Consider the following 113,093-nt stretch of genomic DNA (forward strand, 5'->3'; position numbering starts at 1 on the left):
TCGTCGACCAGTTCTTGGTAGTCGCCCTTCACGATGACCATTCTCGCGCAGGCCGCCGCGTTCTTCAGACATCTGTCTGAGATCCAGGGCACGGATGCGTGACAGGTGTCGATGGCCCATGATCCGAGGGATCCTTAGATTTCACGGTGGTTCTCCGTGCCGTACCGCAGCATTACCCGCACGTAGGGATATGTCGGTAGGGCACCCGATTTCGTACACCTGTGGAGGTGCCCCGTGCTGGGTCCCGTGATCCTCGCCGCGTCGCGCAGCGACAACATGCGCCGTTTCGTCTCGGCGGCCCCCGGCACCAAGCAGGTCGTCTCCCGGTTCATCGCCGGTGAGACCGTGGACCAGGTCGTCCCGATCATCGTCGACGCCGCCGACAAGGGCCTTGAGGTCACCCTCGACGTGGTGGGCGAGGACATCACCACCGTCGAGCAGTCCCACGCGGCCCGCGACGCCTACCTGGAGCTGATCGACCGCCTGAAGGACCTCGGCCTCGGCACCAGGGCCGAGATGTCCGTGAAGCTGTCGATGTTCGGCCAAGCGCTGGAGGGCGGCCACGAGCTGGCCCTCGCCAATGTGCGGCCCGTCGTCGAGGCCGCCGCCGCCATCGGCACCACGGTCACCCTGGACGCCGAGGACCACACCACCCTCGACTCGATGTTCGCCATCCACGACGAGCTGCGGAAGGACTTCCCGCAGACCGGCTGCGTCATCCAGGCCTACCTCTTCCGCACCGAGGCCGACGCCCGGCGCCTCGCCGCCGACGGCAGCCGCGTCCGGATCGTGAAGGGCGCCTACAAGGAGCCCGCCGAGGTCGCCTACCAGGACAAGGCCGAGATCGACAAGGCGTACGTCCGTATCCTGCGCATCCTGATGGAGGGCGAGGGGTACCCGATGATCGGGTCCCACGACCCGCGCCTGATCTCCATCGCGCAGGAGCTGGCGCGGCGCGCGGGGCGCAAACTGGACGAGTACGAATTCCAGATGCTGTACGGCATCCGCAGCGACGAGCACCTGCGGCTGGCCGCCGAGGGCCACCGGATGCGCGTCTACACCGCCTACGGCACCGACTGGTACGGCTATTTCATGCGCCGTCTCGCGGAGAAGCCCGCCAACCTCCTCTTCTTCGCCCGCTCCATCCTCACCAAGGACTGAACCAAGGGCTGAGCTCCCACCCCCTCGACCCTCTTAAGGAGATACGGAACTCATGGACGCTGTGACCCAGGTCCCCGCCCCGGTCAACGAGCCGGTGCACGGTTACGCGCCCGGCTCGCCGGAGCGCGCCCGCCTCGAGACCAAGCTCAAGGAGCTGGCCGAGAACCCCATCGAGCTGCCGATGACCATCGGCGGCGTCAAGCGCCTCGGTGGCGGCGAGCCCTTCCAGGTCGTGCAGCCGCACAACCACAAGGCCGTCATCGGCACCGGCCGCCACGCGACCCAGCAGGACGCCCAGGACGCGATCGACGCCGCTCTCGCCGCCGCCCCGGCGTGGCGCGCGATGTCCTTCGACGACCGCGCCGCGATCATCCTGCGCGCCGCCGAGCTGCTCTCCACCACCTGGCGCGAGACCCTGGCCGCCTCCACGATGCTCGGCCAGTCGAAGACCGCCCAGCAGGCCGAGATCGACACGCCCTGTGAGCTGGTCGACTTCTGGCGCTTCAACGTCAAGTACGCACGTGACCTGCTCGCCGAGCAGCCCCCGGCGAACGCCACCGGCGTCTGGAACCGCCTGGACCACCGCCCGCTCGAGGGCTTCGTCTACGCGATCACGCCGTTCAACTTCACCGCCATCGCGGGCAACCTCCCCACCGCCCCCGCCCTGATGGGCAACGTGGTCGTGTGGAAGCCGTCCCCGACGCAGACGCACGCCGCCGTGCTGCTCATGCAGCTCCTGGAGGAGGCGGGCCTGCCCAAGGGCGTCATCAACCTCGTCACCGGTGACGGCATCGCGGTCTCCGAGGTCGCCCTGCACCACCGCGACCTGGCCGGCATCCACTTCACCGGCTCGACCCCGACCTTCCAGCACCTGTGGAAGACGGTCGGCGAGAACATCGCGAAGTACCGCACCTACCCGCGCCTCGTCGGCGAGACGGGCGGCAAGGACTTCGTCGTCGCGCACCCGAGCGCCGACCGCGCGATCCTGAAGACCGCGCTGACCCGCGGCTCCTTCGAGTTCCAGGGCCAGAAGTGCTCGGCGACCTCGCGCGCGTACATCCCGGCCTCCATCTGGAACTCCGGTTTCAAGGAGGAGTTCGCGGCCGAGGTCGACGGCATCAAGATGGGTGACGTCACCGACCTGTCGAACTTCATCGGCGCGGTCATCGACGAGCGCGCGTTCGCCAAGAACAAGGCGGCGATCGACCGCGCCAAGGCGGACGAGTCCTGCACGATCGTCGCGGGCGGTACCTACGACGACTCCGTCGGCTACTTCGTGCGCCCGACCGTCGTCGAGTGCTCGGACCCGGCCAACGAGGTCTTCACGACCGAGTACTTCGGCCCGTTCCTTGCCGTGCATGTGTACGAGGACGACAAGTACGACGAGATGCTGACCCAGATGGAGTCGGTCTCGGACTACGCGCTCACCGGTTCGGTCATCGCGAACGACCGCGCGGCGGCCGCGTACACGATGGAGAAGCTCCGCTACGCCGCGGGCAACTTCTACATCAACGACAAGTCGACCGGCGCCGTCGTCGGCCAGCAGCCCTTCGGCGGCGGCCGTGCCTCCGGCACCAACGACAAGGCGGGCGCCCCGCAGAACCTCCAGCGGTGGACGCTGACGCGTGCCATCAAGGAGACGCTGGTCCCGCCGACCGAGTACGGCTACCCGCACATGGGCTGAGGCCCGCCGCGGGCCTATGCGGCCCGCCCCTGAACCCCGCCTCCGATCCGGGCCCCACCCCGGTCGGAGGCGGTGTGTTTTCCAGGGGCCCGTCAGGTGAGGGCGTCGACGGCGACGCGGGTCATGTCGGCGGCGATGCGGTCCTCGCCGGGGGTGTCCGGGTCGAGGCGCGTCGTGTAGACGGAGATGATCAGCGGCGCGCCGCCCTTCGGGGGCCAGGCCACCGCGATGTCGTTGACCCCGCCGTACGCGGGGGAGCCGGTCTTGTCACCGACCCGCCAGCCCTCGGGGAGCCCGGCGCGGATGCGGGCGTCGCCGGTGGTGTTCTCCACGAGCCACCGGATGAGCTGGTCGCGGTCCAGGGGGGCGAGGGCGTCGCCGAGGACGAGCTTGCGCAGGTTCGCGGTCATGGCCGCGGGGGTCGTCGTGTCGCGCGGGTCGCCGGGGATGTTGGTGTTGAGATCGGTCTCCCACCGGTCGAGGCGGGTGTGGGGGTCGCCGAGGGAGCGGGCGAACCTGGTGATGCCGGACGGGCCGCCGATGCGCCGCATCAGCAGGTTGCCCGCCGCGTTGTCGCTGTACGTGACGGTCGCGTCGCACAGCTCCCGTACCGTCATGCCCGTCGCGAGGTGCATCTCGCATCGCGGTGAGTACGTGACCAGGTCGTCGCGCCCGTACCGGATCACCGTGTCGAGCAGGCCGGGCTCCTCCTCGCGCGCCCTGCGCAGGATCGCCGCGGCGGCGAGGACCTTGAACGTCGAGGCGATCGCGAAGCGTTCGTCCGCGCGGTAGCCGAGGGTGGCGCCGGTACCGGTGTTCAGGGCGTGCAGCCCGATGCGGCCCGGGTAGCCCTTCTCGAGTTCGCGCAGCCGCCGCCGGGCGTCGGTCGAGGGCGTCGCGTGCGCGGTGCCGGGCACCGAGAGGAACACGGGAGCCGCGGCCGCGGCGCCGAGGAGGGCTCTTCGAGAGGGCGTTACGTTCATGATCACGACCGTACCCGGGAAGGCGGCGCGGGGCCAGAAACGATTGTCCAGGCTGTCGCGGTCGCTGAACTCCGCATCGTTCAAGGGGAGTTGAGGGGACGGTGAGTCAGTGCGTCGCGCCGGACGCCGCCGTGATCACCTCGTCCAGGACCTCCCGCGCCCGCAGCAGATCCTCCACCTGCCGGTCGATCCTGGCACGCGCCTCGGTCAGCTCGTCCACCAGCCACGGCGTCGCCGTCTCCGAAGGACCGCCGTCCTTGTCCCGCATGCACGGCAGGAGTTGGACGATCTTCGCGCTGGACAGGCCCGCCGCGAACAGCTCCTGGATGTGGACGACCCGGTCGACCGCGCTCTCCGGATAGTCGCGGTGACCGCCCGGGGTACGGTCCGCGTACAGCAGTCCCTGCTGCTCGTAGTAGCGCAGGGAGCGCTCGCTCACGGCGGTACGCCTCGCCAGCTCGCCGATCCTCATCGCCCGTTCGACCTCCGCACTCGAATCTCGCATCCGTACTTGAATCTCACACCGGTGGCAGCTTCTACCGTTCCGGCATGACGAACACCACGCTTCTCGCGCCCTATTCCGCGGGCCCCCTCGGCCCCCTCCCCAACCGCGTCGTCATGGCCCCCATGACCCGGCTGCGCGCCACGGCCGACGGCACCCCGCTGCCGGTCGTCGCCGACTACTACGCCCAGCGCGCGAGCGCCGGCCTCATCGTCACCGAGGGCATCTGGCCCAGCAGCCGCGGCCAGAGCGGCTGGCGCTACCCGGGACTCGAGACCGCCGCGCACATCGAGGGCTGGCGGCGCGTCACCGGCGCCGTGCACGCCGCGGGCGGCCGGATCTACGCCCAGCTGATGCACGGCGGCCGTCACGGGCACCCCCTGTCCCGCGTCGACGGCGACGCCCCCGCCGCGCCGTCCGCCGTGCTCGTGGACCCGAGCCGCGTGCACGTGCCCGGCGGCAAGGCCGACCCGGTCACGCCCCGCGAGATGACGCCGGACGACATCCGCGCCGCCGTCCAGGACTTCGCGGACGCCGCCCGCAACGCCATCGAGGCGGGCTTCGACGGGGTCGAACTGCACGGCGCCAACAGCTACTTGATCCACCAGTTCCTCGCTGACAACACCAACCTGCGCGACGACGCGTACGGCAGGGGCTCGGTCGCCGACCGCATCCGTTTCGCCGTCGAGGTCGTGCGGGCCGTCGCCGACGCCATCGGCGCCGAGCGCCTCGGGCTGCGCCTCTCGCCCGGCAACCCGCAGTTCGGCATGGCGGAGGCCGACCCCGGCCCCGTCTACCGCGCGCTGCTCGACGAGATCGACGGACTCGGCCTCGCCTACCTCCACCTCACCGACAACGACCGCTACCCGGCCCTCGCCGACCTGCGGCCCCACTGGCACGGCACGCTCATCGCCAACGTGGGCGAGAACGGCGACCCGACGACGCGGGAGGCGGGCGAGGCCGTCCTCGCGTCCGGGGCCGCCGATCTCGTCTCGTACGGACGGGCGTTCATCGCCAACCCCGACCTTCCGGAGCGGTTCGAGGCGGGCGCGCCGCTCCAGGAGGTCGACGAGACCCACCTCTACGGGGAGGGCGCCGAGGGTTACACCGACTACCCGGCCCTCCGTCAGGGGCTCGTATCCGCTCAGACCTCCACGAGCACCTGATCGAGCGACTTGCGTACGAGGTCGGGAACCTGGCAGTCCGGAGCCGGATAGCCCACGGGGATCACGGCGAACGCCTTCTCGTTCTCGGGGCGGCCCAGCACCTGCGACAGGAACCGCATCGGGCTCGGCGTGTGGATGAGCGCGGCGAGGCCGGACAGGTGCAGGGCGGACAGGAGCATGCCCACCGCGATGCCGACCGATTCGTCGACGTAGTAGTGCTTGTGCTTGGTGCCGTCCTCGCCCAGCCAGTACCGCTGCTGGAAGACGACGATCAGCGCGGGCGCGTCCGTCAGGTGCGGCTTCACCTCGTCGGTGCCGAGGGGGCGCAGGGCCGCCAGCCACTCCTCGCCGAGCCGGCCGTCGTACGAGATCTGCTCCTCGTTCTCGGCGGCCTCGCGGATACGGCGGCGGACCTCCGGATCCTGGACGAGGACGAACGTCCACGGCTGCTGGTGCGCGCCGGACGGAGCCGTCGCCGCACACGCGATGGCGTCCCGCACCACCTGCGGGGGCACCGGGTCCGGCGCGAACTGCCGCACGGTGCGCCGCTCCCGCATCCGCTCCCGCAACTCCGCCGCCCGGGCCAGGGATTGGGCCTCGGGCATGCGCTCGGGCCGGTAGGGCACGGAGCGGTAGGGCTCGCCGTGGATGGGGGTCCACTCTCGCTGCTGCTGGGTCTCAGACATGGCCCCGATTCTGCTGTGCGGAGCCCGCCCGCGCCATGGTGCAGACCAATGAGGATCGCCCGGACGGACCTCGTTACGCTGGTGAGGTGTCGGAAAACATCCTGCGGACGTGCCACACCAGCGGGCTGGCGGCCACCGATCTGCGCGCCGCCCGCGCCCTGCTCGACGAGGCCTTCGACGGCGACTTCAGCGATCAGGACTGGGACCACGGCCTGGGCGGTGTGCACGCCCTCGTCCATGACGCGGCGGGTGCCCTGCTCGCGCACGGCTCGGTGGTGCAGCGACGGGTCCTGCACAACGGCCGTTCCCTGCGTGTCGGTTACGTCGAGGCGGTCGCCGTCCGCCCCGACCGACGGCGGCGGGGTCTCGGCGGCCTGGTGATGGGCGCCCTGGAGCGGGTCATCGACGGGGCGTACGAGCTGGGGGCGCTCTCGGCGTCCGACGAAGGCGCAGGGCTCTACCTCGCGCGCGGCTGGCGGGAGTGGCAGGGCGAGGTCGGCACGCTCGGCCCGGCGGGCGCGGTCCTCATGCCGGAGGAGGACCCGCCGCTGCTGTGGGGCTCGGTCGATCCGGACCCCGCGCACCCGTTCCTCATCGACTGGCGCGACGGAGACGTGTTCTAGGGCGGGCCCGCGAAGTCCCGCCTGCGGCGCGACGCCCGCCCTGGGGGCGAACGACGGGACTTCACGGACACGCCCTAGGCCCTGCCGCGCGCGCGGACGATCATCTTTCCCACGTTCTCGCCCCGCAGCATCCCCAGGAACGCGTCCACGATCCGCTCGAACCCCTCCACCACCGTCTCGTCGAGCCCGACCCGCCCGCTCCGCAGGTGCGGCACCACGAACTCGTACAACTCCTCCTGCACGGCACGGTGGTTGCTGACGAGGAAGCCCTCCATGCGCAGGCTCTTCTCGACGATGTCGGGGAGGTTGCGCAGCGTGTACGGCGCGCCGGTGGCGTTGTACTGGGCCAGGGTCCCGATCCGTACGATCCGCCCGAACTCGCGCAGCGAGGAGATCGCCGCCTCCAGGTGCTCGCCGCCGACGTTGTCCACGTAGACGTCGATGCCGTCGGGGGCCGCCTTCGACAGGAGGTCGGCCGTGGGGCCCGCGTGGTAGTCGAAGACCTCGTCGTAGCCGACGCGCTCGGTCAGGTACGCCGCCTTCGCCGCCGTCCCCGCGCTGCCGACGAGCCGTCCCGCGCCCATGAGCCGGGCGAGGCGCCCCGTCGCCGTACCGACGCCGCCCGCCGCCGCGGAGACGAACAGGTCCTGCCCCGCGCGGAGTTCGGCGATCCGGGTGAGGCCCACGTAAGCCGTCAGGCCGGTGCCGCCGAGAATGCTCAGATGCGCCGAGAGGGGCACGCCGTCGAAGCGGGGGACGGGGCGTGCCTCGTCGCGGGTGACCACGGCGTGCGTGCGCCAGCCCTGACGGTGGAAAACGATCTCCCCCTCGGTGAAGGCCGGGTCGCGGGACTCGATGACGCGGCCCAGTGTGCGGCCCTCCAAGGGGGCGTGCAGCGCGAAGTCGCCGTCCATCATCTCCCGGTGGTAGGGGTCGACGGACCAGTAGAGGTTCTCGACGAGGGCGGTGCCCGGGGTGGGCTCGGGCCGCGCGGACTCCACGAACGCGAAGTGGCCGGCGGTGGGGAAGCCGTGGGGGCGGGCGGTCTGGTGCACGGTGAGCGCGGTCTCGGTCATGTCCGTGACCGTAGGCAGGAATGCCCGGACCGGGCAGAGGGTTGCGCTCATGGAACGCCCGGATCCATGAAGGGCCCTCATAGAAGCAGGCAGGAGCCTCGATGGACGCCGTACACACCGCGGACCTTGCCCCGCACGAACTGCGCGTTCTCGTCGCCGTCGACCGCGAGCGGGGCTTCTCCGCGGCGGCGCGGGCGCTCGGGCTCACCCAGTCCGCGGTCTCCCACTCGATCCGCGGCACGGAACGCAAGGTGGGCGCGGTCCTCTTCGAGCGCGGCCGCAAGGGCGCGACGCCGACCCCCGCGGGCGCCGCGGCGGCCGCCCACGCCCGACGGGTGCTGCGGCTCCTGGACGCCCTGGTCACCGAGGCCCGTGCCGCCGAACGGGGCGAGGTCACCGGCCCGCTGCGCATCGCCGCCTTCCGCAGCGCGGCCCTGCACCTGCTCCCGGCCGCCCTGGAGCGCCTCACCGCCCGCCATCCCGGCATCCGCCCGGAGGTCAGGGTGGTGCGCGAGCTGGGCGCGGGCACCGCGGGCGAGGTCGCGGAGGGCCGCGCCGACGTGGGCATAGCGACGCTCGGCGGTGCCTCGCCCGTGCCGGCGGGACTCATCGGCGACGTACTCGTCCAGGAGCCGTACTCCCTCGTGCACCCGGCGGGCCACCCCGACCCGCGCTCCCTGCCGCTGATGGACTGGCACGAGAACTGCGGCTCGTACACGAGGGACTGGTGGCGCCGCCAGGACTGGATCCCGAAGGCGACGGTCCTGACCGAGGACGACGGGGCCGTGCTCTCCATGGTCGGCAACGGCCACGGGATGGCGATCATGCCCGCCCTCTCCCTGACCGGAGCCCCGGCGACGGTCGAGATCACCGATCTCGGGCCGGACCGCCCGACCCGGTCCGTCGGCTATGTCACCACCCCCGAGCTGGCCTCTTCCCTCCCCGTCCGGGCTCTGATCCGCGAGCTGAGAGCGGCACGCGCGTGAACGCCGTCTCAGATAGTAGGAAGTCCGAGTAATTGTGGAGACAGACGCTCCGCCCTCCCTTAGCTTTGGAGGAGCCGAACGTCTCGCTCGACCCAGCGAATGGCGGATGTGAGCCGGAGCCCACGCAGGCGAACCCTGCCGCTCCGACGTTCCCCGCCGCTTCCGGCGTCTCGAAATCACCCTTCCCTCAAGGAGTGGATCTCCCATGGCCGAGACGACCGCCCGCCGAGTCCGTCACATCTCCCGCACGAGCGACTCCGAGCGCTCCGAGCGCAAGAACGCCGCCGCTGCCCTCCAGCGAGCCCTGGACCGCAGGGACAACGGCGGCAAGACGGGTCACTGAGCCCGCTGCCTTCCCCGTTCCACCTCGAAGTGGTCGACGCGCTCGCCGTTCTCGGCGAGCGCGGAGACCGACAGCCTCGGGTGCGCGCCGGCGGTGACCTCCACCGCGAGGAACGAGAAGCCGGTGTAGCGCACGCGTGACCACTCGACGGTGTCGGGCGCGGGCCGCCGCGATTTCGTCCAGTAAAAGCTCGCGACGGGATCGTGGTCGTGATCGGGGACGTTGCCCTCGTAGCTGTCCTCGACCCCGGGGCCGAAGCCGTAGAGGTCCTTGCCCGCGCCGCCTGCGGTGACGTACACGATGCCGTCGCGCGTCGGATCGGTCGACGCGCCGACCGGTACGGGCCTGCCGACCTCGCCGCCCCTGATGGCGTCGGTGCGCTCGTACACGTGGTTGTGACCGTTGATCACCAGGTCCACCTGGTGCTTGGTGAACAGCGGCAGCCACGCGTCGCGCACCCCGCCGTCGGAGGCGTGCGTCGACGTCGAGTACGCGCAGTGGTGGAAGAAGACGACGATGAAGTCGATGCCCTCGTCCGCCCGCAGCTCACCGAGCCGCCCGTCGAGCCAGGCGGTCTGCTTCCCGTCCGTGTAGCCCCTGTTGGCGGGAATCTCGTACGAGACGTCGTTGGCGTCCAGCGCGACGACGCCGACGTTGCCGTACGTGAAGGAGTAGACGCCCGGCGCCTCGCGGGGGTCGAAGCCGTTCTCCGGCAGCGACCAGCGCGCCGACTGCCCGCCGTAGCCGTTCGGCGAGTACCACGCCTCCATGTCGTGGTTGCCGGTCGTGACCATCCACGGCACCGACTTCGCGACCGTCTCCGTCTGCGCGAGGAAGGTGTCCCACACGCGCGCGTCGTACGTGTCCGACTCCTTGCCGTGCCCGGTGGTGTCCGCGTAGCAGATGTCGCCCGCGTGCAGATGGAAGGAGGGGTTCTGGCCCAGGATCACCTGGTCGTTGGCGAGCGCGTGATAGCTGACGCCCTGGTCGCCGAAGGCCGTGAAGACGAACCTGTCCGCCCGCGCGGGAGCCGTCGTGAACGAACCGATCGTCGACATCCGCTCGGGCGACGCCGGGTCGAAGCCGTCGTGGCCGACGCCGTAGTAGTACGTCGTGCCGGGCTTGAGTCCGTCGAGCGCCGCGTGGAGGTAGTACTGCTCCACCGCCGGGAGCTTCTTCGACAGGGAGGGGGTGTGCAGGGCGCGCACCTCCGCCTCGATCTTCTGGCTCAGCTCCCAGGGCCTCGATCCCACGCGCACATAGGGGGACTTGACGGCGAACGGCACCTGCCAGGAGATCCGCATCTGAGTCTTCGGGTCGGCCCCGAACGCCAGGTGCCGTCCGAAGGGTGCGACCAGCTTGCCGTCGACCCGCACCCGGGCGGACGAGGCGGCCGCCACCCGCGGGGCCTCGCCGTACGCACCGCTCGAACCGCCCGCCAGCAGGCCGACGCCGCCCACCGCCCCGGCCGTGGCGAACGAACGGGCGAGCACCGTGCGGCGGGAGAGCCTCGTGCGCAGGTACTCGTGCTGCTCCGGCATGCTCATCCGCGCCGCGAGCGGCTCCGGTATGCCGACGTTGGGGGTGTCCATGACTAAAGACTTCCCAGGGGACCCCAACTGTGCCCGGGCGTACGGGTGAACAGCGGTTGACCGAGAAGCGACCGTCCGCATGCCGGACATCGCGTGTCATCCCCTGGGACGAAGAGTAGGCTGCCCGCATGTCGGCTAGCTCTCGCATCCTCAATCTCGCAGTGATCCCCGGTGACGGCATCGGCCAGGAAGTCGTGGCCCAGGGGCTCAAGGTCCTAGGCACCGTCCTCCCGCAGGATGTGAAGCTGGAGACCACGGAGTACGACTTCGGCGCAAGGCGGTACCACGCGACCGGTGAGACCCTCACCGACGCCGACGCCGAAGCCCTCAAGCGGCACGACGCGATCCTCCTCGGCGCCATCGGCGACCCCTCGGTCCCGTCCGGTGTCCTGGAGCGCGGCTTCCTACTGAAGCTCCGCTTCCTCTTCGACCACCACGTCAACCTGCGGCCGTCGAAGCTGCTCCCGGGCGTCGCCACCCCGCTCGCCGGGCAGCCGGAGATCGACTTCATCGTCGTCCGCGAAGGGACCGAGGGCCCCTACACGGGCAACGGCGGCTCGATCCGCACCGGCACCCCGCACGAGATCGCCACCGAGGTCTCCGTCAACACCGCCTTCGGCGTGGAGCGCGTGGTCCGTGACGCCTTCGCCCGCGCGCAGGCCCGCCCGCGCAAGAAGCTGACGCTGGTCCACAAGAACAACGTCCTGGCGTACGCCGGTCACCTCTGGACCAACGTCTTCAACCGGGTGGCCAAGGAGTTCCCCGAGGTCACCACCGACTACCTCCACGTCGACGCCGCGACGATCTTCCTCGTCACCGACCCCGGCCGCTTCGACGTGATCGTCACCGACAACCTCTTCGGCGACATCATCACCGACCTCGCGGCGGCCGTCTCCGGCGGCATCGGCGTCGCGGCCTCCGGGAACATCAACCCGAGCCGCGAGTTCCCGTCGATGTTCGAGCCCGTACACGGCTCGGCGCCGGACATCGCGGGCCAGGGCAAGGCCGACCCCACGGCCACCGTCCTGTCCGTCGCGCTGCTGCTGCGCCACCTCGGGTACGAGCCCGAGGCCGCCCGCATCGAGACCGCCGTCTCCGCCGACCTCGCCGAGCGCGGGGCGGGCGTCCGCACCACCGAGCAGATCGGCGACGCGCTCGCCGTACGAGTAGCGGGCTGACCCGGTAGCTCGAAGACCAGACAGCAGCCGCCGGGTCCCCCAGGGCACCCGGCGGCTTCTCGTATGCGGCCCCCGGGTGTCACCATCGACCCCCGGGCCGCACTCATGCCGTTTCTTCCTCGGGACCCCGCGAGCGATAATCGAACGTGGGGCCGTGAAGACAGGGAAGCTCGGACGTCCTCGTACCGCGTGGTACGGGCGTGAGCGCGGTCCGTCACCATCACACCGTGAAGGACAAAGCAGTCATGACGACGACGCCGACCATCGAGCTCAAGCCCTCCTCGTCCCCGCTGGCCGCCGCGGAGCGCGAGGCGATCATGGCCAACCCCGGGTTCGGCCGCCACTTCACCGATCACATGGTGACGATCAAGTGGACGGAGGGCCGCGGCTGGCACGACGGCCAGCTCGTGCCGTACGGGCCGCTGGCCCTCGACCCGGCGACGAACGTCCTGCACTACGCCCAGGAGATCTTCGAGGGCCTCAAGGCCTACCGCCGGCCCGACGGCACGGTGGCCACCTTCCGCCCCGACGCCAACGCCCGCCGCTTCCAGGCCTCCGCGCGGCGCCTCGCGATGCCCGAGCTGCCCGTCGAGACGTTCATCGAGGCGTGCGACGTGCTGGTGCGCCAGGACAAGGAGTGGGTCCCGGCCCACGGCGGCGAGGAGTCCCTCTACCTGCGTCCCTTCATGATCGCCACTGAGGTCGGCCTGGGCGTGAAGCCCGCGAACGAGTACCTGTTCGTCGTGATCGCCTCGCCGGCGGGGGCCTACTTCCCGGGCGGCGTCAAGCCCGTCTCCATCTGGCTCTCCGAGGACCGCGTGCGCGCCGTGCCCGGCGGCATGGGCGACGCCAAGACCGGCGGCAACTACGCCGCGTCGCTGCTCGCCCAGGCCGAGGCGGCGGCGAAGGGCTGCGACCAGGTCGCCTACCTCGACGCCGTCGAGCACAAGTGGGTCGAGGAGCTGGGCGGCATGAACCTGTACTTCGTGTACGGCAACAAGATCGTCACGCCGACGCTGACCGGTTCCCTGCTCGCGGGCATCACCCGTGACTCGCTCCTCACCGTCGCCCGCGACCTCGGGTACGAGTCCGAGGAGGGCCGCGTCTCCATCGACCAGTGGAAGGCCGACTCCGAGAACGGCACGCTCACCGAGGTCTTCGCGTGCGGCACGGCGGCCGTCATCACGCCCGTCGGCACCGTCAAGTGCAACGCGGGCGAGTGGCAGCAGAGCGGCGGGGAGCCGGGCGAGGTCACGCTGAAGCTGCGGGACGCGTTGCTGGACATCCAGCGGGGGACGTCTGAGGACGTCCATGGCTGGATGCACGACCTCGGCTGAGGGCCTTCGCGTTCTGCCCGCGGGGCCGGTGGGGGGCGGGGTCTGCGCAAGTTCCTCGTTCCCCGCGGGTGCGTCGTGGCTGGTCGCGCAGTTCCCCGCGCCCCCAAAGCGGCTCCGCCGCTGGGGGCGCTATTAGGTGGGCGGCGCGGGAGGCTCGGTCAGGGGCGCGGGGAACTGCGCGACCAGCCCCCGCCGGTCCGCGGTCAAAAGTGAAGGCGAAGCCCCCTAACGCGCCGCGAGGGCAAGCGCTTCCGGCACCGCGCCGCAGGCGACCCTCAGGGCATCCGCCAGGTGATCCCGCGTAGGGGCAGGCCCCTCCGTCCACACCTCCACCGCCCGGTGAAACGCCGCGACCAGCACATCGATCGCGAGCCGCGCCCGCAGCTCGTCCTCGTCCGGCAGGGCGAACCGGCGCCGAGCCACGTCGAGCGCCGCCCGGCCGGTGCGGTCGCAGAACGCGAGTCCGTGCGCGTCCATGGACGGAGTCCGTGCCGCGAGCCGCCGGCTGAGCAGCACCCGATGAGCCCATCCCTCGGCCGGCATGCGCCCGAGCGCGGCCAGCAGCGCGTCCCGCAGTACGTCGAACAACGGCTGCCCCGGGGCCGGTTCGCAGCTCTCCAGCTCCTCCAGGAACGCCCCCCACAGATCCTGGGTGGGCGCCATCGCCACGTCCTCCTTGCTGCTGAACGTGCGGAAGAACGTCCGCTTGCTGACCTCCACCGCATCGCACAGCGCGTCGAGCGTCACGCCGTCGAAGCCGCGCTCGGTGAACAGCTCCAGGGCGGTGTCGACGAGCGCCTGCCGCGTCCGCAGCTTCTTGCGCTCCCGCAGGGGGAGCCGGTCGAGGTCCGTCGCGTCCATGCCGGAAGTGTAGCCCGCGACGGCCATGCGGCGGCGAATGCCCCTTGAAGGCTTATGCCACTCAGTGGCACTATTGCGGCGGCCGGACCCGATCGCGGTACCCCCGGCTCTCCTTGGCGTACGTCGAAAGGCAACTCCCATGCGCGCACTGCTCGTTGACCATTCCGCCCCCGGCGGGCTCCGCCTCGGCGAGGCCCCCGTCCCCGAGCCGGCCCCGCACCAGGCCTTGATCCGCGTGCGCGCGACCTCCCTGAACCACGGCGAGGTGAGGTGGGGCATCGAGGGGGCGCCCGAGGGCGCGGTACTCGGCTGGGACGCGGCCGGCGTCGTCGAGCGGGCCGCCGCCGACGGCTCGGGCCCCGCGGCGGGCACCCGCGTGGTCACCCTGGCCGGTGAGGGCGGCTGGGCCGAATACCGTGTCGCCGACACCGACTGGATCGGCGTCGTGCCCGAGGACGCGGACCTGGGAGCCATCAGCACCGTGCCGGTCGCGGGCGCCAGCGCCCTGCGCGCCCTGGACCGGATCGGTCCGATCCTCGGCAGGCGCGTGCTGGTCACGGGCGCGACCGGCGGTGTCGGCCGGTACGCGGTGCAGCTCGCCCGGCACGGCGGCGCGCACGTCATCGCGGTGACCGGTGACCCCGAGGGGAAGGGGGACGCGCTCCGGGCCCTCGGCGCGCACGAGGTGATCGCCGCCCCCGAGGCGGCCGGAGCCCCGGTGGACGGCGTGGTGGACGTGATCGGGGGCGGGCAACTGGTCGACGCGTACCAGCAGTTGGGTGCGGGCGGCACCCTCGTCTCCGTCGGGCAGGCCGGCGGGGAGTCCGAGCACTTCCCGCTCAAGGCCCTCTATGGGGAGCAGGGCCGCCACGACCGCTCGATCGTCAACTTCCAGTTGCTCGGCTGCCCGGACCTCTCCCGGGACCTGACCTGGCTCGCGGAGCAGGTGGCGGCGGGCACGCTCGACCCCGGCACGTCCTGGCGGGGCCCCTGGGACAGGGCCCCGGAGGCGATCGAGACCCTCCTCACCCGCCGCCTCCAGGGCAAGGCGATCCTGGACATCGCCTGACGGGCGTCACAGCCAAGCGTGCGACGCGTGAGGTTCGGCCAGGGGCGCGGGGAACTGCGAGCCCGGCCACATCCCGACCCGCAGTCGCGAAGCCGGCCCCCGGGGGCACCCCGGCTCAGCCCGCTACCGTCTCCTCCTCCCCCAGCGGAAGCGGCGCCGCAACCACCGCACGCCGGGTCAGCGCCGCGTACGTCACGCCGCCCACCACCCCCGACAGCAGGAAACTGCAATCGACCCCGCCGGTCAGCGGCAGTAGCGGACCCTCGTACGAAGGGAGGGCGACCGAGAGCAGGCCTACCGCCGCGCCGAGCGCCCAGGAGATGGTGGCCTGGATGTTCCAGCCCGACCGGAACCAGTAGACGCCGCCCTTGGCGCGGCGGTTGAAGACCTGGAGGGCCTCCGCGTCGTACTCCCCGCGACAGCGCGCGAAGCCGATCAGCGTGATGACCGCCCAGGGGGTGCCGATGGCGGTCAGGAGCAGGACGAACGACGTCATCGCGTCCTGCGCCTCCCACGCGAAGTGCCCGACGAATACGCAGGCGGTGGCGACCACGGCGACCGTGTAGGTGGCGCGGGCGCGCGAGGCGCGGGGCAGGATCGCGTCCAGGTCGAGACCCATGGAGTAGAGCATGAGCCCCGCGTTGCCGACCGACCCGGCGGAGGCGGCGAGCAGCAGCGGCAGCAGGTACCAGGTGGGGGAGGCGTCGACGAGGCCTCCCGCGTAGTCGAGGGCGGCACGTGCCGCGTACGCCGTGAACGTGCCGAAGAGCTGCGGAATCAGCAGCCCCGCGAGCAGGCCCGTCCAGGCCGCGCCGAGGACCGCGCGGGAGCTGTGCCGGGCCGGGGAGACGTAGCGGGTGTAGTCGCCGAGCAGGGTGATGAAGGCGATGGGACCTGAGAGGCCCGCCGCGACCAGGGCGAGCAGCCACGTCGGCCAGAACGAGCCGAGGAGGTAGCCGCCCGCACCCGGCAGCGCGGAGGTCGTGAAGTCGGGGGCGTACGCGATGACGCCGAGGACCAGCAGCGCCGTCATGCCGAAGGCGAGGACGCGGGACAGGCGCAGCAGCACGCGGTAGCCGAAGACCGCGCCGACCACGGTGGCCGCGGCGAGCAGGGCGTAGACGACGCCGTACGAGAGCCCGTCGGCCGACAGCCCGAGCAGGCGGTGCAGGGTGCCCACCATCACGTCACCGCCGATCCAGATGGTCAGGGCGGTGTAGCCGAGCGAGAGCAGCAGGCCGACCACCGAGCCGACGAGGCGGCCCCGCACGCCGAACTGGGCTCCGGAGGAGGTGGAGAGGTTCGTCCCGGTGCGCAGGGACACCAGGGCGAGCGGCGCGGTCAGCGCCGTGCCGAGCACCGTGCCCGCCACCACCGCGCTCACCGACTCCCACCAGCCGAGGCCGAACGACACCGGCAGCCAGCCGAAGACGATCACCCCCAGGCAGAGGTTGGAGCCGATCAGGATCGACACGAGATCGCGGGGGCCGCTGGTGCGTTCCCCGTCCGGGATGGTGTCGACTCCGCGCTGTTCTATCGGCATGGGTGCCCCTGACGCTCGCTTGGTCCCGATGGTTGCCTCACTTAGAGCAGCGCTCAATGTGACCTGTGGAACCCAGCTTCGTCAATGCTTCCCGCATGCGGAATTCGCAGTTAGAGTGACGCTCTAAATATTGGAACAGGAAGGTACGGCGCGTGCGACTGACGCCCACCGAACGTGACCGGCTGCTGCTCTTCGGGGCCGCCGAGCTTGCCCGGGCCCGCAAGGCGCGCGGCCTCAGACTCAACGTCCCCGAGGCGACCGCGCTGATCGCCGACACGGTCTGCGAGGCCGCCCGCGACGGCGCCCGGCTCGCCGAGGCCGTCGAGCGGGCCCGCGCCGCCCTCGGCCCGGACGACGTGCTGCCCGGCGTCGCCGACGTGGTGACCGAGGTGCACGTGGAGGCCGTCTTCGACGACGGCTCCCGCCTCGCGGTGGTCTCCGACCCGATCGGCGCCGGCCTCGGGGGTCTCGGCGGTCTCGGCGACGAGGCGCCGGGCGCGCTGCTGCCAGGACCCGCGCACGACGACCCCGCGCCCGCCGTGACGCTGACCGTGCGCAACACCGCCGCCGTGCCCGTCTCCGTGACCTCGCACTTCCACTTCTTCGAGGCCAACCCCCGGCTCGACTTCGACCGCGCCGCCGCGTACGGGCTGCGCCTGGCCGTGCCCGCCGGGTCCTCCGTCCGCTTCGGGCCCGGCGAGAGCGCCGAGGTCGGGCTGCTGCCGATCGGCGGCGAGCGCATAGCCATCGGCTTCGCAGGCCTGGTCGACGGCCCGCTGGACGCGCCGGGCGCGAAGGAAGAGGCCCTGCGCCGCGCCGCCGCCTGCGGCTACCTCGGCGTACCCGAAACGACTGAGCAGGAGGTCCAGCGATGAGCCGTCCCGGAGGCCACCCCGCCGAACCACGCCGTCTCACCCCCTACGAGTACGCCTCGACGCACGGCCCGCGCGCCGGTGACCACGTCCGGCTCGGCGACTCCGGGCTGACGATCCGCGTAGAGTCCGACGCCCAGAAGTACGGCGACGAATTCCTCGCGGGATTCGGCAAGACCGCCCGCGACGGACTGCACCTGAAGGCCGCCGCCGTCCGCGAGACCTGCGACGTCGTCATCAGCAACGTCGTCGTCATCGACGCCGTGCAGGGCATCCGCAAGGTGTCCATCGGCATCAGGGAAGGCCGCATCCACGCCATCGGGCGGGCGGGGAACCCGGACACGCTCGACGCCGTCGACGTCGTCGTCGGCACCGGCACGTCCATCGTGTCGGGCGAGGGGCTGATCGCCACCGCCGGATCCGTGGACACCCACGTGCACCTGCTGTCGCCGCGGATCATGGAGGCCTCGCTCGCCTCCGGGGTCACCACGATCATCGGCCAGGAGTTCGGGCCGGTGTGGGGCGTGGGCGTCAACTCGCCGTGGGCACTGCGGCACGCCTTCAACGCCTTCGACGCCTGGCCGGTCAACATCGGCTTCCTCGGCCGTGGTTCGTCCTCGCACGACGCCCCGCTGATCGAGGCGCTCGCCGAGGGCGGCGCGTCCGGCTTCAAGGTGCACGAGGACATGGGCGCGCACACCCGCGCCCTGGACACCGCGCTGCGCGTCGCCGAGGAGCACGACGTACAAGTGGCCCTGCACAGCGACGGGTTGAACGAGTGCCTGTCGGTCGAGGACACCCTGAAGGTCCTCGAAGGGCGCACCATCCACGCCTTCCACATCGAGGGCTGCGGCGGCGGCCACGTCCCGAACGTCCTGAAGATGGCGGGCGTACCGAACGTCATCGGCTCCTCCACCAACCCCACCCTGCCCTTCGGCCGGGACGCCGTCGCCGAGCACTACGGCATGATCGTCTCCGTCCACGACCTGAAGACCGACCTGCCGGGCGACGCGGCCATGGCCCGCGACCGCATCCGCGCCGGGACGATGGGCGCCGAGGACGTCCTGCACGACCTGGGCGCCATCGGCATCACCTCGTCCGACGCGCAGGGCATGGGCCGGGCCGGCGAGACCGTACGCCGCACCTTCGCGATGGCCGGGAAGATGAAGGCCGAGCTGGGCCCCATGGAGGGCGACGGCGAGCGCGACGACAACGCGCGTGTCCTGCGCTACATCGCCAAGCTGACCATCAACCCCGCCCTCGCGCACGGCCTCGCCCACGAGGTCGGGTCCATCGAGGTCGGCAAGCTCGCCGACATCGTGCTGTGGCGCCCCGAGTACTTCGGCGCGAAGCCCCAGCTGGTCCTCAAGTCCGGCTTCCCCGCCTACGGCGTCGTCGGCGACCCGAACGCCGCGACCGACACCTGCGAACCGCTCGTCCTCGGCCCGCAGTTCGGGTCGTACGGCGCGACGCCCGCCGACATCTCCGTGGCGTTCGTCGCGCAGGCCGCGCTCGACCAGGGCAACGACCTGATGCCGACCCGCAGGCGTCGCGTCGCCGTCCGGGGCACGCGCGGCATCGGCCCCGCCGACCTGCGGCTGAACTCCCGCACCGGCTCCGTCGACGTGAACCAGAAGACCGGCCTGGTCACCCTCGACGGCGACCCGGTCCGCTCCGGGCCCGCCGACTCCGTCTCCCTCAACCGCCTCTACTTCCTTTGAAGGTGTACGTCATGTCTGCTGCCGCCGACGGCTTCCGCATGCCCGCCGAGTGGGCCCCGCACGAGCGCACCTGGATGGCGTGGCCGGGCCCCAACCCCACCTTCGACGACCCCGAGGGCCTGGACGAGTCCCGCCTCGCCTGGGCGAACGTCGCCCGTGCCGTACGCCGCTTCGAACCCGTCACCGTGGTGTGCGGCCCCGCCCAGTCCGCGTACGCGACCGAACTCCTGGGCCCCGACATCGAGGTGGTGGAACGCGACCTGGACGACGCCTGGATGCGCGACATCGGCCCGACCTTCCTCACCGACGGCAAGGGGCGACTGGCCGCCGTCGACTGGACGTTCAACGGCTGGGGCGCCCAGGAGTGGGCCCGCTGGGACCACGACTCCAAGATCGGGGCGTACGTCGCCGACCTCGCGGGCGCCCGCACGTACGCCTCGCACCTCGTGAACGAGGGCGGCGGCATCCACGTCGACGGCGAGGGCACCGTCCTGCTCACCGAGACCGTCCAGCTCGGCCCCGAACGCAACCCCGGCCTGACCAGGGAGGAGGTCGAGGCGGAGATCCACGCCCAGCTCGGCACCACCAAGGCGATCTGGCTGCCGCGCGGCCTCACCGCCGACTACCCCGGCCACGGCTTCGGCACCCTCGGCCACGTCGACATCGTCGCCGCCTTCGCCGCGCCCGGCGTCGTCCTCGTCCACTCCCAGCGCGACCCGTCGCACCCCGACTTCGAGGTCAGCAAGGAGATCATCGCCACCCTGAAGGGCCGGACGGACGCCCGCGGCCGCACCCTGCGGATCGTCGAGGTACCCGCACCGACCGTCCTCAAGGACGACGAGGGCTGGGTCGACTACTCCTACATCAACCACTACCTGTGCAACGGCGGCGTGGTCCTGTGCGCCTTCGGCGACCCGAACGACGAACTGGCGGCCGGAATCTTCCGCGGCCTCTTCCCCGACCGTACGGTGACGCTCGTCGACGCCCGTACGATCTTTGCCGGGGGCGGTGGCATCCACTGCATCACCCAGCAGCAGCCCAAGGTGTGACCAAGGAGTGAGAGATGGCCGGTCAAGTCCGCACGCGGAAGAACGCCCCTCCGCGTGAGGACGTACTGACCACCGCCATGGAGATGATCGCCGAGCGCGGCCTGGAGAAGCTGACCATGGCCGCGCTCGGCCGTGAGGTCGGCATGAGCTCCGGGCACCTCCTCTACTACTTCAACACCAAGGACGAGCTGCTCCTGCGCACCCTGGAGTGGAGCGAGGGGCGCCTCGGCATCGAGCGCGGCCGGCTCCTCGCCCGCACCGGCACGGCCCGCGCGCGCCTGGACGCGTACGTCGAGCTGTACGTCCCCGACGGTCCCGGCGACCCCCACTGGACGCTCTGGCTGGAGGTCTGGAACCGCTCGCTCAACGCCGACGAGGAGGGCCGCGACCGGCAGGCCGCGATCGAGGGCGCCTGGCACCGCGACCTGGTGGCGCTGCTCGCGGAGGGCGTCTCGCGCGGGGAGTTCGGGGCGATCGACCCCGACCGGTTCGCGGCGCGGCTGCGCGCGCTGCTCGACGGGTTCTCCATCCATGTGGCGATCGGGCTGCGGGGCACCGGCCGCGAACAAGTCCTCGCGCACGTACGGGAGTTCCTGGACGGGGCGCTGGCCTCGGGCGCGTAGGGACGACCGGCGGCCTGTCTAGGTTGTACGCGTTCCGGCGGATTGCCCGCTGTCTGCTCATGCGTTTGTATCTTCGTGGGCCCGCACGACGAGCATCCGGCGTCGGGCCGCACCGGGCGGGGCACCGCTCCCGCGCCGCGAAGAAGAGCAGAAGAAGAGCACACGGGGGAACCACACATGCACCGCACCAAGCACCGCGCCGCGCTGGCGACCGCCGTCCTCGCCGCCGTCACGGCCACCTCCCTGCCCGCGGCCGTCGCCGCTCCGGCCGTGCCCCGCACCGAGGGCGTCAGCGTCACACCGGCGGGCAGGGCCGGGAACGACACCTCCGCGAACGCCGTGATCAGCCGCGACGGCCGGTACGCCGCCTTCGACTCCGAGGCCTCCGACCTGGTCGCCGGAGACACGGGCGACCTCAGCGACATCTTCGTACGCGATCTGCGTACCGGGCGGACGGAACGCATCGCCCTCGAAGGACGCCAGGTCAGGAGCCCCTCGCTGAGCGCCGACGGCCGCTACGTCGCGATGATCACCAGCCCCGCCGACTCCTACTCCGACCGCGACGTACGCCTGTACGACCGCCGGACGAAGAAGACCGAGCGCCTCGACGTCGAACTGCCCGACGGCTACCCCGGCGACAGCGCGGGCAGCGTCTCCCTGAGCGCGAACGCGCGCTACGCCGTCTTCGACACGGACGGGCCGCAGTCCGACGGCACCGCGGTCTTCCTGCGCGACCGGAGGACCGGCACCACCGAGAGGATCAGCCACCCGTACACGGGCGGCGACGGGGAGCGCGACGCCCACTCGCCGACGGTCAGCGACGACGGCCGCCGCGTCGCCTACGCCACCTCCTTCGCCAACGGCCCGCGCGGCGACGACTGGAGCGACCTGTGGCTGCGCGACCGCGGGACCGGGAAGGTGACGCAGATCGACCGCTCCCACGACGGCTCCAGGACCGAGAAGGAGTCCCTGCGGCCCTCCCTCAGCGGCGACGGCCGCACGGTCGTCTTCGAGTCCCGCGACACGCACCTGGTCCCGAACGACGCCGACGCCGCGTGGAACGTCTTCGTCCACGACATCGCCTCGGGCACCAACCGGCGCGTCCACGGCACCCAGGGCGGCCCCGGCGAGGCCTACACCCGCGCGCCCGCGATCAGCGCCGACGGCCGCTACCTCACGTACATGTCGGAGCTGTCCGAGCCGGGCTCCCAGTGGGGCAAGGAGTGGCCCGTCTACCTGCGGGACCTGAAGCAGGGCACCACCACGCTGGTCACCCCGGACGCCACGGGCGGCGCGGCCACGGCGGACGTCGGCCCGGGCGGCATCTCGGCGGACGGCCGCAGGGTCGCCTTCCTCTCCGGCGATCCGACGCTGCTGAGCGGCGACACCAACGACGGCGGCGACGCCTTCGTGCGGCACGTGCGCTGACGTCCTCGTCGGTGCGGGCGGCGCGTCCCACGCACCGCCCGCATCGTGAGACGGTGCCGCGCGGCGCAAGCGAGCTGTGGCAGGCTGCCCCCGTGCTCTCGTTCGCCATGATTATTGGCAGCAGGCGCGCCGGTCCGCAGTGACCGTCTCGTACCACCAAGTACGGGCGGACACCGTCGTCCTCGACCCGCGCGCAGACCTCTCGCACCCGCGAGGGGTTTTTTCGTTTCCCGGCCCATCTTCAGCCGGACGCGGAGCGCGCGGGATCATTGTGGGCGGTGGAGCCGGTCCTTCCGGTAGACCGAGATCCGACACAGGAGCCAGATCAGCATGACGGAAACCAGCACGCCCGACGATTCCTTCCATGTCTTCGACACGACGCTGCGCGACGGCGCGCAGCGCGAAGGCATCAACCTCACCGTCGCGGACAAGCTGACCATCGCCCGGCATCTGGACGACTTCGGCGTGGGCTTCATCGAGGGCGGCTGGCCCGGCGCCAACCCGCGCGACACCGAGTTCTTCGCGCGGGCCCAGCAGGAGATCACCTTCCGGCACGCCCAGCTCGTCGCCTTCGGCGCCACCCGCCGCGCGGGCGCCAAAGCGGCCGACGACCCGCAGGTCAACGCACTGCTGGCGGCCGGCGCCCCCGTCATCACCCTCGTCGCCAAGGCCCACGACCGGCACGTCGAACTCGCCCTGCGCACCACCCTGGACGAGAACCTGGAGATGGTCCGCGACACCGTCTCCTACCTCCGCGAGCAGGGCCGTCGGGTCTTCGTCGACTGCGAGCACTTCTTCGACGGCTACCGCGCCAACCCCGAGTACGCGAAGTCCGTCGTGCGGGCCGCCGCCGAGGCGGGCGCCGACGTCGTCGTCCTGTGCGACACCAACGGCGGCATGCTGCCCGCGCAGGTCCAGGCCGTCGTCGCCACCGTCGCCGCCGACACCGGCGCCCGGCTCGGCATCCACGCCCAGGACGACACCGGCTGCGCGGTCGCCAACACCCTCGCCGCCGTCGACGCCGGCGCCACGCACGTGCAGTGCACGGCCAACGGCTACGGCGAGCGCGTCGGCAACGCCAACCTCTTCCCGGTCGTCGCCGCCCTGGAACTCAAGTACGGCAAGCGGGTCCTGCCCGAGGGCGCGCTGCGCGAGATGACTCGCGTCTCGCACGCCATCGCCGAGGTCGTCAACCTCACGCCCTCCACCCACCAGCCGTACGTGGGCGTCTCCGCCTTCGCGCACAAGGCAGGCCTGCACGCCTCCGCGATCAAGGTCGACCCCGACCTGTACCAGCACATCGACCCGGACCTCGTCGGCAACCGCATCCGCATGCTCGTCTCCGACATGGCGGGCCGTGCCTCCATCGAACTCAAGGGCAAGGAACTCGGCGTCGACCTCGGCGACGACCGCGCGCTGGTCGGCCGGGTCGTGGAGCGGGTCAAGGAGCGCGAACTCCAGGGCTACACGTACGAGGCCGCCGACGCGTCCTTCGAGCTGCTGCTCAGGGAGGAGGCCGAGGGCAGGGCGCGGAGGTACTTCCGGGTCGAATCGTGGCGGGCCATCGTCGAGGACCGCCCCGACGGCACGCACGCCAACGAGGCGACCGTGAAGCTGTGGGCCAAGGGCGAGCGCATCGTCGCCACGGCGGAGGGAAACGGCCCGGTCCACGCGCTCGACCGGGCGCTGCGGGTCGGCCTGGAGCGGATCTACCCGCAGCTCGCCAAGCTGGAGCTGGTGGACTACAAGGTCCGCATCCTGGAGGGCAAGCACGGCACGTCCTCCACCACGCGTGTCCTGATCTCCACGTCCGACGGCACCGGCGAGTGGTCGACCGTCGGCGTCGCCGATAACGTCATCGCCGCGTCGTGGGGAGCGCTGGAGGACGCGTACACCTACGGGCTGCTGAGGGCCGGGGTCGAGCCCGTCGAGTAGCCCCGTCCCCGCCGGACCTCGTCGGCCTCCGTCGGCGGCCCCGCTGGGTTACGTTCGAAGTATGAGGAATCGGACGAAGCGGATCAGTGTGGGAGTGTCCGGGCTGCTGCTGGCTCTGGGTGCCGCGTCCTTCACGGCGGCGCCCGGGGCCGCGGCCGCGGCGGACACCTCGGAGGTGGCCGCGGCCTGGGAGAAGAGCCCGGTGTACGTCGATCCCGCGGCGTCGGACCAGCTGTCCGATTCCCAGGCCGACGCCCTCGCCCGGAAGATCGAGGACGCGGACAAGCCGGTGTTCGTGGCCGTGCTGCCGCAGGACTTCCCGCGCCAGGACCTCTTCCGGAAGCTGCGGACCGAGACGGGCGTGACGGGTGTCTACGCGGTACGCCTCGGCGACGGCTTCGACGCGAAGGCCGACCGCGCGGTCCTTTCGGGCAACGCCGTCACCAACCTCGTCTCCCTCGTGCGGGGCGAGGACGCCGCCACCCAGCTCAACGGCTTCGTCGACGAGGCCCTCGCGCAGGCCGCGGGGAAGGCCCCGCAGTCCTGGAGCGGCGGCCCCGAAGGCGACGGCGTCTCGGTGGGCGCCCTCGCCGGTGTCGGCGTGGTGATCGTCGCCGGTGGCGTGGGCGCGTACGCCGTGATCCGGCGCAAGAAGCGGCGCCACGAGGAGGTGCAGCGCGAGGCGCTGCGCAAGCTGTCCGTCGTCGTCGACGAGGACATCACCGCGTTCGGCGAGGAACTCGACCGGCTCGACTTCCACCCCGCGGAGCCGGGCGCGGACGACGCGATGCGGGCCGACTACGAGCGCGCGCTCGACGCGTACGAGAAGGCCAAGTCGTCGATGGCGGCCGCGGTGCGCCCCGATGACGTGCGGGGGGTGACCGAGGCCCTGGAGGACGGACGCTTCTCACTGGCGCTGCTCGCCGCGCGACGCGAGGGGCGGCCCCTCCCGGAGCGGCGGGCGCCCTGCTTCTTCGACCCGCGGCACGGGCCTTCGGCCGAGGACGTCATGTGGGCGCCACCGGGCGGGCCCGAGCGTTCGGTCCCGGTGTGCGCGGCGGACGCGGCACGCCTGGCGGACGGGCAGGACCCGATGACCAGGACCGTGGCCACGGAGTCCGGGGAGCGGCGCCCCTACTGGGAGGCGGGGCCCGCGTACGGGCCGTGGGCGGGCGGCTACTTCGGCGGGGGCATCCTGCCGGGGCTGCTGATCGGCACGATGCTCGGCGGCATGATGGCGGGACCGGCGTACGGGGCGGACTTCGGGGACGGGTACGGCGACTTCGGGGGCGGCGACTATTCGGGGGCGGACTTCGATCCCGGCGACTTCGGCGGCGGTGGCGGTGGCGGGGACTTCGGCGGGGGAGGGGACTTCGGGGGTGGCGGGGACTTCGGTGGGGGAGGCGGGTTCTAGGTCGGCGGGTGCCAGGGCGATCGCGAGCGGTCTTGCGCGAGGAGATGACGAGACGGTACGGTTCGTCTCGTAAGGCGTCAGTCGTAAGTTCGGCTCGTGGAGGTGGCTCATGGTGCGGGAGCGGTATGTGGAGGTCGCGGCGGGGGTGCGGCTGTGGACGGAGCGGCGAGGGGCGCCCGACGCCCCGGCGCTGCTGCTGGTCATGGGGGCCCAGGCCGCCGGGCTCGGCTGGCCCGAGGAGCTGGTGGACGCGCTGGCGGAGCGGCATCACGTCATCCGCTACGACCATCGCGACACGGGGCGCTCCAGTCACTGCTTCGACGAACGCCCCTATCGCGTCACGGACTTGGCGCGGGACGCTGTCGCGGTCCTGGACGGCCTCGGGGTCGAGCGCGCGCACCTGGTGGGGCTTTCGCTCGGCGGCATGCTCGCCCAGCTGGTGCTGGCCGACCACCCCGAGCGCGTGCTGAGCGCGACCCTGATGGGAACGTGCGCGCTGAGCGAGACGCCGTACGCGGGGCCCGACGGCGCGAGCGAGCTGCCCGGCATCGCGCCGGAGGTGCTGGAGATGTGGGCGCGGCCGGTCGAGGACCACGGCCTGGAGGCCGAGCTGGACCGGCGCGTGGAGCACTGGCGGGTGCTCGGCGGTGATCAACTGCCTTTCGACGCCGCGTACTTCAGGCGGCTCGAACGGCGCATCATCGAGCATACGGGCGGCTATGCGCCGTCGACCGCGCACGCGCGTGCCGACGACTCGGGGATGCTCCGCACCGCCGAGCTGGCCCGGAACAAGGTCCCCACCCTCGTCGTCTCGGGCTCCGCCGAGCCGGTCTTTCCGCCGCCGCACGCGCGGCATCTGGCCCAAGTCATCGCCGGGGCCCGGCTGGTGGAGGTGCCGGGCATGGGGCACGCTCTGCCCCCGGCCGTGCTCGGCCCCCTCGCGGAGGCGATTCTGGCGCACACGGGGGGCGCCCGGACGGCCTGACGTCTCGTCAGTCCCCGTGCGGATCCTTGGCGGTGACCGACCAGCGGCCCGAGTGGCCGGGCGGCAGTGCCAGGTCCCGCCGTACCGCCGCGTAGTACTCCTGCCGTGCGGTCCGCTGCCGCTCCAGCATGCCGGCCCACGCGCGCGGGTCCCGCGTCCCGTCGCGCAGGAACCGTTCCATCTCGATGACCGTGAGCACCCACACGCGCGCCTTGTCCACCACGTCCGGCGCCCCCAGCATGAGCAGCGCCTCCCCGGCCGGGTCGCGGGCGTCGGCGGCCTCCGTGAAGTGGGGTGCGGCCGCCTCGGGGGAGAGGGGGTGCGGATGGGGGTCGTTGCCGAGGTGGGCGGCGACGCGGTAGGTCAGCGTGACGGACTGCTTGAGGACCCGGGCGTACTCGGTGTAGATGGCGAGCCGCCGCTCCTCCCACCGGGCGGCCTGCTCGCGCAGGAAGCGGATCCGGTCGCCGCGGGTGATCGCCATGTACGACCCGAGCGCGCCGACGATCACACCGATGAGTGCGGGCAGTTGCTGTATGAACTCGGGCACGGCGAAACGGTAGCGCGCGGGCGCGGCCGGCGCTCGGGCTCAGGAGGCCGCCTTGATCGCCGAGATGTCGAAGTTCAGCTTGATCTTGTCGGAGACGAGGACGCCGCCGGTCTCCAGAGCGGAGTTCCACGTGAGACCCCAGTCCGAGCGGAGGATCTCCGCCTTGCCCTCGAAACCGACGCGCTCGTTGCCGAACGGGTCCTTGGCGGAGCCGTTGAACTCCAGGTCGACGGAGAGCGGCCGCGTCGTGCCGAGGATCGTCAGGTCGCCGGTGACGCGGTAGTCGTCGCCGCCCAGGAACTCCGCCTTCGTGGAGCGGAAGGTCATCTCCGGGAACTCCTCCGTCTTGAAGAAGTCCGCGCTCTTCAGGTGCCCGTCACGGTCGGCGTTGCCCGTGTCGATGCTGTCCATCCGCACGTCGATGGAGGCCGTCGAGCGCGACGGGTCCGTGCCGTCCAGGTGCAGCGTGCCCGCGACGTCGCGGAAGGAGCCCTTGACGTTCGTGACCATGGCGTGCCGGGCGACGAAGCCGATCGTCGAGTGCGCGGGGTCGATCGTGTAGTCGCCGGTCAGCGCGGCGAGCCGCAGGTCGGCCGCGAGGGCCGGGGCGGCGGTGGTGGTGGCAGTGGGGGCAGCGGTGTTGTTCTTGCGGCCGAAGAGACCCATGACGTGCTCCTTGGGGGACTAGCTCCGACGGGGAGCTTCTGTTGAAGGTTCAACGAGATTGAAGGTAGCGCGATTCAGTTCAACATTCAACCTCTGGCGGAGTGTGTCTCTTCGGTTACTCGAAGTCTCGGCGGCTCGGCGGCTCGGCGGGTTCGGTGACTCAGAGGACGTGGTGGCCGTGCGGCGACCGGCAGCGCCCGTGCCCGCTCCCCGGTGGCGCCTGCCGGGGTACGAGCCCCGCCGTCGGGGGTGGCGACGGCAGGTCCCAGGCCTGCCGGATGTCATCGACCAGGGCCCGCGCGCTGTACGGCGACACCCCCAGCTCCCGCCGCGCCTCGGCGAGCAGCTCCGGGTCGCCGTCCGCGCCCCGCTCGGCGGCCTCGGTCCCGCGCCGCGCGAAGTCCGCGCCGCCGAAGATGTCCAGCAGGGTGAGTGAGAAGTACGCGTAGGCCGCGGCCTCGTCGATAAGCGTCCGCGCGTCTCCCGGCAGCGTCTCGGTACCGGGCTCGGGGCCGGCCACGGCCCCCGTTCCGGGGGAGGAGTCCCGGGCGCCAGGGACAGCCAGCGCGAAGTGCTCCAGCGCCTGGCGCACCTCCTGTTCGCGGCACGCGCAGGCGGTGCGCAGACGGCTGTCCAGGCTCCGGAACGAGCCGAGCACCACACTGGTCGTGGGCGTCCAGTGCTGTTTGGCCAGCAGGGTCCGGAACCCGGAGAGGGTGTGGGCCAACTCCTCCAGGATCACCGAACGCGCGATGTCGGCGAGCTTGATGTGCGAGGTCGCCTGCCGCACCTCCAGCAGGCGCCGTCCGTAGCGGATCAGGTCCCTGGGCAGGCCGCCGGAGAGCGCGTGGGCGAGCAGGACGTACGGGTCGGAGATGCCGGGCGCCCGCTTCCTGAGGATCGCCGCCGACTCGTCGAGCACGGCCGGGCGTACGTGGACGACGTCGTCCAGCGAGCTGTCGGTGACGTCGCGGTGCGGGAGGCCGCGTCGTACGAAGGCGGCGCCGACGTCCTCCGCGACCGAGATCAGGTAATGGACGTGCGGCACTCCGAGGATCGCCTTGATCTCGCCGAGGAAGGCCAGTGCCTGCGCGTCCGTGCCCAGGCGGTCCACCTCGTCGATGGCGATCACGACGCGCCGCCCGCGCTCGTCCGCCTCCGCGGCGATCTTGGTCAGCAGCGCGCGGAAGTCGGCCACCAGGGCCGGGTAGTTGGGCGGGACGGTGGACAGTGACGTGGTGTGCTGCGTGCCCAGGGTCAGCAGCTGGGTGGCGCCCGAGGTCACGGCGGCGGAGGAGCTCTGCACGGTCTGTAGCTGGTAGAGGTGGTTGCGGCAGGCGGTGACGAGTTCCGGCTCGGTCCGCAGGAGCGGCCGCCGCCTGTAGAGGGCTCGGCCGAGGAGCGCGCCGGCGAGGGGCGCGCACACCCGTATCGGATTCTCGCTGTCGGTGACCAGGGGCCGGGTCGAGTCGCCCCATGCGAGGAGCGCGAGGGCCACGAAGGGCAGGACCTTGACGGGCGGGCCGAACAAGCGCTCCCGGGGCACCTGCCAGGGGCCGATCCGGACGTCGGGCATGCTCCAGTCGTCCTGTACCAGGCACCACAGCCAGGTTGCGATGAGCGGGCCGAACCACAGGGCCGTGCCGTGGTCGAACAGGAGCACCGAGTGGCGCCGGATGTCGGGGTCGAGTGCGAGGGAGAGGTAGGGCCCGACGTTCAGGGCGATGACGCAGAGGCCGGACAGGGCCCGCCCGCCCCGTCCGAGAAGCCACGAGGCGGACCGCGACGCGCGCAGGACCCACAGGAAGAGCCCCGCGAAGGTGAGGGCGAGGGCGGCCTCCGGTTCCCGGCCGCTCACCAGGTCGTGCCCGAACGCCATGGCCTCGTCGGTCAGTTCCGCCGTACGACGTCCTATGCCGGGGCCGTGCTCGGCCCCCAGGGTCCGCACCGTGGCGAAGAGGCCGAGGGTGAGGAGGGCCGCGGCGGGCAGGGCCCGGCAGAGCCCGCGGAACAGGCGCCGCAAGGGGCGTGCGAGGCGGCGCAGGGCCCGGTGCAGATGAGGGAGCCGGACGAACTGGGGTACTTCGTAACCCTGCTCACGGAGGTGCTTTCGGCATACCTGCACGAACAGGTCCGCCAGGAAGTCGTGCGGTGCGTAGGTCGCGGGTGCCTGACTGAAGACGCAGAAGTCCCGCCCGTGCACGCTGCTGCGCATCAGGGTCGTCTTGCCCACGCCGCGCGGTCCGCTCACGGCGATCGTGCCGCCGTCCAACTGGTCCATCTTGCGGGCGAGTTCGGCCGCCGGGCCGTGGGCGACCACGTAACCCGCCTTGTGCGGGGAGCGCAGCCCCTCGTGGCTGTCGGGCGCGAGGAGGGTGCCGCCCTCCTCGCCGATCAACTCCTCGACGGCCTGCGCCGCCCACTCGCCGAGGCCGTTGCGGTGCAGCTCCTTGATCCACAGCCGGGCCCAGGCCTCGGTCAGCAGCCAGAGCGCGGCGCCCCAGGGGGCGAGCGCGAGGGTGAGCGCCCAACGGCCCGCCACGTCCCATGGGTTGGCGCCGGTCAGTGCGACGACGAGGCGCAGCACACCGAACGCGGCCACGACGACGAGGGTGACGGCGAGGGCGATTCCGAAGGGCACGATCAGCGCGTAGAGCCAGGGAACACCGGAGAGGACGGCGACGGCGAAGGCGAGGGCGGGCAGGACCACTGCCGCGCTCGGGAGCCCCCCGACGTCGAGGGAGAGGGGCCGGCTCGGGGGAAGGTCGGGAGGGAGGGCCCGATAGCGGTCCAGCAGGTGCGACAGTTTGCGGTGTACCAAGTGGTGATGCCTGGTCACCACGCTGCCGCGGAGGGCGGACTCGACGTAACGGCGCGAACTCATGAGGGTTGACGCGTCGCCCATGGAGACGGCGGGGCTGTGTTCGATCAGCCCCGCGAGGCGGGGGCGTTTGAGACAGGCCATGACGGCCCGCCCGTACGCGACTCTTTCGCCTCTGCTCGCCCAGGGGTGAGGGTCGCTCGGCTGGTCGGGCCCCTGGTCGCTCCCGGGGCGCGGGCTGCTCGGCATCTGGGGATGCTACCGGCGGGGGCGCGGGTTCCGGGGTCGACCTGTGGGTCTGTGACAAGAGGGGCGGTGCCATGTGGCGCCATAGCAGTGCCACGACGTTGCCAAAAAGTGTGCCAGCGGTGCTGACCTGCGAAAATAGGCCGCACGCATGCTGCTGGGCAAGGGTGTGGCGCCCTCGATGCTTGCAATGGCGCCATGATGGTGCCACTATGGCGTCATGAACCTCACGCAGTACGTCGACCACCTCCGGCAGGAGCTGGCGGTCGCCGCCGAAGCCGGTGGCGAGGAGGCCCGCGCCCTCGCCGAGCGCCTCACCGCCCCGCTGGAGTCCGCGGCCCGGCTCACCTTGCTGAACGCTCTCTCCGCCGCCGCGGAGGAGATCACCAGCGAACTCGCGCCGGGCTCGGTCGATCTGCGACTGCGCGGCCTCGACCCCGAGTTCGTGGTGACGCCGCCGCCCGCGGGAGACGCGTTCGACGCCCAGGCGGAGTACGCGGCCCTCATGGCGCCGACACCGCCGCCGCCCCCCGCGCCGCCCGCCCAGGACGCACCGGACGACGGCGGCACGGCCCGTATCAACCTGCGCCTCCCGGCCCACGTCAAGGCCCGCGTCGAAGAGGCTGCGAACCGCGACGGCCTCTCGGTCAACGCCTGGCTCGTCCGCGCGGTCTCCGCCGCCCTGGACCAGCCGGGCGGCGGCAGGCCCGGCGGGAGCGCCGGCCGGCGCGAAGCCCCGGGCTTCGGCGGCGGTTACACGGGCTGGGTGCGCTGACCGACCCTCACGAGGGCCGCGCCCGACAGGACGTCAGGTACCGACAACACCGAGCCCGAGGGCTCGTCGAGCCACTAGGACGGGACAGCCATGCCTGCTTTCGACACCGCCAAGACCTTCGACACCCCCAAGCCCATCACCGCCACCGTCGGCTTCGAGGTCGGGACCCTCCGCGTCGTCGCGGGGGACGGCACCGCGACGGTCGTCGACGTACGCCCCGGGAGCGAGATCCGGGACGAGGACGTCAAGGCCGCGGAGCGCACCCGCGTCGAGTTCGCGAACGGCTCGTTGCTGGTCAAGGGCCCCAAGAACCGTTCCCCGTTCCGTAAGGGCCCGGCGCTCGACGTCCGGATCACGCTGCCTGCCGGTTCCGAATTGCGGGTCGACACCCAGCTGGTGCACGTCACCACGGAGGGCAGGCTCGGCGACTGCGAGATCAAGACGGCGGTGGGTGACCTCCAGATCGAGCAGACGGCCGGCGTCCGGCTGACCACCGGCTACGGAGAGATCTCCCTGGGGCGTGCGAACGGCCCGGCCGATGTCATCACCGGGTCCGGCGGCGTCCGGCTCGGCGAGGTCACGGGCAAGGTGACGGTCAAGAACTCCAACGGCGCCACGGACATCGGGGCGGTTGAGGGCGACCTGTCGGCGAAGGCGTCGAACGGATCCGTCACCGTCGGCCGCGCCGAGGCGGACATCACGCTCAGGAGTGCCAACGGCGCCCTGCGAGTGGGCGAGTTGGCGCGCGGCACGACCGTCCTGGAAACGGCCGCGGGCCCGATCGAGGTCGGCATCCGGCACGGCACGGCGGCCTGGCTCGACGTACGGACGCGCGCGGGCTCGGTGCGGCAGCCGCTGGAGGAGTCCGAGGCGCCGCCCGCGTCCGTGGACACGGTCAAGGTGCGGGCTCGTACGGCCCTGGGTGACATCACCATCCACCGGGCCTGACCCCACCATTGCCTCACCGGGGCCCGAAGCGGGCCCCGCCGTCCCTCCAGGCGAACGCATGCGGGGCCCGACGCCCGGAATCGGCCTCGCCCCGGCCTCCCCGCCCCGGCCTCGCAGCCCCCGGGCTCCCTGCCCCTGGCCAGGCCCTCGCCCGTCCCCGCAAGGCGCCCCGCCGCGGCCGACTGCCCTGGGCGGCCCTCCGGTCACCGCCGCCAGGCGCCCCGATCACAGGCGCCCAGGCGCTCGCCCCGCTCGAAGAGGCGCTGCACGCCCTCAGCCCGGGCCGGCCCGCCTCTCCCGAAGGGCCCGCCGCCCTTTCACACCCAGACATTCGAACGTATGCCCGATTCTGCGACCCATGAAAGAAGGGCCCCCATGACCACCCCCCTCCAGCCGCTCCCGCCCCCGACGGGCATCCCCGCGGCGATCACCGCCACCGGCCTGCGGAAGTCATTCGGCCAGAAGACCGTCCTCGACGGGATCGACCTGCACATCCCCAAGGGCTCGATCTTCTCCCTGCTCGGGCCCAACGGGGCCGGCAAGACCACCGCCGTGCAGATCCTCTCGACGCTGATCGACCCGGACGGGGGCGAGGTGCGCGTCGCGGGGCACGACCTGGTGCGCGACCCCGCGGCGGTCCGCGCCGCGATCGGTGTCACCGGACAGTTCTCCGCCGTGGACAACCTCCTGACCGGCGAGGAGAACCTGCTGCTGATGGCGGACCTCTACGGCTACCGCACCCGCCAGGCCCGGCACCTGGCCGCCGATCTGGTCGAGCGGTTCGACCTCGTGGAGGCGGCGAAGAGGCCCGCGGCGACGTACTCCGGCGGCATGCGCCGCCGCCTCGACATCGCGATGACCCTGGTCGGCAACCCGAGCATCATCTTCCTCGACGAACCCACCACCGGCCTCGACCCCCGCAGTCGCCACGGAATGTGGGAGCTGGTCCGCGAACTCGTCGGCGACGGCGTCACCGTCTTCCTGACCACGCAGTACCTGGAAGAGGCCGATCAACTCGCCGACCGCATCGCGGTGCTGAGCGGCGGCAAGCTCGTCGCCGAGGGCACCCCCGCCCAGCTCAAGCGCCTCGTCCCCGGCGGCCACGTCGTGCTGCGCTTCGCCGACGCCGCAGGCCTGGACCGCGCCGCCCGCGCCCTCGGCATCGGCACCCGCGACGACGACTCCCTCACCCTCCAGGTCCCCGGCGACGGCAGCGTGAAGTCCGTGAAGGCGCTGCTCGACTGGGTCGAGGCCACGGAGACCGAGGTCGAAGGACTCACCATCGACACCCCCGACCTGGACGACGTCTTCTTCGCCGTCACCGGCCGCCCCGACAACGAGAAAGTGACGACCCGATGAGCGCCTCCGCCCCCACCGCCTCCACCGGGACCCCGGCCGTCACCCGCTCGCACAGGCCCGTCCCGCCCTCGTCGCTGCGCAACTCCCTGACCATGCTGCGCCGCAACCTCAAGCACGCCCGCCGCTACCCGGCCATGACGATCAGCCTGGTGAGCATGCCCATCGCCATGCTGCTGCTCTTCAACTACGTCTTCGGCGGCACGATGTCCGCCGGCATGGGCGGCGGCGGGGCCCACGACTACATCGACTACCTCGTCCCCGGCATCCTCCTGATGGGGGTCGGCGGGGGCGTCCTGCCCACCACGGTCGGCGTCTGCATCGACATGACCGAAGGCATCGTGGCCCGCTTCCGGACCATGCCGATCAACGGCTCCTCGGTCCTGACGGGGCGCGCCGTCGGCGCCGTCATCCAGACGCTGGCCAGCACTGTCCTCGTCGTCGGGGTCGCGTTCCTCGTCGGCTTCCGCTCCGGCGCCGAACCCGTCGAGTGGGCCGCCGCCGCCGGGCTCCTCGCCCTGATGTGCCTCGCCCTCACCTGGCTCGCGGTCGCGCTCGGCCAGCTGGTCAAGGCCCCGGAGGCGGCGAGCAGCGTCGCCCTGCCCTTCTCCTTCCTGCTGCCCTTCCTCAGCAGCGCGTTCGTGCCGCTCGACTCGATGCCGGACTGGCTGCGCCACTTCGCCGAGTGGCAGCCCTACACCGCCTTCATCGAGACCCTGCGCGGGCTGCTCCTCGGCGACGAGATCGGCAAGTTCGGGCCGCTGGCCGTCGGCTGGGGCGTAGCGATCGTCATCGTCGGGTTCCTGTGGTCGCGGTCCCTGTTCAACCGCGGCGCCACCCGCTGAGGCGTCGGCCTGGCCTTGGCCCGGACACCCTCGTACGTTGTCGGCCCTCGCCAATGCGGGGGCCGACAGCGTTACGGTGCACGGGCCGCCCGCACAGGGCTGGGGCGCGTCACCGGTGTGAGACGTCTCTCGCCGGGCGCCGACCCCCTGCGAGCGCCCTTGTGGGGCCCTTTTTGTGGAAACCCTACAGATGACGCCGGTCGGAACAGTCACTTCTTCAGCAACCCCGCCCTCTTCTGTTCGGGGCTGCCAGGAAAACGGCCCGGAGACTGTACAGAGTCGACGGTCCGTTTCCCCGGGGCCCCTCCGTAAGGTCGCTACATGACCGTTTTGGACGAGACCGCCTCCACCGAGGGCGAGCCCACCGACGCGCGCGGACGGGTGGCCGAACTGCACGAGATCCGTGCGCAGGCGCTGCGCGGGCCCAGCGAGAAGGCGACCGAGGCGCAGCACGCCAAGGGCAAGCTGACCGCACGCGAGCGGATCGAACTGCTCCTCGACCCGGGATCGTTCAAAGAGGTCGAGCAGCTGCGCAGGCACCGCGCCACGGGCTTCGGCCTGGAGGCCAAGAAGCCGTACACGGACGGTGTCATCACCGGTTGGGGCACGGTCGAGGGCCGTACGGTCTTCGTCTACGCGCACGACTTCCGGATCTTCGGCGGTGCGCTGGGTGAGGCGCACGCCACGAAGATCCACAAGATCATGGACATGGCCATCGCGGCCGGTGCTCCGCTGGTCTCGCTGAACGACGGCGCGGGGGCCCGCATCCAGGAAGGCGTCTCCGCGCTCGCGGGCTATGGTGGGATCTTCCAGCGCAACACCAAGGCCTCGGGCGTCATCCCGCAGATCAGTGTGATGCTGGGCCCGTGCGCGGGCGGCGCGGCCTATTCGCCCGCGCTGACGGACTTCGTGTTCATGGTCCGTGAGACCTCGCAGATGTTCATCACGGGGCCTGACGTGGTCCGCGCGGTGACCGGCGAGGAGATCACGCAGAACGGCCTGGGCGGCGCCGATGTCCACGCCGAGACGTCGGGCGTCGCGCACTTCGCGTACGACGACGAGGAGACCTGCCTCGCCGAGGTCCGGTACCTCATCGCGATGCTGCCCTCCAACAACCGCGAGAACCCGCCGACGCACGAGTCCGACGACCCGGCCGACCGACGCTCGGACGTGCTGCTCGACCTGGTTCCGGCCGACGGCAACCGCCCGTACGACATGGCCAAGGTCATCGAGGAGATCGTCGACGACGGTGATTTCCTGGAGGTCCACGAGCGGTGGGCGCGGAACATCATCTGTGCCCTGGCCCGTCTGGACGGCAAGGTGGTCGGGATCGTGGCGAACCAGCCGCAGTCCCTGGCCGGGGTGCTGGACATCGAGGCCTCCGAGAAGGCCGCCCGCTTCGTGCAGATGTGCGATGCCTTCAACATCCCCATCGTGACGCTCCTCGACGTGCCCGGCTTCCTGCCCGGCGTCGACCAGGAACACGGCGGCATCATCCGCCACGGCGCCAAACTGCTGTACGCGTACTGCAACGCCACCGTCCCGCGCATCTCACTGATCCTGCGCAAGGCCTACGGCGGCGCCTACATCGTCATGGACAGCCAGTCCATCGGCGCCGACCTCACCTACGCCTGGCCCACCAACGAGATCGCCGTGATGGGCGCCGAGGGCGCGGCCAACGTCATCTTCCGCCGCCAGATCGCCGCCGCCGAGGACCCCGAAGCCATGCGCACCCGCATGGTCAAGGAGTACAAGGCCGAACTGATGCACCCCTACTACGCCGCCGAACGCGGCCTGGTCGACGACGTCATCGACCCCGCCGAGACCCGCGAGGTCCTCATCAACTCCCTCGCGATGCTCGCCAACAAGCACGCCGACCTGCCCTCGCGCAAGCACGGCAACCCTCCGCAGTAGCCCACAAGGAGAACGCTGCAAGATGACTCCTCCCGACATTCGCGTAGAAAAGGGCCACGCCGAGCCCGAGGAAGTCGCGGCCATCACCGCGATCCTGCTGGCCCGCGCCGCCGCCCGGCCCGCCGCCGCCCCGGCCCGCCGCGGCCGCGACAAGGCCGGCTGGCGCCGCCTGGAGCGCACCCCGGGCTTCCGCGCCCCGCACAGCTGGCAGGGCTGAGACCCACTGCTTCGCAGGCCCCGCTCTCCTTCGGGAGGGCGGGGCCTTACGCGTCGGGGCTCCGGCCCCACCGCGGAGCGCTCGGCGCCGGTCAGGACGGCGCGAGGGCGCCCCCTGCCAGATACGCGGCGGCCGACTCCGCCAGCGGCCGCACCGCCGGATGCCAGGGCCGCGTGTGCGGGCCGCTCAGGACCAGGCGGCGCGCGGCCGGCGGTGTCACCGGCAGGAGGGTCAGGTCGGGCGGGATCAGCGAGCGGGAGGCCTCGGACAGGACCGTCACGCCCAGACCGGCCTGCACCATGCTGATCAGGGTGGCCAGGTCCCGCACCCGCCGCGCGGGGGTCATGCGCGCGCCCGCCAGGCGGTGCAGCTCCCGCACCCGGGCCTCACAGCCCCCGGGCGAGATCAGGAACGCGTCGTCCTCCAGGTCACGGACGTCGACGGCCGCCTCGCCCGCGAGCGGGTGGTCGCGGGGGAGCAGCGCGCGATAGCCGTCCAGGGCGAGCTGGACGCCGGGGCCGGGCGGCGGATCGACGAGGACGGCGGCGTCGGTCGTCCCGTCCTCCAGCCAGCCCGCGACCTCTCCGCTGTCGCCCTCGAAGAGCCGCACGGTGATCCGCGGCCGGTCCTCGCGCCAGTGCCGCAGCAGTCCGGGCAGCAGGCCCTGGCAGACCGTCGGGGTCGAGGCGAGCCGCACGGTGCCCGTCAGGGCCCCGGCGGCGTCGGCCGCGACCTCCTCCAGCGAGCGGACCGCCGACAACGCGGTACGGGCGTACGGCAGCACGCTCTCCCCGAGGACGGTGGCCCGGACCGGGGAGGTCCGGATCAACAGCGGGCCGCCCAGCTCGCGTTCGAGGGAGGCCACGGCGTGCGAGACCGCGGACTGGCTCATGCCGAGCCCGTCGGCCGCCGCGCTGAAACCACCCGCGTCCACGACGGCGAGAAAGGCCCTGAGCTGCGGGAAGTTCACGGTCATGCGGCGGCCTCATACCTCTATGACAGAGATGCGTTGGATCAATGGTGCCGGCGGGGGCGAGGCTTTCCCCCAGACAAGCGACAGCGACCGCACCAAGGAGAGCCATGCCGCACATCAGGGCCACCGTCACCGACCCCGACCTGCCCGCCGACGTCCGCCGCGGCCTTGCCGAGGGCCTGACCGCGCTGGCCGTCTCGGCCCTCGGCAAGTCGGGCGCGCGCACCATCGTGCACCTCGACCTGCTCCCCGCCGACCGCTACTACGTCGGCGGAGAACCGCTGACCGGCGCCGCCCGCGACGCGCACATCGAGGTCAGCATCACGGCCGGCACCAACAGCGCCGCTCAGAAGGCGGCCTTCATCACCGGCGCGGCCGCGCTCCTCACGGACCTCCTCGGCCCGCTCGCCCGAGGCGGCGTCGCCCTGCACGAGCTGCACCCCGAGAGCTACGGCTACCAGGGCGTCACCCAGTTCGACCACTACAGCCGGAACTGACAGAGGCCTGGGCAACAAAGAGCGTTAGCGGAGCCGCGCCATCAGGGCGTGCTCGACCAGCGTGATCAGCGCGCTCTTCGCGTCCGCGCGGTGTCGCGCGTCGGTGGTGATGATCGGCGTGTCCGGGCCGATCTGGAGCGCCTCGCGGACCTCGTCGGGCGTGTACGGCTGGTGGCCGTCGAAGCCGTTGAGGGCGATCACGAAGGGCAGCCCGGAGTTCTCGAAGTAGTCGACGGCGGGGAAGCAGTCGGCGAGCCGCCTCGTGTCGACCAGGACGACCGCGCCGATGGCGCCACGGACCAGGTCGTCCCACATGAACCAGAAGCGGTCCTGACCGGGCGTACCGAAGAGGTACAGGATCAGGTCCTGGTCCAGGGTGATGCGACCGAAGTCCATGGCCACCGTCGTGGTGGTCTTGTCTCCGGTGTGGGTGAGGTCGTCGATGCCCGCGGACGCGGACGTCATGACGGCCTCGGTGCGCAGCGGGTTGATCTCAGAGACCGCCCCGACGAACGTGGTCTTGCCCACGCCGAAGCCGCCCGCCACCACGATTTTCGCGCTGGTGGTGGAGCGGGCTGTTGCTCCGCCGCTAGAGCTTGCGAAGTCCACTGAGCACCCTTTCGAGCAGTGTCACGTCTGGCTGGCCGCCGGCGGACTCGTCGCCGCCGGGCTGGTGGATGGCGACGAGTCCGGCCTCCGCCAGGTCGGCTACGAGGATTCGGGCGACGCCGAGGGGGATGGAGAGCAGTGCCGAGATCTCAGCGACTGACTTGATCTCGCGGCACAGGTTGCAGATCCGCTGATGCTCGGGCAACTGGCCCTGCAACTGGTGCGGTTGCGCGGTGGTGTGCACCAGCGCCTCGATGGCGAGCTGGTAGCGCGGCCTGGTGCGGCCGCCCGTCATGGCGTACGGGCGCACCAGCGGGTTGTGCGCCGACCCGGCGGGCGACGGCTGGGGGGCGCGCCGCTGGGACTGTACGGGCTGGACGCGGGGCGCCTGCGCCGGTGTGCCCTGGTCGTAGGGGCGCGGGCCCGGCTGCTGGGGCTGCGCGTACGGCTGGCGGCGGTGGCTCGGCGCGGAGGGGAAGTTGTACCGGTTCGCGCCGTCGTGCTGACCACCCTGGCCATGACCAGGGGACCAGTTCGCCGATGACGAACCGTCTGGGGGTGTTGCCACGTTGCTTCCTCCTCCAACTGTGCCGGGCACCATCACTGTGGAGCCGCGTCCCGAAACCTTACGGCCACGGGACGCGAAATCGCACCGTCTGTCTGTTAGTTGAGAAGGCTCCCCTGGAGCTCCGCGCGCAGGTCCGGCGTGAGAACGGTGCCCGCGCGGTCGACGAGAAGTGCCATCTCGTACCCAATGAGACCGATGTCCGCATCCGGGTGGGCGAGTACGGCGAGCGAGGAGCCGTCGGAGATGGACATGATGAAGAGAAATCCTCGCTCCATCTCCACAACGGTCTGGGTCACGGAGCCGCCCTCGAAGATCCGGGAGGCCCCGGCCGTGAGGGAGGTCAGACCCGAGGCGACGGCCGCGAGCTGGTCGGCGCGGTCGCGGGGGAAGCCTTCGGACATCGCCAGAAGGAGTCCGTCGGCGGAGACCACCACCGTGTGGGACACCCCGGGGGTGTTGTCCACGAAGTTGGTGATCAACCAGTTCAGGTTCTGCGCCGCCTGGCTCATCGGGCTCACACTAACGCTCCTGGTTGTAGGTGCTATCAGGGCTGAAGCCCTGGCCATTCGTGTCACTGCTGTTGTTGCGGCCCCGCTGGACGCCGCGGCGCAGGTTGCTCAGCCTGCCCCGCACTTCCTCGGGGTCGCGGGAGACCTGGGGGCCGCCCTGCGGGGTCTGTTCCGCGGTGCCCTCGACCAGGTTGGCCTTGGGCACCCGCCGCGGGAGCCCGGACGGGGTGACCCCGCCCGCCTTCGGCTCCTTGAGCCGCTCGGCCCGCTGCCAGCGCTCGTCGTTGGACGAACGCCAGTCGGAACCGTCCTGGCCGCCCTGGCCCTCGTTGACGGCGGGGACGTTCCCGTTCCCGTTCGAGGCCGAGGAGCCCCGGCGGGGGAGACCCGCGTCGGTCATGTCGTGCACGACGGACGGAGTCGGTCCGGGACGGTCGAAGCCTACGCGCTCGGCGTCCCCGGCGGGGGCCGCCGGAGCGGATTCCGCTTCCTGCTCGTACTCGGGCTGGTAGCCGTCACCGCTGGGCCAGTCGTCCTGGCGGGACCGCTCCGGATAGGAGATCTGGGGGTCCTGGTAGCCGTCCGGGGCCGGGTAGTACTGCTCGTCGTACGCCGGGGCCTGCTGCTCGTTGGCGTAACCGCCCTCGGCGTACTGTCCGTTGCCGTACTGGTCGGTGGCGTACTGCTCACCGCCGTACTGCTCCTCGGCGTACTGCCCGTCGGTGTACTGCCCGTCGGCGGCCCGCCCGTTCTCGTAGGCGGGCTGCTGCCCCTGGTCGTACGAGACCTGCTGCTGCTCGTCGTAGGCGGGCGCGTGCTGCTCGTACGAGCCCTGCTGCGGGGCCTGCCGGCCCTGCTGCGGGTCGACCTCGTCGCGGAAGAGCGGGCGGTTGCCGCCCGGCTGCTGGGAGGCCTGCGCCTCCAGCGCGGCGCGGCGCTCCTCGCGCATCAGCGAGCGGCCCACCGGGTCGAGACCGTGCGCCTCCCCGCCGTCGCCGTGGTAGCGGCTGTCGTCGAAGCCCAGCTCCGCGGCCGTGCGCAGCGGCTCGGCCTCCAGGACCTGCTGCTCCGGGATGATCGAGGAGACGGTGAACTCGGGGTCCTGCGCGTGCTGTTCGCCACCGCCACCGTGCGTGATCCCGTCCGGCAGCATGACCAGCGAGGTCGTGCCCGCCTGCTCGCCCGAGGGGCGCAGCTGGACGCGGATGCCGTGCCGGTCGGCGAGGCGCCCGACCACGAACAGGCCCATGCGCTGGGAGATCGCGGCGTCCACGGTCGGCGGGTTGGCCAGCTTGTGGTTGATGTCCGCGAAGTCCTCGGCGGTGAGGCCGATGCCCTTGTCGTGGATCTCGACCATGACGCGGCCGTCGGGAAGGCGGGTCGCGGTGACGCGGACCTTGGTCTGCGGCGAGGAGAACGTGGTGGCGTTCTCCAGAAGCTCGGCGAGCAGGTGCACGAGGTCGGTCACGGCCAGGCCGTGGATCTCGGCCTCGGGGACGCCGGACAGCTCGATGCGCTCGTACTGCTCCACCTCGGAGGAGGCGGCGCGCAGGACGTCGACCAGCGGGACCGGCTGGTCCCAGCGGCGGCCGGGCTCCTCGCCGGAGAGGACCAGGAGGTTCTCGCCGTTGCGGCGCATACGGGTCGCCAGGTGGTCCAGGCGGAAGAGCGACTCCAGCTGGTCCGGGTCGGCCTCGTTGTTCTCCAGGTCCGTGATCAGGGTCAGCTGGCCCTCGATCAGCGACTGGTTGCGGCGCGAGAGGTTGGTGAAGATCGCGTTGATGTTGCCCCGCAGCAGGGCCTGCTCGGCGGCGAGCCGCACGGCCTCCCGGTGCACCTGGTCGAAGGCGCGGGCGACCTCGCCGATCTCGTCCGTGGAGGTGATCGGGATGGGCTGGACGCGGGTGTCGACGCGGCCCGGGTCGGTGCGCGAGAGCTGGTCGACGAGCATCGGCAGGCGCTGCTCGGCGATGCCGAAGGCGGCGGTGCGCAGCTGGCGCATCGAGCGGGACATCTGGCGGGCCATCATCCCGGCCAGGATGAAGGCGGCGAGCAGCGCGACGACCACGATGGCGCCGGTGATGTACGCGTTCTGCTGGGCGTCCGCGGCGATGTCGGACGCCTCGTCCACGGCCTTGTCGGCGAGGTCCGACTCGATCGTGCGGTAGGCGTCGAACTTGGCGGTGGTGGTGTCCCACCAGGCCTGCCGGGTGATGCCCTTGTCGGCGAGGGCGACCCGCACGCTCGGCTGCGTGCTCTCCATGGTGGCGATGGCCGCGATCATCTGGTCCTGCGTGGGCGGCGGGTTGGCCTGCTTCTCGGCGGCCGCGGCCAGCTTCTTCTTCGCCTCCTCCAGCTTGGCGACATCCTGGGGGGTGCCGCCGCCGGTGTACTCCTCGATGGCGATGCGCTCCAGGTAGGCGTACGAGGAGAACGAGGTGCGCTGGAGGGTGAAGGAGCCGGTGCCCGGGCCCGGCTTGACCAGCAGGTGCGTGCCGATGGACCGCTCCAGCGACAGCGCGGCCTTGGAGAGCGAGATCGCGTAGACGGTACGGCCGTAGCTGGTGATGTTGCCGGTACCCAGACCGAGTTCGTTGGCGAACTCCATCAGGGGGTGCTGGATGGCGACGTAGCCCTCTTCGGTCTTCACACCGGGGAGCTTGGTGGTGTACGCGGCCTGACGCAGCGGGGTCAGCTTCGGCTCGACCTTGCGGAAGGCCTCGAGACGACGGTTGAGGCCTTCCTTGTCCGGCATGTCCTCGGCGGCGTCCTTGAACGCGGCGGCGGCCGCGTCGGTGGCCTTGCGGGCCTTGACGACGGCCGGGTCGCCGCGCTTGCCGTTCAGCAGCGGGGCGGCCGTGAGGTCGCGCTCCTCGATGAGGCGGTTGCCGTAGTCGAGGGAGGCCCGCACCAGGCGGGCGGTGCTCTCGGCGTCCTGGGCCTCGTTCCAGGTGTCGATGGAGCCCTTCACCTGGAAGCCGCCCATGACCAGGCCGACGAGCACGGGTATGAGCAGGATCGCGTTCAGCCTGGTCGGTACGCGCCAGTTGCGGGGGGACATGCGTCCGCCGGAGGGGGCCGGGGGTTCGTTGCCGGGAGCGGCGCTCACGTCAACGGGGGACGCCGCTGTGCGCGGCGGCGGGGTGAAGTTGCCCCGCGCGTCCCCGGTGGGGGGTGCCGCGGGGCTCGTCTTGCTTCGCCTCACTCGACCAACAACCTCTCGGCGGCGGCACTCACGTCGTGCCGCTGTCGTCTCCAAGGCCCGTGCTACTGGGCAGTTCAGCGCATTCCAGCACGTCAGGCACCGCTCTTCCAAACAGTGGGAAGCGGAAGTTCCGAGTGGTGTAAGCCTCAGATAAATCGGTCATAAAGAGCGAGCCCCGCCAAAAGGCGGGGCTCTTGTGAGCACAGCGACACCAGGCGACCGCGACGCGTGGCGGTCACCGGGCAATTCTCTGTCGAAACGTTATGAACACGGCGCGCGCTCGTGTCAAAGGACACAGGGCGCTCCGTAAGGTCTACGACAACTGCCGTATACACCTGCCTACTTGAGACGTGCCATAAGTGCGTGCTCGACCAGCGTGATCAAGCCACTCTTTGCGTCTGCACGGTGTCGCGCGTCGGTGGTGATGATCGGCGTACCCGGACCGATCTGGAGCGCCTCGCGGACCTCGTCGGGCGTGTACGGCTGGTGGCCGTCGAAGCCGTTGAGGGCGATGACGAACGGCAGCCCGGAGTTCTCGAAGTAGTCGACGGCCGGAAAGCAGTCGGCCAGGCGCCGGGTGTCCACGAGCACGACCGCGCCGATCGCGCCCCGCACGAGGTCGTCCCACATGAACCAGAAGCGGTCCTGACCGGGCGTACCGAAGAGGTACAGGATCAGGTCCTGGTCCAGCGTGATGCGGCCGAAGTCCATCGCGACGGTGGTCGTCGTCTTGTCCCCGGTGTGGGTCAGGTCGTCGATGCCGGCGGACGCGGACGTCATGACGGCCTCGGTGCGCAGCGGGTTGATCTCCGAGACGGCCCCGACGAACGTGGTCTTGCCCACGCCGAAGCCGCCCGCCACCACGATCTTGGCGGAGGTGGTGGAACGGCCCGAGCCCGAGCCCGAGCCGTTAGAGCTTGCGAAGTCCACTGAGCACCCTTTCGAGCAGTGTCACGTCAGGCTGGCCGCCGGCGGACTCGTCGCCGCCGGGCTGGTGGATGGCGACGAGACCGGCCTCGGCCAGGTCCGCCACGAGGATCCGCGCCACACCGAGCGGCATCGAAAGCAGCGCCGAGACCTCGGCCACCGACTTGACCTCGCGGCACAGGTGGCAGATCCGCTGGTGCTCGGGGAGCAGCCCCATCAGCTGGGCCGGATCGGCCGTGGTGCTCACCAGCGCCTCTATGGCGAGCTGGTAGCGGGGCCGGGTCCGGCCGCCGGTCATCGCATAGGGACGCACCAGCGGCTGGTCGCCCTCCATTCCGTACGAGGGATCGCCGTACGGGTTGTGAGAGGCGGTGGGCGGGGTCATGGATCCTCCGGGCGGGACAGCAGGTCATCTGCGTGTGCCGTCTGACAGAGCCGGTGGGGGCGTAAGGCGGCCGGACGGTTGGTCAGTACGTTCGGTCGGTGGGGCGGCCGAAGGGGCGAAAGCATTCGGAAGCCGCGTCGGCTAGTGGAGCAGGCTGCCCTGCAACTCGGCGCGCAGGTCCGGGGTGAGGACCGCCCCCGCGCGGTCGACGAGCAGCGCCATCTCGTACCCCACGAGGCCGATGTCGCACTCGGGGTGCGCGAGCACGGCCAGCGACGAGCCGTCGGAGACGGACATGATGAAGAGGAACCCCCGCTCCATCTCCACCACGGTCTGGGTGACGGTGCCGCCCTCGAAGATCCGGGAGGCCCCGGCCGTGAGGGAGGTCAGACCCGAGGCCACGGCGGCGAGCTGGTCGGCCCGGTCGCGCGGAAAGCCCTCGGACATGGCCAGAAGGAGGCCGTCGGCGGAGACCACGACCGTGTGGGACACCCCGGGGGTGTTGTCCACGAAGTTGGTGATCAACCAGTTCAGATTCTGTGCGGCCTGGCTCATCGGACTCAACTAACGCTCCTGCTGGTGAGTGGGGCGAGGGAAACTGCCGGTCTGGCCGGTACCGGCCTGGCGACCCTGCTGAATGCCCCGACGGAGATTCGTCAGCCGGCCGCGTACCTCTTCGGGCGCACGCGAGACCTGCGGACCTGTGCTGTCCTGCTGCTGCTGGGCCGTGCCCGCGACCAGATTGGCCCGCGGGACGCGGCGCGGCAGTCCGGAGGTGGTGACGCCGCCCGCGGTGGGCTGCCGGACACGCTCGGCCTGGCGGCCCAGCTCGTCGTTCGGGGAGGAACGCCAGCCCGCGGGGGCGCCGGTGCCCGCGCCGTTCTGGCCGTTGCCGGTACCGGTCCCTGCCGCGGGTGCGGCGGGCGGGGCCTGCCGCGGACCGCGCGACGGCAGCGGGCGCTGCGGGTCCTGAGCCTGCGGCGCCTGCCGCTGGGCGGGCTCGCCGGAGCGGCCGCCGGGCCGGTGGCCGTGCGGGGCCTGCTGCTGGCTCTGCTGCTCCTGCTGGCGGCTCTGCTGCTCGGCCTGCGCCCGCTGGTTCTGCTGCTGCTGGAACCAGTTGGTCTCCAGCGTGTCGTACAGCGGCGTACGCCCGTCACCGGGACCGGCGGCGGGCAGCAGGTCCTCGGGCTGCGAGGAGCCGGGCAGCTGGTTGTCGGCCTGCGGCTGCTGGGGGAGACCCTGCTGCGGTCCCGGCTGCAAAAGCCCCTGCTGGGGGTCGCCCTGGCCGCGGCGCGGCGCCGGCGGACGCGGCACGGTGTAGTCGGGCATGTCCCGACCGCCCTGCTGCGCGAGGCCGTTGCCGTGATCCTGCTGCTGGTTCTGCTGTCGGCTCTGCGGCTGGTCCTGCTGCTTGTTCCGCCGCGGGGCCTGACGGCCCTGCTGGGCGTCGTTCTGGCCGCCGAAGACGTCCGAGCGGACGAACTGGCCGGTGCCCTGGTCCTGCGGCGCGGGAGTGCCGGGCGGCGGCGCGTCGAAGTCCGGGCGGGGGAACTCCGCGGTCGAGCCGGGGCCCTGCCGGTCGTCGGCGGCCGCGGTCGGCTGCGGGAACTGGCCGGTAGCCTCGTGCTCCTCGTGACCGCGCGGGGCGTCGAACGGCTCGCGCGACACCTGCGGCTGCGCGTTCTCGTCGCTCCAGCTGGGCACGCGCGGCTGCGGGTTGCCCCCGGGCAGCTCGGCGCGCGGTCCTCCGCGAGGCGGCAACTGAGGCCTGCGCCCCTGGTCACCGGCGTCGGCCGGCGGCTTCATGGCGTTCGTACGCTGCTGGGGGACCGGAGGCTGCTGGACCGCGCCGCCACGGCCGCCCTGCGGCGCTTGCGGCGCCTGAGGCTGCTGACGCTGCGGCTGCCGGTCCTGCTGCCCGGGCTGACCGTGCCGGCCCGGCTGACCCTGCTGTCCGGGCGGCCCCTGAGTACCGGCCGGCGGACGCTGCTGTCCGGTCTCCCGGGAGGGCAGCGCGGCCCGCGGACCCGAACCGGCGACCTGCGGGCGCGGCGCACCGGCACCCGGCCGGCCCGCTCCACCGGGACCACCGGCACCGGGCCCACTGCCGAGCGCCGGACCGCCACGGCCACCGGCCGGTCCCGAACCCGCGCCGAGCGCGGGGCCGTTGTTCCCCGCGGCGACCCCGCGGCGCGCGGCCGCGGCACCGGCGGCGGCAGCGGCCGCGGCGGGACCACCGGTCGGGCCGGGGCCACCGGGCTTGCCGGGAGCCTTCTTGCCGCCCTGGGCGACATCGACGGGCAGCATGACCAGCGCGGTCGTACCACCGGAGTCGGACGGGCGGAGCTGGATGCGGATGCCGTGGCGCTGCGAGAGGCGGCCGACCACGAACAGACCCATGCGGCGGGAGACGGAGACGTCCACGGTGGGCGGCGAGGCGAGCCGCTCGTTGATCGCGGCGAGGTCCTCGGGGGAGAGGCCGATGCCGGTGTCGTGGATCTCGATCAGCACGCGGCCGTCGGGCAGCGCGTGACCGGTGACCTTCACCTTGGTCTGCGGCGAGGAGAACGACGTCGCGTTCTCCAGCAGCTCGGCGAGGAGGTGCACGAGGTCGTTGACAACGCGTCCCGCGACCTCGGTGGCGGGCACGGCGGACAGCTCGATCCGCTCGTACTGCTCCACCTCGGAGGCGGCGGCACGCAGCACGTCGACGAGCGGCACGGGCCGCGTCCAGCGGCGGCCCGGCTCCTCACCGGCGAGGACGAGGAGGTTCTCGCCGTTACGGCGCATGCGGGTCGCGAGGTGGTCGAGCTTGAAGAGCGAGGAGAGCTGGTCGGGGTCGGCCTCGCGGGACTCCAGCTCGGAGATGAGTGAGAGCTGGCGCTGGATAAGACCCTGGGAGCGGCGCGAGAGGTTGGTGAACATCGCGTTGACGTTGCCCCGCAGAAGGGCCTGCTCGGCAGCGAGGCGGACGGCCTCGCGGTGCACGTCGTCGAAGGCCGCGGCCACCTGGCCGATCTCGTCCCGGGAGTGCACACCGACGGACTCGACGGAGGTGTCGACGTCCTGCGGGTCCGACTCCGAGAGCTGCTTGACCAGCTCGGGCAGGCGGTCCTGGGCGACCTTGGTCGCGGTGTCCTGGAGCCGGCGCAGCGAGCGGATCATGGAGCGGGCCACGACGAACGCGCCGACGAGCGAGACGCCGAGCACGAGCAGGATCAGCGCACCGTTGAGGATGGCCGACTGCTCCGACTCGTTGCGCAGCTCGCGCGCCTTCTGCTCCATCTCGCCGAGCAGCGTCAGCTCGATCTTCGACATCGCGTCGATCTTGGTGGTGTCGGCGTCGACCCAGTCCTTGTAGGACTTCTTGTCCTGGAGCTTGATGCCGCCCTCCTGCTCGAGGACGCGCTTGGCGTACTCGTCGGCGGCCTTGATCGCGGCGTTGCCCCCGTCGAGGGGCTTGGTCAGCTCGTCCGGGTTGCCCGCGTAGATCTTGCTGAACGTCTGGGTAGCCGCCTGCTCCTTGTCGTAGGCGCTGAGGCCGAAGGTGCGGTCGGTCTCGGAGATCTTGCCGTACTCGCTGTCGTTCGCGGGCAGGGCGGCGGCGATGATCGCCCGCTGCACCGACGCGTACTCCTTGGCCGAGGAGAAGGCGGCCAGGGCGCGCGTGCGCTGGATCATGTCCGGGTTGCTGGTCGCCTGCGCCATGTCGGTCGACAGCGCGAGCAGCTGCTCGACGAGCTGGCTGTAGGCCTCGACGGTCTGCGAGGTCGAGGCGCCGGGCTTGTAGGCGTCCTTGCGGACCTTGTTGATGTTCTGGAGCTGCTGGGTGATCTGGACCGCGCTGTGCCGGACGCCGAGGAAACCCTTCTCGCCGTCCGTGTCGTTCAGATCCTGGGTGCCCTGGATGAAGTCGCGGTAGATCCGGTCGGTCTTGGCGCGGGCGCCCTTGACCGTGTAGTCCGTCGCCGTCGCCCCGTGCGCGAGCGGGCCCGCCGACTTGTCGCGCTCCTCCTGGAGCGCCACGGCCAGCGCGGTGGCCTGCTTGGTTATGTCGGTGAGCAGCTTCATGTTGTCGAGCTGCTCGATCTCGTCCATGGACGAGTTGATGCGGAGTGCGCCGAGCGAGGTCGCGGTGATCACGGGGAGCGCGAGGAGCGAGACCAGGCGGGTGGAGATGCGCCAGTTGCGCAGGGCTATTCGCGAGCCGGGGCCGGTGGGCGAGCCGGAGCCGGACGCACCCTTGCCCTTGTTCTTGCCCTTGCTCTTGTCCTGGGCGGTCGCCGGGCCGCTGCCCGTCACACCCTGGCGCGCGGCACCGGCGGTGTCGCCGGGCGCACCGGGGCCCGGCTTCTGGGCGTGCTGGGGCGAGGAGCCGCGGTCGCCGCCGCGCTCCGGCTCCGCCGCGGCATCCCCTCGGCCGCGACCGGCCTGGGGAGACCCCTTGCCATCCCTCTTGAAACGTCCCTGCACTAGCGTCGCAACCTCTGGACCAGGCGTCCTGCCGCTTAACGGCGGGACGGTGTCGGCGTCGTGGGGCGTCAAGCGCCCCATGGGTGGTCGTTGAGTGACCGGCGCTGCTCCCCCTCCCCGCCGCCACTCGGCGCTGCGTTGCGCCCCTGCGCGCCGGTTCGATCCCGCGGCGGTCCCGGGAATTCCAGCACAGTGCAGGATCTCCAACAAGGCCCGTGTGTCGCGCCAAGACGTCGGTGACACGGCGTGAGTGGAGGGTCACGAGACGTAGAAAGTGATCTAGCGGAAACCGGACGTATCCCCTCAAAGCTGCTAGGGGGAGGGGGTGTCCCAGTCTTCATGATCAGGAGCGGAATGGTGCCTTCAGTGGCGCAATGTCCGTTTTCAAGTGGTGGGCGAGGGGCCTGATTTGACCTTTTTGCCCGGTCCTTCGTGAGCAAACTCACATGAAGATCATGGCCTCTTCCGGACTTTGGCCGGGAATTGGATGTTTAGCCTGACGCTTTACAGGGATGGCGAATCCGACAAGCCGCGTCCGTCAGACGACGCCTCAACCGACAGGGTCCGAACAGCAGATGAAGACTGTGAAGCCGACGATGTTCCGCAACATAGCCAACCCGCGCCGCACCACGCTCGCGCATCTCGAGGACGCCACCGACGTCCAGCGCGCGGCCGACCTGCCGGAGCACGCCGTCGACCTGCCGACCCAGACCGCCAACCCGAAGCGCACGATCCTGATGACCGCGCCGGAGACGTTCGTCCCGTCCGGCGCCTGAGATCCCCGGGGGACCACAGTCCGTCCGGCGTTCGAGGACGAGCCGCGAAGCGGCGATCTGCCGAGGTGAAACTCGGGCCCCGTGCAGAGAGCGACCGCCGGCCGCAGGCCATCGCGTTAGCCTGGGGTGTCACACCGCAACCACCTCAAGAGGCTAGAGCGTGCGCATCGCCAGGTTCTCCATCGACGGCAACGTCGGCTACGGCGCAGTCGAGGGGGAGAGCGCCCCCGGCAAGGAGGGCGAGCTCGTCCTCGACATCATCAAGGGCATCCCGTACGCCGACTTCGAGCTGTCCGGCACCAAGGTCCCGCTGAGCAAGGTCCGCCTGCTGCCGCCGGTGCTCCCGAACAAGATCGTGGCCTTCGGCCGCAACTACGACGAGCACTCGGCGGAGCTGGGCAACGAGACGCCGGACGTGCCGTTCGCCTTCCTCAAGCCCTCCACCTCGCTGGTCGGCAGCGGCGACGCCATCACGTACCCCGCCTTCTCCGAAGAGCTGCACCACGAGGCCGAGCTGGCCGTGGTCATCGGCCGCATGTGCCGCGAGGTCCCCCGCGAGCGGGTCAAGGACGTCATCTTCGGCTACACCTGCGCGAACGACGTCACCGCACGCGACGTGCAGCGCCGCGAGAAGCAGTGGGCCCGCGCCAAGGGCTTCGACAGCTCCTGCCCGCTCGGCCCCTGGGTGGAGACGGACCTGGATCTGGCGGCCGCGAACGACCTCACCATCCAGTGCACGGTCAACGGCCAGCAGCGCCAGCTCGGCCGCACCAGCGAGATGGTCCACTCCATCGAGGACCTGATCGTCAACATCTCCGAGGCCATGACGCTGCTCCCCGGCGACGTCATCCTCACGGGCACCCCGGCAGGCGTCGGGCCCCTCAACGTCGGCGACGAGGTCGCCGTCACCATCGAAGGCATCGGCACTCTCACCAACAAGGTGATCAAGCGTGGCTAACGCGAACGTCCGCGTACGTTTCTGTCCCTCGCCGACCGGCAACCCCCACGTGGGCCTGGTCCGCACCGCCCTGTTCAACTGGGCCTACGCCCGGCACAACGGCGGCACCCTGGTCTTCCGCATCGAGGACACCGACGCGGCGCGCGACTCCGAGGAGTCGTACCAGCAGCTGCTCGACTCGATGCGCTGGCTGGGCTTCGACTGGGACGAGGGCCCCGAGGTCGGCGGCCCGCACGCGCCGTACCGTCAGTCGCAGCGCATGGACGTCTACAAGGACGTGGCGGCCAAGCTCCTCGACGGCGGCTACGCCTACGCGTGCTACTGCACCACGGAGGAGCTGGACTCCCGCCGCGAGGCCGCCCGCGCCGCAGGCAAGCCCTCCGGCTACGACGGCCACTGCCGCGACCTCACCGCCGGGCAGATCGAGGCGTACGAGGCCGAGGGCCGAAGCCACATCGTCCGCTTCCGGATGCCCGACGAGGCCACCACCTTCACCGACCTGGTCCGCGGCGAGATCACCGTCCAGGCGGAGAACGTCACGGACTACGGCATCGTGCGCGCCAACGGCGCCCCGCTGTACACCCTGGTCAACCCGGTCGACGACGCCCTGATGGAGATCACCCACGTCCTGCGCGGCGAGGACCTGCTCTCCTCCACGCCCCGGCAGATCGCCCTCTACAAGGCGCTCATCGAGCTGGGCATCGCCCAGCGGATCCCCGAGTTCGGCCACCTGCCGTACGTGATGGGCGAGGGCAACAAGAAGCTCTCCAAGCGCGACCCGCAGTCGTCCCTGAACATCTACCGCGAGCGCGGCTTCCTCCCCGAGGGCCTGCTGAACTACCTCTCGCTCCTGGGCTGGTCGTTCTCCGCGGACCAGGACATCTTCTCGATGTCCGACATGGTGGCGAAGTTCGACGTGGCGGACGTGAACCCGAACCCGGCCCGCTTCGACCTGAAGAAGGCCGAGGCGATCAACGCCGACCACATCCGCATGCTGGACGTGAAGACCTTCGCCGAGGCCTGCGAGCCCTGGCTGAAGGCCCCGCACGCCAACTGGGCGCCCGAGGACTTCGACGAGGCCGCCTGGCAGGCCATCGCGCCGCACGCGCAGACCCGCCTGAAGGTCCTCTCGGAGATCACCGAGAACGTGGACTTCCTGTTCCTCCCGGAGCCGGTCTTCGACGAGCCCTCCTGGACGAAGGCCATGAAGGAAGGCTCCGACGCCCTCCTGCGCACGGCCCGCGCCAAGCTGGAGGCTGCCGACTGGACCTCCCCCGAGTCCCTCAAGGAGGCCGTCCTGGCCGCCGGCGAGGAGCACGGCCTCAAGCTCGGCAAGGCCCAGGCCCCGGTCCGCGTCGCCGTCACCGGCCGCACGATCGGCCTGCCCCTCTTCGAGTCCCTGGAGATCCTGGGCAAGGACAAGGCCCTGACCCGCATCGACGCGGCCCTGGCGAAGCTGACCGCCTGATCCGCCGGTACGCGCGCGAAGGGCCCGGAAGCCAAGACGGCTCCCGGGCCCTTCGCATACCGTCGACGCCATGCCCATCAAAGCCGTGGTCTGGGACATCGACGACACGATCTTCGACTACGCGAGCGCCGACACGACCGGCATGCGCGCGCACCTGACCGCCGAAGGGCTCCTTGAGCGGTACGAGTCCGCCGAGCGCGCCCTGGAGCGCTGGCGGCTGCTCACCCAGCGGCACTGGGCCCGCTTCGGCGCGGGAGGGGTCACCTTCGAGGCGCAGCGCCGCGACCGCGTGCGCGACTTCCTGGACGCCCCGGACCTGAGCGACGCCGTCGCCGACGCGTGGTACCTGCGTTACGTCGGTCACTACGAATCCGCCTGGTCGCTCTTCCCCGACACCGTCCCCACCCTGGACGCCCTCGCCGACGGCTACCGCCACGCGGTCCTGTCCAACTCCGCCCTGGCCGTCCAGGACCGCAAGCTGCGCCTGCTCGGCGTGCGCGACCGCTTCGAGGCCGTCCTGTGCGCCGCCGACCTCGGCTTCTCCAAGCCCGCCGCCGAGGCCTTCCACGCGGCCTGTACGGCACTGGGGCTCGCGCCGGCCGAGATCGCCTACGTCGGCGACCAGCCGGAGATCGACGCCAGGGGCGCCAGGGACGCCGGCCTCCTCGGTATCTGGCTCGACCGCGACGGCACGACGGGCGCGGCCCCCTCGGGCGTACACCGCATCAGGCGCCTCTCCGAGCTGCCCGCGCTGCTGCGGGCGGATACCCGTTTTGGAGCGCCGTCCACCTTCGGGTAATGTTCTTTCTGCGCCGCCCGAGAGGGCCGAAAGGTCCGGCAGGGAAGCGCACATTCAGAACAAAATCCCCATAGGGGGTTGCGGTTTGATGGCCTATGGTGTAATTGGCAGCACGACGGTTTCTGGTTCCGTTAGTCTAGGTTCGAGTCCTGGTAGGCCAGCTCGCAGAGCTCATCTGCAAAATGTGGATCATATCCACGAAGCCCCCGTTGTGTAGCGGCCTAGCACGCTGCCCTCTCAAGGCAGTAGCGCCGGTTCGAATCCGGTCGGGGGTACAGATCCTTCCCACGGGAACAGAGCGGGTCGCACCCACTGTTTCTGATGCAGGATCGCTAGGGCCCCCGTTGTGTAGCGGCCTAGCACGCCGCCCTCTCAAGGCGGTAGCGCCGGTTCGAATCCGGTCGGGGGTACTGAAGGTCGGGACTCTGGTCTAGACCACATTGGGCTATGGTGTAATTGGCAGCACGACGGTTTCTGGTTCCGTTAGTTTAGGTTCGAGTCCTGGTAGCCCAGCTGGATCACGCGAAGAGCAAGATCCTCGCCCCCGTTGTGTAGCGGCCTAGCACGCCGCCCTCTCAAGGCGGTAGCGCCGGTTCGAATCCGGTCGGGGGTACAGAAACGGCAAGGGGCCTTCCCATCGGGAGGGCCCCTTCGTCATTCCCCCGTACTCCGTTGCCCGTAGCGGTGGTTGGACTCCTCCGTCTGCGCGATCCGGCGCAGTCCGAGCAGTACCGGCTCGTACAGCACCGTGAGCGCCACGGCCGCCTCCAGCTGCTCGTCGGGGGAGTCGAACCGCTCGATCAAGTCCAGGTCGGCGACGGCCAGTTGCTGAGCGGCGTGGGCGTAGGGCGCCAAGTCGTCCACGGCGCACGGATATCCGAGCCGTGCCATCGTGCCGACCGCCGTCACCAGCATCCGATAGGCCGGCGACTCGTCCCCGTACTCCTGCGCGAACTCCCAGTCCAGGCGCGCCAGAAGCGCGTCCACCGTGCGGCGCGCCGCCTCCTGGGACTCCTGCGCGGACTCGTCCTCGGCGGGCTCCGGGCCGTGCGGCAGAGCCCATACCGCCGTACCCAGACGGGAGTTGTGGTCCAGGGACTCGTCCTCCAGGGCGGTCAGGACCTCGCGCGCGGAGGCGATCGGCACCCGGCCCACCTGGATCAGCGCCCGCACGAGCCGCAGCCGCTTCAGGTGCGCGTCGTCGTACTCGGCCTGGGTGGCCGTCACGCGGCGGCCCGGCGGGAGCAGTCCCTCGCGCAAGTAGTACTTGATCGTGGCCGTGGGGACCCCGCTGCGCCGGCTCAGCTCCGCCAGTCTCATTGATTCGCGCCTCCTCTTGCGTATCTCTTGCGCCTCCCGTTGGAGAGTGGCAGTATCCAATCATGGATAGCGGGGCTATCCAATGCCCGGCCAGGGCTCCACGAAGCCAGGGCTCTACGAAGGGGGAATCGTCATGGGCGACAAGCCGATCGAAGGGCGTATGACCGCCGAGGGGACGGGCGAGGTGATCGTCTTCCATATCGGGATGCGCATCAACAACTTCTTTGCCGTGCGCAGCTGGTGGCCCGTCTTCCGGGCCATGCCGCGCATGCTGAAGGAGCTGTCGAAGGACCGGGAGAGCGGGATGCTGACGTTCCGGCTGCTGCTCGGCGCCCCGCGCGTGGTGTACGTGGTCCAGTACTGGGAGTCGAAGGAGAAGCTGCTCGCCTACTCCGCGGCACAGGACAAGGAGCACCGGCCCGCGTGGGCGGCCTTCAACCGGCGCATCCGGGAAGGCAGGGGGAAGGTCGGCTTCTGGCACGAGATGTACGTCGTGCCGGCCGGCGCCCATGAGGCGGTGTACGTCAACATGCCGGAGTTCGGCCTGGGGAAGGCCACCGGCGTCGTCCCGGTGGGCCGTCGCGGTGACCGGGCGGCCGATCGCCTCACCGCGGCCTGAGGGTTTCGCGGGGGTGCCCGCTCGGAGGGGTCGCCGCGGCGTTGGGGCGGCCCCTCCGGCGTGCGTACGTCAGCTGGAGCGGCGCAGGGCCTCGGAGAGGCGTCCGGCCGCGTCGATGACCGCCTGCGCGTGCATGCGGCCCGGGTGGCGGGTCAGGCGCTCGATCGGTCCGGAGACCGAGACGGCGGCGACCACGCGGTTGGAGGGGCCCCGCACGGGCGCGGAGACGGACGCGACGCCCGGCTCGCGCTCGCCGATCGACTGGGCCCAGCCCCGGCGGCGTACCCCCGAAAGGGCCGTCGCCGTGAAGCGGGCGCCCTGGAGGCCGCGGTGCAGGCGCTCCGGCTCCTCCCAGGCCATCAGGATCTGCGCGGAGGAGCCCGCCTTCATCGTGAGCGTCGAGCCCACCGGGACGGTGTCGCGCAGGCCCGAGAGGCGCTCCGCCGCCGCCACGCAGATGCGCATGTCGCCCTGGCGGCGATAGAGCTGCGCGCTCTCGCCCGTCACGTCGCGCAGATGCGTGAGGACCGGGCCCGCCGTGGCGAGCAGACGGTCCTCGCCCGCCGCCGCCGCGAGTTCCGCGAGGCGCGGGCCGAGGATGAAACGGCCCTGCATGTCCCGCGCCACCATCCGGTGGTGTTCCAGTGCCACGGCCAGTCGGTGGGCCGTGGGTCGTGCGAGTCCGGTGGCCGCGACCAACCCCGCGAGGGTGGCCGGACCGGACTCCAGGGCGCTCAGGACGAGAGCCGCCTTGTCGAGAACGCCGACGCCGCTAGAGTTGTCCATGCGTCGATACTCGCGTCTCACTCTGTGAAACGCAAGTTCAATTTTCCGTGGAACACGCCACTCTGTACGAGCGAACCGCAGACCAACGGATTTCGCGGTCCACGTGCGGCACGAGGGGTACGCGCGTCGACGAACAGATTCTCTAGTTGGGCCGGCGAAGCGGCCGGTCGGAGGGAAAGCGATGGGTAGGACACTCGCGGAGAAGGTCTGGGACGACCACGTCGTCCGGCGCGCCGAGGGCGAGCCCGACCTCCTCTACATCGATCTGCACCTGCTGCACGAGGTGACCAGCCCCCAGGCCTTCGACGGCCTCCGCCAGGCCGGGCGCCAGGTGCGGCGCCTCGACCTCACCATCGCCACCGAGGATCACAACACCCCGACCCTCGACATCGACAAGCCCATCGCCGACCCGGTCTCGCGGGCCCAACTGGAGACGCTGCGCAAGAACTGCGCGGACTTCGGCGTGCGCCTGCACCCGCTGGGCGACGTCGAGCAGGGCGTCGTCCACGTAGTGGGACCGCAGCTGGGACTGACGCAGCCCGGCACCACCGTGGTGTGCGGCGACTCGCACACCTCCACGCACGGCGCCTTCGGCGCGCTGGCGTTCGGCATCGGCACCTCGCAGGTCGAGCACGTGCTCGCCACCCAGACGCTGCCGATGGCCCGCCCCAAGACCATGGCCATCACCGTCGACGGCGAACTGCCCGACGACGTCACGGCCAAGGACCTGATCCTCGCCATCATCGCGAAGATCGGCACCGGTGGCGGCCAGGGCTACGTCCTGGAGTACCGCGGCCCGGCCATCGAGAAGCTCTCGATGGAGGCCCGCATGACCATCTGCAACATGTCCATCGAGGCGGGCGCCCGCGCGGGCATGATCGCCCCGGACAGGACCACCTTCGACTACATCGAGGGCCGTGACCACGCCCCGCGGGGCGAGGACTGGGACGCCGCGGTGGCGTACTGGAAGACCCTGAGGACGGACGACGACGCGGTCTTCGACGCCGAGGTCTACATCGACGCCACCACGCTCGCGCCGTTCGTCACCTGGGGCACCAACCCGGGCCAGGGCGCACCGCTTTCGGCGCACGTCCCCGACCCGGCTTCGTACGAAGACGCTTCGGAGCGCCACGCCGCCGAAAAGGCCCTGGAATACATGGGGTTGACCGCGGGGCAGCCGCTGCGGGACATCAAGGTCGACACCGTCTTCGTAGGTTCCTGCACCAACGGCCGCATCGAGGACCTGCGTGCGGCCGCCTCCATCGTCGAGGGCCGCAAAGTCGCCGACGGCGTACGGATGCTGGTCGTCCCCGGCTCGGTCCGGGTCGCCCTCCAGGCCGTCGAGGAGGGCCTGGACAAGGTCTTCGTCGCCGCGGGTGCCGAATGGCGGCACGCGGGCTGCTCGATGTGCCTGGGCATGAACCCCGACCAACTGGCGCCCGGCGAGCGCTCCGCGTCCACGTCCAACCGCAACTTCGAGGGCAGGCAGGGCAAGGGCGGCCGCACCCACCTGGTCTCCCCGCAGGTCGCCGCCGCCACCGCGGTCACCGGCCATCTGGCCTCGCCCGCCGACCTGTCCGACGCCCCCGTGACCGCCGGAGTCTGAGAACCATGGAAGCATTCACCACGCACACCGGCCGGGCCGTCCCGCTGCGCCGCAGCAACGTGGACACCGACCAGATCATCCCGGCCCACTGGCTGAAGAAGGTCACCAGGGACGGCTTCGAGGACGGGCTCTTCGAGGCCTGGCGCAAGGACCCGGATTTCGTGCTCAACAAGCCCGAGCGCCAGGGCGCCACCGTCCTGGTCGCCGGACCGGACTTCGGCACCGGCTCCTCGCGCGAGCACGCCGTGTGGGCCCTTCAGAACTTCGGCTTCAAGGCCGTCGTCTCGTCCCGCTTCGCCGACATCTTCCGCGGCAACTCGCTGAAGAACGGCCTGCTCACCGTGGTACTCGACCAGAAGGTCGTGGACGCGCTGTGGGAGCTGACCGAGAGCGACCCGCGGGCCGAGGTCACCGTGGACCTCCGGGACCGCCAGGTCCGCGCGCAGGGCATCACCGCCGACTTCGAACTCGATGAGAACGCCCGCTGGCGGCTCCTGAACGGCCTGGACGACATCAGCATCACGCTGCGGAACGAGCCGGACATCGCCGCGTACGAGTCCGAGCGCGCCGCCTACAAGCCGCGGACCGTGCGGGCCTGACACCTCGCAACACCCCGCAACGCCCCTGATGTACCCCCAATCGTGGACGGTTGGGGGTACATCCGTGTCTGCCCCTCGAAGGGGCCCGCTGACCTGAACGGGTGGTCTCAACTCCCTTGATTCGGACGGAAGAAGAGGCCGGAAATCCCCTTGCACTCGGCGGAACCGGGTACCCTCATGAGGGCATCGGATGGCGGTAGTTACCCCCTGCGGAGGCGACAACTCGCCCCAGATGGCACAATCGGTGCATGGGACGCGACAGCCAACTCGAGCTCTACGGCCTCGTCGCGGCCCAACTGAAGGAAGCGCACTCACGAGTGCGTGCACTGCAAGTCCCGGAGGGCGTACGGATGGCGCTGACCCGGAAGCTGCTGGTCATTACGGCCGCGGCCAAACACGATCTCGCCGATGCGGCAAGGCGTCTGGAGCGTTTGATGGCCTCCCTCGACGAAGCTGACGAGGGCCGATTCCCCGAAGACACCTGAGCCTCAAGCCTCAACGGGCCTTCGAGGAACTCCGAGATGGTCCAGTTCGTTGCGGCACAAGGGTGATTAGCCCGTTTCGTGTTTGATTTGCGGTATATATCTGCCTAACGTGCGAAAAAGCCGGAGTATTTCGCTCCCGGCAATGTCTCCGAAGGGGAAGACGTGAACAAGGCGCAGCTCGTAGAAGCGATTGCCGACAAGGTGGGCGGCCGCCAGCAGGCCGCCGACGCCGTCGACGCGGTACTCGACGCCATCGTCCGTGCCGTGGTCAGCGGGGACCGTGTTTCGGTCACCGGCTTCGGCTCGTTCGAGAAGGTCGACCGCCCGGCCCGTTACGCCCGCAACCCGCAGACCGGGGAGCGCGTGCGGGTCAAGAAGACCTCCGTTCCGCGCTTCCGCGCCGGTCAGGGCTTCAAGGACCTGGTGAGCGGCTCGAAGAAGCTGCCGAAGAACGACGTCGCGGTCAAGAAGGCGCCCAAGGGCAGCCTGACCGGCGGTGCTTCCGCGACGGTCAAGAAGGCGGCGGCCAAGAAGGCCACCACCAAGAAGGCGGCGGCGAAGAAGACCACCGCCAAGAAGACCACCGCGAAGAAGACCACGGCGACGGCGAAGAAGGCCACGGCGAAGAAGACCACCGCCAAGAAGGCCACGTCGACGGCGACGGCGAAGAAGGCCACCGCCAAGAAGACCACCGCCAAGAAGGCCACGCCCGCCAAGAAGGCCACGGCGAAGAAGACCACGGCGCCGGCGAAGAAGGCCACGGCCAAGAAGGCGCCCGCCAAGAAGTCCACGGCGCGCAAGACGACCGCCAAGAAGGCCACCGCTCGCAAGAAGTAGGGGCACAGGGCACTCACGCGCCGGGCCGGACTCCCACGGGGGAGCCCGGCCCGCGTCGTGTCCGGCAGGAGCCCGGGGCGGCCGGCGCTCAGGTGCCTCAGAACGTCTGGAGCGTCACCAGGGTGACGCGGCGCGCCTCACCCTCCCCGTCGACCTCGATCCGCACCCGCTGGCCCGGCCGCAGCAGCCGCAGCCCGCCCGCGTCGAACGCGGGGGCCTCGAAGGGCACGGGGGTGCCGTCGTCGAGCAGCACGCTGCCGCTGCGGGTCTCGGAGTCGTACGTGTACGCGGTCGCCTGCATGGGGGCAGCGTACTCAGTCGGCGATGAGCAGCGGGGCGGCGGCCTTCGCGGTGTGCGGACCCACACCCAGCACGAGGGCGGCACGCAGGTCTTCTCCGGTGTCCACGTCCTGGCGTACGGAATCGATGCCGTCGAGCGGGAGTTCCACGGCCCCGGATGCCGTGTGGCGGGCACGGGACGCCACGCCGAATGCGGGGAGCAATTCCGTTCCTGCCGACGCGGTCAGCAGCGTCGTGCCGATTCCGGCGGCGTCCGGCAGAAATGCCCGGGAGAAATGGGCGGCGCGATCAAGCGTCCGGGCCAATTCCACGGGGCGCAACGCGGGCAGATCGGCGTTCAGGGCGGCGACGGGCGCGTCGGGGCGCTCGGCGCGTACGGCCGCCGTTCCGTGCCGCAGGGCGGCGTTCAGGCCTTCTCCCGGCTCGTCGGGGACGATAAGGGCGCCCAGTGCCGCCAGCTCACGACTCGCCAGGGCGTCGTCCGTGACGACCGCCACATCCCGTACCGCCGGGCACGCCACCGCGGCGGCCACGGTGTCCTGCGCAAATGCCAGGGCCAGGCCCGGGCGGAGGCCGTCGCCCGCGGTGGCGGTGAGCCTGCTCTTGGCGCGCGACAGCGATTTCAGAGGTATGACCAGGGTCCACTGCACGGGCGCTCCGTCCTTGTCGTCGCGCCCATTGTGACCTGCTGGGGGGCCTTGATACCTGGGCGGGCGTACGGTGTTCTCGACAGACCGGCAGCCTGGGGCGACACTTGTGCGGCCGACCAGGCTCATGGAGGAAGGTGTTTGCGTGTCCCGCCGCAGAATCGGCTTCTGGTACCGCCTCGCGGCGGTCATCGCAAAACCGCCGCTGGTGGTTCTGTTCAAGCGGGACTGGCGTGGAATGGAACACATTCCGGCCCACGAAGGATTCATCACAGCGGTGAATCACAACTCGCATATCGATCCGTTGTCGTACGCACACTTCCAGTACAACACCGGCCGGGTGCCGCGTTTCCTGGCAAAGGACGGCCTTTTCAAGGACGGCTTTGTCGGCAGGGTCATGAAGGGCACGGGCCAGATCCCGGTCTACCGCGAGACGACGAACGCGCTCGACGCCTTCCGCGCCGCGGTCGCCGCCATCGAGCGCGGCGAGTGCGTCGCCTTCTATCCCGAGGGCACCCTCACCAGAGACCCCGACATGTGGCCGATGACGGCCAAGTCCGGTGCCGCGCGGGTCGCTCTGGAGACCAAGTGCCCGGTGATCCCCGTGGCCCAGTGGGGCGCCAACCTCGCCCTGCCGCCGTACAGCAAGAAGCCCTCCCTCTTCCCGCGCAAGACCCTTCAGGTGAAGGCCGGGGCGCCCGTCGACCTGTCGCGCTTCTACGACAAGGAGCCGACGCCCGAGGTGCTCCGCGAGGCGACCGAGGCCATCATGGCCGCGATCACCGAACTCCTTGAGGAGATCCGGGGCGAGAAGGCCCCCGACGTGCCGTACGACCCGCGCAGGGCACGGCTGGAGCAGCGCCGCAAGGCCGAGGCCCGCAAGGCGTCGCGGAGCACGACACAGAGCACCCCACAGAACACCTCGGAGGACAGCAAGTGACGAACCCCGTGAACCCCGTGAACCCGGCAGCCCCGGTGAAGGCCGCCGTCTTCGGAACGGGCTCCTGGGGTACGGCCTTCGGCATGGTGCTCGCCGACGCGGGGTGCGACGTCACCCTGTGGGGCCGCCGCGCCGAACTCGCCGACGCGGTCAACTCCACGCGGACGAACCCGGACTACCTCCCCGGCGTCGAACTCCCGGAGAACCTGAGGGCCACCACCGACGCCGCCGAGGCCGCCGCGGGCGCCGACTTCACCGTCCTCGCCGTGCCCTCGCAGACGCTGCGCGGGAACCTCGCAGAGTGGGCGCCGCTGCTGGCCCCCGAGACCGTCCTCGTCTCCCTCATGAAGGGTGTCGAGCTGGGCTCCGCGATGCGAATGAGCGAGGTCATCACGGACGTCACGAAGGCCCCGGCCGACCGCGTCGCCGTCGTCACCGGACCCAACCTCGCCCGTGAGATCGCCGCGCGCCAGCCCGCCGCCGCGGTGGTCGCCTGCGAGGACGAGGCCGTCGCCCAGCGCTTGCAGAAGGCCTGCCACACGCCGTACTTCCGCCCGTACACCAACACCGACGTCGTCGGCTGCGAGCTGGGCGGCGCCGTCAAGAACGTCATCGGGCTCGCCGTCGGCATCGCGGACGGCATGGGCCTCGGCGACAACGCCAAGGGCTCGCTCATCACGCGCGGCCTGGCCGAGACCACCCGCCTCGGGCTCGCCATGGGCGCCGACCCGCTGACCTTCTCCGGCCTCGCGGGCCTCGGCGACCTCGTGGCCACCTGCTCCTCGCCGCTGTCACGCAACCACACCTTCGGCACCAACCTCGGCAAGGGCATGACGCTGGAGGAGACCATCGCGGTCACCAAGCAGACCGCCGAGGGCGTCAAGTCCTGTGAGTCCGTGCTGGATCTGGCCCGCAGGCACGGCGTCGACATGCCGATCACGGAGACCGTCGTCGGCATCGTGCACGACGGCACGCCTCCGGTGGTGGCCCTCAAGGAGCTGATGTCGCGCAGCGCCAAGCCCGAGCGTCGCTGACTGTTTTTCGGGCAGCGGGTACGCTCAACGCGATATGAGCAGCGAGAACCTCCCCCAGAGCCCTGAGCAGCGCCCCGAGTCGAGCTCTGCGCAGCCGCTCCGCAAGCCGCGTGTGGCCGTCGTCTTCGGCGGCCGCAGCTCGGAGCACGGCATCTCCGTGGTGACGGCGGGTGCCATCCTGAGCGCCCTGGACCGCACCAAGTACGACGTCCTGCCCATCGGCATCACCACCGACGGCCGTTGGGCGCTCACGGCGGACGAGCCCGAGCGGATGGCCATCACCGACCGCAGGATGCCGAACGTCGACGAGATCGCCGACTCCGTGGAGGGCGGCGTCGTGCTGCCGCTCGACCCCGGCAACCGCGAGGTCGTCTACAACGAGCCCGGCTCCGTGCCCAAGGCGCTCGGCGACGTCGACGTCGTCTTCCCGATGCTGCACGGTCCCTACGGAGAGGACGGCACCCTCCAGGGGCTGCTCGAACTCTCCGGAGTGCCCTACGTGGGCTCGGGTGTCCTCTCCTCGGCCGTCGGCCAGGACAAGGACTACATGAAGCGGATCTTCACGTCCTTCGGACTGAACGTCGGCCCCTACCTGGTGATCCGCCCGCGCGAGTGGAGCCAGGACGAGGCGGGCGCCCGCCGGCGCATCGCGGACTTCGCGGGCGAGCACGGCTGGCCGCTGTTCATCAAGCCCGCGCGCGCGGGCTCCTCGATCGGCATCACGAAGGTCGACTCCTTCGAAGGCCTCGACGAGGCGATCGCCGAGGCACAGCGCCACGACCCCAAGATCCTCGTCGAGGCGCTGCTGCGCGGCCGCGAGATCGAGTGCGGCGTCCTGGAGTTCGAGGACGGCCCGCGGGCGAGCGTCCCGGCCGAGATCCCGCCGGTGCAGACGCACGACTACTACGACTTCGACGCCAAGTACATCGACTCGACGCCCGGCATCGTGCCCGCGCCGCTGACGCCCGAGCAGACCGCGGAGATCCAGCGGCTCGCGGTCGAGGCGTTCGAGGCGGCGTCCTGCGAGGGCCTGGTGCGCGCGGACTTCTTCCTCACGGAGGACGGCCGGTTCGTGATCAACGAGATCAACACGATGCCGGGCTTCACGCCCATCTCGATGTACCCGCAGATGTGGGAGAAGAGCGGCGTCGGCTACGCGGAGCTGGTGGACCGCCTCATCCAGGCGGCGCTGAACCGCTCCACGGGCCTGCGCTGACGCGCCCCCGCGGGCTCAGGCGATGCCCTTCGGGATCGTCTTCTTGATGGGGGCGGCGAAGTCCGTGAGCGGGCCGAGGCCGTCCCCCGTCCGCTCCTCGGGGAGCGTCACCTCGACGTAGGCCAGCCGCGCCCCTGTGGTGAACGTGTACGACCCGTCGTCGCGCTTCTCCAGGAGCCAGGCGACGCCGTTCACCCGCACGCCGTTCTGCCCGGCGTAGGCGGGGTCGATCATCTCCGGGGGCCGCGCCACGCCGCAGCGCAGTATGATCGCCGGGTCTCCCCACCCGGCGGTCAGTTCGGACTTCGGCCCGGGGTCCGTGCGCGCCAGCCCGTCGATCTCCTTCGGGAGCTGTGCGTGCAGGTCCCGGCAGAGCCTCGCGGCCTTCGCGTCCGGGGACGGAACCACCACTGACGCCTCGTCGTCCGTAGCTGAGCAAGCCGCCGTCGTGATCAACATGGCGAGGGCGGCCGTTCCTGCGAGGCAGCGGAGCCGGAGACGAGGGATGTTCACCGGGCCAGGGTAGACGGGGGCTACAAGTGCACGACCGGGCAGGTCAGGGTTCGGGTGATGCCGTCCACTTGCTGGACCTTGGCGACCACCATGCGGCCGAGCGCGTCCACCGTGTCCGCCTGCGCGCGCACGATGACATCGTAGGGGCCGGTCACGTCCTCGGCCTGGATCACTCCCGGGATCTTGCCGATCAGCTCGGCGACGGTCGACGCCTTGCCGACCTCGGTCTGGATCAGGATGTACGCCTGTACCACGGAACCTCCAGGGCGGCCACGAGGATCATGTGGGGAGAAGGGACGCCACGGTACCGCGTCGCCGCGCGCCACGGGGAGACCCGGGCGGGCTGTGGCGCGCACATCGTGCCGGACGGACAACAGACGTCGACGGTCACGTCGACCGTACCGACGACAGTGACGGCTCGCGACCGGGGACCGGTCAGCGTGAAAGGGCATGGTGAGACTCGGTGAAGGGAACCGTGGGCGAGTTGGGGGAGTTCGGGCTCATCAGGGAGCTCACCTCGCGGCTCACCTCCACTCCGGCCGTACGGCTCGGCCCTGGCGACGACGCCGCGGTCGTGTCCGCTCCGGACCGCAGGGTCGTGGCGAGCACCGACATCCTCCTGGAGGGGCGGCACTTCCGCCGCGACTGGTCCACCGCCTACGACGTGGGCCGCAAGGCCGCCGCGCAGAACCTCGCCGACATCGCGGCCATGGGGGCCGTGCCGACCGCGCTCCTGCTCGGCCTCGTGGTCCCCGCCGAGCTGCCCGCCAGCTGGCCCACCGAGCTGATGGACGGCCTCAGGGACGAGTGCCAGGTCGCCGGCGCGGCCGTGGTGGGCGGCGATGTCGTCCGCGGCGACACCATCACCGTCGCGATCACCGCGCTTGGTGATCTGCGCAACCACGAGCCGGTCACGCGCGCGGGCGCCCAGCCGGGCGACGTCGTCGCCGTCACCGGCTGGCTGGGCTGGTCCGCCGCCGGGCACGCGGTGCTCTCCCGCGGCTTCCGCTCGCCGCGCGCCTTCGTGGAGGCCCACCGCAGGCCCGAGCCGCCCTACCACGCGGGCCCCGCCGCCGCCGGACTCGGCGCGACCTCCATGACGGACGTCAGCGACGGGCTCATCGCCGACCTTGGGCACATCGCCGAGTCGAGCAAGGTGCGCATCGACATCCGCTCCGGGAACGTCGACGTGCCCTCACAGATGAACGACATCGGCCAGGCCGTCGGCGTCGACCCCCTCCAGTGGGTGCTCAACGGCGGCGAGGACCACGCGATCGTGGCGACGTTCCCGCCCGACGTGAAGCTGCCCGCCCGCTGGAAGGTCATCGGCGAGGTCCTCAACCCCTCGGCCCTGCCCCAGGTGACCGTGGACGGCGCGCCCTGGACCAGCAAGGGCTGGGACCACTTCGGGGACAACGCCGACCCGGGCACCGGGGGCCCCGGGGTGAACGAGTGACCGCGCCGCCACGGGTGCTCACCGTCGCCGGATCCGACTCCGGGGGCGGGGCGGGCATCCAGGCCGACCTGAAGACGATGCTCGCCCTCGGCACGCACGGCATGAGCGTCGTCACGGCCGTCACCGCCCAGAACTCCCTGGGCGTGCAGGGCTTTTGGGCGCTTCCGGCCCAGGCGGTGCGGGATCAGTACCGCAGCGTCGTCGACGACATCGGCGTACAGGCCGTGAAGACCGGCATGCTCGCCTCGGCCGAACTGGTCGAGACCGTCGCCGACTTGCTCGCGGGCACGGACGCGCCCGCCGTCGTCGACCCGGTCGGCGTCTCCAAGCACGGCGACTCGCTGCTCGCGGCGTCCGCCCTGGACTCCGTACGGACGAAGCTGCTGCCGGTGGCCACGGTCGCCACACCCAATCTCGACGAGGTCGCCCAGCTCACCGGCGTCGAGGTCACCTCGGAGGACGGCATGCGGCGCGCCGCCGCCGCCGTCCTCGCGTACGGCCCGAAGTGGGTGCTCATCAAGGGCGGTCACTTGCGCGGCGACGCCGTGGACCTGCTCACCGACGGCTCCGAGGAGCACGTGCTGCGCGCCCCGCGCCACGACAACCGCCACACGCACGGCACCGGCTGCACCCTCGCGAGCGCGATCGCGGCGCAGCTGGCGAAGGGGCAGAGCGTGCCACGGGCGGTGGCGGCGGCCAAGGAGTACGTGACCGGGGCGATAGCCGCCGGGTTCGCACTCGGCGGCGGGATCGGCCCGGTCGATCACGGCTGGCGGTTCAGGGAGGCGTAGGCGCCGGAGGGCTCAAGGGCGTACTCCTTGAGCGCGAGGTCGCTCGCGGCCTTCTCCGTCAGCCTCTTGAAGAAGCCCGCGAGCAGGCGGGAACCGAGCAGCCGGTAGACGCGGTCGCGGCTGCGGATCTTCTTCTCCGAGGGCGGGGCCAGGAAGGGGCCCGCGTTGCCCGAGATCTTCTGGCAGCCCTTGGCGTAGTCGCGGATCTCCGCCTCGTACGCGGCGAAACCGGCCCGGTGGTCGCCGCGCGCGGCCGCCAGCTCCCCGGCCAGGACGTACGCGCCGACCAGCGCCGTGCCCGTGCCCATGCCGCCCATCGTGGCGCCGTACCCGGCGTCCCCCAGGAGCACCACACGCCCCTTGGAGAGCCGGTCGACGTGGATCTGCGCGATGGCGTCGAAGTACAGCTCCTCGGCGCTCTCCAGGCCTTCCAGGGCCCGCGCCGCGTGCGTCCAGCCCAGGCCCGCGAACGTCTGGGCGAGGATCCTCTTCTGCCCGGCGGTGTCGTGGCGGTCGTAGTCGAGCCGCTCGGACCCGAAGATCAGGGCCGCGCCCGCCCGCTCGGGGTCGCCGTCATAGTTGCTGATCATGAGGGTGCGGCCGGGCTCGCTGTAGATGCGGGCGGTGCGGTCGAGCCCGAGGTGGTTGGGGATCCGGAAGCCGGCCACGTAGTAGCCGAGGAACCGCAGGTACGGCGCCTCGTCGCCGAAGACCAGACGGCGGGTGTTCGAGTGCAGCCCGTCGGCACCGACGACGAGGTCGAAGCGGCGGGGCGCGCCGTGGTCGAAGGTCACGTCGATGCCTTCGGAGTCCTCAGTCAGGGAGGCGATGGAGTCTCCGAAGACGTACTCCACGTGGTCCCGGGTGCCCTCGTAAAGGATCGTGGAGAGATCACCGCGGAAGATCTCCACATCGCCGCTCATCAGGAACGCGGGCAGATCCACCCGCTCCTTGTCGTCGGCCTCGACGATGGTCTGGCGGCCCATGTGCGTCTGGCGGCGGTGGACCTCGTCCCAGATGCCCATCCGCTGGAGCACCGTGCGGTGCACGTCGCCGCGGAAGTCGACGGCGAAGCCGCCCTCGCGCAGAGCGGGCGCCTTCTCCAGGACGGTGACGCGGGCCCCGTAGCGGGAGAGCCACAGGGCGAGAGCCGGGCCCGCGACGCTGGCGCCGGATATCAGGACGTTCAGATGGGCGAGGCTGTGGGCGCGGGTCTGGTTCGTGTGCGTCGCTGTCGTCATGCCAGGAAGCTTCGAGGCCGCCGCTGACCGTCCGCCTACCGTTCGCTTACCGCCTCCCTCACCGCCGCTGACCGCAGCTCCCGGCCCTGCCCGAAGGCCTTGTCGTACGCCTCCGGAGACAGCCGCTCGCGCGCGGACCGCTCTACGGGTACGACGTCGGGGTCACCGGCGATCAGCGTGCCGCGCAGGCCGTGGGCGGCACCGAGGAGCCGGGCGGCGTCCTCGGGGCCGGCCGCGACGGCCGCCAGCGCCTCGGCGACCTCGGCCAGTTCACCGGTGCCCGAGGCGAGGCCGCGGGCCTGCCCGAACCAGTCGGCCGCCTCCCGCGGGCGGGACTCGGCGAGCGCGGTACGGCCGAGGCCCACCAGGATCCGCACACTCTGCCCCAGGCTGAACCAGTTGGCGGCGCACGCCTCCAGAGCCGCTTCATAGTGCTCACGCGCGCGTGCCGTGTCCCCGGAGAGCCGCGCCACGTCCCCGAGGCCGCGCCGCGCGGTCGCCACCTTGTCGGGCACGCCCGTGGTGCGGGCGAGGGCGGCGGAGCGCGTGTAGTGGGCGGCGGCCGCCTCGAAGTCACCGGCGCGCAGCAGGACCGTGCCGCGCTGGTGCAGCAGATCGGCGGTCTCCTCGGGCGCCGCCAACTCGCGTACGTGCGTGAGGCCTTCGTCCAGGCGCCGAAGAGCCAGCTCGCGGTCGCCCCGCCAGTCGGCGAACATCCCCAGCGGATCCAGGCAGTTGGCCATGCCCCAGCGGTCACCGGTCGTCCGGAAGCCCGCGAGAGCGCGGGTGAACGCCGCTTCGGACGCGTCGGCGCGGCCCGCGAACAGTTCCTGGAAGCCCTGCCCGAGGTCGAGGAGGGCCACCCCCCAGGGATGGTCGCCGACCTGGGACCGCACCCGGTCCTCCATGGCGCGCGCGGGCCCGCCCGCCACCGACCAGAGCACTACCAGGTGCGGCAGCCGCAAAGGCCCCTCAAGCGCCGCCAGCAGACCGTCCGCGCGCGCGAGGCGGTCCGGCTCCGCGGGGTCGGCGCCGTCACCGGCGATCGTGTTGATCACGCACAGGACGTACTCCTCGCCGAGCCCCTCCGGAGGTTCGGAGCCCACCGCGTCGAGCAGGTCGCGGGCCAGGGCCGTGCGCTCTCCGTAGAGGCCGCGCAGCCGCCAGAACCAGGAGAGCGCCGCCATCATCCGCAGTCCGCCATGCGGGTCGGCGCGGGTCAGGTGGCGCAGCGCGGCGTCCAGATTGCCCTGCTCGGCGGCGAGCCTCGCCAGCCACGGCAGCTGCTCGCGCCCGCGCAGCCGCGGTTCGGCGCGCTCGGCGAGGTCCAGGAAGTACGTGGCGTGAGCGTCCCGCAGCCGGTCCTCCTCGCCCGCCTCGGACAGCTGCCGGGCACAGAACGCGTGAATGGTCCGCAGCATGCCGTACCGCCCGTCGGCCACGTCCAGGAACGACTTCTCCGCGAGCGAGGCGAGCAGGTCCTCCGGATACGGGATCCCGCAGACGGCCTGCACGGCCTCCGAGGTGGCGCCTTTGGAGAACACCGTGAGACGGCGGGCCAGCTCCCGCTCGTCGTCGTCGAGCAGCTCCCAGCTCCACTCGACGACGGCGTGCAGGGTGCGGTGCCGGGGGGCCTTCGTGCGGTCGCCGCGCGAGAGCAGCCGGAAGCGGTCGCCGAGGCGGGCGGCCAGGTCGTCCAGGGTGAGGGTGCGCAGCCGGGCGGCGGCCAGTTCGATGGCGAGCGGGAGCCCGTCGAGGGCCGCGCAGATCTCCCCGACGAGCCGCGCCCCGTCCCCGTCGGCGGGGCATTCCAGGTCGGGCCGTACGGCGGTCGCCCGGTCCGCGAAGAGCCGCGCCGCGGGCTCGGCGGCCAGCGGCGGCACCGCCCACAGGACCTCGCCGGTGATCCCGAGCCCCTCCCGGCTGGTGGCAAGGACACGCACCCCGGGGCAGGCCCCGAGCAGGAGCCCGGCGACCCGGGCCGCCTCGTCGATCATGTGCTCGCAATTGTCCAGCACGAGCAGCAGCTCACGGCCGTGCAGTGCGGACAGCAGCCGCTCGGTGGTGTCACCGCCCGCCGCGCGGAAACCGTCGCGCACCCCGAGCGCGGTGAGGATCGCGTACGTCACCTGGGCCCCGTCGGCCAACGGCGCCAGCTCTACGTAGCAGACGTCGGGCAGTGCCCTGGCGGCCTCGATGGCCAGCCGCGTCTTGCCCGCGCCGCCCGGTCCGGTCAGCGTCACGAGCCGCGCCCCGCTCAGCAGGGCGCCGATCCGCGTCAGCTCGTCGGCCCGCCCGACGAACCGTGTCAGCTGCGCGGGCACACCCCGCTGCCGGGTCGGCTCCTGGCCCCGGAGCAGCTCCAGGTGGAGCGCGGACAGCTCGGCGGAGGGGTCGGCGCCCAGTTCGTCGGCGAGGACGCGGCGCGCGTCCTCGTAGGCGGTGAGCGCCTCCGCGGGCCGTCCCGACGCGTGGAGCGCCCGCATCAGCTGGGCGTGCAGCCGTTCGCTCAGCGGGTGCCCGGCGATCAGCTCCCGCAGCTCCGGCACGAGGCCGGGACCGCCGCCCAGCGCGAGATCCGCCTCGACGCGGTCCTGTACGGCGGCCAGCCGCAGCTCGTCGAGACGGGCCACGAGACCAAGTGCATTCGGAAGGTCGGCGAGGGCGGGCCCCCGCCACAGGCCGAGCGCCTCCCCCAGGAGAGCGGCGGCGCCGGGATGGTCCCCGGAGCCGAGCGCGCGGCGTCCCTCACGGGAGAGCCGCTCGAAGTGGTGGAGGTCGACGTCCTCGGGGGAGACGGCGAGGCGATAGCCCGTCGGGACGGCCTCGATCTCAAGACCCAGACGCTTGCGCAGCCGGGAGACCTGCGACTGAAGGGCGTTCGATGCGCCCGTCGGCGGCTCGTCCCCGTAGAGCCCGTGGATCAGCCGCTCCCCGGAGACGGCACGGCCCGCGTCCAGGAGCAGCAGGGTCAGTAGCGCGCGGGGGCGCGGTCCGCCGGGGTCCATGGGGAGGCCGTCGCGGGAGCGGATGTCGAGGGGGCCGAGGATGCCGAAGCGCACCGCCAGATTCTGTCAGGCGCCCACGCGCGTGGGCATACGAAAAAGCCGGCTCCCCCGAAGGGGAACCGGCTGATTCAGCAACCAGCTAGGTGGCCGCGCTGACGTCAGCGCGAGACCTTGCCGGCCTTGATGCACGAGGTGCAGGCGTTGAGCCGCTTCGGCGTCCCGCTCACCACGGCACGCACACGCTGGATGTTCGGGTTCCAGCGACGGGGCGTACGGCGGTGCGAGTGCGAGATGTTGTTGCCGAAGCCCGGCCCCTTGCCGCAGACGTCGCAGTTGGCAGCCACGGGTCACTCCAAAGACTTCAGATGCACTTACGGTTAATCCCGGCATGCCGAGATCAGTGCAATGATCGAAGTGGCGTTGCCAGGAGGAATGTCCCGATGAGTATCGGGCAACCGGAGCAGCATACAACGACTGCTTCGGTACAACGAAACTACCATGGCTCGCCCGGCCCCCGCCCCGGGCCCCGTGTTCACCCCGGGTCTACGCTGCGTCCATTCCGGATGGTCAAGGAGGCGAACAGGTGCCGCAGAACCTCGACGCGGTCGCGGTGCGCGCCTGGTGCCGACTGGCTCTGGACGCTCTCGGCAGGGCCCGCGAGGAGATCGACTCCATCAACGTCTACCCGGTCGCGGACGGGGACACCGGAACGAACCTCTACCTGACCGTGGAGTCGGCGTCCCAGGCCGTCGACGCGGCCTTCACCGGGCACGACCCGGGCCTCCCCTCACTGGCGCAGACCGTGCGCGCGATGGCGCACGGGGCGCTCATCGGGGCCCGCGGGAACTCGGGCACGATCCTTTCGCAGCTCCTGCGGGGAATGGCACAGGTCCTCGGCGGCCCCGACACCCCCGAAGGCCCGAGCGGACCGGGCGGCGAGAACACCAGTGAGACGGATCACGCCGACGGCCGGACCCTGGAGCGGGCGCTGCGACGGGCCGCGGAGTCCGCGTACGAGGCGGTCGCGCACCCGGTCGAAGGCACCGTCCTGACGGTGGCCACCGCGGCGGCCGAGGCAGCTGAGGAGGCGGGGGGCGCCGACTGCGGGACGGTGGCCAGGGCCGCGTACGACGGCGCCTGCGCGGCCCTCGACGCGACGCCAGGGCAGCTCGCGGTCCTCGGGCGCGCGGGAGTGGTGGACGCGGGCGGACGCGGCCTCGTCGCGGTGCTCGGGGCGCTCGTGGGGGCCCTGTCGGGCGAGACGGTGTCGCACATGTCGCAGCACAGGTCCGCCGACGGCGCTCACGCGCGCGTGGAGGCCGCCGAGCGCGACGAGCCGTGCGAGGACCTTCCGGCCGAGGCAGGCGGGCCCGCCTTCGAGGTGATCTACCTCCTGGAAGCCGACGACAGCGCGGTCGCCCGGCTGCGGGCCCGGCTCGACCGGCTGGGCGACTCGCTCGTCGTGGTCGGCGGCGACGGGCTCTGGAACATCCACGTCCACGTCGACGACGCGGGAGCCGCCGTCGAGGCGGGCGTCGAGGCGGGCAGACCGCACCGCATCCGCATCACCCACTTCGGAGCGGGCGACGCGCACACCACCGCGCAGCCTCCCCGCGAACGTACGCAGAGAGGCATCGTCGCCGTCGTGCCCGGAGAAGGCCTCGCCGAGCTGTACGCCGAGGCCGGGGCGACCACCGTCCCCACGCGCGTGGGGGAGCCGCCCGCGAGCGGCGAGCTGGTCGACGCCATCCGGCGGGCGCACGCGCGCGAAGTAGTGCTCCTGCCCAACGACGCCGAGCTGCGCCACACCGCCGCCGCGGCGGCGGAACAGGCCAGGACGGAAGGCGTGCGCGTCGCCCTGATCCCCACCCGCTCCGCGGTCCAGGGCATCGCGGCCCTCGCCGTGCACGCGCCGGACCGCCGCTTCGACGAGGACGTCGTCGCCATGACCTCGGCGGCAGGCGCGACCCGCTACGGCGAACTGGCCGTCGCCGAGCGGCAGTCGTGGACCATGGCGGGCATCTGCCAGGCCGGCGACGTCCTCGGCCTCATCGACGGCGACGTCGCGGTGATCGGCTCGGAGGTCGCCCACACCGCCACCTCGGTCCTTGACCGCATGCTCTCGGCGGGCGGCGAGATGGTCACGCTCGTACTCGGCGAGTCCGTGCCCGACGCCGTAGCCGGGCAGTTGGAGAAGCACGTACGCGAGACGTATCTGGCAGTCGACACGGTCGTCTACCGCGGCGGCCGCCAGGCGGCGCTGATGCTGATCGGCGTGGAGTAGCCCCGCTGACCAGCGGTTCGGGGGACCTGCCGCGGATTGTCAGTGGCGTGGTGTGCAATGGATCTCGTGCCTGCGCTCGAAGAACCCCTGAAGAAAGTGGTCGGTCCCGCCACCGCGAAGGTGATGGCCGAGCACCTCGGCCTGCACACGGTCGGCGACCTGCTGCACCACTACCCCCGGCGGTACGCCGAGCGGGGCGAGCTGACCCGCCTCGCCGACCTCCCCCTGGACGAGCACGTCACGGTGGTCGCCCAGGTCGCGAGCGCGCGCCTGCACACCTTCGCGTCGTCCAAGGCGCCCCGCGGCCAGGGCCAGCGCCTCGAAGTCACCATCACCGACGGCAGCGGCGAGCTGCGCCTGGTCTTCTTCGGCCGCGGCGTCCACAAGCCGCACACGGACCTGCTGCCCGGCACCCGCGCGATGTTCGCGGGCAAGGTCTCCGTCTTCAACCACCGCCTCCAGCTCGCCCATCCCGCGTACGAACTGCTGCGGGGCGGCGATCCGGACGCGGTGGACAGCTGGGCGGGCGCGCTCATCCCGATCTACCCGGCCTGCAAGCAGCTGGAGTCCTGGAAGATCGCCAAGTCCGTCGAGACGGTCCTGCCCAGCGCGCAGGAGGCCCTCGACCCGCTGCCGCCCGCCCTCAGGGAGGGCCGCGCCCTGATCCCGCTCCCCGAAGCGCTCCTCAAGATCCACCGGCCGCACTCCAAGGCGGACATCGCCGCCGCCCGCGACCGCCTGAAGTGGGACGAGGCGTTCGTCCTCCAAGTAGCCCTGGCCAGGCGGCGGTACGCGGACGCGCAACTGCCCGCGGTCGCCCGCAGGCCCAAGGACGGCGGCCTCCTCGACGCCTTCGACGCCAAGTTGCCCTTCACCCTCACCGAGGGCCAGCAGAAGGTCTCCAAGGAGATCTTCGACGACCTCGCGACCGAGCATCCGATGCACCGGCTCCTTCAGGGGGAGGTCGGATCGGGAAAGACGATGGTGGCCCTGCGCGCCATGCTCGCCGTCGTGGACGCGGGCGGGCAGGCCGCCATGCTCGCGCCCACCGAAGTCCTCGCCCAGCAGCACCACCGCTCGATCGTCGAGATGATGGGCGAGCTGGCCGAGGGCGGGATGCTCGGCGGCGCCGAGCAGGCCACCAAGGTCACGCTGCTCACCGGCTCCATGGGCGCCGCCGCGCGCCGCCAGGCCCTGCTCGACCTGGTCACCGGCGAGGCCGGCATCGTCATCGGCACCCACGCGCTGATCGAGGACAAGGTGCAGTTCCACGACCTCGGCCTGGTCGTCGTGGACGAGCAGCACCGCTTCGGCGTGGAGCAGCGCGACGCCCTGCGCGGCAAGGGCAAGCAGCCCCCGCACCTGCTGGTCATGACGGCCACGCCCATTCCCCGCACGGTGGCGATGACGGTCTTCGGAGACCTGGAGACCTCCGTCCTGGACCAGCTCCCCGCCGGGCGCTCACCGATCGCCAGCCATGTCGTCCCCGCCCAGGACAAGCCCCACTTCCTCGCCCGCGCGTGGGAGCGCGTGCGCGAAGAGGTGGAGAAGGGCCACCAGGCGTACGTGGTCTGCCCGCGCATCGGCGACGAGGAGGACGAGGCGGCGGCCAAGAAGGGCGCCAAGAAGAAGTCCGTCGAGGAGAAGTCCGCTGACAGGGCCGAGGAGGCGGCCGCAGCCGAGAAGCGGCCCCCGCTCGCCGTCCTCGACGTCGCCGAGCAGCTCGCCCGGGGGCCCCTGAGCGGCCTGAGGGTCGAAGTCCTGCACGGCCGCATGCAGCCCGACGACAAGGACGCCGTGATGCGCCGCTTCGCCGCCGGCGAGACGCAGGTCCTGGTCGCCACGACGGTCATCGAGGTGGGGGTGAACGTCCCGAACGCCACCGCCATGGTCATCATGGACGCCGACCGCTTCGGCGTCTCCCAGCTGCACCAGCTGCGCGGCCGCGTCGGCCGAGGTTCCGCCCCCGGGCTGTGCCTGCTGGTCACCGACATGCCCGAGGCGAGCCCCGCCCGTGCCCGCCTCGGCGCCGTCGCCTCCACCCTCGACGGCTTCGAGCTGTCCCGCATCGACCTGGAGCAGCGCCGCGAGGGCGATGTGCTCGGCCAGGCCCAGTCCGGCGTCCGCTCCTCCTTGCGCATGCTCGCGGTCATCGACGACGAGGAGATCATCGCCGCCGCCCGGGAGGAGGCCGTCACGGTCGTCGCCAAGGACCCCGCCCTGGAGCACCTGCCGGAGCTGCGCACCGCCCTGGACGCCCTGCTCGACGCCGAACGCGAGCAGTACCTCGACAAGGGCTGACGCCCCGTACGCCATATCGTGGAGGGACCACCGCCCAAGCAGAAGGACTCAGATGACCCGCGTGATCGCCGGTGCGGCCGGCGGACGGCGCCTCGCCGTCCCGCCAGGGAACGGCACCCGCCCCACGTCCGACCGCGCGCGCGAGGGCCTCTTCTCCACCTGGCAGGCCCTCCAGGGCACGCTCGACGGGGCGCGCGTGCTCGATCTCTACGCGGGCTCCGGCGCCGTGGGCATCGAAGCGCTCTCCCGGGGCGCCGCGCACACCCTGCTCGTCGAGGCGGACGCCAGGGCCGCCCGCACCATCAGGGAGAACGTGAAGGCGGTCGCCCTGCCCGGCGCCGAGGTACGGGCGGGCAAAGCCTCCCAGATCGTCCAGCAAGGGGCGCCCACCGCCCCGTACGACCTGGTCTTCCTCGATCCGCCGTACGCCGTCAGCGATGACGATCTTCGGGAGATACTGCTCACACTCCGCTCGGAGGGCTGGCTCACGGAGGATGCGCTCGTCACCGTTGAACGCAGTACAAGAGGCGGAGAATTCGGCTGGCCGGAGGGTTTCGAGGCCCTCAGGTCCCGTCGCTACGGCGAGGGAACGTTTTGGTACGGTCGCGCCGCCTCTACGTGCGACGACTCAGTGATCGCGCCATGACCGGACCGGAGAGCGAGGGACTCACGATGCGCCGCGCCGTCTGTCCGGGGTCTTTCGACCCCATCACCAATGGACACCTCGACATCATCGCCCGCGCCTCCAAGCTGTACGACGTGGTGCACGTCGCGGTGATGATCAACCAGTCGAAGAAGGGCCTCTTCGAGATCGAGGAGCGGATCGACCTGATCCGCCAGGTCACCGCCGACTTCGGCAACGTCGAGGTGGAGTCCTTCCACGGCCTCCTCGTCGACTTCTGCAAGCAGCGCGACATCCCCGCCATCGTCAAGGGCCTCCGCGCGGTCAGCGACTTCGACTACGAACTCCAGATGGCCCAGATGAACAACGGCCTCTCGGGAGTCGAGACCCTGTTCGTCCCGACCAACCCCACCTACAGCTTCCTCTCCTCCTCGCTGGTCAAGGAGGTCGCGGCCTGGGGCGGCGACGTCGCCCACCTGCTGCCGCCGGTGGTCCACGAGGCACTCGTCGAACGCCTGGGCAAGAAGTGACCTTTCAGCCGATCCGCTGACAGCCCGTCATCCGGTGTCGGGCGGGCGTCCGTCGGCCTTACAGTCGTCCCGTCCGTCTCCCAACCAGCTGTAGAGAGTGGCGAGCACACGGTGGACGTGCAGAAGAAGATCGACGAGATCGTCCAGGCGGTCGGCAGCGCCCGGTCCATGCCCATGTCGGCCTCGTGCGTGGTCAACCGCGCCGATCTGCTCTCGATGCTCGAAGAGGTGCGCCAGGCCCTGCCCGGCTCCCTCGCGCAGGCCCAGGAGCTGATCGGCGGCCGCGAGCAGCTGGTCGAGCAGGCCCGCCAGGAGGCCGAGCGGATCATCGAGTCCGCGCACGCCGAGCGCGGCTCCCTGATCTCCGACACGGAGGTGGCCCGCCGCTCCCAGGGCGAGGCCGAGCGCATCCTCGCCGAGGCCCGCCAGGCCGCCGAGGAGGTCCGCGTCGAGGCCGACGACTACGTGGACAGCAAGCTCGCCAACTTCGAGGTCGTCCTCACCAAGACCCTCGGCTCGGTCGGCCGCGGCCGCGAGAAGCTCCTCGGCACCGGCCCGGGCCTCGACGAGAACGGCTACGAGGACGAGGACGCCCCCGAGCGCAGCCACGACCCCGAGACGCTCCGCCGCAACGCCGACGCGTACGTGGACGCCAAGCTCGGCGCCTTCGAGGCGGTCCTCGCCAAGACCCTGGAGGCGGTCGGCCGCGGCCGCCAGACCCTGCACGGCCGCGCCCCGGCCGACGAACTGGGCGCCCTCGGCGATGCCGCCGCCCCGCAGGGGCACACCACCGACGCGGAGTACCTCGCGGACCTCGCGGGACCGGCCGCCGCCCCGGCGCCCCCGCAGCAGCCGCCGCAGGCCCCGCCGGTCCCGGCCCAGCAGCCCGCGTACGTGCAGCAGCAGTCCCAGCACCAGCCCGACCCCTACGGGTACCAGCAGCAGGACCAGTACGCCTACCAGCAGCCGTACGGCCAGCAGGACCCCTACGCGTACCAGCACCAGGACCAGCACCAGTACGGGTACGCCCAGCAGAGCTATGAGCAGCCTCAGCAGCCCCAGGAGCCGCAGCAGCCGCAGTACGAGGCGCCCGCGGTGCTGGAGGAGGCCAGCCTCTTCGACACGACCATGATCAGCGCCGAGCAACTGCGCCGGTACGAGCAGGGGCGCTGAGGGCGGGCCCGGCCCGGATTGGGCCGAGAGCGAAAGGTCAAGTATCCTGGCTCTTCGGTCGCGCATACGTCCGCGACTTCGGCTGCCCACCCAGGTCTCGCATCTGGGGCACGGGATGAGGCGGCCCCCTCCTTATGGACTTCCAGGATTCGAAAGCAGGAAAAGCCCTGAGTGCTCGCCTTGACCACCGCAACCCTCTCGTGTTCGACACGCACGAGCTGGGTCGGCGTCCCGGTGCGCTGCAACGGCTGACCCGTGAGATCGAGGCGCCCGGTCCGCCGAGCCCCTTCGGTATCGAAGGGGTCATCGGAGTGCCGCAGGGCGCCCCGGTCCAGCTGGAGATCCGCCTTGAGTCGGTCATGGAAGGGGTGCTTGTCACAGGCACCGCCCGTGCATCGGCCGAGGGGGAGTGCGTAAGGTGTCTGGAGCCGCTAGAGCTGGAGCTCGACGCGGATTTCCAGGAGATGTTCTCGTACCCTGACGCCGACGACCGGGGCCGCACCGCGGAGCCGGCCGACGACGCCGAGGAAGACGAGAGCAGGCTCTTTCTCGAGGACGGCATGTTCGACCTCGAGCCTGTGCTGCGTGATGCGGTGGTGCTCGCACTGCCGATGCAGCCGGTGTGCCAGGACGACTGTCCGGGCCTGTGCTCCCAGTGCGGGGTGCGGCTCGCGGACGACCCGGACCACCACCATGACGCCGTCGACATTCGTTGGGCGGCATTGCAGGGACTCGCCGGGACCATCCAGGACGGCGAGAAGGACGAGATGAGCGGCGCTGGCGAAGCGGGCGTCGACGAGAAGCAGGAGAAGTAGCCGTGGCTGTTCCGAAGCGGAAGATGTCGCGCAGCAACACGCGCCACCGCCGGTCGCAGTGGAAGGCTGCGGTCCCCACCCTGGTTTCGTGTGAGCGTTGCCAGGAGCCCAAGCAGCAGCACATCGCGTGCCCGAGCTGCGGCACCTACAACAAGCGCCAGGTCCTCGAGGTCTGAGCGGCTGGTGAGAGGCACCGTGTCTAGCCCCAAGAAGGCGGAAGACGCCAAGAAATTGGCGGAGACAACGGCCTCGTCCCACACGCTTCTGGAAGGGCGGCTCGGGTACAAGCTCGAGTCCGCCCTTCTGGTGCGTGCGCTGACCCACCGTTCGTACGCGTACGAGAACGGCGGCCTGCCGACGAATGAGCGCCTGGAGTTCCTCGGGGACTCCGTGCTCGGTCTCGTCGTCACGGACACGCTGTACCGCACCCACCCCGACCTGCCCGAAGGCCAGCTGGCCAAGTTGCGGGCCGCGGTGGTCAATTCGCGTGCGCTGGCGGAGGTCAGCCGCGGCCTCGAACTCGGCTCCTTCATCCGGCTCGGCCGGGGCGAAGAGGGCACGGGTGGCCGGGACAAGGCATCCATCCTCGCCGACACCCTGGAAGCGGTGATCGGCGCGGTCTATCTGGACCAGGGTCTGGACGCGGCGGGTGAGCTGGTGCACCGGCTCTTCGACCCGCTGATCGAAAAGTCCTCGAACCTGGGCGCGGGCCTGGACTGGAAGACCAGTCTCCAGGAGCTGACCGCGACGGAGGGCCTCGGCGTGCCCGAGTACCTCGTCACGGAGAGCGGCCCCGACCACGAGAAGACCTTTACTGCTGCCGCCCGCGTCGGAGGCGTCTCGTACGGCACCGGCACCGGCCGCAGCAAGAAGGAAGCGGAGCAGCAGGCCGCCGAGTCCGCATGGCGTGCGATTCGCGCCGCGGCGGACGAGCGGACGAAGGCGGCGAAGGCCGCTGTAGCTGCCGCGCAGCCCGAGGGGACCGCCGACACCCCCTCGGTCTGACGGCCGCCTATCCTTTGATGCCGGTCGCCCCCTTCAGGGGCGGCCGGCATCGTGCTGGAGGAGACCATGCCTGAGTTGCCCGAAGTCGAAGTCGTCCGGCGTGGCCTGGAGCGCTGGGTCAGCGGGCGGGTCGTCGCCGATGTGCAGGTGCTGCATCCCCGTGCCGTACGGCGCCACCTCGCGGGCGGTGAGGACTTCGGCGCCCGGTTGAAGGGACACCGGATCGGGCTCGCCCAGCGGCGCGGCAAGTACCTGTGGCTGCCGCTCGCCGACTCCGGGCAGTCGATCCTCGCCCACCTCGGCATGAGCGGCCAGCTCCTGGTGCAGCCGCACGACGCGCCGGACGAGAAGCATCTGCGGATCCGCGTCGGCTTCGACGACGTCCAGAGCACCGAGCTGCGCTTCGTGGACCAGCGGACCTTCGGCGGACTCTCGCTGCACGACAACACCGCCGACGGGCTGCCGGACGTGATCGCGCACATCGCGCGCGACCCGCTCGACGATGCGTTCGACGACGACGCCTTCCATCTCGCGCTGCGCCGCCGCCGTACGACGATCAAGCGGGCCCTGCTCGACCAGTCGCTGATCAGCGGCGTCGGCAACATCTACGCGGACGAGGCGCTCTGGCGCGCACGGCTGCACTACGAGCGGCCCACCGCCACCTTCACCCGCCCGCGCACGGCCGAACTCCTGGGCCACGTACGGGATGTGATGAACGCGGCGCTCGCCGTCGGGGGCACCAGCTTCGACAGCCTCTACGTCAACGTGAACGGCGAATCAGGTTATTTCGAGCGGTCGTTGGACGCCTACGGCCGCGAGGACCAGCCCTGCCGCCGCTGCGGCACCGCGATCCGCCGCCGCCCCTGGATGAACAGGTCCAGCTACTTCTGTCCGCGCTGTCAGAGGCCGCCGCGCGCGGCGTCGTAGCGCTCCTGGGCCTTCAGGACCTCGCCCTGGCGGCCCTCGACGAAGTGGATCAAGGCAAGCAGGCGCTCGGCGATCTCCCGCCCCAGCGCGGTGAGTTGGTAGTCCACGCGCGGCGGGTTGGTCGGCTGGGCGTCGCGCAGCACCAGACCGTCGCGCTCCAGCGCGTGCAGGGTCTGGGAGAGCATCTTCTCGCTCACGCCGTCGACGCGGCGACGCAGTTCGTTGAAACGGAACGTGCCGTCGTGCAGCGCCCCGAGAGTGAGCGCGCCCCAGCGTCCCGTGACGTGCTCCAGCGTGCTCCGCGACGAGCACTGCCGGGAGAACACGTCGTACGCCAGGTCCGAGGAATCCATGCGGACACCCTACTCTTCCACAGCGCTCACCCTGAGTTAGCGCTGTGGAGTCGAAGGCGTCAGAAGCCGAAGTCCTGAGTCCACCACGGGCCGCCCGCCGCGAAGTGCGCGCCGACACCCAGGGTTTTGTAGTCGCAGTTGAGGATGTTGGCGCGGTGGCCGGGGCTGCTCATCCAGGCGTCCATCACCGACTGGGCGTCGGCCTGGCCGCGGGCGATGTTCTCGCCGCCCAGGTCCGTGATGCCGGCCTTCTCGGCGCGGTCCCATGGAGTCGCGCCGTCCGGATCGGTGTGGGCGAAGAACCCGCGCTCGGCCATGTCCGCGCTGAAGCGGCCCGCCAGAGCGGCGAGCCTGCTGTCGGCGGTCACCGGACGGCAGCCGACCTTAGCCCGCTCTTCGTTGACCAGCGTGAGCACCGCGGCCTCGGCCGCGGTGCTCACGCCGGACGGTGCCTGCGGGCTCGCCGGGGGAGCCTTGGGCTTCTCCTCGGGCGTACGGGACGGGGGAGGCGTCGGCTTCTCGGCGCTTTCGCCGTTGTCCTTCCCCTTGTCCTCCGGCTTCGACGCCGGGGACGACGGCTTCTGGGAGGGCGTCCTCGACGGCTTCGGGGCGGTCCTCGAAGGACTGGGCCGCGGAGCCTCGGAGCGGTCGGTGCCACGGCTCGGCGAGGGCTCGGCGCGGTCGGCGTCAGCGCCCGCGCCGCCCTGGGCGTCCACTCCGACGGGGGCGCTCGCGGACTGGACCGTGCCGGGCTCGCCGCCACTGTCGAGGCGGTAGCCGTCACTGCCGGGCAGCACGCCCGACGCGACCGCGACGGCGCCCATCGCGACGGCGGCGGAGACGCCGAGCAGCCCCGTGCGCACCGGAGCGGAGGCCCGGCTCCTGCGGCGGTGCGACACCGTCCCCGGATGGTTCTCGGGGGTAGCGGCGGCCCGCCCGGCACCGGAGCGTCGGTGGCGTCCCATCTCCTGGCCTTTCGTTCTCCACGATCTTTATGATCAATGTTTATGATCATGTGACTCACTCATATGAGTGAGGCTTATCGAGTCGCGACTGTACGCGATGGCCTATGGGGGCGAAGTGCTCCCAGGGCAATTGGCCGGTTAGCGTGCACCCATGAACGAAGACGTACGACTCACCGCCTGGGTGCGAGGACGCGTGCAGGCTGTGGGTTTCCGCTGGTTCACCCGGGCCAAGGCGCTGGAGATCGGCGGCCTGAGTGGTTTTGCTCTCAATCTGGAGGACGGCCGCGTGCAAGTGGTCGCCGAAGGGCCCCGGGCCGGCTGCCAGGCACTGCTCGACTGGCTTCGCGAGGGCGACACACCCGGACGCGTCGACGGGGTCACCGAGATCTGGGACACACCACGTGGCATATACGAGAGCTTCGCCATTCGCTGACGGTGACCCGGTCGGACGTCACCAGACGGGTACGGCGACGGCTCCGTTCGGTGTCCGAGGCAACTGCCCGGGGCAGAAAAGACCTGGTGGTTGCCAAGAACGGCTTGTCGTGGCAGGCTCCGCAGATAAGGATGATCTCCACGCCCCCAGGGCCCCGCAGGAGAAGCAGCGCCGCCCGTTCCCGGGCCGCGCGCCCCCGGGTCGCCCGCCAATACGGGGCGTGATCGTGTTGACCGTCAAACTTTTTGGTGAGACTCTGGAAGCCCCGCGCACCTTAGCTGTTTGGCATGTGAGAACGGCCAGCAAGACCAGCAGAACAAAGAGTGCCAGACACCGCGGGTGCGATTCCCTCACGACCCACACCGCACCGCTTCGGTCGGTCACTCATTGTGGAGGACCATCCATCATGGCAAAGGCGCTTCTCGGTTACGTCGGCGGCAGCGACCCGCGACTCCTCGCCGAGATGCGACGGCTCCAGCAGCGCGTCCAGGACCTGGAATCCGAGCTCGTTCGGATCCAGCAGGAGAACGACGCGCTCGCGGCTGCCGCTTCTCACGAATCGCTCATGGAGAGCATCGACGTACCCCAGGCGGAGCCTGCGCTCACCTGACCACCCTTGATGAAGCACACACCAGGGCCTTGCCTTAAAGGCGCCTCGTAATAAGCACGTGGTCAGGCTGTCCTGTCAGCCGCTGTCTCCAGATCTGCAAGGGACGCTTCGGCGTCCCTTCTTTCTTGCTCTCGCGTACTTACTCCCCCGTACTCCCGCGTACGCCGCTTCCTTTACCGTCTGATGTGCCCTGCACCTTCATCGGTGAAACGGTCAGTGAAAGGTAGAGTCCGACGGCGTGCATCTCAAGGCCCTGACCCTGCGCGGATTCAAGTCCTTCGCGTCGGCCACGACACTCAAGTTCGAACCCGGCATCACCTGCGTCGTCGGCCCGAACGGCTCCGGCAAGTCCAATGTCGTGGACGCGCTCAGCTGGGTCATGGGGGAGCAGGGCGCCAAGTCGCTGCGCGGCGGCAAGATGGAGGACGTCATCTTCGCCGGCACCACCGGGCGGCCCCCGCTCGGCCGCGCCGAGGTCTCCCTCACCATCGACAACTCCGACGGCGCGCTCCCCATCGAGTACGCCGAGGTCACCATCACGCGGATCATGTTCCGCAACGGCGGCAGCGAGTACCAGATCAACGGCGATACCTGCCGCCTCCTCGACATCCAGGAACTGCTCTCCGACTCCGGCATCGGCCGCGAGATGCACGTCATCGTCGGCCAGGGCCAGCTCGACGGCGTGCTGCACGCCGACCCGATGGGGCGCCGCGCCTTCATCGAGGAGGCAGCGGGCGTCCTCAAGCACCGCAAGCGCAAAGAGAAGGCGCTGCGCAAGCTCGACGCGATGCGGGCCAATCTGGCGCGCGTCCAGGACCTCACCGACGAACTGCGCCGCCAGCTGAAGCCGCTCGGACGGCAGGCCGCCGTGGCGCGCAGGGCCGCCGTCATCCAGGCCGATCTGCGCGACGCCCGCCTGCGGCTGCTCGCCCACGACCTCGTACGGCTGCGCGAGGCGCTGAACGCGGAGGTCGCCGACGAGGCCGCCCTCAAGGAGCGCAAGGACCGCGCCGAGGCCGAGCTGAGGGCCGCCCAGCAGCGCGAGGCACAGCTCGAAGACGAGGTACGACGCCTCAGCCCGCGCCTGCAACGGGCCCAGCAGACCTGGTACGAGCTGTCGCAGCTCGCCGAGCGGGTGCGCGGCACCGTCTCCCTGGCCGACGCCCGCGTCAAGAGCGCCACCGCCGCGCCCCCCGAGGAGCGGCGCGGACGCGACCCCGAGGACATGGAGCGCGAGGCCGCGCGGATCCGGGAGCAGGAGGCCGAGCTGGCGGCCGCGCTTGAGGCCGCCGAGCACGCGCTGGACGACACGGTCGCCCACCGGGCCGAGCTGGAGCGCCAGCTGGCGGTCGAGGAGCGCCGGCTCAAGGACGTGGCGCGGGCCATCGCCGACCGGCGTGAAGGGCTGGCTCGCCTCGGTGGCCAGGTGAACGCGGCCCGTTCGCGTGCCGCCTCGGCCCAGGCGGAGATCGAACGTCTCGTCCTCGCCCGCGACGAGGCCGCCGAGCGCGCGGTCACCGCACAGGAGGAGTACGAGCAGCTCAAGGCCGAGGTCGACGGACTCGACGCGGACGACGCGCTGCTGGGCGAGCGGCACGACGCGGCCAAGCGGGACCTCGCGGAGGCAGAGGCCGCGCTCACCGCGGCGCGGGAGGCGGCGACCGCCGCCGAGCGCCGGCGGGCCGCGGTCGCCGCCCGGCACGACGCGCTCGCCCTCGGACTGCGGCTCAAGGACGGCACCGGCGCGCTGCTCGGTGCCGGGGATCAGCTGACGGGGCTCCTCGGCCCCGCCGCGGGTTTGCTCACCGTCGCCCCCGGCTACGAGGTCCCGGTCGCGGCCGCGCTCGGCGCCGCCGCCGACGCGATCGCGGTGAACGGTCCGAGCGCGGCCGCCGAGGCGATCCGGCGCTTGCGCAAACAGGACGCGGGGCGTGCGGCGCTGCTGCTCGGCGGCGCCCCGGACGACGTACAGCCGGAGCGCGCCGAGGGCCCGTCCCGCGCCGCGGATCTCGTGCGGGGGCCCGATGAGCTGATGCCCGCCGTGCGGCGGCTGCTGCGCGGGATCGTCGTCGTGGGCACGCTGGAGGACGCGGAGGACCTCGTCTACGCCCACCCGGAGCTGACCGCAGTCACCGCGGAGGGCGATCTGCTCGGGGCGCACTTCGCACAGGGCGGGTCCGCAGGCGCGCCCAGCCTGCTGGAGGTGCAGGCCTCCGTCGACGAGGCCGCGGCCGAACTGGCGGAACTGGCCGTCACCTGCGAGGAGTTGGCCAAGGAGCAGGATCGGGTGGCGGAGCGGCGCAGGGAATGTGTGGCGCTCGTCGAGGAGTTGGGGGAGCGGCGCAGGGCCGCCGACCGGGAGAAGTCCTCCGTGGCGCAGCAGTTGGGGCGTCTGGCGGGGCAGGCGCGGGGCGCCTCGGGCGAGGCCGAGCGGTCCGCGGCCGCCGCGGCCAAGGCGCAGGAGGCGCTGGAGCGGGCGGTCGAGGAGGCGGAGGAGCTGGCCGAGCGGCTCGCCGTGGCGGAGGAGGCGGCCCCCGCCGGGGAAAGAGCGGAGGAGGAGCCCGACACCTCCGTGCGGGACCGCCTCGCCGCGGACGGGGCCAACGCCCGCCAGACCGAGATGGAGGCCAGGCTTCAGGCGCGTACGCACGAGGAGCGGGTGAAGGGGCTCGCGGGGCGGGCCGACTCCCTGGACCGGGCCGCGCGCGCCGAACGTGAGGCACGCGCGCGTGCCGAGCGGCGCGCGGCGCGGCTGCGCCACGAGGCAGCCGTTGCCGAGGCCGTCGCCTCCGGTGGGCGGCAGCTGCTCGCGCACGTCGAGGTCTCCCTCGTACGCGCCGGTGAGGAGCGCACCGCGGCCGAGCGCGCCAAGGAGGTGCGGGAGCGCGAGCTGGCCGCCGAGCGCGACCGGGGCCGCGATCTGAAGGCGGAACTCGACAAGCTGACGGATTCGGTCCACCGCGGTGAGGTACTCGGTGCCGAGAAGCGGCTGCGGATCGAGCAGCTGGAGGCCAAGGCGCTGGAGGAACTCGGTGTGGAACCGGCGGGGCTCGTGGCCGACTACGGCCCCGACCAGCCCGTGCCGCCCTCGCCCCCCGCCGAGGGGGAGGAGCTGCCCGAGGACCCGGAGCACCCGCGGAACCGGCCGGTGCCGTTCGTCCGCGCCGAGCAGGAGAAGCGCCTCAAGTCCGCCGAACGGGCGTATCAGCAGCTCGGGAAGGTGAACCCGCTGGCCCTTGAGGAGTTCGCGGCGCTGGAGGAACGCCACAAGTTCCTCAGCGAGCAGCTGGAAGACCTGAAGAAGACGAGGACCGACCTGCTCCAGGTGATCAAGGAGGTCGACGAGCGCGTCGAGCAGGTCTTCACCGAGGCCTACCGGGACACGGCCCGGGAGTTCGAGGGCGTCTTCTCGCGGCTGTTCCCCGGCGGCGAGGGGCGGCTCATCCTGACCGATCCCGACAACATGCTCGCCACGGGTGTGGACGTCGAGGCCCGGCCGCCGGGCAAGAAGGTCAAGCGGCTCTCGCTCCTTTCGGGCGGCGAGCGGTCGCTGACGGCCGTCGCGCTGCTCGTCTCGATCTTCAAGGCGCGGCCCAGCCCGTTCTACGTGATGGACGAGGTCGAGGCGGCGCTCGACGACACCAACCTCCAGCGGCTCATCCGCATCATGCAGGAGCTCCAGGAGGCCTCGCAGCTCATCGTGATCACGCACCAGAAGCGCACGATGGAGGTCGCGGACGCGCTGTACGGCGTCTCGATGCAGGGCGACGGCGTGTCCAAGGTCATCAGCCAGCGGCTCCGCTAGGCACTCACTTCAACGCTTCAAGACTTGAACGAAATCACTCTCGGTGCGCCTCAAAATACGCACCCGCCCCCCTATTGACTTCGAAACTTGAAGGCATAGTCTCTGCAACGTTGCTTTTACCTTCAGGTGGTGGGCGGCGTGAAGTTGTGCGCCACTTGAAGAGCTCGCCCCCACCCCCGGCAGTGCAGCCGGTGGCCCGAGGAGTACACGTGACCAGCACATCGCAGGCGCCACAGTCCGGAGCCAGAGAGGCCCACCCGGACCATCTCGGCCATGTCATCTTCATTACGGCGGCCGCCGCGATGGGTGGCTTCCTCTTCGGCTACGACAGTTCGGTGATCAATGGCGCGACCGTCGCCATCCAGCACCGCTTCGACGTCGACGCCGACACGCTCGGCTGGATCATCGCCACCGCGCTCCTCGGCTGTGCTGTGGGTGCCGCCGTCGCCGGTCGCGTCGCCGACCGCATCGGCCGCATCCGCTGTATGCAGATCGCCGCTGTGCTCTTCGCGGCGAGCGCCGTCGGCTCGGCCCTGCCCTTCGCGGCCTGGGACCTCACGATGTGGCGCCTGATCGGCGGCGTCGGCATCGGCATGGCCTCGGTGATCGGCCCGGCCTACATCGCCGAGGTCGCGCCGCCCGCCTACCGCGGCCGCCTCGCCTCGTTCCAGCAGGCCGCCATCGTCATCGGCATCGCGGTCTCCCAGCTGGTCAACTGGGGCATCCTGAACATGGCCGACGGCGACCAGCGCGGCAAGCTGGCGGGCCTGGAGGCCTGGCAGTGGATGCTCGGCGTCATGGTCGTCCCGGCTCTGCTCTACGGCCTGCTGTCCTTCATCATCCCGGAGTCGCCGCGCTTCCTGGTCTCGGCCGGCCGTGACGCCGAGGCCAAGAAGGTCCTCGGCGAGGTCGAGGGCCACACCATCGACCTGGACGCGCGCGTCGCCGAGATCGAGCACGGCCTGCACCGGGAGCACAAGCCGTCCTTCAAGGACCTGCTGGGCAAGGTCGGCTTCCTGCCGATCGTCTGGATCGGCATCGGGCTCTCGGTCTTCCAGCAGCTCGTCGGCATCAACGTGATCTTCTACTACTCGAACCAGCTGTGGCAGTCGATCGGCAAGGACCCCGCCAGCTCGTTCCTGTACTCGTTCGAGACCTCGATCGTGAACATCATCGGCACGGTCATCGCGATGATCTTCGTCGACCGCATCGGCCGCAAGCCGCTGGCCATCATCGGCTCCGCGGGCATGGCCGCCGCGCTGTTCACGATGGCCTGGGCGTTCTCGTACAAGACCGGCTCCGGTGACAACGTCTCGCTGCCCAACGCGCAGGGCCTGACCGCGATCATCGCCGCCAACGCCTTCGTGCTCTTCTTCGCCCTGTCCTGGGGCGTGGTGGTCTGGGTGCTGCTCGGCGAGATCTTCCCCAACCGGATCCGCGCCGCCGCGCTCGGTGTGGCCGCCTCCGCGCAGTGGCTCGCCAACTTCGCGATCACCAAGACCTTCCCGAGCATGGCCGAGTGGTCCCTGACCGGCTCGTACATCATCTACGGCGCCTTCGCCGCGATCTCGATCCCCTTCGTCATGAAGTTCGTCAAGGAGACGAAGGGCAAGGCCCTGGAGGAGATGGGCTAAAACCCCGCTGCCCCCTCCTCTTCAGGAAGCTGCCCCGGTTCAAGGACTCGTGCTCACTTGTCCTTCAGCCGGGGCAGTACGTTTTCGCAGAAGTGGTGCAGGCTGCGCCAGCCCTCGTCGACGGGCATCCCGCCGACCAGCGGGTGCAGGATCAGGCTGCCGGTGTCGCCCTTCGCGTACGCCACGCACTCCTCGGGCGTCAGGACGCGGTAGACGCCCTCCGCGCGCAGCTCCTCGACGGTGGTGGCCGCCGACTTCACCGCCGAGCGGATGGCCCCCGGGGACTCGGGCTGCCAGGAGGCGTACGTACGCGCCTCGTGCAGGAAGTGCCTGCCGTGCTCGGCCCAGGTGCGGTCGGGGTCGTCGGCGATGTGCAGCAGGGGGGTCTCGGCGGCGGGCATCATCGTCCAGCCCTCGGTGCCGTGCTCCGCGAGCTGCTCCCGGTAGTAGGCCTCCAGGTCGGGCAGGTGCGCGCTCGGGAAGAACGGCAGGCCGAGCCGGGCCGCGCGCCGTGCCGCCGCCTTCGACGAGCCGCCGACCAGCAGCATCGGATGCGGCTGGGTGAAGGGGCGCGGAGTGACGCGCACCGTGCGGTCGCGGTAGGCGAAGGGCTCGCCCGTCCAGGCCTTGAGCAGCGTCTCCAGAAGCTCGTCCTGGAGCTTGCCGCGACTCCTGAAGTCGACGCCCGCCCGCTCGTACTCCTCGGGCCGGTAGCCGATCCCCGCCACGGTGACCAGGCGGCCGCCGCTGAGCAGGTCGAGTACGGCGATGTCCTCGGCGAGCCGGATCGGGTCGTGCAGCGGGCCGATGACCGCGGACACCGTCACCGCGATGCGCCGTGTCGCGCCGAAGACGGCGCCGGCGAAGGCCAGGGGCGAGGGCAGCCAGTTGTTCTCGGCGCCGTGGTGCTCCTCGGTCTGGATGGTGGAGATGCCGCGGTCGTCCGCGTACGCGGCCATCTCCAGCGCGGTCCTGTAGCGCTCGCTCAGCGAGGCGGGCGTCGCCGCGGGATCGACGAGGTTGAACCGTACGACTGTGGCGGGCATGGGAAACGTCCCCCTTCACCGTGCGTGGGCGGCGAAGGGGGACGTTAGCTGACGCGATGTCACAAGGGTAGCCTCGTACGGAAGTTGGCGCGGATCAGGCGCCTTGCCCGGCTCAGGCTCAGGCGGAGACCAGCTCGGTCTCGCCCTCGCCCTTGCCGCCCGTGGCCGCCGCGTCCTTCTCGACGAGCGGGGTCTTCGGCAGGAGCGCGTAGAGCGCGGCGGCGACGAGGATCGTGGCCAGCCAGCCCAGGCCGTGGCGGCCGATCCAGGAGGTGGCGAGCGGGCCGCTGAACCAGTCGACCTTGGTGAAGAGCAGGCCCACGATCAGGGCGACCGCCCACGCCGTCATGGCCTGCCAGGCGAAGCCGGCCTTGTACCAGTAGGCGCTGGTGCGCTTGGTGTCCATCAGGGCCTCGCCGTCGTACGTCGTGCGGCGCAGCATGTCGATGCCGAAGACGCCGATCCAGGCGGAGAACGCGACCGCGAGCAGCGTGAGGAAGGAGATGAACGAGCCCATGAAGCTCGTCGCCACGTTCATCAGGATGTAGCCGAAGATCAGGCTGATGATGGCGTTCACGCTGACCGCCCACGCGCGCGGGACCTTGATGCCGAGCGTCATGGCGGTGAAGCCCGCGGAGTACATCGACATCGAGTTGATCAGCAGCATGCCGACCAGGGCCATGATCAGGTACGGCACCGCGATCCACGTCGGGAGCAGCGAGCCGAGGAAGGAGACCGGGTCCTGCGCGGTGGAGAGCTTCGGCGCGGAGACCGCCATGACGGCGCCCATCAGGACCATCGGGACGACCACGATGGCGGCGCCGCCGACCGCGTGGCCGACCAGCGGCTTGTTCGAGGCGTTCCGCGGGAGGTAGCGGGTGAAGTCGGGGCCGGTGGGGACCCAGCTGATGCCACCCGCGGCGATGGTGCCGACGCCCGCGACCATCATCGCGGTGGAGCCCGCGGGCTGGTCGAAGACGGCGGACCAGTCGGCCTCGGCGATGAGGTAGATCAGCACGAGCACGCTGAAGGCGCCGAAGGCGTACGTCGACCACGTGCTGCAGATGTGCAGGATCTTGCGGCCCAGGCCGCTGATGAGGAACGTACAGGCGACGAAGGCGACGAGCGTGACGACGGTCAGCCAGGTGCTCGACTCCACACCGAAGCAGATGTCCAGGACCGTGATGATCGCGTAGGCGCCCGTGACGGCGTTGATCGTCTCCCAGCCCCAGCGGGCGACCCAGATCAGCGCGCCGGGGAAGAGGTTGCCGCGCTGGCCGAAGACCGCGCGCGAGAGCGTCATGCCCGGGGAGCCGCCGCGCTTGCCGGAGATGGAGATCAGGCCGACCATGCCGTAGCTCAGCAGGGGGGAGACGAGCGCGACAACCAGGACCTGCCAGAAGTTCAGGCCGTTGGAGACGATCAGGCCCGCGCCCATGGTGAGCAGAAGGACGCTGATGTTCGCCGCTACCCAGGTGGGGAACAGCTCGAGGGTCCGGCCCGTGCGCTCGGCGTCCGGGACGGGCTCAAGGCCGCGTGTCTCGAGGGCGCCTTCGGATTCGGCGGTGGTGCTGCTCATGGGGGTGGGTCCGTGCCTCTCGCTCGGCTCGCAACGTCGCGATCCGTCGGTGGGGGTAATCGCGATGGACTCTACGCGCGTTGATGCGGGGAGCTCCATCGTACTTTAGTCCGAGTCATGCCCTCCCATGGCATATGTTCTTTGGAGGAAAACACAAGCTGGGCCTCTCGTGAGGCCATGGCGGATACTGGGTGGGTTATGGAAATCGTCATCCTTGCTGTAGTCATCGCCGTGGTCGTGATCGGCGCGCTCGGCGGGCTCGTGGTCGGCAGCCGCAAGAAGAAGCAGCTGCCCCCGCAGGCCCCCTCCAGCACGCCCACCATCACCGCCCCTTCCGCCGAACCGCAGGTCGGCGACGAGGCCGAGACGCCGCGCGACGAACCGCGCCGCACGATCGAGGAGGTGGAACTCCCGCTCGTCGAGCCCTCGGCGTCGGCCCCGGTCGTCGTCGAGGAACCGGTCGCCGAGGAACCGGCCGCGCCGGAGATCGAGACCCCCGAGCCCACCGCCGGCCGCCTGGTCCGGCTGCGCGCCCGGCTCTCCCGCTCGCAGAACGCGCTCGGCAAGGGACTGCTCACGCTGCTGTCCCGCGAGCACCTCGACGAGGACACCTGGGAGGAGATCGAGGACACGCTGCTGACCGCGGACGTCGGCGTCGCGCCCACCCAGGAGCTGGTGGAGCGGCTGCGCGAGCGCGTGCGCGTGCTCGGCACCCGCACACCGGACGAGCTGCGCACGCTGCTGCGCGAGGAACTCATCGCGCTGCTCGGCACGGGCGCGGGCACGGACTTCGACCGCACCGTGAAGACCGAGTCGGGCCTGGAGACCCCGGGCATCGTGATGGTCGTCGGGGTCAACGGCACCGGCAAGACCACCACCACCGGCAAGCTCGCGCGCGTCCTCGTCGCCGACGGCCGCTCCGTCGTCCTCGGCGCCGCCGACACCTTCCGCGCCGCCGCCGCCGACCAGTTGCAGACCTGGGGCGAGCGCGTCGGCGCCCGCACGGTCCGCGGCCCCGAGGGCGGCGACCCGGCGTCCATCGCCTACGACGCCGTCAAGGAAGGCATCGCCGAGGGCGCGGACGTCGTACTCATCGACACCGCGGGCCGACTGCACACCAAGACGGGCCTGATGGACGAGCTGGGCAAGGTCAAGCGCGTCGTCGAGAAGCACGCCCCGCTCGACGAGGTGCTGCTCGTCCTGGACGCCACGACCGGGCAGAACGGCCTGGTGCAGGCGCGGGTCTTCGCCGAGGTCGTCGACATCACGGGCATCGTCCTCACGAAGCTCGACGGCACCGCCAAGGGCGGCATCGTCGTCGCCGTCCAGCGCGAGCTGGGCGTGCCGGTCAAGCTCATCGGTCTCGGTGAGGGCGCGGACGATCTGGCGCCGTTCGAGCCCGAGGCGTTCGTGGACGCGCTGATCGGCGAGTAGGCCCGCCGGGAGTCCAGGGCCTCCTCGCATGGTGTGGGCGCGAGGGGGCCCTTCCGGTGTCTACGCCGGGGACCGGTGTGCCACGTACGCCAGTGTCCCGAGCAGGAGCCGCGCCTCGGGCGGGGACGTCGCCGAGTCGAGCGCGGGGGAGCGCAGCCAGCGGACCGGGCCGAGGCCGCCGCGGTCGGACGGCGGTGCCGTGATGTGGTCGCCGGGGCCCAGGCCGTGCAGGTCGAGGGCGGCGTCGTCCCAGCCCATGCGGTAGAGCAGCCGGGGGAGTTCGGTGGCGGCGCCGGGAGCGACGAAGAACTGCGCCCGGCCGTCGGGCGTGACCGTCACCGGGCCCAGCGGCAGTCCCATCCGCTCAAGACGGACCAGCGCGCGCCGCCCCGCCGTCTCGGCCACCTCGATCACGTCGAAGGCCCGGCCCACCGGCAGCAGCACGGCCGCACCGGGGAACTCGGCCCAGGTGGCCGCCACTTCGTCGAGCGTGGCCCCGGCCGGGATCTCCGGGGCGAAGCCGAGCGGGTGCGCGCCGGGGGCGTCGCAGTCCGTGGCGCCGCAGGAGCAGGCGCCGTCCAGCGCGCGGGCGCCGGGCACCGCGTCCCAGCCCCACAGGCCGGTGTACTCCGCCACCGCCGTACAGTCCGACGGACGGCCGCGCCGCCGTGATCCGGTCCGGAGCTTGTCGTTCCCCCGGGTGCCGCCGATCGTGAAGCCCATGCCCCCTCCAACGGGTCGAGCGTGCCGCGGTTACGTGAGGGAATCGGATCGTGACCCTCTGCTCTTGAGGCGGCGCTTGGAGGTTTCACGGGTGGTGCGCCCGGTGATGTGCGCCCCGGCGTGCTCCGTTCCGCCCCTTTCGGCCGTCCCGTGTCAAGTCAATCGCGTGCGGTGGAGCGGGAGTTCATTCGAAGGGGTGGCGAATGGTGGCGTTTCCGGGATCGCCCTCGCGAGAGGGGTGATCGTGGGATTACTTTCAGTACACGGCCCCGGGATGTCGACCACCCGCGGGTATGCCGGAGGCAAGTCGGTTCCCTGTTCGATGGGTGACATTCTCCGGACGGGCGGCCGCGAGAGGCGGCATTCTGTTAGGGCTTGACATGGAGAAAGCGCACGGCGTGGACGGCGCGCAGGTGTCATGACGGATGGGGGCGTTCCAGTGGGCGGCAATGGCGGAAGCGGTACGAACGCTGAGAAGCGCCCCAATGAGATGCTCACGTCGTGGTTCGTGCGCAGCGGCTGGTCCAAGGGCGAGCTGGCGCGTCAAGTGAACCGCAGGGCGCGGCAGTTGGGTGCCCTCCACATCTCCACGGACACCTCGCGGGTGCGCCGTTGGCTGGACGGCGAGAACCCCCGCGAGCCGATCCCGCGCATCCTGTCCGAGCTGTTCTCCGAGCGGTTCGGCTGCGTCGTCGCCGTCGAGGACCTGGGCCTGCGCGCCGCCCACCGCACCCCCGCGTCCTCCGGCGTCGACCTGCCCTGGACCGGTCCGCAGACCGTCGCGCTCATCAGCGAGTTCTCCCGCAGCGACCTGATGCTGGCCCGCCGCGGCTTCCTCGGCACCTCGCTCGCGCTCTCCGCGGGCCCCGCCCTCATCGAGCCCATGCAGCGCTGGCTCGTGCCCTCGCCGACCACGCCCCGCGAGGAGCCCGACCCCGCCGCGCTGCGCCGCCCGGCCCGCCTGTCCAAGCCGGAGCTCGACCTGCTGGAGTCCACGACGGTGATGTTCCGCCAGTGGGACGCCCAGTGCGGGGGCGGGCTCCGCCGCAAGGCCGTCGTCGGCCAGCTGCACGAGGTGACGGACCTGTTGCAGGAGCCGCAGCCCGAAGCGACCTCCCGGCGCCTGTTCAAGGTCGCGGGCGAGCTGGCCGAGCTGGCCGGCTGGATGAGCTACGACGTGGGCCTGCAACCGACCGCCCAGAAGTACTTCGTCCTCGCCCTGCACGCCGCGAAGGAAGCCGGCGAGAAGCCCCTCGGGTCGTACATCCTCTCCAGCATGAGCCGCCAGATGATCCACCTCGGCCGCCCGGACGACGCGCTCGAACTGATCCACCTCGCGCAGTACGGCAGCCGTGACTGCGCCAGCCCCCGCACCCAGGCGATGCTGTATGCGATGGAGGCCCGTGCCTACGCCAGCATGGGCCAGCCCGGCAAGTGCAAGCGGGCCGTGCGGATGGCCGAGGACACCTTCGCCGACGCCGAGGAGTTCGACGAGCCCGAGCCGGACTGGATCCGCTTCTTCTCCGAGGCCGAGCTGAACGGCGAGAACGCCCACTCCTACCGCGACCTGGCCTACGTGGCGGGCCGCAGCCCCACCTACGCCTCGCTCGCCGAGCCCGTCATGGACCGCGCCGTCGAGCTGTTCGAGGCGGACGCCGAGCACCAGCGTTCGTACGCCCTGAACCTCATCGGCAAGGCCACCGTCCACCTGCTCCAGCGCGAGCCCGAGCAGAGCACGGTCCTCGCCGGGCAGGCCCTCGACATCGCCAAGAAGGTCCGCTCCGAGCGGGTCAGCACCCGGCTCCGCAAGACCGTCGACACCGCCGTACGCGACTTCGGGGACGTCTCCGAAGTCGTCCAGCTCACCGAACGCCTCGCCATCGAGATGCCGGAGACCGCGGAAGCGGTCTGAGACCGGCCCACCCGGCCCCGGCCGCGGCGGAACCATCCCGAACAGCCCGACTCGGCTCCCCCTACGCCAGTCAGCCGGATGGCCGCCGCGGCCGGTTCGCATGCCGTGGGCAGGGTAGGAAATCGCGCCCCTCGTGACCCGGCAGTTCATGGACGCGTAACACGCACGCCCTCTTCGTCACTGCGGTGAAACACCGAGGGGCGCCCGCCGAAACGGCGCTGCGCCAATCTCTTGGCGCATAACCGGCCCACAGCCCCGGCCTCCCCAGGAGCACGGGCCCCCTCGGTACCGCACAGGCTTCGCCCGCACGGGCCGCATACGACGACGAGGAGACGCCGATGCCCCCAGGCATCACGATCGCCGCAGACGCCCCCGAGCTGTCTGCCGCGAACACCGGGTTCATGCTCATCTGTTCCGCCCTGGTGATGCTCATGACACCGGGACTCGCCTTCTTCTACGGAGGCATGGTCCGCGTCAAGAGCACCCTGAACATGCTGATGATGAGCTTCATCAGCCTGGGGATCGTCACCATCCTCTGGGTGCTGTACGGCTTCTCCATCGCGTTCGGCACCGACCACGGCAGCCTCTTCGGCTGGGAGAGCGACTACGTCGGGCTCAGCGGCCTCGGCGTCAACCAGCTCTGGGACGGCTACACCATCCCGGTCTACGTCTTCGCCGTCTTCCAGCTGATGTTCGCGATCATCACGCCCGCCCTGATCAGCGGCGCCCTCGCGGACCGGGTGAAGTTCACGGCCTGGGCGCTCTTCGTCGCCCTGTGGGCCACGATCGTGTACTTCCCCGTCGCGCACTGGGTGTGGGGCACCGGCGGCTGGGCCTTCGAGCTGGGCGTCATCGACTTCGCGGGCGGCACGGCCGTGCACGTCAACGCCGGTGCCGCGGCGCTCGGCGTCATCCTCGTCATCGGCAAGCGCGTCGGCTTCAAGAAGGACCCCATGCGGCCCCACTCGCTGCCGCTCGTGATGCTCGGCGCCGCCCTGCTGTGGTTCGGCTGGTTCGGCTTCAACGCCGGCTCATGGCTCGGCAACGACGACGGCGTCGGCGCGCTGATGTTCGTGAACACGCAGGTCGCCACCGCCGCGGCCATGCTGGCCTGGCTCCTCTACGAGAAGATCCGCCACGGCGCCTTCACCACGCTGGGCGCGGCCTCCGGGGCGGTCGCCGGTCTCGTCGCGATCACCCCGGCCGGCGGCTCCTGCTCGCCGCTCGGCGCCATCGCCATCGGGGCGATCGCCGGTCTGCTGTGCGCCATGGCCGTCGGCCTCAAGTTCCGCTTCGGCTTCGACGACTCCCTCGACGTCGTCGGCGTCCACCTGGTCGGCGGAGTCGCCGGCTCGATCCTCGTCGGCTTCTTCGCCACGGGCGGCGGCCAGTCGAAGGCCCAGGGCCTGTTCTACGGCGGCGGCCTCGAGCAGCTGTGGAAGCAGCTCGCCGGTGTCGGCGCCGTCCTCGCGTACTCCCTGATCGCCTCCGCGGTCCTCGCCCTCCTGATCGACAGGACGATCGGGATGCGGGTCGGCGAGGATGACGAGGTCGCGGGCATCGACCAGGTCGAACACGCCGAGACGGCCTACGACTTCAGCGGCGCGGGCGGCGGCACCGCCCCGCGCACGACGGTGGTCCCCGCCCCGGTCGCGGACAGTGCCCAGGCCCCGGCCCAGACCCAGCAGAACAAGAAGGTGGACGCATGAAGCTCATCACCGCGGTGGTCAAACCGCACCGGCTCGACGAGATCAAGGAGGCGCTCCAGGCCTTCGGCGTCCAGGGGCTGACCGTCACCGAGGCCAGCGGGTACGGCCGCCAGCGCGGACACACCGAGGTCTACCGAGGTGCCGAGTACACCGTGGACCTCGTACCGAAGATCCGTATCGAGGTCCTCGTCGAGGACGACGACGCCGACCAGGTCCTGGAGGTCGTGGTCAAGGCCGCCCGGACCGGCAAGATCGGCGACGGCAAGGTCTGGAGCGTGCCGGTCGAGACGGCCATCCGCGTACGGACCGGCGAGCGCGGCCCCGACGCGCTGTGACCCGGCGGGCCGGACACGCAACTGAGCGGAACTGAGCGGGACTGAACAGGAGCTGCTGGGTGACGAGTGTGGACGTACGAACCGAAACGGAAGCGGAAGACTCCGGACCCAGCGGCTACGCGGCGGCCCGGCTGCGGCTCCTCCACGAGGAGTCGCGGTCCGGGCCGCCGCGCCGTTCGGCCCTCTCCGGCCTGACGGACGACTGGCTGGCCGGGCTCTTCCAGGCGGGCTCCGAGAACATGCCCCGCGGGGTCGCGCTCGTCGCCGTGGGCGGGTACGGACGCGGGGAACTGTCACCGCGCAGCGACCTCGACCTGCTCCTGCTGCACGACGGGAACGCGGACGCCGCCGACGTGGCAGCCCTCGCCGACCGGCTCTGGTACCCCGTCTGGGACCTCGGGCTCGCCCTCGACCACTCCGTGCGGACGCCGTCACAGGCGCGCAGGACAGCCGGTGAGGACCTCAAGGTGCACCTCGGGCTGCTCGACGCGCGGCACGTCGCCGGGGACCTGGGGCTGACCGCCGGACTGCGCACCGCCGTGCTCGCCGACTGGCGCAACCAGGCCCCGAAGCGGCTGCCCGAACTGCGCGAGCTGTGCGAGGAGAGGGCCGTACGCCACGGCGAGTTGGGCCACCTCCTCGAACCCGACCTGAAAGAGGCCAGGGGCGGACTGCGCGACGCCACGGCGCTGCGGGCCGTCGCCGCCTCCTGGCTCGCCGACGCGCCGCGCGAGGGCCTCGCCGACGCCCGGCGGCGGCTGCTCGACGTCCGCGACGCGCTGCACCTCGCCACCGGGCGGGCCACCGACCGGCTCGCCCTCCAGGAACAGGACCAGGTCGCCGCCGCGCTCGGCCTGCTGGACGCGGACACCCTGCTGCGACAGGTGTACGAGTCCGCCCGCGTCGTCTCCTACGCCAGTGACGTCACCTGGCGCGAGGTCGGGCGCGTGCTGCGGGCCCGGTCCGTGCGGCCGCGGCTGCGGGCCATGCTGGGCGGCCGGGGGGCGGTCGCCGAGCGGTCGCCGCTGGCCGAGGGCGTCGTGGAGCACGACGGGGAGGTCGTGCTCGCCCGCGCCGCCCGCCCCGAGCGGGACCCCGTCCTGCCGCTGCGCGCCGCCGCGGCCGCCGCGCAGGCCGGACTCCCGCTGTCCCTGCACGCCGTGCGGCGGCTCGCCGCGTCCGTGAAGCCCCTGCCCACGCCGTGGCCCGCCGAGGCGCGCGAGCAGCTGGTGACGCTGCTCGGCGCGGGGCGGCCGACCGTCGAGGTGTGGGAGGCGCTGGAGGCGGAGGGCCTCATCACGCGGCTGCTGCCCGACTGGGAGCGGGTGCGGTGCAGGCCGCAGCGCAACGCCGTCCACACGTGGACCGTCGACCGGCATCTGGTCGAGACGGCGGTACGGGCCGCCGAGCTGACGCGGCGGGTGGGGCGGCCCGACCTGCTCCTGGTGGCCGCGCTGCTGCACGACATCGGGAAGGGCTGGCCCGGGGACCACTCCGTGGCCGGCGAGATCATCGCGCGCGATGTGGCGGCGCGGGTGGGCTTCGACGCGGGAGACGTGGCCGTCGTCGCGTGTCTCGTACGCCACCACCTCCTGCTGGTCGAGACCGCGACGCGGCGCGACCTCGACGACCCGGCGACGGTCCAGGGGGTCGCCGACGCGGTCGGGTCCGTGGGCACGCTCGAACTGCTGCACGCCCTCACCGAGGCGGACGCGCTCGCCACCGGGCCCGCGGCCTGGTCCGCGTGGCGGGGCGCGCTCGTCGCCGACCTGGTGAAGCGGGTGGCGGCGGTGCTGTCGGGCGGCGAGCCGGGCGACGCCTCGGCCGAGGGGGCGGCGCCCACGGCCGAGCAGGAGCGTCTCGCGATCGAGGCGTTCCGTACGGGCGGGCCGGTGCTGGCGCTGCGGACGCGGGCGGAAGGAGGCGCGGAGCCCGCCGAGTCGCCCGAGGCGCCCGAGCCGCTCGGTGTGGAGCTGCTCATCGCCGTACCGGAGCAGCCCGGGGTGCTGTCGGCCGTGGCCGGAGTCCTCGCCACGCACCGGCTGGCGGTACGGACGGCGGAGCTGCGGGAGGTCGCGCTGCCGTCCGGGGTCGAGGGCGCCGGCGGGGGATCGGTGCTGCTGCTCGACTGGCGGGTCGCGGCGGAGTACGGATCCTTGCCGCAGGCCGCGCGGTTGCGGGCCGACCTGGTGCGGGCGCTGGACGGGACGCTGGACATCGAGGGGCGGCTGCGGGAACGGGACGCCGCGTACCCCCGGCGGCGGGGGACCGTGGCGCCGCCTCCCCGCGTGACGGTGGCATCGGCGGGCTCACGGCTCGCGACGGTCATCGAGGTCCGGTCCCAGGACGCGCCGGGCCTGCTGCACCGGATCGGGCGGGCGTTGGAGGCGGCGGGAGTGGCGGTGCGGAGCGCCCACGTCTCGACGCTGGGGGCGAACGCGGTCGACGCCTTCTATGTGACGGGGGCGGACGGGGGCCCGCTGCCGGGGGAGCGGGCCGCGGAGGTCGCCCGGGGGGTGGAGGGGGCTCTGCGGGAGCTGGCGGGGAAGCAGTAGCCGGCGGGGGCGCCTTGCCTGGCGGGGTGCCCTGGCCGATGGGCCTGTTCGTTCCCGAGAGGCAGCCGGGGGACGAGGTGGGAGGGCCGTGCGAGGGTCACCGAGGGAAGAACCGCCCAGAGCCCCTGGCACCACCGCACGCCAGATACTCTGGAAGGCGACCTGTCAGCCCGCCCCCAACTACGAGGATTCGCGACCGCCGTGTTCGATACTCTCTCCGACCGCCTCGCAGCGACATTCAAGAACCTCCGGGGCAAGGGCCGCCTGTCCGAGGCGGACATCGACGCCACGGCGCGCGAGATCCGCATCGCCCTGCTCGAGGCGGACGTCGCCCTGCCCGTCGTACGCGCCTTCATCAAGCAGATCAAGGAGCGCGCGGCCGGCGCCGAGGTCTCCCAGGCGCTGAACCCCGCCCAGCAGGTCATCAAGATCGTCAACGAGGAGCTGATCGGCATCCTCGGCGGCGAGACCCGCCGCCTGCGCTTCGCGAAGACCGCGCCGACCGTCATCATGCTCGCGGGTCTCCAGGGTGCCGGTAAGACGACCCTCGCCGGAAAGCTCGGCCTCTGGCTGAAGGGGCAGGGCCACTCCCCGCTCCTGGTGGCCTGTGACCTCCAGCGCCCCAACGCCGTCAACCAGCTGAGCGTCGTCGCCGAGCGCGCCGGCGTCGGCGTCTACGCCCCCCAGCCGGGCAACGGCGTGGGCGACCCGGTGCAGGTCGCCAAGGACTCCGTCGAGTTCGCGCGGACCAAGCAGTTCGACGTGGTCATCGTCGACACCGCCGGCCGCCTCGGCATCGACCAGGAGCTGATGCGGCAGGCGGCGGACATCCGCGACGCGGTCAGCCCCGACGAGGTCCTCTTCGTCGTCGACGCCATGATCGGTCAGGACGCCGTCAACACGGCCGAGGCCTTCCGCGACGGCGTCGGCTTCGACGGCGTGGTGCTCTCCAAGCTCGACGGCGACGCCCGTGGTGGTGCCGCCCTGTCGATCGCGCAGGTCACCGGCCGCCAGATCATGTTCGCCTCGAACGGCGAGAAGCTGGACGACTTCGACGCGTTCCACCCGGACCGCATGGCGTCCCGCATCCTCGGCATGGGCGACATGCTCACGCTCATCGAGAAGGCAGAGCAGACCTTCTCCCAGCAAGAGGCCGAGAAGATGGCCTCCAAGCTGGCGAGCAGCAAGGGCAAGGACTTCACGCTCGATGACTTCCTGGCCCAGATGGAGCAGGTCAGGAAGATGGGCAGCATCAGCAAGCTGCTCGGGATGATGCCCGGCATGGGGCAGATCAAGGACCAGATCAACAACATCGACGAGCGGGACGTCGACCGCACCGCCGCCATCATCAAGTCGATGACCCCGGCCGAGCGCCAGGAGCCGACGATCATCAACGGCTCGCGCCGCGCCCGTATCGCCAAGGGCTCCGGTGTCGAGGTCAGCGCCGTGAAGAGCCTTGTCGAGCGGTTCTTCGAGGCGCGGAAGATGATGTCCCGCATGGCCCAGGGCGGCGGCATGCCGGGTATGCCCGGACTGCCGGGCATGGGTGGCGGCGCCGGCAAGCAGAAGAAGAAGCAGAAGCAGGCCAAGGGCAAGCGGCGCTCCGGCAACCCCATGAAGCGCAAGCAGGAGGAGCTGGAGGCGGCCACGCGCCGCGAGCAGGCCGGCCAGGACGGCGGCGCCTTCGGCCTTCCGGGCGGCCAGCCCGGACAGAACTTCGAGCTGCCCGACGAGTTCAAGAAATTCATGGGCTGAGCGCGTCCGCCGCGCGAGTTCCACCTCGCACGAAACCTGGGGCGTCCCTCTACGGAGGGGCGCCCCAGGCGTTTTCCAGCCCTCCGGAGGCGCCGGCAGCGCGGGTGCCTGGGGGCGCTTTGTGTCGTAACGTCCGGATATGAGCAACCCTGTGCCGCCACGCCAGGCGCCGGATCAGCCGTGGCGCTCCGAGGGCGCGCCCCCGCCCGCCCCCACGCCCCCGCCCAAGAAGAAGATGCCGGGCGGTTGGGGCGGGCTCATCCTGACGGCTCTGATCGTCTACCTCATCGCCAATCTCGTGCTCTCCTTCTTCAACGACGGCGACGAGCCGACCATCTCGTACACCGAGTTCAGCAAACAGGTCGACTCCGGCAACGTCTCGAAGATCTACTCCAAGGGCGACGCGATCCAGGGGCAGCTCAAGAAGGAGCGGGAGAAGCCGGGTGACGAGAAGGGCAAGTACACCAAGTTCACCACCCAGCGGCCCGCCTTCGCCGACGACAAGCTCTGGGACGACCTGACCAAGCACGACGTCACCGTCACCGCCGAACCTGTGGTGCAGGAGCGCAGCTTCCTGTCCAACCTGCTGATCTCGCTCGCCCCGATGCTGCTCCTGGTGGCGCTGTGGATCTTCATCGCCCGGCGCATGGCCTCAGGGATGGGCGGCGGTGGCGGCATGCTGGGGCGCAAGACGCCGCCCAAGCCGGTCGAGCTGGAGCCCGGCGCGAAGCGGACCACGTTCGAGGATGTGGCGGGCATCGACGAGGTCGAGGGCGAGCTGAACGACGTCGTCGACTTCCTCAAGAACCCCGACGCCTACCGCGCGATGGGCGCCAAGATGCCGCGCGGAGTGCTGCTCGCGGGCCCGCCCGGCACGGGCAAGACCCTGCTCGCGCGCGCCGTCGCGGGCGAGGCGGGCGTGCCCTTCTTCTCGGCCTCCGCCTCCGGGTTCATCGAGATGATCGTGGGCGTGGGCGCCTCGCGCGTACGGGAACTCTTCGCGGAGGCCCGCAAGGTGGCGCCCTCGATCATCTTCATCGACGAGATCGACACCATCGGGCGCGCGCGGGGCGGCGGCAGCGGCATGGGCGGCCACGACGAGCGCGAGCAGACGCTGAACCAGATCCTCACCGAGATGGACGGCTTCTCGGGGGCGGAAGGCGTCATCGTCCTCGCCGCCACCAACCGCGCCGACGTCCTCGACCCCGCCCTCACCCGGCCGGGCCGCTTCGACCGCGTCGTCAACGTCTCGCCCCCGGACCGCGGCGGACGCGAGGCCATCCTCAGGATCCACACGAGGGCCATCCCGCTGGCCGACGACGTCGACCTCGCCCAGGTCGCCCGTACGACACCGGGCATGACCGGCGCCGAACTGGCCAATCTCGCCAACGAAGCCGCCCTCCTCGCCGTCAAGCGCAAGCAGAGGACCGTGACGCAGTCCGACCTCTCCGAAGCCATGGAGAAGGTCCAGCTCGGCGCCGAGCGGCCGCTGGTCATGCCGGAGGAGGAGCGTCGGCGGACGGCGTACCACGAGAGCGGACACGCGCTGCTCGGCATGTTGCAGCCCGGCGCCGACCCGGTCCGCAAGATCACCATCGTGCCGCGCGGCCGCGCCCTCGGCGTCACGCTGTCGACCCCGGACTCCGACAAGTACGCCTACACGGAGGAGTACCTGCGCGGCCGCATCATCGGCGCCCTGGGAGGCATGGCCGCCGAACACGTCGTCTACGGAGTCATCACCACAGGCGCCGAGAACGACCTGGAGCAAGTCACCAACATCGCCCGCGGCATGGTCGGCCGCTGGGGCATGAGCGAACTCGTGGGGCGCCTGTCCGCGCTCCCGAGCGACGCCCAGCAGGCCTACGGCCTCTCCGCCGCCCCCCAGACGCTCGACACGATCGACGGCGAGATGCGGCGGATCGTCGACGAGTGCTACGAGAACGCCTGCCGCCAACTGCGCGACCACCGCGGACAGCTCGACGCGCTCGCCGCCGCGCTCCTCGAGAACGAGACCCTGGAGGAGGCGGACGCGTACCGGGTCGCCGGGGTCGTCCGGACGGCCAAGAGCGGCTAGCCGCCGATCGACGGGTGCGCGTCGGGACGATGCGTACGAGTGTCGAGCCGTGGCTCAGGGTGTACGCGCGATCAAGTACCGGAAGACGTTCGGCATCCACACCGTCCCGTCCCGGCGCCGATGCGGATGCAGCGCCTCCGTCAGCTCCTTGTCGACCTGCACCTTGTCCGTCGCCCCCACCGCCGCGTCGAAGAGGCCCGTCGAGAGCAGCCCCCGGACCGCGCTCTCCACGTCCGCGTACCCGAAGGGGCACGCGACCCGCCCCGAGCCGTCCGGCCTGAGGCCCGCCCGGTGGGCCACCTCCTCCAGGTCGTCCCGCGACGCGGGGCGCCAACTGCCCGCACTGCGCAGGGGGTCGGCCAGCTTGGTCGCCACCCTCAGGACCGTGGACGTGGCGCAGCGCTCCGGAGGACCCCATCCGGCGAGCACCACCGCCGCGCCGTGACCGGCGAGCGGGGCCGCCGCCTCCAGGAGGCTGGAGAGCCCTTCGGAGTCGCCCGCCATGCAGCCGATCGGCTGGAACGCGGTGAGGAGGTTGTACGCGGGCACGCCCGGTCCCGCCGCCTCCGCGGGGCCGCCTTCCACGAGCCGCGTCTCGGCGCGCGCGCGTGCCGCGGCGGGCACGTCCGGCAGCAGCCGGTCCCGCGCGAGGGCCAGCCGTTCGGGTGCCGAGGCGTCGACACCGGTGACCGCGGCGCCCCGGGCCACGGCCATCAGCAGGGCGAGTCCGGATCCGCAGCCAAGACCGAGCAGCCGGGTGCCGTTGCCCACGTCGAGCCGTTCGTACACCGCTTCATAGAGCGGGACCAGCATCCGTTCCTGGATCTCCGCCCAGTCACGCGCGCGTGCACCCAGGTCCACACGGGGCGCCCGGCCCGCGTGAGGGAGGTGCGACTGCACGAGTGTTGGTGTCATCGAAAGCGCCCCAATCCGCCGAGAGTTATAGCCGTGCCGGTAGTCAACGGTTCGTCCGCCCCCGTGCAGTGCGCTCGCACTTCCCCCGTATGCCAGAGAACTCCGCATCCGTCGTGGCGTCCAGGGGTTGTCGCCCAATGCTTGTGCGCCACCGCCGTGTGCGTCACGGCCGTGCGCGTCAGGGCCGACCGAAGAAGGCCGAAGAAGGCCGAAGAAGGCCGAAGAAGGCGGGGCGGTGCCCGGGGCCGATGCGACCCCGGGTAACGTCCCTGCGAGACCCGGCGTGAGGGCTTTGCCTACGCGCCGGGGCGTACGCGCCACTACGTACCGGCTTGGTGCGAGCTGTGAGGCTTCTCCGCAGATCAGCGCACCCGCCCTCGTCCGGACGCATCAATGGCAACTGACGGGTACGTGCAAATTATTTGGGATGCCCCGGAATGGAACCCCCGAGGCACCCGGCTCGTTGTCACGACGTGAGCACGACACCACCTGTTCTCGCCGCAGAGCTGGCACAGGCGTGGGCCGACATTCAGCGGCACCACTCCGAGCTGCCCGATCTCGCCGCGCCCGAATCCCTGATCGGAGAGTCCTCGTCCGCCTGTGGCGCCGAGCTCTCCTTCGAGCGACTGCTTCACGAGGCAGTCCATGGCATCGCCGCCTCGCGCGGCGTACGCGACACCTCACGCGCCGGCCGGTATCACAACCGGCGGTTCCTCGCGATCGCCGAGGAGCTGGGCCTGGACCATCCCGAGGAGCCGCATCCGAGCAGCGGCTTCTCCCTGGTCACGCTCAACCCCGAGGCCAAGAGGCGGTACCGCCCGACGATCGAGCGCTTGCAGCGTGCCCTGAAGGCGCACACCGCGGCGACGACCACGGACACCGCCCGCAGCTTCCGGGGCCCGGCTGCCCGGCACGGCTCCTCCGGCGGCGGTGTACGCGTGAAGGCGGTCTGCGACTGCGGGCGCAACGTCCGCGTCGTCCCCTCCGTGCTCGCCCAGGCCCCCATCATGTGCGGCGGCTGCGGCAAGCCCTTCCGGATCCCGGAAGCGATCGGCGCGGGTGTGGGCTGAGCAGGACCGGGGCGCCCGGACCGGGTGCGGGTGCCCCGGCGACGTATGGCACAATGGCTAGCTGTACTCGACAGTCGCATAGGACCCCTCTCTCCTCCGGCTGACGCGTCCATCGGGCACTCGAGTACCGCAACCCCACGCGGCATCACGTTGTGCCCACCCACGTCAAGACCAGGAGACACCACTCCCGTGGCAGTCAAGATCAAGCTGAAGCGTCTGGGCAAGATCCGTTCGCCTCACTACCGCATCGTCGTCGCCGACTCCCGTACCCGCCGTGACGGCCGGGCCATCGAGGAGATCGGCCTGTACCACCCGGTGCAGAACCCCTCGCGCATCGAGGTCAACTCGGAGCGTGCCCAGTACTGGCTGTCCGTCGGCGCCCAGCCGACCGAGCCGGTCATGGCGATCCTCAAGCTCACCGGCGACTGGCAGAAGCACAAGGGCCTGCCGGCCCCGGCGCCGCTGAAGGTCGCCGAGCCCAAGGACAAGCGCGCCGCGTTCGAGGCCTTCACCAAGGGTCTCGAGGGCGACGACGCCAAGGGTGAGGCCATCACCCAGAAGGCCAAGAAGGCGGACAAGAAGGCGGACGAGGCTGCTGACGCGGCTGCGTCCACCGAGTCGACCGAGGCCTGAGCATGCTCGAGGAGGCTCTCGAGCACCTCGTGAAGGGCATCGTCGACAACCCCGACGACGTGCAGGTGGCCTCGCGCAACCTGCGCCGCGGGCGCGTACTCGAGGTCCGGGTCCACCCGGACGACCTCGGCAAGGTGATCGGCCGTAACGGCCGCACCGCGCGCGCTCTGCGGACCGTCGTGGGCGCCATCGGCGGCCGCGGTGTCCGCGTCGACCTCGTCGACGTGGACCAGGTTCGCTGAACCGGGTTCCGCTGGAACCACAGCAGCACCGGCTCGGGCCGGGGAAGGCCTCAGGGCCTTCCCCGGCCCGTAGTCGTTGAACGAGGAGAAACGCAGTGCAGTTGGTAGTCGCCCGCATCGGCCGTGCCCACGGCATCAAGGGAGAGGTCACCGTTGAGGTCCGCACCGACGAGCCGGAGCTGCGGCTCGGCCCGGGCGCCGTCCTCGCGACCGAACCCGCCGCCATCGGCCCGCTGACCATCGAGACCGGCCGGGTGCACAGCGGCCGCCTCCTGCTGCGCTTCGAAGGCGTGCGCGACCGTACGGGCGCCGAGGCGCTGCGCAACACGCTCCTGATCGCCGAGGTGGACCCGGAGGAGCTCCCCGAGGAAGAGGACGAGTATTACGACCACCAGCTCATGGACCTCGACGTCGTCACCAAGGACGGCGAGGAGGTGGGCCGGATCACCGAGATCTCGCACCTGCCCTCGCAGGACCTCTTCATCGTGGAACGCCCCGACGGCAGCGAGGTGATGATCCCCTTCGTCGAGGAGATCGTCGTCGAGATCGACCTGGAGGAGCAGAAGGCCGTCATCGACCCGCCCCCCGGGCTCATCGACGACCGCGCCGAGATCGCCTCCACGCGGGACGCCGAGGCGGCCCCGGAGAACGGACCGGACTCAGGGAACGAGTCGGCCGCGGAGGACAAGGCGTAATGCGGCTCGACGTCGTCACGATCTTCCCCGAGTACCTGGAACCCCTGAACGTCTCCCTCGTGGGCAAGGCACGCGCGCGTGGACAGCTCGACGTGAACGTGCACGACCTCAGGGAGTGGACGTACGACCGTCACAACACGGTCGACGACACCCCCTACGGCGGCGGCCCCGGCATGGTCATGAAGACCGACCCCTGGGGTGCGGCCCTCGACGACGTGCTCGCCGAGGGGTACGAGTCCGGGGGCCACGGCCCCGTCCTGGTCGTCCCCACGCCCAGCGGGCGCCCCTTCACCCAGGAACTCGCCGTGGAGCTGTCCGAGCGCCCCTGGCTGGTCTTCACGCCCGCGCGCTACGAGGGCATCGACCGGCGCGTCATGGACGAGTACGCGACCCGTATCCCCGTCTACGAGGTGTCCATCGGCGACTACGTCCTCGCGGGCGGGGAAGCGGCCGTCCTGGTCATCACCGAGGCGGTGGCCAGGCTCCTCCCCGGTGTCCTCGGCAACGCCGAGTCCCACCAGGACGACTCCTTCGCGCCCGGCGCCATGGCCAACCTCCTCGAAGGCCCCGTCTACACCAAGCCTCCCCAGTGGCGCGGTCACGGCATCCCGGACGTCCTGCTCAGCGGCCACCACGGCAAGATCGCGCGCTGGCGGCGGGACGAGGCACTGCGCCGCACCACCCGCAACAGGCCCGACCTCATCGAGCGTTGCGACCCCAAGGCCTTCGACAAGAAGGACCGCGAGATGCTCTCGATCCTGGGGTGGCGGCCGGGGCCCGACGGCCGATTTGGGCGAGACCCCGAGGCCGTGGAAGAATAGGCCGCTGCTGTACGTCCAGCGTGCGCCCCTGCCACAGGGGGATCGACCGAAGCTTGCACCCCGTGTTCGCGGGGATGGTCCAGACGCCCGTCCGACGCGATCAGCTACCGAAACCTCATCATCACGTACCGCTGATGACCTGTGGCATCAGCGAAGAAAGCAGACGATCATGGCTAACCTGCTCGACTCCGTCGACAGCGCGTCGCTGCGCAGCGACATCCCGGCGTTCCGCCCGGGTGACACCGTCAACGTCCACGTCCGCGTCATCGAGGGCAACCGCTCCCGTGTGCAGCAGTTCAAGGGCGTAGTCATCCGCCGCCAGGGTGCCGGCGTGCGCGAGACCTTCACGGTCCGCAAGGTCTCCTTCTCCGTCGGCGTCGAGCGCACCTTCCCGGTGCACACCCCGATCGTCGAGAAGATCGAGCTCGTCACCCGCGGTGACGTGCGTCGCGCGAAGCTGTACTACCTCCGTGACCTGCGCGGCAAGGCCGCGAAGATCAAGGAGAAGCGCGACAGCTGAGCTCGCGCGCGGGTTCACAGCGGGGCCGGATAGCATCTGGCCCCGATGGACACCGAAGCACAGCACCCGGAGCGCGACCGCTCCTCCCCATCCTCCGAACCCGGCGACGTCCCGCACGTCGCCGAGGCGTCCGAGGAGGCGGAGGAACGGTCGCGCTCCGTTTTCATGTCACTCGTCTCCCGACTGCCGGGCGGCGGGCTCACACTGACGTTCCTGCTGTGTGTGGGGGCCATGCTCCTCGTCAGTGCCTTCGTGGTGCAGCCCTTCCAGATTCCCAGCGGCTCCATGGAGCCCGCGTTCCGGGTCGGGGACCGGGTACTCGTGAACAAGTTGGCGTACCGTTTCGGGTCCGAGCCGCAGCGGGGTGACGCGGTCGTCTTCGACGGCAGCGGCTACTTCGGAGACGCCGACTACATCAAGCGGGTCGTGGGCACCGGGGGAGACCGGGTGGTCTGCTGCGAGGGGGGAGGCATCAAGGTGAACGGCGAGCCGGTCGACGAGCCCTACCTGTACCCGGGGGACGCGCCCTCCCAGGTGCCCTTCGATGTCGTCGTCCCCGAAGGCAGCCTGTTCCTGCTCGGCGACCACCGCAGCGACTCGCGCGACTCCCGCGACCACCTGGGGCAGCCCGGCGGCGGAATGATCCCCGTCGACGAGGTCATCGGCCGGGCCGACTGGATCGCCTGGCCGATCGGCCACTGGACCTCCCTGGAGCGACCCGACAGCTACGCGCGCGTGCCCGAACCGGGCGGCGCGCATGGGTAGCCGCGGGCGGACGCGCACCGCGGGCCACCGTGCCGATACCCGGCTGCCCACCGGGTCCCGGCCGACCAGCGGGCCCGTCCTGCCGGGCCGGGCCGACCGGCGCAGGCTCGCGAGGAAGGTCAAGCGGCGCAGGCGGCGCTCGGCGATCAAGGAGATACCCCTCCTCATAGGTGTGGCGCTGCTCATAGCGCTCGTCCTGAAGACCTTCCTGGTGCAGGCCTTCGTGATCCCCTCGGGCTCCATGGAGCAGACGATCCGCATCGGGGACCGGGTCCTGGTCGACAAGCTCACCCCCTGGTTCGGAGCGAAGCCGGAACGCGGCGATGTCGTCGTCTTCAAGGACCCCGGCAACTGGCTCGAAGAGGAACAGGGCAGGAAGAAGGACGACCCGGTGGTCGTCAAGCAGGTCAAGGAAGGCCTGACCCAGATCGGTCTGCTGCCCTCCGACAGCGAGCGGGACCTGATCAAGCGCGTGATCGGCGTCGGCGGCGACACCGTGAAGTGCTGCGACAAGAACGACAAGGTCACCGTCAACGGCACCCCGCTCGACGAGCCCTACATCCACCCCGGCGACAAGCCCTCGGCCTTCGAGTTCGAGGTGAAGGTCCCCGAGGGACGCCTCTTCATGATGGGCGACCACCGCAGCGACTCGGCCGACTCCCGCTTCCACCGCACGGAGAAGTTCGCCGGCACCATCGCCGAGGACCAGGTCGTCGGGCGCGCCCTTGTCATCGCCTGGCCCCTAGGCCACTGGCGCAAGCTGGAGGAGCCGGACACGTACGCGTCCGTACCCGACGCGCGTACGGGGTCGGACGCCGCCACAGGCGTGTCGCATAGGGTGGCTCATGGCGATCGATACGGATTGATCCGACTCCCGACCCCTGCGGAACTCCCGCTCGTTATGGGAGTGGTGGGCCTGCATCGCATCTGGGGCAGGCGGCGGCACGGACTGAGGAGTGGATGTGGGGGATTTGGCGGTCGGCGCACGATCCGGACACGAGGGGCCCGAGGAGCGGCCGGGGCGATCCGACGAGCCGGGCGTCGAGGCCGCCGCGGGCGGTACGCACCTCGGGAGTGACGCCGCGCACGGCGACGAGGCGAAGAGCGAGCAGGGCGCCAAGAAGAGCGAACAGGACGCCAAGCAGCCGAAGAAGGCGCGGTCCTTCTGGAAGGAGCTGCCGCTCCTCATCGGTATCGCGCTGGTCCTGGCGCTGGTGATCAAGTCCTTCCTGGTTCAGGCGTTCTCGATCCCTTCGGACTCGATGCAGAACACGCTCCAGCAGGGCGACCGCGTCCTCGTCGACAAGCTGACGCCGTGGTTCGGCTCCGAGCCCGAGCGCGGCGAGGTCGTCGTCTTCAGGGACCCGGGCCACTGGCTGGACGGCGAGCCCACCCCCGATCCGAACGCGGTCCAGCGGGTCCTCGGCTGGATCGGCCTGATGCCGTCCGCCGACGAGAAGGACCTCATCAAGCGCGTCATCGCCGTCGGCGGCGACACCGTCGAGTGCAAGGGCACAGGCCCGGTGAAGGTCAACGGCAAGGCGCTGAACGAGCCGTACGTCTTCCCGGGCAACACCCCCTGCACCGTCGACGACCAGGGCGGCCAGTTCAAGAAGACCGTGCCCAAGGGCAAGATCTGGGTCATGGGCGACCACCGGCAGAACTCGCTGGACTCCCGCTACCACCAGAACCAGCCCGGCGGCGGCGCCGTCCCCGTGGACAACGTCGTGGGCCGCGCCATCGTGATCGCCTGGCCCCCCACCCGCTGGGCGACGCTCCCCAAGCCGGACACGTTCGACCAGCCGGGCATCAACGCCCTGTCGAGCGCGGCGCCGGGCGTCCTCGGCCTCGCCGGCGCCGTGCCGATCGTGCTGTGGCGCAGGCGGCGGCTGACGGTCGCCGCCGCGCGCGCAGCGAGGGTTACCGGCGGCAGTACCGCCGGGTAGGGTGCCGTCCCAGATCGCCGATCTTCCGCCGTCCGTACGCACGGGCGGCGGAGTCGTCTCCGAGACGGGGGAGTACTGGGATGAGCAGGACACGTCGTACGGCCGAGGGCCGGGGCAGGCTCGGCAGCGTGCTGTCGGGTATCGCCGTGGCCCTCGGCTGTGTCCTCTTTCTCGGCGGCTTCGCCTGGGGCGCGGTTCTGTACCAGCCGTACGCGGTTCCTACCGGGTCGATGACGCCGACGATCGGCTCGGGCGACCGGGTCCTCGCACAGCGGATCGACGGCGACGAGGTGCGCCGCGGTGACGTGGTCGTCTTCGAGCAGTCGACCTGGGGCGACATGCCGATGGTCAAGCGGGTGGTCGGCATAGGCGGCGACAAGATCGCCTGCTGCGAGGACGGCAAGCTGACCGTCAACGGCAAGGAAGTCGCAGAACCGTATCTGCCCAAGGGGCAGGACGCCGCGGCCACCGGCATCCCCACCACGACCGTCCCCAAGGGCCGTCTGTTCCTGCTCGGCGACGAGCGCAGCGGCTCCCTCGACTCCAGCGTGCATCTGGATGACGGGACCCACGGCTCGGTGCCGCGTGGCGCCGTGAAGGCGCGGGTCGACGCGGTGGCCTGGCCCATGGACAAGTTCGGCATGCTGGAGCGCCCGGAGGGCTTCGCGGACATGCCGGGCGGCCTCTCCGAGCCCGGTCCGCTGCGCCTGGTGGTGAGCGCGATCGTGGTGGGCATGGCGCTCGTCCTCGGCGGCGCCGCGTACGGGCCGGTGGCCAGGCTCGTGGGCCGCGGACGCGGCAGGAGCCGTGCGAGGGAGGCCGCCGCCGGTGTCGGCTGAGGACGCCGTGCGGGCCAGGCAGTCGCCGACGGGGCGACCGCTGCGCAGGGTCGCCCGGGTGGTGCTGCTCGACCCCGACGACCGCCTCCTGCTGCTGCACGGGCATGAGCCCGGTGACCCCGCGGACGACTGGTGGTTCACGCCGGGCGGCGGCCTGGAGGGCGACGAGACGCGGGAGCAGGCCGCCCTGCGCGAGCTGCGTGAGGAGACCGGCATCACGGAGGTCGAGCTGGGGCCCGTGCTGTGGCGCCGGGTCTGCTCCTTCCCCTTCGCCGGGCGCCGCTGGGACCAGGACGAGTGGTACTACCTCGCGCGTACGTCACAGACGGCGACCGTGCCCGAGGGGCTCACGGAGCTGGAGCGCCGCAGCGTCGCCGGAGCCCGTTGGTGGACGTGCCGGGAACTGACCGGGGCTCATGAGACGGTGTACCCGACCAGGCTCGCCGAGCTGTTTCGCAGACTGCTCGACGAGGGGCCCCCGGACCGGCCCGAGATCCTCGACACCGAAATCGTGTAGGGGTTCGCGGGGCTGACGCACAATAGGGGGACGCACGGCTGAAGGGGAACATGCCATGAGCGCCGAGGACCTCGAGAAGTACGAGACCGAGATGGAGCTGAAGCTCTACCGGGAGTACCGCGATGTCGTCGGTCTGTTCAAATACGTGATTGAGACCGAGCGGCGTTTCTACCTCACCAATGACTACGAGATGCAGGTGCACTCGGTCCAGGGTGAGGTGTTCTTCGAGGTGTCCATGGCGGACGCCTGGGTGTGGGACATGTACCGGCCCGCTCGGTTCGTGAAGCAGGTGCGGGTGCTCACGTTCAAGGACGTGAACATCGAGGAGTTGAACAAGAGCGATCTTGAGCTGCCGGGGGGCTGAGCTGCCGGGGACCGGGCAGCCGGGGGTTGCGGGCTGAGCTGCCGGGATTCACTCGCCGGAGTGGCGGAGTTTTCCACAACCGGCGAGTAACGCACCAAGATCCAATAGGTGCGGGCTGATCCGTGACCGTGGGTGTCGGAGGTGGTGCCGACATGAACGCACGGGGAGCACTCGGCAAGTACGGCGAAGACCTGGCCGCGCGGCGGCTGGTCGAAGCGGGGATGACGGTCCTTGAGCGCAATTGGCGCGCGGGCAGGACCGGTGAGATCGACATCGTGGCGATGGACGGCGAGGCACTCGTCGTCTGCGAGGTCAAGACGCGCAGGGCGGGCCTGGTCGGCTCCGCGGTGTTCGAGCACCCGATGGCGGCCGTGGGCCAGATCAAGGCGGAGCGGCTTCGGCGCCTGGCGGAGCGCTGGATCGAGGAGCGCGGCGGCCCACCGCCGGGAGGCGTTCGCATCGACCTGGTCGGCGTGCTGCTTCCGCG

General features: G+C 71.1%; 106 protein-coding genes and 5 tRNA genes (2 of these 111 running past the window's edge). 76 read left to right on the plus strand and 35 right to left on the minus strand.

All coding sequences use genetic code 11. The features are described 5' to 3' along the window. Positions 1–41 carry the start of a helix-turn-helix domain-containing protein gene (locus CP975_RS25295; RefSeq protein ID WP_055529655.1) on the minus strand. The gene continues 1,135 nt to the left of window position 1, outside the view, so the window shows 41 of its 1,176 coding nt (coding positions 1–41); the start codon lies at positions 39–41; its stop codon lies beyond the left edge, outside the window. A 193-nt stretch (positions 42–234) separates the two neighbouring features. Between CP975_RS25295 and CP975_RS25300 the strand changes: the two genes are divergently transcribed. Continuing rightward, on the plus strand, positions 235–1,161 hold the full coding sequence (locus CP975_RS25300) for a proline dehydrogenase family protein (RefSeq protein WP_055529657.1): 927 nt from the start codon (positions 235–237) through the stop codon (positions 1,159–1,161). Between the two features lie 52 nt (positions 1,162–1,213). Beyond that, positions 1,214–2,845: an L-glutamate gamma-semialdehyde dehydrogenase gene (gene pruA, locus CP975_RS25305; RefSeq protein ID WP_055529659.1), complete on the plus strand. Its 1,632-nt coding sequence runs from the start codon at positions 1,214–1,216 to the stop codon at positions 2,843–2,845. A 92-nt stretch (positions 2,846–2,937) separates the two neighbouring features. Here pruA and bla read toward each other — a convergent pair whose 3' ends face one another. Together bla and CP975_RS25315 are read right to left on the minus strand one after the other, a co-directional pair. Next, positions 2,938–3,828, minus strand: a complete 891-nt coding sequence (gene bla, locus CP975_RS25310; RefSeq protein ID WP_055529714.1) for a class A beta-lactamase — start codon at positions 3,826–3,828, stop codon at positions 2,938–2,940. A gap of 106 nt (positions 3,829–3,934) precedes the next feature. Next, a complete protein-coding gene (locus CP975_RS25315; RefSeq protein WP_055529661.1) occupies positions 3,935–4,300 on the minus strand; it encodes a MerR family transcriptional regulator in 366 nt (121 codons plus the stop codon). A gap of 77 nt (positions 4,301–4,377) precedes the next feature. Between CP975_RS25315 and CP975_RS25320 the strand changes: the two genes are divergently transcribed. After that, entirely contained in the window at positions 4,378–5,496 is a 1,119-nt protein-coding gene (locus CP975_RS25320) for an alkene reductase (protein ID WP_055529663.1), read from the plus strand. Here the strand turns inward: CP975_RS25320 and CP975_RS25325 are convergent. Beyond that, positions 5,475–6,182: a nitroreductase family protein gene (locus CP975_RS25325; protein ID WP_055529665.1), complete on the minus strand. Its 708-nt coding sequence runs from the start codon at positions 6,180–6,182 to the stop codon at positions 5,475–5,477. The genes CP975_RS25320 and CP975_RS25325 overlap by 22 nt on opposite strands. 86 nt (positions 6,183–6,268) lie before the next feature. Between CP975_RS25325 and CP975_RS25330 the strand changes: the two genes are divergently transcribed. Beyond that, positions 6,269–6,805: a GNAT family N-acetyltransferase gene (locus CP975_RS25330; RefSeq protein WP_055529667.1), complete on the plus strand. Its 537-nt coding sequence runs from the start codon at positions 6,269–6,271 to the stop codon at positions 6,803–6,805. Between the two features lie 74 nt (positions 6,806–6,879). On the opposite strand, the gene CP975_RS25335 is transcribed toward CP975_RS25330, so the two are convergent. Next, positions 6,880–7,881: an NADP-dependent oxidoreductase gene (locus tag CP975_RS25335; RefSeq protein WP_055529674.1), complete on the minus strand. Its 1,002-nt coding sequence runs from the start codon at positions 7,879–7,881 to the stop codon at positions 6,880–6,882. 101 nt (positions 7,882–7,982) lie between these two features. Between CP975_RS25335 and CP975_RS25340 the strand changes: the two genes are divergently transcribed. Together CP975_RS25340 and CP975_RS25345 are read left to right on the plus strand one after the other, a co-directional pair. Next, a complete protein-coding gene (locus CP975_RS25340) occupies positions 7,983–8,867 on the plus strand; it encodes a LysR family transcriptional regulator (RefSeq protein ID WP_055529676.1) in 885 nt (294 codons plus the stop codon). A gap of 205 nt (positions 8,868–9,072) precedes the next feature. Further along, positions 9,073–9,210 (plus strand): hypothetical protein, encoded by a 138-nt coding sequence (locus CP975_RS25345; protein WP_150477377.1) that lies wholly within the window; start codon positions 9,073–9,075, stop codon positions 9,208–9,210. On the opposite strand, the gene CP975_RS25350 is transcribed toward CP975_RS25345, so the two are convergent. After that, positions 9,204–10,802 carry a purple acid phosphatase family protein gene (locus tag CP975_RS25350; protein ID WP_055529678.1) on the minus strand — a complete coding sequence of 533 codons (1,599 nt, stop codon included), beginning with the start codon at positions 10,800–10,802 and terminating at the stop codon, positions 9,204–9,206. The two genes, CP975_RS25345 and CP975_RS25350, sit on opposite strands and share 7 nt — an antisense overlap. Before the next feature lie 128 nt (positions 10,803–10,930). Between CP975_RS25350 and CP975_RS25355 the strand changes: the two genes are divergently transcribed. Continuing rightward, positions 10,931–11,980, plus strand: a complete 1,050-nt coding sequence (locus tag CP975_RS25355; RefSeq protein ID WP_055529680.1) for a 3-isopropylmalate dehydrogenase — start codon at positions 10,931–10,933, stop codon at positions 11,978–11,980. A 245-nt stretch (positions 11,981–12,225) separates the two neighbouring features. Continuing rightward, complete coding sequence (locus CP975_RS25360) at positions 12,226–13,317, plus strand: branched-chain amino acid aminotransferase (RefSeq protein ID WP_055529689.1); 1,092 nt, start codon at positions 12,226–12,228, stop codon at positions 13,315–13,317. Positions 13,318–13,542: 225 nt separating this feature from the next. Here the strand turns inward: CP975_RS25360 and CP975_RS25365 are convergent, their stop codons facing one another. Further along, complete coding sequence (locus tag CP975_RS25365; RefSeq protein ID WP_055529716.1) at positions 13,543–14,178, minus strand: TetR family transcriptional regulator; 636 nt, start codon at positions 14,176–14,178, stop codon at positions 13,543–13,545. Positions 14,179–14,317: 139 nt separating this feature from the next. On the opposite strand from CP975_RS25365, the gene CP975_RS25370 reads away from it, so the two are divergent. Further along, a complete protein-coding gene (locus CP975_RS25370) occupies positions 14,318–15,247 on the plus strand; it encodes a zinc-binding dehydrogenase (RefSeq protein ID WP_055529691.1) in 930 nt (309 codons plus the stop codon). Positions 15,248–15,362: 115 nt separating this feature from the next. Here CP975_RS25370 and CP975_RS25375 read toward each other — a convergent pair whose 3' ends face one another. Next, positions 15,363–16,790 (minus strand): cytosine permease, encoded by a 1,428-nt coding sequence (locus tag CP975_RS25375; protein ID WP_055529693.1) that lies wholly within the window; start codon positions 16,788–16,790, stop codon positions 15,363–15,365. A 152-nt stretch (positions 16,791–16,942) separates the two neighbouring features. Between CP975_RS25375 and ureA the strand changes: the two genes are divergently transcribed. The 8 genes from ureA (at position 16,943) to CP975_RS25415 (ending at position 26,817) form a co-directional block, all read left to right on the plus strand. Further along, the gene (ureA, locus tag CP975_RS25380; protein WP_055529695.1) at positions 16,943–17,665 is read left to right on the plus strand and encodes an urease subunit gamma; all 723 of its coding nucleotides are present in this window, start codon (positions 16,943–16,945) and stop codon (positions 17,663–17,665) included. Continuing rightward, positions 17,662–19,383: an urease subunit alpha gene (locus tag CP975_RS25385; RefSeq protein ID WP_055529697.1), complete on the plus strand. Its 1,722-nt coding sequence runs from the start codon at positions 17,662–17,664 to the stop codon at positions 19,381–19,383. Before ureA ends, CP975_RS25385 begins: the two co-directional genes overlap by 4 nt. Positions 19,384–19,394: 11 nt before the next feature. Next, positions 19,395–20,432, plus strand: coding sequence for an agmatine deiminase family protein (locus CP975_RS25390; RefSeq protein ID WP_055529718.1), 1,038 nt, complete (start codon positions 19,395–19,397; stop codon positions 20,430–20,432). 14 nt (positions 20,433–20,446) lie between these two features. Then, on the plus strand, positions 20,447–21,055 hold the full coding sequence (locus CP975_RS25395) for a TetR/AcrR family transcriptional regulator (protein WP_055529699.1): 609 nt from the start codon (positions 20,447–20,449) through the stop codon (positions 21,053–21,055). A gap of 177 nt (positions 21,056–21,232) precedes the next feature. Continuing rightward, positions 21,233–22,483 (plus strand): TolB-like translocation protein, encoded by a 1,251-nt coding sequence (locus tag CP975_RS25400; RefSeq protein WP_055529702.1) that lies wholly within the window; start codon positions 21,233–21,235, stop codon positions 22,481–22,483. Positions 22,484–22,813: 330 nt separating this feature from the next. Then, the gene (gene cimA / locus CP975_RS25405; RefSeq protein ID WP_055529710.1) at positions 22,814–24,418 is read left to right on the plus strand and encodes a citramalate synthase; all 1,605 of its coding nucleotides are present in this window, start codon (positions 22,814–22,816) and stop codon (positions 24,416–24,418) included. 61 nt (positions 24,419–24,479) lie between these two features. Beyond that, complete coding sequence (locus CP975_RS35120; protein WP_167532732.1) at positions 24,480–25,832, plus strand: hypothetical protein; 1,353 nt, start codon at positions 24,480–24,482, stop codon at positions 25,830–25,832. A 109-nt stretch (positions 25,833–25,941) separates the two neighbouring features. Further along, positions 25,942–26,817: an alpha/beta fold hydrolase gene (locus CP975_RS25415; protein WP_055529620.1), complete on the plus strand. Its 876-nt coding sequence runs from the start codon at positions 25,942–25,944 to the stop codon at positions 26,815–26,817. Positions 26,818–26,824: 7 nt separating this feature from the next. On the opposite strand, the gene CP975_RS25420 is transcribed toward CP975_RS25415, so the two are convergent. The 3 genes from CP975_RS25420 to CP975_RS25430 all read right to left on the minus strand — a co-directional run bounded on the left by CP975_RS25420 (position 26,825) and on the right by CP975_RS25430 (position 31,103). Then, complete coding sequence (locus CP975_RS25420; protein WP_055529622.1) at positions 26,825–27,367, minus strand: hypothetical protein; 543 nt, start codon at positions 27,365–27,367, stop codon at positions 26,825–26,827. A 39-nt stretch (positions 27,368–27,406) separates the two neighbouring features. Beyond that, a complete protein-coding gene (locus CP975_RS25425) occupies positions 27,407–28,033 on the minus strand; it encodes a YceI family protein (RefSeq protein WP_055529624.1) in 627 nt (208 codons plus the stop codon). Between the two features lie 160 nt (positions 28,034–28,193). Further along, positions 28,194–31,103 (minus strand): P-loop NTPase fold protein, encoded by a 2,910-nt coding sequence (locus tag CP975_RS25430; protein WP_150477378.1) that lies wholly within the window; start codon positions 31,101–31,103, stop codon positions 28,194–28,196. A 217-nt stretch (positions 31,104–31,320) separates the two neighbouring features. On the opposite strand from CP975_RS25430, the gene CP975_RS25435 reads away from it, so the two are divergent. The 6 genes from CP975_RS25435 (at position 31,321) to CP975_RS25460 (ending at position 37,155) form a co-directional block, all read left to right on the plus strand. Beyond that, on the plus strand, positions 31,321–31,875 hold the full coding sequence (locus CP975_RS25435; RefSeq protein ID WP_150477379.1) for an Arc family DNA-binding protein: 555 nt from the start codon (positions 31,321–31,323) through the stop codon (positions 31,873–31,875). 90 nt (positions 31,876–31,965) lie between these two features. Further along, positions 31,966–32,823 carry a DUF4097 family beta strand repeat-containing protein gene (locus tag CP975_RS25440; protein WP_055536256.1) on the plus strand — a complete coding sequence of 286 codons (858 nt, stop codon included), beginning with the start codon at positions 31,966–31,968 and terminating at the stop codon, positions 32,821–32,823. A gap of 375 nt (positions 32,824–33,198) precedes the next feature. Continuing rightward, the gene (locus tag CP975_RS25445; protein ID WP_150477380.1) at positions 33,199–34,182 is read left to right on the plus strand and encodes an ATP-binding cassette domain-containing protein; all 984 of its coding nucleotides are present in this window, start codon (positions 33,199–33,201) and stop codon (positions 34,180–34,182) included. Then, positions 34,179–35,024, plus strand: a complete 846-nt coding sequence (locus CP975_RS25450; protein WP_070321293.1) for an ABC transporter permease — start codon at positions 34,179–34,181, stop codon at positions 35,022–35,024. Before CP975_RS25445 ends, CP975_RS25450 begins: the two co-directional genes overlap by 4 nt. 321 nt (positions 35,025–35,345) lie before the next feature. After that, positions 35,346–36,938: an acyl-CoA carboxylase subunit beta gene (locus CP975_RS25455; RefSeq protein ID WP_150477381.1), complete on the plus strand. Its 1,593-nt coding sequence runs from the start codon at positions 35,346–35,348 to the stop codon at positions 36,936–36,938. Between the two features lie 22 nt (positions 36,939–36,960). Then, complete coding sequence (locus CP975_RS25460) at positions 36,961–37,155, plus strand: acyl-CoA carboxylase subunit epsilon (protein WP_030787407.1); 195 nt, start codon at positions 36,961–36,963, stop codon at positions 37,153–37,155. A 91-nt stretch (positions 37,156–37,246) separates the two neighbouring features. On the opposite strand, the gene CP975_RS25465 is transcribed toward CP975_RS25460, so the two are convergent. After that, positions 37,247–38,131 (minus strand): LysR family transcriptional regulator, encoded by an 885-nt coding sequence (locus tag CP975_RS25465; RefSeq protein WP_055526907.1) that lies wholly within the window; start codon positions 38,129–38,131, stop codon positions 37,247–37,249. Between the two features lie 104 nt (positions 38,132–38,235). Here CP975_RS25465 and CP975_RS25470 point away from each other — a divergent pair, with 104 nt between their 5' ends. After that, positions 38,236–38,625, plus strand: a complete 390-nt coding sequence (locus tag CP975_RS25470; protein WP_055526899.1) for a tautomerase family protein — start codon at positions 38,236–38,238, stop codon at positions 38,623–38,625. Positions 38,626–38,649: 24 nt separating this feature from the next. Here the strand turns inward: CP975_RS25470 and CP975_RS25475 are convergent, their stop codons facing one another. From CP975_RS25475 to CP975_RS25510, 8 genes are all read right to left on the minus strand, one after another. After that, positions 38,650–39,234, minus strand: coding sequence for a GTP-binding protein (locus tag CP975_RS25475; RefSeq protein ID WP_030361923.1), 585 nt, complete (start codon positions 39,232–39,234; stop codon positions 38,650–38,652). Continuing rightward, entirely contained in the window at positions 39,215–39,802 is a 588-nt protein-coding gene (locus CP975_RS25480) for a DUF742 domain-containing protein (RefSeq protein ID WP_063756250.1), read from the minus strand. The genes CP975_RS25475 and CP975_RS25480 overlap by 20 nt, the downstream gene beginning before the upstream one ends. A gap of 95 nt (positions 39,803–39,897) precedes the next feature. After that, positions 39,898–40,311, minus strand: a complete 414-nt coding sequence (locus CP975_RS25485; RefSeq protein ID WP_030787419.1) for a roadblock/LC7 domain-containing protein — start codon at positions 40,309–40,311, stop codon at positions 39,898–39,900. Between the two features lie 10 nt (positions 40,312–40,321). After that, entirely contained in the window at positions 40,322–43,516 is a 3,195-nt protein-coding gene (locus CP975_RS25490) for a sensor histidine kinase (protein WP_055526898.1), read from the minus strand. Positions 43,517–43,855: 339 nt separating this feature from the next. Beyond that, positions 43,856–44,446 (minus strand): GTP-binding protein, encoded by a 591-nt coding sequence (locus CP975_RS25495; RefSeq protein WP_030787425.1) that lies wholly within the window; start codon positions 44,444–44,446, stop codon positions 43,856–43,858. Next, positions 44,427–44,828: a DUF742 domain-containing protein gene (locus CP975_RS25500; RefSeq protein WP_030787427.1), complete on the minus strand. Its 402-nt coding sequence runs from the start codon at positions 44,826–44,828 to the stop codon at positions 44,427–44,429. Before CP975_RS25500 ends, CP975_RS25495 begins: the two co-directional genes overlap by 20 nt. A gap of 141 nt (positions 44,829–44,969) precedes the next feature. Continuing rightward, complete coding sequence (locus CP975_RS25505; protein WP_030787430.1) at positions 44,970–45,383, minus strand: roadblock/LC7 domain-containing protein; 414 nt, start codon at positions 45,381–45,383, stop codon at positions 44,970–44,972. 9 nt (positions 45,384–45,392) lie between these two features. Beyond that, a complete protein-coding gene (locus CP975_RS25510; protein ID WP_055526895.1) occupies positions 45,393–49,301 on the minus strand; it encodes a sensor histidine kinase in 3,909 nt (1,302 codons plus the stop codon). A 575-nt stretch (positions 49,302–49,876) separates the two neighbouring features. Between CP975_RS25510 and CP975_RS25515 the strand changes: the two genes are divergently transcribed. The 9 genes from CP975_RS25515 (at position 49,877) to CP975_RS25555 (ending at position 53,915) form a co-directional block, all read left to right on the plus strand. After that, complete coding sequence (locus CP975_RS25515) at positions 49,877–50,077, plus strand: hypothetical protein (RefSeq protein ID WP_150477383.1); 201 nt, start codon at positions 49,877–49,879, stop codon at positions 50,075–50,077. A 160-nt stretch (positions 50,078–50,237) separates the two neighbouring features. Beyond that, the gene (locus CP975_RS25520) at positions 50,238–51,035 is read left to right on the plus strand and encodes a fumarylacetoacetate hydrolase family protein (protein ID WP_055526891.1); all 798 of its coding nucleotides are present in this window, start codon (positions 50,238–50,240) and stop codon (positions 51,033–51,035) included. Continuing rightward, the gene (gene gltX / locus CP975_RS25525; RefSeq protein ID WP_055526888.1) at positions 51,028–52,503 is read left to right on the plus strand and encodes a glutamate--tRNA ligase; all 1,476 of its coding nucleotides are present in this window, start codon (positions 51,028–51,030) and stop codon (positions 52,501–52,503) included. The genes CP975_RS25520 and gltX overlap by 8 nt, the downstream gene beginning before the upstream one ends. A 70-nt stretch (positions 52,504–52,573) precedes the next feature. Continuing rightward, positions 52,574–53,302, plus strand: a complete 729-nt coding sequence (locus tag CP975_RS25530) for an HAD family hydrolase (protein WP_055526886.1) — start codon at positions 52,574–52,576, stop codon at positions 53,300–53,302. Positions 53,303–53,391: 89 nt separating this feature from the next. Then, positions 53,392–53,463, plus strand: a tRNA-Gln gene (locus tag CP975_RS25535). A gap of 41 nt (positions 53,464–53,504) precedes the next feature. Beyond that, positions 53,505–53,577 (plus strand) — tRNA-Glu (locus CP975_RS25540). Positions 53,578–53,639: 62 nt separating this feature from the next. Continuing rightward, positions 53,640–53,712: transfer RNA gene (locus CP975_RS25545), tRNA-Glu, on the plus strand. A 31-nt stretch (positions 53,713–53,743) separates the two neighbouring features. Continuing rightward, positions 53,744–53,815, plus strand: a tRNA-Gln gene (locus tag CP975_RS25550). A 27-nt stretch (positions 53,816–53,842) separates the two neighbouring features. Further along, a tRNA-Glu gene (locus CP975_RS25555) sits at positions 53,843–53,915 on the plus strand. A gap of 41 nt (positions 53,916–53,956) precedes the next feature. On the opposite strand, the gene CP975_RS25560 is transcribed toward CP975_RS25555, so the two are convergent. Continuing rightward, complete coding sequence (locus CP975_RS25560; protein ID WP_055526884.1) at positions 53,957–54,622, minus strand: MerR family transcriptional regulator; 666 nt, start codon at positions 54,620–54,622, stop codon at positions 53,957–53,959. A 133-nt stretch (positions 54,623–54,755) separates the two neighbouring features. On the opposite strand from CP975_RS25560, the gene CP975_RS25565 reads away from it, so the two are divergent. Continuing rightward, complete coding sequence (locus CP975_RS25565) at positions 54,756–55,241, plus strand: DUF4188 domain-containing protein (RefSeq protein WP_199782851.1); 486 nt, start codon at positions 54,756–54,758, stop codon at positions 55,239–55,241. A 69-nt stretch (positions 55,242–55,310) separates the two neighbouring features. Here the strand turns inward: CP975_RS25565 and ndgR are convergent, their stop codons facing one another. Further along, the gene (gene ndgR, locus CP975_RS25570) at positions 55,311–56,027 is read right to left on the minus strand and encodes an IclR family transcriptional regulator NdgR (protein WP_030787455.1); all 717 of its coding nucleotides are present in this window, start codon (positions 56,025–56,027) and stop codon (positions 55,311–55,313) included. A 181-nt stretch (positions 56,028–56,208) separates the two neighbouring features. Between ndgR and leuC the strand changes: the two genes are divergently transcribed. The 4 genes from leuC (at position 56,209) to CP975_RS25590 (ending at position 59,554) form a co-directional block, all read left to right on the plus strand. Further along, positions 56,209–57,633, plus strand: coding sequence for a 3-isopropylmalate dehydratase large subunit (leuC, locus tag CP975_RS25575; RefSeq protein ID WP_055526881.1), 1,425 nt, complete (start codon positions 56,209–56,211; stop codon positions 57,631–57,633). Positions 57,634–57,638: 5 nt separating this feature from the next. After that, positions 57,639–58,232 carry a 3-isopropylmalate dehydratase small subunit gene (gene leuD / locus CP975_RS25580; protein ID WP_055526880.1) on the plus strand — a complete coding sequence of 198 codons (594 nt, stop codon included), beginning with the start codon at positions 57,639–57,641 and terminating at the stop codon, positions 58,230–58,232. A gap of 248 nt (positions 58,233–58,480) precedes the next feature. Continuing rightward, a complete protein-coding gene (locus CP975_RS25585; RefSeq protein WP_030787464.1) occupies positions 58,481–58,717 on the plus strand; it encodes an SCO5555 family protein in 237 nt (78 codons plus the stop codon). A gap of 162 nt (positions 58,718–58,879) precedes the next feature. Next, positions 58,880–59,554, plus strand: a complete 675-nt coding sequence (locus tag CP975_RS25590) for an HU family DNA-binding protein (RefSeq protein ID WP_055526879.1) — start codon at positions 58,880–58,882, stop codon at positions 59,552–59,554. Between the two features lie 97 nt (positions 59,555–59,651). Here CP975_RS25590 and CP975_RS35930 read toward each other — a convergent pair whose 3' ends face one another. Then, complete coding sequence (locus tag CP975_RS35930; RefSeq protein ID WP_055526878.1) at positions 59,652–59,855, minus strand: hypothetical protein; 204 nt, start codon at positions 59,853–59,855, stop codon at positions 59,652–59,654. 13 nt (positions 59,856–59,868) lie between these two features. After that, complete coding sequence (cofC, locus tag CP975_RS35935) at positions 59,869–60,504, minus strand: 2-phospho-L-lactate guanylyltransferase (protein WP_055526876.1); 636 nt, start codon at positions 60,502–60,504, stop codon at positions 59,869–59,871. A 142-nt stretch (positions 60,505–60,646) separates the two neighbouring features. Here cofC and CP975_RS25600 point away from each other — a divergent pair, with 142 nt between their 5' ends. Genes CP975_RS25600 through CP975_RS25610 form a run of 3 tightly spaced genes read left to right on the plus strand, consistent with a single transcriptional unit; the run spans position 60,647 to position 63,691 of the window. Beyond that, positions 60,647–61,441 (plus strand): lysophospholipid acyltransferase family protein, encoded by a 795-nt coding sequence (locus CP975_RS25600; protein WP_055526875.1) that lies wholly within the window; start codon positions 60,647–60,649, stop codon positions 61,439–61,441. A 17-nt stretch (positions 61,442–61,458) separates the two neighbouring features. Further along, on the plus strand, positions 61,459–62,475 hold the full coding sequence (locus CP975_RS25605) for an NAD(P)H-dependent glycerol-3-phosphate dehydrogenase (RefSeq protein WP_150477971.1): 1,017 nt from the start codon (positions 61,459–61,461) through the stop codon (positions 62,473–62,475). 34 nt (positions 62,476–62,509) lie between these two features. Next, positions 62,510–63,691 carry a D-alanine--D-alanine ligase family protein gene (locus CP975_RS25610; RefSeq protein WP_055526874.1) on the plus strand — a complete coding sequence of 394 codons (1,182 nt, stop codon included), beginning with the start codon at positions 62,510–62,512 and terminating at the stop codon, positions 63,689–63,691. 15 nt (positions 63,692–63,706) lie between these two features. On the opposite strand, the gene CP975_RS25615 is transcribed toward CP975_RS25610, so the two are convergent. Next, positions 63,707–64,204, minus strand: coding sequence for a DUF3515 domain-containing protein (locus CP975_RS25615; protein ID WP_055526872.1), 498 nt, complete (start codon positions 64,202–64,204; stop codon positions 63,707–63,709). Positions 64,205–64,224: 20 nt separating this feature from the next. Then, positions 64,225–64,458: an Lrp/AsnC family transcriptional regulator gene (locus CP975_RS25620; RefSeq protein ID WP_030787487.1), complete on the minus strand. Its 234-nt coding sequence runs from the start codon at positions 64,456–64,458 to the stop codon at positions 64,225–64,227. A gap of 209 nt (positions 64,459–64,667) precedes the next feature. On the opposite strand from CP975_RS25620, the gene CP975_RS25625 reads away from it, so the two are divergent. Both CP975_RS25625 and thiD read left to right on the plus strand, forming a co-directional pair. After that, positions 64,668–65,660 carry a thiamine-phosphate kinase gene (locus CP975_RS25625; protein WP_055526870.1) on the plus strand — a complete coding sequence of 331 codons (993 nt, stop codon included), beginning with the start codon at positions 64,668–64,670 and terminating at the stop codon, positions 65,658–65,660. Beyond that, complete coding sequence (thiD, locus tag CP975_RS25630; protein ID WP_055526868.1) at positions 65,657–66,451, plus strand: bifunctional hydroxymethylpyrimidine kinase/phosphomethylpyrimidine kinase; 795 nt, start codon at positions 65,657–65,659, stop codon at positions 66,449–66,451. Before CP975_RS25625 ends, thiD begins: the two co-directional genes overlap by 4 nt. Here thiD and CP975_RS25635 read toward each other — a convergent pair. From CP975_RS25635 to rpmB, 3 genes are all read right to left on the minus strand, one after another. After that, a complete protein-coding gene (locus tag CP975_RS25635) occupies positions 66,424–67,692 on the minus strand; it encodes an FAD-dependent monooxygenase (protein WP_055526866.1) in 1,269 nt (422 codons plus the stop codon). The two genes, thiD and CP975_RS25635, sit on opposite strands and share 28 nt — an antisense overlap. Positions 67,693–67,727: 35 nt before the next feature. Then, positions 67,728–70,754, minus strand: a complete 3,027-nt coding sequence (locus CP975_RS25640; protein WP_055526865.1) for an AfsR/SARP family transcriptional regulator — start codon at positions 70,752–70,754, stop codon at positions 67,728–67,730. 104 nt (positions 70,755–70,858) lie between these two features. Further along, complete coding sequence (rpmB, locus tag CP975_RS25645; RefSeq protein WP_016642993.1) at positions 70,859–71,044, minus strand: 50S ribosomal protein L28; 186 nt, start codon at positions 71,042–71,044, stop codon at positions 70,859–70,861. Positions 71,045–71,283: 239 nt separating this feature from the next. On the opposite strand from rpmB, the gene CP975_RS25650 reads away from it, so the two are divergent. From CP975_RS25650 to mutM, 9 genes are all read left to right on the plus strand, one after another. Continuing rightward, positions 71,284–72,984: a DAK2 domain-containing protein gene (locus CP975_RS25650; protein WP_070321126.1), complete on the plus strand. Its 1,701-nt coding sequence runs from the start codon at positions 71,284–71,286 to the stop codon at positions 72,982–72,984. Positions 72,985–73,041: 57 nt separating this feature from the next. Next, complete coding sequence (recG, locus tag CP975_RS25655) at positions 73,042–75,285, plus strand: ATP-dependent DNA helicase RecG (RefSeq protein WP_055526862.1); 2,244 nt, start codon at positions 73,042–73,044, stop codon at positions 75,283–75,285. A 52-nt stretch (positions 75,286–75,337) separates the two neighbouring features. Further along, positions 75,338–75,931, plus strand: a complete 594-nt coding sequence (rsmD, locus tag CP975_RS25660; protein ID WP_055526860.1) for a 16S rRNA (guanine(966)-N(2))-methyltransferase RsmD — start codon at positions 75,338–75,340, stop codon at positions 75,929–75,931. A 26-nt stretch (positions 75,932–75,957) separates the two neighbouring features. After that, positions 75,958–76,437 (plus strand): pantetheine-phosphate adenylyltransferase, encoded by a 480-nt coding sequence (gene coaD, locus CP975_RS25665; RefSeq protein WP_199782852.1) that lies wholly within the window; start codon positions 75,958–75,960, stop codon positions 76,435–76,437. A gap of 111 nt (positions 76,438–76,548) precedes the next feature. After that, positions 76,549–77,610: a hypothetical protein gene (locus tag CP975_RS25670; RefSeq protein ID WP_055526857.1), complete on the plus strand. Its 1,062-nt coding sequence runs from the start codon at positions 76,549–76,551 to the stop codon at positions 77,608–77,610. 134 nt (positions 77,611–77,744) lie between these two features. After that, positions 77,745–78,425, plus strand: coding sequence for a YceD family protein (locus CP975_RS25675; protein ID WP_030787519.1), 681 nt, complete (start codon positions 77,745–77,747; stop codon positions 78,423–78,425). Between the two features lie 2 nt (positions 78,426–78,427). Beyond that, entirely contained in the window at positions 78,428–78,601 is a 174-nt protein-coding gene (rpmF, locus tag CP975_RS25680) for a 50S ribosomal protein L32 (RefSeq protein WP_026165248.1), read from the plus strand. Positions 78,602–78,608: 7 nt separating this feature from the next. Then, positions 78,609–79,430, plus strand: coding sequence for a ribonuclease III (gene rnc / locus CP975_RS25685; RefSeq protein WP_055526856.1), 822 nt, complete (start codon positions 78,609–78,611; stop codon positions 79,428–79,430). 66 nt (positions 79,431–79,496) lie between these two features. Next, entirely contained in the window at positions 79,497–80,357 is an 861-nt protein-coding gene (gene mutM / locus CP975_RS25690) for a bifunctional DNA-formamidopyrimidine glycosylase/DNA-(apurinic or apyrimidinic site) lyase (protein WP_055526855.1), read from the plus strand. On the opposite strand, the gene CP975_RS25695 is transcribed toward mutM, so the two are convergent. Further along, positions 80,330–80,710: a winged helix-turn-helix transcriptional regulator gene (locus CP975_RS25695; RefSeq protein ID WP_055526854.1), complete on the minus strand. Its 381-nt coding sequence runs from the start codon at positions 80,708–80,710 to the stop codon at positions 80,330–80,332. The two genes, mutM and CP975_RS25695, sit on opposite strands and share 28 nt — an antisense overlap. 59 nt (positions 80,711–80,769) lie before the next feature. Next, entirely contained in the window at positions 80,770–81,675 is a 906-nt protein-coding gene (locus tag CP975_RS25700) for a CAP domain-containing protein (protein ID WP_055526853.1), read from the minus strand. A gap of 151 nt (positions 81,676–81,826) precedes the next feature. On the opposite strand from CP975_RS25700, the gene CP975_RS25705 reads away from it, so the two are divergent. The 4 genes from CP975_RS25705 to CP975_RS25720 all read left to right on the plus strand — a co-directional run bounded on the left by CP975_RS25705 (position 81,827) and on the right by CP975_RS25720 (position 88,157). Then, the gene (locus tag CP975_RS25705; protein ID WP_030787541.1) at positions 81,827–82,108 is read left to right on the plus strand and encodes an acylphosphatase; all 282 of its coding nucleotides are present in this window, start codon (positions 81,827–81,829) and stop codon (positions 82,106–82,108) included. Between the two features lie 406 nt (positions 82,109–82,514). After that, positions 82,515–82,718 (plus strand): hypothetical protein, encoded by a 204-nt coding sequence (locus CP975_RS25710; RefSeq protein WP_030787543.1) that lies wholly within the window; start codon positions 82,515–82,517, stop codon positions 82,716–82,718. Positions 82,719–82,956: 238 nt separating this feature from the next. Continuing rightward, positions 82,957–86,523: a chromosome segregation protein SMC gene (smc, locus tag CP975_RS25715; protein WP_055526852.1), complete on the plus strand. Its 3,567-nt coding sequence runs from the start codon at positions 82,957–82,959 to the stop codon at positions 86,521–86,523. A gap of 209 nt (positions 86,524–86,732) precedes the next feature. Beyond that, a complete protein-coding gene (locus tag CP975_RS25720) occupies positions 86,733–88,157 on the plus strand; it encodes a sugar porter family MFS transporter (protein ID WP_030787549.1) in 1,425 nt (474 codons plus the stop codon). A gap of 53 nt (positions 88,158–88,210) precedes the next feature. Here CP975_RS25720 and CP975_RS25725 read toward each other — a convergent pair whose 3' ends face one another. Together CP975_RS25725 and CP975_RS25730 are read right to left on the minus strand one after the other, a co-directional pair. Beyond that, complete coding sequence (locus CP975_RS25725) at positions 88,211–89,203, minus strand: LLM class flavin-dependent oxidoreductase (RefSeq protein WP_055526851.1); 993 nt, start codon at positions 89,201–89,203, stop codon at positions 88,211–88,213. 118 nt (positions 89,204–89,321) lie between these two features. Continuing rightward, positions 89,322–90,782, minus strand: coding sequence for a cytosine permease (locus CP975_RS25730; RefSeq protein WP_055526850.1), 1,461 nt, complete (start codon positions 90,780–90,782; stop codon positions 89,322–89,324). A 198-nt stretch (positions 90,783–90,980) separates the two neighbouring features. On the opposite strand from CP975_RS25730, the gene ftsY reads away from it, so the two are divergent. Further along, positions 90,981–92,216 carry a signal recognition particle-docking protein FtsY gene (gene ftsY / locus CP975_RS25735; protein ID WP_055526849.1) on the plus strand — a complete coding sequence of 412 codons (1,236 nt, stop codon included), beginning with the start codon at positions 90,981–90,983 and terminating at the stop codon, positions 92,214–92,216. A 60-nt stretch (positions 92,217–92,276) separates the two neighbouring features. On the opposite strand, the gene CP975_RS25740 is transcribed toward ftsY, so the two are convergent. Then, positions 92,277–92,939 (minus strand): bifunctional DNA primase/polymerase, encoded by a 663-nt coding sequence (locus CP975_RS25740; RefSeq protein WP_055526848.1) that lies wholly within the window; start codon positions 92,937–92,939, stop codon positions 92,277–92,279. Positions 92,940–93,378: 439 nt separating this feature from the next. Between CP975_RS25740 and nsdA the strand changes: the two genes are divergently transcribed. From nsdA to ftsH, 6 genes are all read left to right on the plus strand, one after another. Beyond that, positions 93,379–94,851: a transcriptional repressor NsdA gene (gene nsdA, locus CP975_RS25745; protein WP_055526846.1), complete on the plus strand. Its 1,473-nt coding sequence runs from the start codon at positions 93,379–93,381 to the stop codon at positions 94,849–94,851. 338 nt (positions 94,852–95,189) lie between these two features. Further along, the gene (locus CP975_RS25750) at positions 95,190–96,560 is read left to right on the plus strand and encodes an ammonium transporter (protein WP_055526844.1); all 1,371 of its coding nucleotides are present in this window, start codon (positions 95,190–95,192) and stop codon (positions 96,558–96,560) included. Further along, positions 96,557–96,895 carry a P-II family nitrogen regulator gene (locus tag CP975_RS25755; protein WP_030787569.1) on the plus strand — a complete coding sequence of 113 codons (339 nt, stop codon included), beginning with the start codon at positions 96,557–96,559 and terminating at the stop codon, positions 96,893–96,895. The genes CP975_RS25750 and CP975_RS25755 overlap by 4 nt, the downstream gene beginning before the upstream one ends. Before the next feature lie 59 nt (positions 96,896–96,954). Further along, positions 96,955–99,450, plus strand: a complete 2,496-nt coding sequence (locus tag CP975_RS25760; protein WP_150477385.1) for a [protein-PII] uridylyltransferase — start codon at positions 96,955–96,957, stop codon at positions 99,448–99,450. A gap of 201 nt (positions 99,451–99,651) precedes the next feature. Next, positions 99,652–101,205 carry a signal recognition particle protein gene (gene ffh / locus CP975_RS25765; protein ID WP_150477386.1) on the plus strand — a complete coding sequence of 518 codons (1,554 nt, stop codon included), beginning with the start codon at positions 99,652–99,654 and terminating at the stop codon, positions 101,203–101,205. Positions 101,206–101,344: 139 nt separating this feature from the next. After that, entirely contained in the window at positions 101,345–103,279 is a 1,935-nt protein-coding gene (ftsH, locus tag CP975_RS25770; RefSeq protein ID WP_150477387.1) for an ATP-dependent zinc metalloprotease FtsH, read from the plus strand. A gap of 54 nt (positions 103,280–103,333) precedes the next feature. Here ftsH and CP975_RS25775 read toward each other — a convergent pair whose 3' ends face one another. Beyond that, complete coding sequence (locus CP975_RS25775; RefSeq protein WP_055529872.1) at positions 103,334–104,194, minus strand: hypothetical protein; 861 nt, start codon at positions 104,192–104,194, stop codon at positions 103,334–103,336. 473 nt (positions 104,195–104,667) lie between these two features. Between CP975_RS25775 and CP975_RS25780 the strand changes: the two genes are divergently transcribed. The 13 genes from CP975_RS25780 to CP975_RS25840 form a co-directional block, all read left to right on the plus strand. After that, positions 104,668–105,264 (plus strand): hypothetical protein, encoded by a 597-nt coding sequence (locus CP975_RS25780; RefSeq protein ID WP_030787579.1) that lies wholly within the window; start codon positions 104,668–104,670, stop codon positions 105,262–105,264. A 189-nt stretch (positions 105,265–105,453) separates the two neighbouring features. Then, a complete protein-coding gene (gene rpsP / locus CP975_RS25785; protein WP_030787581.1) occupies positions 105,454–105,897 on the plus strand; it encodes a 30S ribosomal protein S16 in 444 nt (147 codons plus the stop codon). Positions 105,898–105,899: 2 nt separating this feature from the next. Then, positions 105,900–106,139, plus strand: a complete 240-nt coding sequence (locus CP975_RS25790) for an RNA-binding protein (protein WP_014176063.1) — start codon at positions 105,900–105,902, stop codon at positions 106,137–106,139. A gap of 95 nt (positions 106,140–106,234) precedes the next feature. Then, positions 106,235–106,834 (plus strand): ribosome maturation factor RimM, encoded by a 600-nt coding sequence (rimM, locus tag CP975_RS25795; RefSeq protein WP_055529870.1) that lies wholly within the window; start codon positions 106,235–106,237, stop codon positions 106,832–106,834. Next, complete coding sequence (gene trmD / locus CP975_RS25800; protein ID WP_055529868.1) at positions 106,834–107,655, plus strand: tRNA (guanosine(37)-N1)-methyltransferase TrmD; 822 nt, start codon at positions 106,834–106,836, stop codon at positions 107,653–107,655. Before rimM ends, trmD begins: the two co-directional genes overlap by 1 nt. Positions 107,656–107,824: 169 nt before the next feature. Further along, the gene (gene rplS / locus CP975_RS25805) at positions 107,825–108,175 is read left to right on the plus strand and encodes a 50S ribosomal protein L19 (protein ID WP_055529866.1); all 351 of its coding nucleotides are present in this window, start codon (positions 107,825–107,827) and stop codon (positions 108,173–108,175) included. 45 nt (positions 108,176–108,220) lie between these two features. Next, positions 108,221–108,940, plus strand: coding sequence for a signal peptidase I (gene lepB, locus CP975_RS25810; protein ID WP_055529864.1), 720 nt, complete (start codon positions 108,221–108,223; stop codon positions 108,938–108,940). Then, positions 108,933–110,018, plus strand: a complete 1,086-nt coding sequence (gene lepB, locus CP975_RS25815) for a signal peptidase I (protein WP_055529862.1) — start codon at positions 108,933–108,935, stop codon at positions 110,016–110,018. Before lepB (CP975_RS25810) ends, lepB (CP975_RS25815) begins: the two co-directional genes overlap by 8 nt. After that, on the plus strand, positions 109,903–110,886 hold the full coding sequence (gene lepB, locus CP975_RS25820) for a signal peptidase I (RefSeq protein WP_150477388.1): 984 nt from the start codon (positions 109,903–109,905) through the stop codon (positions 110,884–110,886). Before lepB (CP975_RS25815) ends, lepB (CP975_RS25820) begins: the two co-directional genes overlap by 116 nt. An 80-nt stretch (positions 110,887–110,966) precedes the next feature. Further along, positions 110,967–111,725, plus strand: a complete 759-nt coding sequence (lepB, locus tag CP975_RS25825) for a signal peptidase I (RefSeq protein WP_055529858.1) — start codon at positions 110,967–110,969, stop codon at positions 111,723–111,725. Beyond that, entirely contained in the window at positions 111,715–112,242 is a 528-nt protein-coding gene (locus tag CP975_RS25830) for an NUDIX hydrolase (protein WP_055529856.1), read from the plus strand. Before lepB (CP975_RS25825) ends, CP975_RS25830 begins: the two co-directional genes overlap by 11 nt. Positions 112,243–112,297: 55 nt before the next feature. Next, positions 112,298–112,606 carry a DUF2469 domain-containing protein gene (locus tag CP975_RS25835; RefSeq protein WP_003965949.1) on the plus strand — a complete coding sequence of 103 codons (309 nt, stop codon included), beginning with the start codon at positions 112,298–112,300 and terminating at the stop codon, positions 112,604–112,606. A gap of 152 nt (positions 112,607–112,758) precedes the next feature. Then, positions 112,759–113,093, plus strand: the 5' portion of a protein-coding gene (locus CP975_RS25840; protein ID WP_055529854.1) for a YraN family protein. Its footprint extends 43 nt past the window's final position; the window shows 335 of its 378 coding nt (coding positions 1–335); the start codon lies at positions 112,759–112,761; the stop codon falls past the right edge of the window.

Source organism: Streptomyces alboniger (genome assembly GCF_008704395.1).
Classification (GTDB): Bacteria; Actinomycetota; Actinomycetes; order Streptomycetales; family Streptomycetaceae; genus Streptomyces; species Streptomyces alboniger.

Excerpts from the sequence above, each read along its gene's own strand:
- bla (WP_055529714.1), bottom strand. The coding sequence starts at position 3,828 with ATGAACGTAACGCCCTCTCGAAGAGCCCTCCTCGGCGCCGCGGCCGCG.
- CP975_RS25755 (WP_030787569.1), top strand. The coding sequence starts at position 96,557 with ATGAAGCTCATCACCGCGGTGGTCAAACCGCACCGGCTCGACGAGATC.
- CP975_RS25455 (WP_150477381.1), top strand. The coding sequence starts at position 35,346 with ATGACCGTTTTGGACGAGACCGCCTCCACCGAGGGCGAGCCCACCGAC.
- lepB (WP_055529864.1), top strand. The coding sequence starts at position 108,221 with ATGGACACCGAAGCACAGCACCCGGAGCGCGACCGCTCCTCCCCATCC.
- CP975_RS25500 (WP_030787427.1), bottom strand. The coding sequence starts at position 44,828 with ATGACCCCGCCCACCGCCTCTCACAACCCGTACGGCGATCCCTCGTAC.
- CP975_RS25730 (WP_055526850.1), bottom strand. The coding sequence starts at position 90,782 with ATGAGCAGCACCACCGCCGAATCCGAAGGCGCCCTCGAGACACGCGGC.
- lepB (WP_055529858.1), top strand. The coding sequence starts at position 110,967 with ATGAGCAGGACACGTCGTACGGCCGAGGGCCGGGGCAGGCTCGGCAGC.
- CP975_RS25505 (WP_030787430.1), bottom strand. The coding sequence starts at position 45,383 with ATGAGCCAGGCCGCACAGAATCTGAACTGGTTGATCACCAACTTCGTG.
- CP975_RS25450 (WP_070321293.1), top strand. The coding sequence starts at position 34,179 with ATGAGCGCCTCCGCCCCCACCGCCTCCACCGGGACCCCGGCCGTCACC.
- CP975_RS25740 (WP_055526848.1), bottom strand. The coding sequence starts at position 92,939 with ATGGGCTTCACGATCGGCGGCACCCGGGGGAACGACAAGCTCCGGACC.
- CP975_RS25375 (WP_055529693.1), bottom strand. The coding sequence starts at position 16,790 with ATGCCGATAGAACAGCGCGGAGTCGACACCATCCCGGACGGGGAACGC.
- CP975_RS25325 (WP_055529665.1), bottom strand. The coding sequence starts at position 6,182 with ATGTCTGAGACCCAGCAGCAGCGAGAGTGGACCCCCATCCACGGCGAG.
- CP975_RS25560 (WP_055526884.1), bottom strand. The coding sequence starts at position 54,622 with ATGAGACTGGCGGAGCTGAGCCGGCGCAGCGGGGTCCCCACGGCCACG.
- CP975_RS35930 (WP_055526878.1), bottom strand. The coding sequence starts at position 59,855 with ATGCAGGCGACCGCGTACACGTACGACTCCGAGACCCGCAGCGGCAGC.
- coaD (WP_199782852.1), top strand. The coding sequence starts at position 75,958 with ATGCGCCGCGCCGTCTGTCCGGGGTCTTTCGACCCCATCACCAATGGA.
- CP975_RS25345 (WP_150477377.1), top strand. The coding sequence starts at position 9,073 with ATGGCCGAGACGACCGCCCGCCGAGTCCGTCACATCTCCCGCACGAGC.
- CP975_RS25335 (WP_055529674.1), bottom strand. The coding sequence starts at position 7,881 with ATGACCGAGACCGCGCTCACCGTGCACCAGACCGCCCGCCCCCACGGC.
- rsmD (WP_055526860.1), top strand. The coding sequence starts at position 75,338 with ATGACCCGCGTGATCGCCGGTGCGGCCGGCGGACGGCGCCTCGCCGTC.
- CP975_RS25320 (WP_055529663.1), top strand. The coding sequence starts at position 4,378 with ATGACGAACACCACGCTTCTCGCGCCCTATTCCGCGGGCCCCCTCGGC.
- mutM (WP_055526855.1), top strand. The coding sequence starts at position 79,497 with ATGCCTGAGTTGCCCGAAGTCGAAGTCGTCCGGCGTGGCCTGGAGCGC.
- CP975_RS25425 (WP_055529624.1), bottom strand. The coding sequence starts at position 28,033 with ATGGGTCTCTTCGGCCGCAAGAACAACACCGCTGCCCCCACTGCCACC.
- CP975_RS25835 (WP_003965949.1), top strand. The coding sequence starts at position 112,298 with ATGAGCGCCGAGGACCTCGAGAAGTACGAGACCGAGATGGAGCTGAAG.
- CP975_RS25445 (WP_150477380.1), top strand. The coding sequence starts at position 33,199 with ATGACCACCCCCCTCCAGCCGCTCCCGCCCCCGACGGGCATCCCCGCG.
- CP975_RS25385 (WP_055529697.1), top strand. The coding sequence starts at position 17,662 with ATGAGCCGTCCCGGAGGCCACCCCGCCGAACCACGCCGTCTCACCCCC.
- CP975_RS25315 (WP_055529661.1), bottom strand. The coding sequence starts at position 4,300 with ATGAGGATCGGCGAGCTGGCGAGGCGTACCGCCGTGAGCGAGCGCTCC.
- ndgR (WP_030787455.1), bottom strand. The coding sequence starts at position 56,027 with ATGGACAACTCTAGCGGCGTCGGCGTTCTCGACAAGGCGGCTCTCGTC.
- CP975_RS25705 (WP_030787541.1), top strand. The coding sequence starts at position 81,827 with ATGAACGAAGACGTACGACTCACCGCCTGGGTGCGAGGACGCGTGCAG.
- CP975_RS25515 (WP_150477383.1), top strand. The coding sequence starts at position 49,877 with ATGAAGACTGTGAAGCCGACGATGTTCCGCAACATAGCCAACCCGCGC.
- CP975_RS25400 (WP_055529702.1), top strand. The coding sequence starts at position 21,233 with ATGCACCGCACCAAGCACCGCGCCGCGCTGGCGACCGCCGTCCTCGCC.
- CP975_RS25530 (WP_055526886.1), top strand. The coding sequence starts at position 52,574 with ATGCCCATCAAAGCCGTGGTCTGGGACATCGACGACACGATCTTCGAC.
- CP975_RS25485 (WP_030787419.1), bottom strand. The coding sequence starts at position 40,311 with ATGAGCCAGGCGGCGCAGAACCTGAACTGGTTGATCACCAACTTCGTG.
- CP975_RS25565 (WP_199782851.1), top strand. The coding sequence starts at position 54,756 with ATGGGCGACAAGCCGATCGAAGGGCGTATGACCGCCGAGGGGACGGGC.
- CP975_RS25460 (WP_030787407.1), top strand. The coding sequence starts at position 36,961 with ATGACTCCTCCCGACATTCGCGTAGAAAAGGGCCACGCCGAGCCCGAG.
- CP975_RS25415 (WP_055529620.1), top strand. The coding sequence starts at position 25,942 with ATGGTGCGGGAGCGGTATGTGGAGGTCGCGGCGGGGGTGCGGCTGTGG.
- CP975_RS25435 (WP_150477379.1), top strand. The coding sequence starts at position 31,321 with ATGAACCTCACGCAGTACGTCGACCACCTCCGGCAGGAGCTGGCGGTC.
- leuC (WP_055526881.1), top strand. The coding sequence starts at position 56,209 with ATGGGTAGGACACTCGCGGAGAAGGTCTGGGACGACCACGTCGTCCGG.
- CP975_RS25440 (WP_055536256.1), top strand. The coding sequence starts at position 31,966 with ATGCCTGCTTTCGACACCGCCAAGACCTTCGACACCCCCAAGCCCATC.
- ftsY (WP_055526849.1), top strand. The coding sequence starts at position 90,981 with ATGGAAATCGTCATCCTTGCTGTAGTCATCGCCGTGGTCGTGATCGGC.
- CP975_RS25710 (WP_030787543.1), top strand. The coding sequence starts at position 82,515 with ATGGCAAAGGCGCTTCTCGGTTACGTCGGCGGCAGCGACCCGCGACTC.
- CP975_RS25585 (WP_030787464.1), top strand. The coding sequence starts at position 58,481 with ATGGGACGCGACAGCCAACTCGAGCTCTACGGCCTCGTCGCGGCCCAA.
- ftsH (WP_150477387.1), top strand. The coding sequence starts at position 101,345 with ATGAGCAACCCTGTGCCGCCACGCCAGGCGCCGGATCAGCCGTGGCGC.
- lepB (WP_055529862.1), top strand. The coding sequence starts at position 108,933 with ATGGGTAGCCGCGGGCGGACGCGCACCGCGGGCCACCGTGCCGATACC.
- rplS (WP_055529866.1), top strand. The coding sequence starts at position 107,825 with ATGGCTAACCTGCTCGACTCCGTCGACAGCGCGTCGCTGCGCAGCGAC.
- CP975_RS25360 (WP_055529689.1), top strand. The coding sequence starts at position 12,226 with ATGACGACGACGCCGACCATCGAGCTCAAGCCCTCCTCGTCCCCGCTG.
- CP975_RS25350 (WP_055529678.1), bottom strand. The coding sequence starts at position 10,802 with ATGGACACCCCCAACGTCGGCATACCGGAGCCGCTCGCGGCGCGGATG.
- CP975_RS25790 (WP_014176063.1), top strand. The coding sequence starts at position 105,900 with ATGCTCGAGGAGGCTCTCGAGCACCTCGTGAAGGGCATCGTCGACAAC.
- CP975_RS25340 (WP_055529676.1), top strand. The coding sequence starts at position 7,983 with ATGGACGCCGTACACACCGCGGACCTTGCCCCGCACGAACTGCGCGTT.
- CP975_RS25430 (WP_150477378.1), bottom strand. The coding sequence starts at position 31,103 with ATGCCGAGCAGCCCGCGCCCCGGGAGCGACCAGGGGCCCGACCAGCCG.
- pruA (WP_055529659.1), top strand. The coding sequence starts at position 1,214 with ATGGACGCTGTGACCCAGGTCCCCGCCCCGGTCAACGAGCCGGTGCAC.
- CP975_RS35120 (WP_167532732.1), top strand. The coding sequence starts at position 24,480 with ATGAGGAATCGGACGAAGCGGATCAGTGTGGGAGTGTCCGGGCTGCTG.
- CP975_RS25365 (WP_055529716.1), bottom strand. The coding sequence starts at position 14,178 with ATGGACGCGACGGACCTCGACCGGCTCCCCCTGCGGGAGCGCAAGAAG.
- recG (WP_055526862.1), top strand. The coding sequence starts at position 73,042 with ATGGATCTCGTGCCTGCGCTCGAAGAACCCCTGAAGAAAGTGGTCGGT.
- CP975_RS25700 (WP_055526853.1), bottom strand. The coding sequence starts at position 81,675 with ATGGGACGCCACCGACGCTCCGGTGCCGGGCGGGCCGCCGCTACCCCC.
- CP975_RS25370 (WP_055529691.1), top strand. The coding sequence starts at position 14,318 with ATGCGCGCACTGCTCGTTGACCATTCCGCCCCCGGCGGGCTCCGCCTC.
- CP975_RS25725 (WP_055526851.1), bottom strand. The coding sequence starts at position 89,203 with ATGCCCGCCACAGTCGTACGGTTCAACCTCGTCGATCCCGCGGCGACG.
- CP975_RS25355 (WP_055529680.1), top strand. The coding sequence starts at position 10,931 with ATGTCGGCTAGCTCTCGCATCCTCAATCTCGCAGTGATCCCCGGTGAC.
- CP975_RS25695 (WP_055526854.1), bottom strand. The coding sequence starts at position 80,710 with ATGGATTCCTCGGACCTGGCGTACGACGTGTTCTCCCGGCAGTGCTCG.
- CP975_RS25750 (WP_055526844.1), top strand. The coding sequence starts at position 95,190 with ATGCCCCCAGGCATCACGATCGCCGCAGACGCCCCCGAGCTGTCTGCC.
- CP975_RS25390 (WP_055529718.1), top strand. The coding sequence starts at position 19,395 with ATGTCTGCTGCCGCCGACGGCTTCCGCATGCCCGCCGAGTGGGCCCCG.
- CP975_RS25610 (WP_055526874.1), top strand. The coding sequence starts at position 62,510 with ATGAGCAGCGAGAACCTCCCCCAGAGCCCTGAGCAGCGCCCCGAGTCG.
- CP975_RS25465 (WP_055526907.1), bottom strand. The coding sequence starts at position 38,131 with ATGACCGTGAACTTCCCGCAGCTCAGGGCCTTTCTCGCCGTCGTGGAC.
- CP975_RS25635 (WP_055526866.1), bottom strand. The coding sequence starts at position 67,692 with ATGACGACAGCGACGCACACGAACCAGACCCGCGCCCACAGCCTCGCC.
- CP975_RS25775 (WP_055529872.1), bottom strand. The coding sequence starts at position 104,194 with ATGACACCAACACTCGTGCAGTCGCACCTCCCTCACGCGGGCCGGGCG.
- cimA (WP_055529710.1), top strand. The coding sequence starts at position 22,814 with ATGACGGAAACCAGCACGCCCGACGATTCCTTCCATGTCTTCGACACG.
- CP975_RS25470 (WP_055526899.1), top strand. The coding sequence starts at position 38,236 with ATGCCGCACATCAGGGCCACCGTCACCGACCCCGACCTGCCCGCCGAC.
- leuD (WP_055526880.1), top strand. The coding sequence starts at position 57,639 with ATGGAAGCATTCACCACGCACACCGGCCGGGCCGTCCCGCTGCGCCGC.
- CP975_RS25395 (WP_055529699.1), top strand. The coding sequence starts at position 20,447 with ATGGCCGGTCAAGTCCGCACGCGGAAGAACGCCCCTCCGCGTGAGGAC.
- trmD (WP_055529868.1), top strand. The coding sequence starts at position 106,834 with ATGCGGCTCGACGTCGTCACGATCTTCCCCGAGTACCTGGAACCCCTG.
- CP975_RS25675 (WP_030787519.1), top strand. The coding sequence starts at position 77,745 with ATGGACTTCCAGGATTCGAAAGCAGGAAAAGCCCTGAGTGCTCGCCTT.